Source organism: Leptolyngbya sp. DQ-M1 (genome assembly GCF_039962505.1).
Classification (GTDB): Bacteria; Cyanobacteriota; Cyanobacteriia; order Leptolyngbyales; family Leptolyngbyaceae; genus Leptolyngbya.
In genome coordinates, this window is the sequence record NZ_JAMPLJ010000008.1 from 1 (window position 1) to 115,343 (window position 115,343).

101 protein-coding genes, 1 tRNA gene, 3 pseudogenes and 1 riboswitch (1 of these 106 running past the window's edge) are annotated in these 115,343 nt (G+C 48.5%); of the genes and pseudogenes, 59 read left to right on the forward strand and 46 right to left on the reverse strand.

Annotation, left to right across the window (positions count from 1 at the left end; translation table 11 throughout):
- Positions 1-112 (reverse strand): annotated as a pseudogene (locus tag NC981_RS20725) (photosystem II q(b) protein); the annotation flags it as partial.
- 349 nt (positions 113-461) lie between these two features.
- On the opposite strand from NC981_RS20725, the gene cofG reads away from it, so the two are divergent.
- Positions 462-1,433 (forward strand): 7,8-didemethyl-8-hydroxy-5-deazariboflavin synthase subunit CofG, encoded by a 972-nt coding sequence (gene cofG, locus NC981_RS20730; RefSeq protein ID WP_348244661.1) that lies wholly within the window; start codon positions 462-464, stop codon positions 1,431-1,433.
- On the opposite strand, the gene NC981_RS20735 is transcribed toward cofG, so the two are convergent.
- The 4 genes from NC981_RS20735 to tig form a co-directional block, all read right to left on the reverse strand.
- Positions 1,385-2,242: an alpha/beta hydrolase gene (locus NC981_RS20735; RefSeq protein WP_348244662.1), complete on the reverse strand. Its 858-nt coding sequence runs from the start codon at positions 2,240-2,242 to the stop codon at positions 1,385-1,387. The two genes, cofG and NC981_RS20735, sit on opposite strands and share 49 nt — an antisense overlap.
- A gap of 66 nt (positions 2,243-2,308) precedes the next feature.
- Entirely contained in the window at positions 2,309-3,646 is a 1,338-nt protein-coding gene (clpX, locus tag NC981_RS20740; protein ID WP_348244663.1) for an ATP-dependent protease ATP-binding subunit ClpX, read from the reverse strand.
- 9 nt (positions 3,647-3,655) lie between these two features.
- Positions 3,656-4,351, reverse strand: coding sequence for an ATP-dependent Clp endopeptidase proteolytic subunit ClpP (gene clpP / locus NC981_RS20745; RefSeq protein WP_190377383.1), 696 nt, complete (start codon positions 4,349-4,351; stop codon positions 3,656-3,658).
- 95 nt (positions 4,352-4,446) lie between these two features.
- Positions 4,447-5,850: a trigger factor gene (tig, locus tag NC981_RS20750; RefSeq protein WP_348244664.1), complete on the reverse strand. Its 1,404-nt coding sequence runs from the start codon at positions 5,848-5,850 to the stop codon at positions 4,447-4,449.
- Between the two features lie 305 nt (positions 5,851-6,155).
- On the opposite strand from tig, the gene NC981_RS20755 reads away from it, so the two are divergent.
- The 4 genes from NC981_RS20755 to NC981_RS20770 all read left to right on the forward strand — a co-directional run bounded on the left by NC981_RS20755 (position 6,156) and on the right by NC981_RS20770 (position 10,146).
- On the forward strand, positions 6,156-7,196 hold the full coding sequence (locus tag NC981_RS20755) for an aspartate-semialdehyde dehydrogenase (RefSeq protein WP_348244665.1): 1,041 nt from the start codon (positions 6,156-6,158) through the stop codon (positions 7,194-7,196).
- A gap of 25 nt (positions 7,197-7,221) precedes the next feature.
- Positions 7,222-8,118, forward strand: coding sequence for a 4-hydroxy-tetrahydrodipicolinate synthase (dapA, locus tag NC981_RS20760; RefSeq protein ID WP_348244666.1), 897 nt, complete (start codon positions 7,222-7,224; stop codon positions 8,116-8,118).
- 100 nt (positions 8,119-8,218) lie between these two features.
- Complete coding sequence (locus NC981_RS20765; protein WP_348244667.1) at positions 8,219-9,979, forward strand: ribonuclease J; 1,761 nt, start codon at positions 8,219-8,221, stop codon at positions 9,977-9,979.
- 94 nt (positions 9,980-10,073) lie between these two features.
- A tRNA-Arg gene (locus NC981_RS20770) sits at positions 10,074-10,146 on the forward strand.
- Between the two features lie 177 nt (positions 10,147-10,323).
- Here NC981_RS20770 and NC981_RS20775 read toward each other — a convergent pair.
- Positions 10,324-10,488 carry a hypothetical protein gene (locus NC981_RS20775; protein ID WP_348244668.1) on the reverse strand — a complete coding sequence of 55 codons (165 nt, stop codon included), beginning with the start codon at positions 10,486-10,488 and terminating at the stop codon, positions 10,324-10,326.
- 128 nt (positions 10,489-10,616) lie between these two features.
- Here NC981_RS20775 and NC981_RS20780 point away from each other — a divergent pair, with 128 nt between their 5' ends.
- Positions 10,617-11,198, forward strand: a complete 582-nt coding sequence (locus tag NC981_RS20780) for a Uma2 family endonuclease (protein WP_348244669.1) — start codon at positions 10,617-10,619, stop codon at positions 11,196-11,198.
- A 57-nt stretch (positions 11,199-11,255) separates the two neighbouring features.
- Here NC981_RS20780 and gltB read toward each other — a convergent pair whose 3' ends face one another.
- Positions 11,256-15,890, reverse strand: coding sequence for a glutamate synthase large subunit (gene gltB / locus NC981_RS20785; RefSeq protein ID WP_348244670.1), 4,635 nt, complete (start codon positions 15,888-15,890; stop codon positions 11,256-11,258).
- Positions 15,891-16,534: 644 nt separating this feature from the next.
- Here gltB and NC981_RS20790 point away from each other — a divergent pair.
- The 9 genes from NC981_RS20790 (at position 16,535) to NC981_RS20830 (ending at position 25,742) form a co-directional block, all read left to right on the forward strand.
- Complete coding sequence (locus NC981_RS20790) at positions 16,535-18,367, forward strand: phosphodiester glycosidase family protein (RefSeq protein WP_348244671.1); 1,833 nt, start codon at positions 16,535-16,537, stop codon at positions 18,365-18,367.
- A 179-nt stretch (positions 18,368-18,546) separates the two neighbouring features.
- Entirely contained in the window at positions 18,547-18,957 is a 411-nt protein-coding gene (locus NC981_RS20795) for a cupin domain-containing protein (protein WP_190377374.1), read from the forward strand.
- 109 nt (positions 18,958-19,066) lie between these two features.
- Positions 19,067-19,399: an iron-sulfur cluster assembly accessory protein gene (locus NC981_RS20800; protein ID WP_348244672.1), complete on the forward strand. Its 333-nt coding sequence runs from the start codon at positions 19,067-19,069 to the stop codon at positions 19,397-19,399.
- A gap of 132 nt (positions 19,400-19,531) precedes the next feature.
- Complete coding sequence (rpsL, locus tag NC981_RS20805) at positions 19,532-19,915, forward strand: 30S ribosomal protein S12 (RefSeq protein WP_190377372.1); 384 nt, start codon at positions 19,532-19,534, stop codon at positions 19,913-19,915.
- 190 nt (positions 19,916-20,105) lie between these two features.
- Positions 20,106-20,576, forward strand: a complete 471-nt coding sequence (gene rpsG / locus NC981_RS20810) for a 30S ribosomal protein S7 (protein WP_190377371.1) — start codon at positions 20,106-20,108, stop codon at positions 20,574-20,576.
- 67 nt (positions 20,577-20,643) lie between these two features.
- Positions 20,644-22,779, forward strand: a complete 2,136-nt coding sequence (fusA, locus tag NC981_RS20815) for an elongation factor G (RefSeq protein ID WP_190377370.1) — start codon at positions 20,644-20,646, stop codon at positions 22,777-22,779.
- Between the two features lie 21 nt (positions 22,780-22,800).
- Positions 22,801-24,030: an elongation factor Tu gene (gene tuf, locus NC981_RS20820; protein ID WP_348244673.1), complete on the forward strand. Its 1,230-nt coding sequence runs from the start codon at positions 22,801-22,803 to the stop codon at positions 24,028-24,030.
- A 641-nt stretch (positions 24,031-24,671) separates the two neighbouring features.
- A complete protein-coding gene (gene rpsJ / locus NC981_RS20825; RefSeq protein WP_190377368.1) occupies positions 24,672-24,989 on the forward strand; it encodes a 30S ribosomal protein S10 in 318 nt (105 codons plus the stop codon).
- A 105-nt stretch (positions 24,990-25,094) separates the two neighbouring features.
- Positions 25,095-25,742, forward strand: coding sequence for an LON peptidase substrate-binding domain-containing protein (locus NC981_RS20830; RefSeq protein ID WP_190377367.1), 648 nt, complete (start codon positions 25,095-25,097; stop codon positions 25,740-25,742).
- Positions 25,743-25,802: 60 nt separating this feature from the next.
- On the opposite strand, the gene NC981_RS20835 is transcribed toward NC981_RS20830, so the two are convergent.
- The 3 genes from NC981_RS20835 to rpmG all read right to left on the reverse strand — a co-directional run bounded on the left by NC981_RS20835 (position 25,803) and on the right by rpmG (position 28,410).
- Positions 25,803-27,821 (reverse strand): ribonuclease R family protein, encoded by a 2,019-nt coding sequence (locus NC981_RS20835; RefSeq protein ID WP_348244674.1) that lies wholly within the window; start codon positions 27,819-27,821, stop codon positions 25,803-25,805.
- Between the two features lie 97 nt (positions 27,822-27,918).
- Positions 27,919-28,134 carry a 30S ribosomal protein S18 gene (rpsR, locus tag NC981_RS20840; protein WP_059000004.1) on the reverse strand — a complete coding sequence of 72 codons (216 nt, stop codon included), beginning with the start codon at positions 28,132-28,134 and terminating at the stop codon, positions 27,919-27,921.
- Positions 28,135-28,215: 81 nt separating this feature from the next.
- Positions 28,216-28,410 carry a 50S ribosomal protein L33 gene (gene rpmG, locus NC981_RS20845; RefSeq protein WP_190377365.1) on the reverse strand — a complete coding sequence of 65 codons (195 nt, stop codon included), beginning with the start codon at positions 28,408-28,410 and terminating at the stop codon, positions 28,216-28,218.
- 176 nt (positions 28,411-28,586) lie between these two features.
- On the opposite strand from rpmG, the gene NC981_RS20850 reads away from it, so the two are divergent.
- The 5 genes and pseudogenes from NC981_RS20850 (at position 28,587) to argS (ending at position 32,789) form a co-directional block, all read left to right on the forward strand.
- On the forward strand, positions 28,587-29,099 hold the full coding sequence (locus NC981_RS20850; RefSeq protein ID WP_348244675.1) for a DUF1993 domain-containing protein: 513 nt from the start codon (positions 28,587-28,589) through the stop codon (positions 29,097-29,099).
- A 70-nt stretch (positions 29,100-29,169) separates the two neighbouring features.
- Positions 29,170-29,497 (forward strand): annotated as a pseudogene (locus NC981_RS20855) (hypothetical protein).
- Positions 29,498-29,505: 8 nt separating this feature from the next.
- Positions 29,506-30,369: a carboxylating nicotinate-nucleotide diphosphorylase gene (gene nadC / locus NC981_RS20860; protein WP_348244775.1), complete on the forward strand. Its 864-nt coding sequence runs from the start codon at positions 29,506-29,508 to the stop codon at positions 30,367-30,369.
- On the forward strand, positions 30,366-30,929 hold the full coding sequence (locus NC981_RS20865; RefSeq protein ID WP_348244676.1) for a Uma2 family endonuclease: 564 nt from the start codon (positions 30,366-30,368) through the stop codon (positions 30,927-30,929). Before nadC ends, NC981_RS20865 begins: the two co-directional genes overlap by 4 nt.
- Before the next feature lie 93 nt (positions 30,930-31,022).
- Positions 31,023-32,789: an arginine--tRNA ligase gene (gene argS / locus NC981_RS20870; RefSeq protein ID WP_348244677.1), complete on the forward strand. Its 1,767-nt coding sequence runs from the start codon at positions 31,023-31,025 to the stop codon at positions 32,787-32,789.
- Here the strand turns inward: argS and NC981_RS20875 are convergent.
- Positions 32,768-33,754: a DUF1350 family protein gene (locus NC981_RS20875; protein WP_348244678.1), complete on the reverse strand. Its 987-nt coding sequence runs from the start codon at positions 33,752-33,754 to the stop codon at positions 32,768-32,770. The genes argS and NC981_RS20875 overlap by 22 nt on opposite strands.
- A gap of 91 nt (positions 33,755-33,845) precedes the next feature.
- A complete protein-coding gene (locus tag NC981_RS20880; protein WP_348244679.1) occupies positions 33,846-34,688 on the reverse strand; it encodes a hypothetical protein in 843 nt (280 codons plus the stop codon).
- A 190-nt stretch (positions 34,689-34,878) separates the two neighbouring features.
- Positions 34,879-35,036, forward strand: a riboswitch (cyclic di-AMP (ydaO/yuaA leader).
- Between the two features lie 19 nt (positions 35,037-35,055).
- Between NC981_RS20880 and ntrB the strand changes: the two genes are divergently transcribed.
- The 4 genes from ntrB (at position 35,056) to NC981_RS20900 (ending at position 38,876) form a co-directional block, all read left to right on the forward strand.
- On the forward strand, positions 35,056-35,904 hold the full coding sequence (ntrB, locus tag NC981_RS20885) for a nitrate ABC transporter permease (RefSeq protein WP_348244680.1): 849 nt from the start codon (positions 35,056-35,058) through the stop codon (positions 35,902-35,904).
- Positions 35,905-35,914: 10 nt separating this feature from the next.
- A complete protein-coding gene (locus NC981_RS20890; protein WP_348244681.1) occupies positions 35,915-37,309 on the forward strand; it encodes a CmpA/NrtA family ABC transporter substrate-binding protein in 1,395 nt (464 codons plus the stop codon).
- Positions 37,310-37,335: 26 nt separating this feature from the next.
- On the forward strand, positions 37,336-38,160 hold the full coding sequence (locus NC981_RS20895) for a nitrate ABC transporter ATP-binding protein (protein ID WP_199298574.1): 825 nt from the start codon (positions 37,336-37,338) through the stop codon (positions 38,158-38,160).
- Positions 38,161-38,231: 71 nt separating this feature from the next.
- On the forward strand, positions 38,232-38,876 hold the full coding sequence (locus tag NC981_RS20900) for a Uma2 family endonuclease (protein ID WP_348244682.1): 645 nt from the start codon (positions 38,232-38,234) through the stop codon (positions 38,874-38,876).
- A gap of 99 nt (positions 38,877-38,975) precedes the next feature.
- Here the strand turns inward: NC981_RS20900 and ctpB are convergent, their stop codons facing one another.
- A complete protein-coding gene (gene ctpB, locus NC981_RS20905) occupies positions 38,976-40,298 on the reverse strand; it encodes a carboxyl-terminal processing protease CtpB (protein ID WP_190377355.1) in 1,323 nt (440 codons plus the stop codon).
- A 346-nt stretch (positions 40,299-40,644) separates the two neighbouring features.
- Here ctpB and NC981_RS20910 point away from each other — a divergent pair, with 346 nt between their 5' ends.
- Complete coding sequence (locus NC981_RS20910) at positions 40,645-41,460, forward strand: hypothetical protein (RefSeq protein ID WP_348244683.1); 816 nt, start codon at positions 40,645-40,647, stop codon at positions 41,458-41,460.
- A 21-nt stretch (positions 41,461-41,481) separates the two neighbouring features.
- Here NC981_RS20910 and NC981_RS20915 read toward each other — a convergent pair whose 3' ends face one another.
- Together NC981_RS20915 and NC981_RS20920 are read right to left on the reverse strand one after the other, a co-directional pair.
- On the reverse strand, positions 41,482-42,345 hold the full coding sequence (locus NC981_RS20915) for a fructosamine kinase family protein (RefSeq protein WP_348244684.1): 864 nt from the start codon (positions 42,343-42,345) through the stop codon (positions 41,482-41,484).
- Positions 42,346-42,348: 3 nt separating this feature from the next.
- Positions 42,349-43,623, reverse strand: coding sequence for a pitrilysin family protein (locus NC981_RS20920; protein WP_348244685.1), 1,275 nt, complete (start codon positions 43,621-43,623; stop codon positions 42,349-42,351).
- Positions 43,624-43,778: 155 nt separating this feature from the next.
- Between NC981_RS20920 and crtD the strand changes: the two genes are divergently transcribed.
- Entirely contained in the window at positions 43,779-45,284 is a 1,506-nt protein-coding gene (gene crtD / locus NC981_RS20925; RefSeq protein WP_348244686.1) for a C-3',4' desaturase CrtD, read from the forward strand.
- On the opposite strand, the gene NC981_RS20930 is transcribed toward crtD, so the two are convergent.
- Positions 45,273-47,123 (reverse strand): chromosome segregation ATPase, encoded by a 1,851-nt coding sequence (locus NC981_RS20930; RefSeq protein WP_348244687.1) that lies wholly within the window; start codon positions 47,121-47,123, stop codon positions 45,273-45,275. The genes crtD and NC981_RS20930 overlap by 12 nt on opposite strands.
- 224 nt (positions 47,124-47,347) lie before the next feature.
- On the opposite strand from NC981_RS20930, the gene fabG reads away from it, so the two are divergent.
- Both fabG and NC981_RS20940 read left to right on the forward strand, forming a co-directional pair.
- Complete coding sequence (gene fabG, locus NC981_RS20935) at positions 47,348-48,094, forward strand: 3-oxoacyl-[acyl-carrier-protein] reductase (RefSeq protein WP_348244688.1); 747 nt, start codon at positions 47,348-47,350, stop codon at positions 48,092-48,094.
- Complete coding sequence (locus tag NC981_RS20940; RefSeq protein ID WP_348244689.1) at positions 48,072-48,719, forward strand: NAD(P)-binding domain-containing protein; 648 nt, start codon at positions 48,072-48,074, stop codon at positions 48,717-48,719. The genes fabG and NC981_RS20940 overlap by 23 nt, the downstream gene beginning before the upstream one ends.
- A gap of 72 nt (positions 48,720-48,791) precedes the next feature.
- Here NC981_RS20940 and NC981_RS20945 read toward each other — a convergent pair whose 3' ends face one another.
- Positions 48,792-49,241, reverse strand: a complete 450-nt coding sequence (locus NC981_RS20945; RefSeq protein ID WP_190377347.1) for a universal stress protein — start codon at positions 49,239-49,241, stop codon at positions 48,792-48,794.
- Positions 49,242-49,405: 164 nt separating this feature from the next.
- Here NC981_RS20945 and NC981_RS20950 point away from each other — a divergent pair, with 164 nt between their 5' ends.
- The gene (locus NC981_RS20950; RefSeq protein WP_190377346.1) at positions 49,406-50,104 is read left to right on the forward strand and encodes a uracil-DNA glycosylase; all 699 of its coding nucleotides are present in this window, start codon (positions 49,406-49,408) and stop codon (positions 50,102-50,104) included.
- Here the strand turns inward: NC981_RS20950 and NC981_RS20955 are convergent.
- On the reverse strand, positions 50,097-50,654 hold the full coding sequence (locus NC981_RS20955) for a hypothetical protein (RefSeq protein ID WP_348244690.1): 558 nt from the start codon (positions 50,652-50,654) through the stop codon (positions 50,097-50,099). The two genes, NC981_RS20950 and NC981_RS20955, sit on opposite strands and share 8 nt — an antisense overlap.
- 128 nt (positions 50,655-50,782) lie before the next feature.
- Here NC981_RS20955 and psbN point away from each other — a divergent pair, with 128 nt between their 5' ends.
- Positions 50,783-50,914, forward strand: coding sequence for a photosystem II reaction center protein PsbN (gene psbN / locus NC981_RS20960; RefSeq protein WP_190377344.1), 132 nt, complete (start codon positions 50,783-50,785; stop codon positions 50,912-50,914).
- Between the two features lie 14 nt (positions 50,915-50,928).
- Here the strand turns inward: psbN and NC981_RS20965 are convergent, their stop codons facing one another.
- A complete protein-coding gene (locus NC981_RS20965) occupies positions 50,929-54,003 on the reverse strand; it encodes an alpha-mannosidase (protein ID WP_348244691.1) in 3,075 nt (1,024 codons plus the stop codon).
- A gap of 53 nt (positions 54,004-54,056) precedes the next feature.
- On the opposite strand from NC981_RS20965, the gene NC981_RS20970 reads away from it, so the two are divergent.
- The 5 genes from NC981_RS20970 (at position 54,057) to NC981_RS20990 (ending at position 59,643) form a co-directional block, all read left to right on the forward strand.
- Entirely contained in the window at positions 54,057-55,526 is a 1,470-nt protein-coding gene (locus NC981_RS20970) for a hypothetical protein (protein ID WP_348244692.1), read from the forward strand.
- A 72-nt stretch (positions 55,527-55,598) separates the two neighbouring features.
- Positions 55,599-55,715 carry a photosystem II reaction center protein I gene (locus NC981_RS20975; RefSeq protein ID WP_190377341.1) on the forward strand — a complete coding sequence of 39 codons (117 nt, stop codon included), beginning with the start codon at positions 55,599-55,601 and terminating at the stop codon, positions 55,713-55,715.
- Positions 55,716-55,859: 144 nt separating this feature from the next.
- The gene (locus NC981_RS20980) at positions 55,860-58,055 is read left to right on the forward strand and encodes a DUF3769 domain-containing protein (RefSeq protein ID WP_348244693.1); all 2,196 of its coding nucleotides are present in this window, start codon (positions 55,860-55,862) and stop codon (positions 58,053-58,055) included.
- A 101-nt stretch (positions 58,056-58,156) separates the two neighbouring features.
- Positions 58,157-58,996 (forward strand): hypothetical protein, encoded by an 840-nt coding sequence (locus NC981_RS20985; protein ID WP_348244694.1) that lies wholly within the window; start codon positions 58,157-58,159, stop codon positions 58,994-58,996.
- Between the two features lie 68 nt (positions 58,997-59,064).
- On the forward strand, positions 59,065-59,643 hold the full coding sequence (locus NC981_RS20990; RefSeq protein ID WP_348244695.1) for a Uma2 family endonuclease: 579 nt from the start codon (positions 59,065-59,067) through the stop codon (positions 59,641-59,643).
- Here the strand turns inward: NC981_RS20990 and rsmH are convergent.
- The gene (gene rsmH, locus NC981_RS20995; protein ID WP_348244696.1) at positions 59,640-60,494 is read right to left on the reverse strand and encodes a 16S rRNA (cytosine(1402)-N(4))-methyltransferase RsmH; all 855 of its coding nucleotides are present in this window, start codon (positions 60,492-60,494) and stop codon (positions 59,640-59,642) included. The genes NC981_RS20990 and rsmH overlap by 4 nt on opposite strands.
- Positions 60,495-60,816: 322 nt before the next feature.
- Between rsmH and NC981_RS21000 the strand changes: the two genes are divergently transcribed.
- From NC981_RS21000 to NC981_RS21010, 3 genes are all read left to right on the forward strand, one after another.
- Positions 60,817-62,001, forward strand: a complete 1,185-nt coding sequence (locus NC981_RS21000) for an NAD(P)H-quinone oxidoreductase subunit H (protein WP_190377389.1) — start codon at positions 60,817-60,819, stop codon at positions 61,999-62,001.
- A gap of 695 nt (positions 62,002-62,696) precedes the next feature.
- Positions 62,697-62,909: a hypothetical protein gene (locus NC981_RS21005; RefSeq protein ID WP_348244697.1), complete on the forward strand. Its 213-nt coding sequence runs from the start codon at positions 62,697-62,699 to the stop codon at positions 62,907-62,909.
- Positions 62,910-63,234: 325 nt separating this feature from the next.
- On the forward strand, positions 63,235-64,392 hold the full coding sequence (locus tag NC981_RS21010; protein ID WP_348244776.1) for a class I SAM-dependent methyltransferase: 1,158 nt from the start codon (positions 63,235-63,237) through the stop codon (positions 64,390-64,392).
- Positions 64,393-64,447: 55 nt separating this feature from the next.
- On the opposite strand, the gene NC981_RS21015 is transcribed toward NC981_RS21010, so the two are convergent.
- Positions 64,448-65,512, reverse strand: coding sequence for a septal ring lytic transglycosylase RlpA family protein (locus tag NC981_RS21015; RefSeq protein WP_348244698.1), 1,065 nt, complete (start codon positions 65,510-65,512; stop codon positions 64,448-64,450).
- Positions 65,513-65,854: 342 nt separating this feature from the next.
- On the opposite strand from NC981_RS21015, the gene purM reads away from it, so the two are divergent.
- Both purM and rsmA read left to right on the forward strand, forming a co-directional pair.
- A complete protein-coding gene (purM, locus tag NC981_RS21020; RefSeq protein ID WP_348244699.1) occupies positions 65,855-66,883 on the forward strand; it encodes a phosphoribosylformylglycinamidine cyclo-ligase in 1,029 nt (342 codons plus the stop codon).
- On the forward strand, positions 66,884-67,720 hold the full coding sequence (gene rsmA, locus NC981_RS21025; RefSeq protein WP_348244700.1) for a 16S rRNA (adenine(1518)-N(6)/adenine(1519)-N(6))-dimethyltransferase RsmA: 837 nt from the start codon (positions 66,884-66,886) through the stop codon (positions 67,718-67,720). It begins immediately after the preceding gene.
- Here the strand turns inward: rsmA and NC981_RS21030 are convergent.
- Entirely contained in the window at positions 67,686-68,297 is a 612-nt protein-coding gene (locus NC981_RS21030; RefSeq protein WP_348244701.1) for a hypothetical protein, read from the reverse strand. The genes rsmA and NC981_RS21030 overlap by 35 nt on opposite strands.
- A 146-nt stretch (positions 68,298-68,443) precedes the next feature.
- Here NC981_RS21030 and ispE point away from each other — a divergent pair, with 146 nt between their 5' ends.
- The 4 genes from ispE (at position 68,444) to NC981_RS21050 (ending at position 72,027) form a co-directional block, all read left to right on the forward strand.
- Positions 68,444-69,385: a 4-(cytidine 5'-diphospho)-2-C-methyl-D-erythritol kinase gene (gene ispE / locus NC981_RS21035; RefSeq protein ID WP_348244702.1), complete on the forward strand. Its 942-nt coding sequence runs from the start codon at positions 68,444-68,446 to the stop codon at positions 69,383-69,385.
- Between the two features lie 12 nt (positions 69,386-69,397).
- Positions 69,398-69,709 (forward strand): DUF3082 domain-containing protein, encoded by a 312-nt coding sequence (locus NC981_RS21040; protein WP_348244703.1) that lies wholly within the window; start codon positions 69,398-69,400, stop codon positions 69,707-69,709.
- A 975-nt stretch (positions 69,710-70,684) separates the two neighbouring features.
- Positions 70,685-71,263: a protoporphyrinogen oxidase HemJ gene (hemJ, locus tag NC981_RS21045; protein ID WP_190377330.1), complete on the forward strand. Its 579-nt coding sequence runs from the start codon at positions 70,685-70,687 to the stop codon at positions 71,261-71,263.
- A 212-nt stretch (positions 71,264-71,475) separates the two neighbouring features.
- Positions 71,476-72,027: an SH3 domain-containing protein gene (locus NC981_RS21050; protein WP_348244704.1), complete on the forward strand. Its 552-nt coding sequence runs from the start codon at positions 71,476-71,478 to the stop codon at positions 72,025-72,027.
- A gap of 60 nt (positions 72,028-72,087) precedes the next feature.
- Here the strand turns inward: NC981_RS21050 and tatC are convergent, their stop codons facing one another.
- The 3 genes from tatC to NC981_RS21065 all read right to left on the reverse strand — a co-directional run bounded on the left by tatC (position 72,088) and on the right by NC981_RS21065 (position 74,875).
- Positions 72,088-72,900 carry a twin-arginine translocase subunit TatC gene (gene tatC / locus NC981_RS21055; RefSeq protein WP_190377328.1) on the reverse strand — a complete coding sequence of 271 codons (813 nt, stop codon included), beginning with the start codon at positions 72,898-72,900 and terminating at the stop codon, positions 72,088-72,090.
- A 165-nt stretch (positions 72,901-73,065) separates the two neighbouring features.
- Positions 73,066-73,983, reverse strand: coding sequence for a homogentisate phytyltransferase (locus NC981_RS21060; RefSeq protein WP_348244705.1), 918 nt, complete (start codon positions 73,981-73,983; stop codon positions 73,066-73,068).
- 52 nt (positions 73,984-74,035) lie between these two features.
- The gene (locus NC981_RS21065) at positions 74,036-74,875 is read right to left on the reverse strand and encodes a methyltransferase domain-containing protein (RefSeq protein WP_348244706.1); all 840 of its coding nucleotides are present in this window, start codon (positions 74,873-74,875) and stop codon (positions 74,036-74,038) included.
- 515 nt (positions 74,876-75,390) lie between these two features.
- On the opposite strand from NC981_RS21065, the gene NC981_RS21070 reads away from it, so the two are divergent.
- Positions 75,391-75,702 carry a Mo-dependent nitrogenase C-terminal domain-containing protein gene (locus NC981_RS21070; protein ID WP_348244707.1) on the forward strand — a complete coding sequence of 104 codons (312 nt, stop codon included), beginning with the start codon at positions 75,391-75,393 and terminating at the stop codon, positions 75,700-75,702.
- Here NC981_RS21070 and cobW read toward each other — a convergent pair.
- Positions 75,699-76,733 (reverse strand): cobalamin biosynthesis protein CobW, encoded by a 1,035-nt coding sequence (gene cobW / locus NC981_RS21075; RefSeq protein ID WP_190377324.1) that lies wholly within the window; start codon positions 76,731-76,733, stop codon positions 75,699-75,701. The genes NC981_RS21070 and cobW overlap by 4 nt on opposite strands.
- A gap of 170 nt (positions 76,734-76,903) precedes the next feature.
- Positions 76,904-77,623 carry a heme oxygenase (biliverdin-producing) gene (locus NC981_RS21080; RefSeq protein WP_348244708.1) on the reverse strand — a complete coding sequence of 240 codons (720 nt, stop codon included), beginning with the start codon at positions 77,621-77,623 and terminating at the stop codon, positions 76,904-76,906.
- A 252-nt stretch (positions 77,624-77,875) separates the two neighbouring features.
- On the opposite strand from NC981_RS21080, the gene NC981_RS21085 reads away from it, so the two are divergent.
- From NC981_RS21085 to NC981_RS21095, 3 genes are read left to right on the forward strand one after another with little or no spacing between them, the layout of a single operon-like run.
- Positions 77,876-78,490 (forward strand): TVP38/TMEM64 family protein, encoded by a 615-nt coding sequence (locus tag NC981_RS21085; protein WP_348244709.1) that lies wholly within the window; start codon positions 77,876-77,878, stop codon positions 78,488-78,490.
- Between the two features lie 4 nt (positions 78,491-78,494).
- On the forward strand, positions 78,495-79,994 hold the full coding sequence (locus NC981_RS21090; RefSeq protein ID WP_348244710.1) for a mercuric reductase: 1,500 nt from the start codon (positions 78,495-78,497) through the stop codon (positions 79,992-79,994).
- A 55-nt stretch (positions 79,995-80,049) separates the two neighbouring features.
- Positions 80,050-80,934, forward strand: a complete 885-nt coding sequence (locus tag NC981_RS21095) for a metallophosphoesterase (RefSeq protein WP_348244711.1) — start codon at positions 80,050-80,052, stop codon at positions 80,932-80,934.
- A gap of 9 nt (positions 80,935-80,943) precedes the next feature.
- Here NC981_RS21095 and NC981_RS21100 read toward each other — a convergent pair whose 3' ends face one another.
- The 5 genes from NC981_RS21100 to NC981_RS21120 all read right to left on the reverse strand — a co-directional run bounded on the left by NC981_RS21100 (position 80,944) and on the right by NC981_RS21120 (position 87,892).
- On the reverse strand, positions 80,944-82,470 hold the full coding sequence (locus NC981_RS21100; protein WP_348244712.1) for a YifB family Mg chelatase-like AAA ATPase: 1,527 nt from the start codon (positions 82,468-82,470) through the stop codon (positions 80,944-80,946).
- A 15-nt stretch (positions 82,471-82,485) separates the two neighbouring features.
- On the reverse strand, positions 82,486-84,576 hold the full coding sequence (locus tag NC981_RS21105) for a response regulator (RefSeq protein WP_348244713.1): 2,091 nt from the start codon (positions 84,574-84,576) through the stop codon (positions 82,486-82,488).
- Positions 84,525-84,965, reverse strand: a complete 441-nt coding sequence (locus NC981_RS21110) for a response regulator (protein WP_348244714.1) — start codon at positions 84,963-84,965, stop codon at positions 84,525-84,527. Before NC981_RS21110 ends, NC981_RS21105 begins: the two co-directional genes overlap by 52 nt.
- Positions 84,922-87,225: an ATP-binding protein gene (locus NC981_RS21115; RefSeq protein ID WP_348244715.1), complete on the reverse strand. Its 2,304-nt coding sequence runs from the start codon at positions 87,223-87,225 to the stop codon at positions 84,922-84,924. The genes NC981_RS21110 and NC981_RS21115 overlap by 44 nt, the downstream gene beginning before the upstream one ends.
- Before the next feature lie 247 nt (positions 87,226-87,472).
- Positions 87,473-87,892 carry a response regulator gene (locus NC981_RS21120; protein ID WP_348244716.1) on the reverse strand — a complete coding sequence of 140 codons (420 nt, stop codon included), beginning with the start codon at positions 87,890-87,892 and terminating at the stop codon, positions 87,473-87,475.
- Positions 87,893-88,025: 133 nt separating this feature from the next.
- Here NC981_RS21120 and NC981_RS21125 point away from each other — a divergent pair, with 133 nt between their 5' ends.
- Positions 88,026-88,376 (forward strand): histidine triad nucleotide-binding protein, encoded by a 351-nt coding sequence (locus NC981_RS21125; RefSeq protein ID WP_348244717.1) that lies wholly within the window; start codon positions 88,026-88,028, stop codon positions 88,374-88,376.
- Positions 88,377-88,407: 31 nt separating this feature from the next.
- A complete protein-coding gene (gene recR / locus NC981_RS21130) occupies positions 88,408-89,019 on the forward strand; it encodes a recombination mediator RecR (protein ID WP_190379344.1) in 612 nt (203 codons plus the stop codon).
- Here recR and NC981_RS21135 read toward each other — a convergent pair.
- Positions 89,016-89,447 (reverse strand): VOC family protein, encoded by a 432-nt coding sequence (locus NC981_RS21135; RefSeq protein ID WP_348244777.1) that lies wholly within the window; start codon positions 89,445-89,447, stop codon positions 89,016-89,018. The genes recR and NC981_RS21135 overlap by 4 nt on opposite strands.
- A gap of 57 nt (positions 89,448-89,504) precedes the next feature.
- Between NC981_RS21135 and NC981_RS21140 the strand changes: the two genes are divergently transcribed.
- Together NC981_RS21140 and NC981_RS21145 are read left to right on the forward strand one after the other, a co-directional pair.
- On the forward strand, positions 89,505-90,263 hold the full coding sequence (locus NC981_RS21140) for a TIGR00297 family protein (RefSeq protein WP_348244718.1): 759 nt from the start codon (positions 89,505-89,507) through the stop codon (positions 90,261-90,263).
- Positions 90,264-90,285: 22 nt separating this feature from the next.
- Positions 90,286-91,002 (forward strand): 2-phosphosulfolactate phosphatase, encoded by a 717-nt coding sequence (locus tag NC981_RS21145; RefSeq protein WP_348244719.1) that lies wholly within the window; start codon positions 90,286-90,288, stop codon positions 91,000-91,002.
- A gap of 15 nt (positions 91,003-91,017) precedes the next feature.
- On the opposite strand, the gene xth is transcribed toward NC981_RS21145, so the two are convergent.
- Complete coding sequence (gene xth / locus NC981_RS21150; RefSeq protein ID WP_348244720.1) at positions 91,018-91,806, reverse strand: exodeoxyribonuclease III; 789 nt, start codon at positions 91,804-91,806, stop codon at positions 91,018-91,020.
- Positions 91,807-91,842: 36 nt separating this feature from the next.
- Positions 91,843-93,102, reverse strand: a complete 1,260-nt coding sequence (locus tag NC981_RS21155; protein ID WP_348244721.1) for an FHA domain-containing protein — start codon at positions 93,100-93,102, stop codon at positions 91,843-91,845.
- Positions 93,103-93,496: 394 nt separating this feature from the next.
- On the opposite strand from NC981_RS21155, the gene gatA reads away from it, so the two are divergent.
- Complete coding sequence (gene gatA / locus NC981_RS21160; RefSeq protein WP_348244722.1) at positions 93,497-94,945, forward strand: Asp-tRNA(Asn)/Glu-tRNA(Gln) amidotransferase subunit GatA; 1,449 nt, start codon at positions 93,497-93,499, stop codon at positions 94,943-94,945.
- Positions 94,946-95,109: 164 nt separating this feature from the next.
- Here the strand turns inward: gatA and NC981_RS21165 are convergent, their stop codons facing one another.
- Complete coding sequence (locus NC981_RS21165) at positions 95,110-95,493, reverse strand: hypothetical protein (protein WP_348244723.1); 384 nt, start codon at positions 95,491-95,493, stop codon at positions 95,110-95,112.
- A 1-nt stretch (position 95,494) separates the two neighbouring features.
- On the reverse strand, positions 95,495-96,154 hold the full coding sequence (nfi, locus tag NC981_RS21170) for a deoxyribonuclease V (RefSeq protein ID WP_348244724.1): 660 nt from the start codon (positions 96,152-96,154) through the stop codon (positions 95,495-95,497).
- Positions 96,155-96,219: 65 nt separating this feature from the next.
- Here nfi and NC981_RS21175 point away from each other — a divergent pair, with 65 nt between their 5' ends.
- A complete protein-coding gene (locus tag NC981_RS21175; protein WP_348244725.1) occupies positions 96,220-98,448 on the forward strand; it encodes a bifunctional serine/threonine-protein kinase/ABC transporter substrate-binding protein in 2,229 nt (742 codons plus the stop codon).
- Positions 98,449-98,450: 2 nt separating this feature from the next.
- Here NC981_RS21175 and NC981_RS21180 read toward each other — a convergent pair whose 3' ends face one another.
- The 4 genes from NC981_RS21180 to NC981_RS21195 all read right to left on the reverse strand — a co-directional run bounded on the left by NC981_RS21180 (position 98,451) and on the right by NC981_RS21195 (position 103,390).
- A complete protein-coding gene (locus tag NC981_RS21180; protein WP_348244726.1) occupies positions 98,451-98,816 on the reverse strand; it encodes a hypothetical protein in 366 nt (121 codons plus the stop codon).
- Positions 98,817-99,088: 272 nt separating this feature from the next.
- Positions 99,089-100,300, reverse strand: a complete 1,212-nt coding sequence (locus tag NC981_RS21185) for an AGE family epimerase/isomerase (protein WP_348244727.1) — start codon at positions 100,298-100,300, stop codon at positions 99,089-99,091.
- Between the two features lie 29 nt (positions 100,301-100,329).
- Positions 100,330-100,782: a single-stranded DNA-binding protein gene (locus NC981_RS21190; protein ID WP_190379320.1), complete on the reverse strand. Its 453-nt coding sequence runs from the start codon at positions 100,780-100,782 to the stop codon at positions 100,330-100,332.
- Positions 100,783-100,846: 64 nt separating this feature from the next.
- Positions 100,847-103,390: a mannose-1-phosphate guanyltransferase gene (locus NC981_RS21195; RefSeq protein ID WP_348244728.1), complete on the reverse strand. Its 2,544-nt coding sequence runs from the start codon at positions 103,388-103,390 to the stop codon at positions 100,847-100,849.
- A 167-nt stretch (positions 103,391-103,557) separates the two neighbouring features.
- Here NC981_RS21195 and NC981_RS21200 point away from each other — a divergent pair, with 167 nt between their 5' ends.
- Complete coding sequence (locus NC981_RS21200; RefSeq protein ID WP_348244729.1) at positions 103,558-103,734, forward strand: hypothetical protein; 177 nt, start codon at positions 103,558-103,560, stop codon at positions 103,732-103,734.
- A 4-nt stretch (positions 103,735-103,738) separates the two neighbouring features.
- Positions 103,739-104,416 (forward strand): class I SAM-dependent methyltransferase, encoded by a 678-nt coding sequence (locus tag NC981_RS21205; protein WP_348244730.1) that lies wholly within the window; start codon positions 103,739-103,741, stop codon positions 104,414-104,416.
- A gap of 118 nt (positions 104,417-104,534) precedes the next feature.
- Here NC981_RS21205 and NC981_RS21210 read toward each other — a convergent pair whose 3' ends face one another.
- The 4 genes and pseudogenes from NC981_RS21210 to NC981_RS21225 form a co-directional block, all read right to left on the reverse strand.
- Positions 104,535-105,938, reverse strand: a complete 1,404-nt coding sequence (locus NC981_RS21210; protein ID WP_348244731.1) for a Rieske 2Fe-2S domain-containing protein — start codon at positions 105,936-105,938, stop codon at positions 104,535-104,537.
- A gap of 109 nt (positions 105,939-106,047) precedes the next feature.
- Positions 106,048-106,368, reverse strand: a complete 321-nt coding sequence (locus NC981_RS21215; RefSeq protein WP_348244732.1) for a hypothetical protein — start codon at positions 106,366-106,368, stop codon at positions 106,048-106,050.
- A 354-nt stretch (positions 106,369-106,722) separates the two neighbouring features.
- Positions 106,723-106,959 (reverse strand): annotated as a pseudogene (locus tag NC981_RS21220) (hypothetical protein); the annotation flags it as partial.
- 440 nt (positions 106,960-107,399) lie between these two features.
- The gene (locus tag NC981_RS21225; protein WP_348244733.1) at positions 107,400-108,629 is read right to left on the reverse strand and encodes an LL-diaminopimelate aminotransferase; all 1,230 of its coding nucleotides are present in this window, start codon (positions 108,627-108,629) and stop codon (positions 107,400-107,402) included.
- 174 nt (positions 108,630-108,803) lie between these two features.
- On the opposite strand from NC981_RS21225, the gene mrdA reads away from it, so the two are divergent.
- A complete protein-coding gene (mrdA, locus tag NC981_RS21230) occupies positions 108,804-110,582 on the forward strand; it encodes a penicillin-binding protein 2 (RefSeq protein ID WP_348244734.1) in 1,779 nt (592 codons plus the stop codon).
- Positions 110,583-110,639: 57 nt separating this feature from the next.
- The gene (locus NC981_RS21235; RefSeq protein ID WP_348244735.1) at positions 110,640-112,493 is read left to right on the forward strand and encodes a DNA polymerase III subunit gamma/tau; all 1,854 of its coding nucleotides are present in this window, start codon (positions 110,640-110,642) and stop codon (positions 112,491-112,493) included.
- 199 nt (positions 112,494-112,692) lie between these two features.
- Here the strand turns inward: NC981_RS21235 and NC981_RS21240 are convergent, their stop codons facing one another.
- The gene (locus tag NC981_RS21240) at positions 112,693-113,769 is read right to left on the reverse strand and encodes a hypothetical protein (protein ID WP_348244736.1); all 1,077 of its coding nucleotides are present in this window, start codon (positions 113,767-113,769) and stop codon (positions 112,693-112,695) included.
- Between the two features lie 504 nt (positions 113,770-114,273).
- Here NC981_RS21240 and NC981_RS21245 point away from each other — a divergent pair.
- A protein-coding gene (locus NC981_RS21245) for an erythromycin esterase family protein (protein ID WP_348244737.1) crosses the window boundary here: on the forward strand, positions 114,274-115,343 show its 5' portion. 280 nt of this gene lie beyond the right edge of the window; 1,070 of the gene's 1,350 nt are visible here — the first part of the coding sequence; it begins with the start codon at positions 114,274-114,276; the stop codon falls past the right edge of the window.

The window sequence follows — 115,343 nt, forward strand, 5'->3', positions numbered from 1 at the left end:
TCATCAACACGCCGAACCAGCCTACGTACAGGCGGTTGTCGGTCGAGGTCACCCAGTTGCAGAACTGCGCCCACAGGTTGGCGCTTTCGCGTCTCTGTAAGGTCGTTGTCATGATTTTGTATGAGTGCTAATTGGTTTACTCAAAGATTAGATTGACGAATCAATCTATGAATCTAGATTAAGAGATTTATTTCGTTTTGTAAAGAGGAGAATTAAGTTTTCGCTCACCTCATGTAACAATTTCTTCATTCCCTGAGAATCAGCGATTTCGTGTTTGCGGGTCTTGTCTCCAGAAACGAGAACAAGTGCGGATTCTTAGAAGTGCCAGCGCTGATCTCGTATTCATCTTTAAGAAGCGCTTATCAGTTCTAAAGTGGCAGATGAACGAGTAAACGCCAGAAGGATAGCCAGCGAACAGCAGATCTGTTATCCCAGATAGAGAATCTAATCTTTGTGTAGGAATGCGATCGATTACTTACAGTCCGGCTTATACAATTGTTCCAACCTATGAATGCTTTAATCGCTGTACGTATTGCAACTTTCGGGCGGAACCAGGGCAAGATGAGTGGTTAAGCCTATCTCAAGCAGAAAAAACTTTAGAGCGCCTTCAGTCTCAAAACGTTATTGAAATCCTGATTCTGAGTGGCGAGGTTCATCCTCAGCACCCGGTTCGGTCTGCCTGGTTTGATCGAATCTTTGCGCTTTGTGAGCTAGCGCTCTCGATGGGGTTTTTACCTCATACAAATGCGGGAATTCTCACCTTTGATGAGATGTCCAGGCTAAGAACAGTGAATGTGTCAATGGGGTTGATGCTGGAGCAAATGACACCAACCTTATTGGAAACAGTTCATCGGCATGCACCCAGTAAAGTTCCAGCCTTACGATCGCAGCAATTAGCCTGGGCAGGAGAACTAAAGGTTCCTTTTACAACAGGATTGCTGCTAGGACTTGGGGAAAACGAGCGCGATCGTATTGACACGCTAGAGGAGATTGCTCGAATTCACGATCGCTTTGGTCATATTCAGGAAGTCATCTTGCAGCCTTACAGCCCCGGTCAGAAAGAAAGCCTTTCTCAGACAGCTTTTCAGCCAGGGCAATTAATCGAATTAATCAAGATTGCGCGTAAGATTCTGGCAGAATCGATCGCAATCCAGATCCCCCCAAATCTTATTCAACACGATCTCCTTGCTTGTCTAGAGGCAGGTGCAGAAGATTTAGGCGGAATTAGCCCACACGATGAAGTGAATCCAGATTATCCCCATCCAGAAGCGGCAGACTTAGCGGTATTACTTGAATCACATGGATTCAATCTAGTCCAACGATTGCCAATCTACGCACAGTACGATCGCTGGCTTCCTGAACGATTGCAAACTGCTGTTCAACGCTACAGAACTGCTGGACTTGCAACACCTAAAAAGTCTGTCACGTACTGAAGATATGTTTTGGGGTCTTCAAGCATCGGAAAATGAGCCGTATTGGGAATTGTAATGTGCTGAACTTGATCGCTCAATGCCGCCGCTTTTTCTCCCATTCCAGCAGGAATAATCTTGTCGTGCTCACCCGAAATTAGCAACGTCGGAACCAAAATTCGAGCGAATTCAGCAGGCATTGTCATCGCTGCTTCTTCGCTTACAGCAGAAAACATTGTTCCGAGTGCTGCCGCTTCATCTGCTAACAAGAAGTCAGCCAGAAAAGCGCGGCTCATGTCGCGTGGCACCGATTGATGCAGAAATCGCTGCATAAATAAACGATCGGTAAACGGTAAGCTATACAGCCACGGTAGGCGGAATTTCACCACATATCCACCGAACTTATGGAAGGCTTTGAATGCTCTTTCCTGATATTCAAAAATACCGCTACAAGTAAGAACCGCACGATCGACCAATTCTGCGTAGCGATTCAGGAATAGAACCGCGATCGAAGAGCCGGTTGAATGAGCGTTGAGACAAACTTTTTGAAGCCTTAGGGCGACAAGCAGCCCTGCTAAATCTCTCACATAATCATCTAGGTGATAGGTCGATTCGGGCGCGGCATCCATTCTCGATCGCCCAAAACCACGCATATCGTACAACAGACAATCGAAATGGTGCGAGAGCGATCGGGCTGTACTTTCCCAATATTTTGCAGACCCACCCCAACCATGAATAAAAACTAAAACAGGCTTACCGCTCGGTTGATTGTCTTCCGATTCAGTAAGCCATTCGTAATAATGATTAAAGCCATTGACTAAAATGTAAGCCATGCTGAGCAGATTGAAACGTTTCTAACGTTTAGGGTATCATCCCGTTTTTAATCTGCCACTCAAGCTTTATGCTGATTCCGGTTTTGGAATTGAGGAAGGATGTAGGAGCAGTTCAGCCGTCGATCGCTTCTCAACCATTTCGCGAGTGATTGTACAACGAGTCACATCTTTACGTGAGGGCAACTCATACATAATATCGAGCATCATTTCTTCGACAATGCTGCGAAGGGCACGCGCTCCGGTTTTACGACGATACGCTTCTTGTGCGATCGCTCTCACTGCATCAGACTTAAATTCAAGCTGCACGTTGTCCATTTTCAACAGTTTCTGGAACTGCTTGACCAGTGCATTCTTTGGCTCAGTTAAGATTTCAGCCAGCGCGTCTTCATCGAGCGGATCAACCACTGCCATGACTGGAATTCGTCCAATGAATTCAGGAATTAAACCAAATTTTACGAGATCATCGGGTTCTAAATGTTGTAGGACATCTGCAGTACGCTTCTCTTTGGATTGTTCGCCGGATTGAACGAAGCCCATTGCCCGTTTACCCATGCGCTGCTCAACTGCTTTATCGAGTCCCACAAACGCACCGCCGCAGATAAATAGAATATTGCTGGTGTCAATTTGAATGCAGTCTTGGTAGGGGTGCTTTCGCCCACCCTGGGGAGGCACATTTGCGATCGTACCTTCTAACATCTTCAGGAGAGCTTGTTGAACGCCTTCACCCGAAACATCACGAGTAATTGAGGGGTTCTCGCTCTTCCGAGCAATCTTATCGATCTCATCGATATAGATAATTCCGCGCTGCGCCTCTTCCACATCAAGATCGGCAACTTGGAGTAACCGAAGAAGAATGTTTTCGACATCTTCGCCCACATAACCTGCTTCGGTTAACGTGGTTGCGTCTGCCACAGCAAACGGGACATCAAGAATTTCAGCAAGAGTCTGAGCCAGAAGCGTTTTACCGCATCCAGTCGGCCCAATCAGAAGGATGTTTGACTTCTGAAGCTCGACCGTATCATCCGGAGAGGATTTGCCGTTGCTCTTTGCTTGAAGGAAGCTCAAGCGTTTGTAGTGATTGTAAACCGCAACCGAGAGAACTTTCTTTGCCTCGTCTTGACCAATTACATGCTCATCCAAATATTTCTTAATCTCACGCGGTTTAGGCAACTGATTTAGAGAAATATTGGCAGAGCGCGATCGACGTTTCTCCGGGGCTTGCTCTCGGCGCGGAACGGGTTGCGGGGCAGCGCTGGAGTCAAACAACTCCTCATCCAAAATCTCGTTGCACAAATCCACACACTCATCGCAGATATACACACCAGGGCCTGCGATCAGTTTGCGGACTTGTTCTTGAGACTTGCCACAAAAAGAACATTTCAGATGGGAGTCGTACTTTGACATAGCTGCCTCTTATCTTGCTGCGGCGACAGGTTCGTTAGCTTTGGGAAGATTCTGCCGAGTAATCACTTGGTCGATCAAGCCATAAGCTTTGGCTTCTTCGGCAGACATAAAGAAATCACGCTCTGTGTCTGCTTCGATGCGATCGAGCGGCTGTCCGGTGTGTTGAGCGAGTAGCTCATTCAGCTTGCGCTTATGATAAAGGATTTCTTTCGCTTGGATCTCGATGTCCACCGCTTGCCCTTGGGCACCTCCTAAAGGCTGGTGAATCATAATTCGAGAACTCGGCAAAGACATCCGCTTTCCAGGAGTTCCACCAGAAAGAAGGAACGCTCCCATACTAGCAGCCAGTCCAAAACAAATCGTGACCACATCACAGCTAACTTGCTGCATCGTGTCATAGATCGCCATTCCGGCTGTGACCGAGCCCCCCGGAGAATTGATATAGATTTGGATGTCTTTTTCAGGGTCTTCGGCTTCGAGGAAGAGCAGTTGCGCGACTAGAGAATCGGCAACCGTGTCATCGATCGCGCTACCAAGAAAGATAATGCGTTCGCGCAAGAGACGCGAGTAGATATCGAACGCCCGTTCGCCGCGTCCAGACTGCTCAACCACCATCGGAACGACGTTAGTTGGAGCAGCCTGAGACACGACATCAAGCGTACTGAGGTTTTGAATAATGTAGTCGTGAGATTGGGAGTTATACATGAGGCATACGGCTACGTTCCACAAGTCTAATTCTAGCCAACAAACGCTAAGTTATCCGGCAGACATCCGAATGCTTAAAGATTCGACGGTTATCCTTACTCTACGACTTCGACCTCAACCGCTTCAGCTTCGCTGTCATCATCGAGTTCGTCTACTTCTGGCTCCTCTTTTTTAAGCGTGCCTTCGGGAACGAGTTCGATCGTCGAATTGGTCGTCAACCAATCCATAATTTTCTCTTTCAGCAAGTCTTCTTCAACCGCACTCTTGAGGCGATCTACGTCGATGTCGCGTCCTTCAAATTCGCTCAGCAGTTCTTGAACCTTGTTGTTGAGTTCGTCTGCTTCGACTTTGAGCGATTCTTTCTTGGCGACTTCGCCCAAGGCGAGCGTGCGCTTAATTCGCTCGATCGCATCGGGTCGGGAGCGCTCTTTCAGCATCGGAATCGTGTCTTTGTTCAACAAGCGCTTGATATCGATGCCTTGTTGCTGAAGCTGCATGGCGGTTTGCGTCACCATGTATTCCACTTCACGCTCGATCATGGTTTCGGGCAGATCGGCTTCAACTTGATTCAGCAATTCGTTGAGAACAGCTTCTTCTTTGTTAGCTTTGGTTTGCTGCTCGGCTTCTTCGGTGAAACGCTTTTCTAGAGATTCGCGCATTTCAGCGATCGTCTCAAACTCATCGCCGCTTGCTTCTTTAGCGAATTCATCATCGACTTCGGGAAGTTCTTTTTCCTTCAGCTCTTTGAGCGTAATCTCGAATGTTGCAGGTCGTCCAGCAAGCTGCTCTTGGGGATAATCTTCCGGAAAAGTTACCGAAATTTCCTTAGTCTCACCAGCATTCATGCCGATAATTCCATCCACGAAGCCTGCAATAAAGCGACCCTCTTCGAGTTCAAGCTGAAAATCAGCAGCCTCGCCGCCCGGAACCTCAATTTCTTCTTCACCATCAGCAGGTGTGAAGCGACCCTTAAAGTCGATCACACTCACGTCTCCCCGCTGAGCGGGGCGATCTTCAATCGGAACCAGCGTCGCCATCTGAGTCCGGTAGTTTTCGATCACCGAATTGACTCGTTCTGGATCAGGCTTGACTTCTTCTGCTTGCAGCGTGAAATCTCTATACTGCTTTAGCGTCACTTCCGGAGAGACATCTACCGCTGCCGAGAAGGTCAGCGCTTGACCGGGTGTGTATTGAGCAATTAATTCATCAAACGACGATCGCAGTTGGAAATTTCCTAGCGCCTCGACATTTTCCTGCTTAATCGCTTCTTTTAGCCCGGTATCGACCAGTTCTTCGATCACAGCCGCTTTGATTCGATTCATTCCGAAGCGTTGAATCAAGACTTGGCGTGGTACTTTGCCTTTACGGAACCCCGGAACATTCAACGATCGCGTAAAGTCCTGCAACACACGATCGTAGGTTTTCTGAGACATCTCTGGCGTAATTTCAATTTCCAGCCCGATTTGACTGGCGGGAAGCTTTTCCTGGGTAACTTTCATCGGCGTAAGTGACAAAGAATGCGAATTTCTATCAAGCAGTAAGCTATACTAACCGATTCTAGTCGCGCTTGCGCGATTCATTAGAGGGAATCTTAAGGATTGAGCCAATAAAATTGATCCGCAATTCTGCGATAATTTGGGGAATACTGGCAGTCGGAAAAGCATTCCAGCCACTTGAATTCGTGCCCAAAGCACGTTAGTCTCTGAAGAACAGATCGAACATCTTTATTATTTTTGCTAAGTCTCGCGTCAATCAACTCTTATTGAAGCTTTTCTAATTTGCAGCCCGTTTGGAGGAATTTATTTTGGGTCAATCCTATCGAGTAGCGATTTTAGGGGCGACAGGAGCGGTCGGAACTGAACTATTAGAACTGTTGGATCAGCGTGATTTTCCTGTTTCTGAATTGAAGCTGCTAGCTTCTCCACGATCGGCAGGTTCAACGCTGACATTTCAGGGGGAGAGTTTGGCGATCGAAGCCGTGAATGAGGCTTCGTTTAACAATGTTGATATTGTTCTTGCTTCGGCAGGCGGATCAATCTCGAAGCAATGGGTTAAAGATATCGTTGCGGCTGGGGCTGTGATGATCGATAACTCCAGCGCCTTTCGGATGGATGCAGATGTGCCGCTTGTTGTACCAGAAGTGAATCCAGAGGCAGCAGCACACCATCGGGGCGTAATTGCCAACCCGAACTGTACGACGATTCTGATGTCGGTTGCAGTCTATCCATTGCATCAAGTCCTGCCGATTAAGCGGATCGTGGCAGCAACTTACCAATCCGCGAGTGGTGCGGGTGCGCGGGCAATGGAAGAAGTAAAGCACCAATCGATCGATATTTTGCAAGGCAAAAACCCGAAAGCTGAAATTCTGCCGTACCCTCTAGCGTTTAACTTGTTTCCGCACAACTCGAAGCTGGATGAATCCGGGTACTGCGAAGAAGAGTTGAAAATGGTAAACGAGACTCGCAAAATTTTCGGAGTGCCGGATCTGAGAATTACTGCAACTTGTGTACGGGTTCCCGTTCTACGGGCACACTCAGAAGCGATTAACCTAGAGTTTGACTCTCCTTTCAGCGTGGAAAAAGCGAGAGAACTGTTACGACAAGCCCCAGGAGTCAAGCTTGTCGAAGACTGGAACGCAAACTATTTCCCGATGCCGATCGATGCTAGCGGCAAGGATGAGGTTTTAGTTGGACGCATTCGCCAAGATATTTCTAACCCGAATGGTTTAGAACTCTGGTTATGCGGGGATCAAATTCGCAAGGGTGCAGCCTTGAACGCGATTCAAATTGCAGAACTTCTAATCGAAAAGAACTTGCTTAAACCAGCTTTAGCAACAAATCGATAGTGACTTAAAGGAGTTTAAATAGAGTGTGGTAAATTTTGGAACTGTTTTGACTGCCATGATCACGCCATTTACAGCGGATGGAGCAGTCGATTATGCTGTCACTGAAAAGTTAGCGGCTCATTTAATTGAGACGGGTACAGATACGATCGTCGTTTGTGGTACGACTGGAGAATCGCCAACGCTTTCTTGGGATGAAGAATTTGAACTCTTTCAAGTTGTGAAGCGTGCCGTTTCCGGTCGAGCAAAGGTAATGGCGGGAACCGGATCGAACTCGACTTCAGAAGCGATCGCGGCCACGAAAAAAGCCGCTAGAATAGGATTAGACGGCTCATTACAGGTTGTGCCTTATTACAATAAGCCGCCGCAAGCGGGACTTTATCATCACTTTAGAGCGATCGCAGAATCTTCGGATTTGCCGCTGATGCTGTATAACGTTCCAGGTCGTACCAGCCAGAATCTCCAGGCTGAAACCGTCGCTCAACTCTCAGAAATTCCGAATATTGTTGCAATTAAGGAAGCGAGTGGCAATCTAGATCAAGTCAGTCAGATTCGGCGGATGACCCCATCTGAATTTGCGATTTATTCTGGAGATGATTCTTTGACTTTGCCGATGTTAGCGATCGGTGCGAAAGGAGTTGTCAGCGTTGCGAGCCATCTCGTCGGAACGCGACTACAGCAGATGATCCAAGCATTCGAGAAGGGTCAAGTTCAGAAAGCGACCCAAATTCACCTAGAGCTACTTCCATTGTTTAAAGCTTTATTCGTTACGACGAATCCGATTCCAGTCAAAGCCGCATTAAGTTTGCAAGGATGGCAAGTTGGCGCACTCCGCCCACCCCTTTGCTCTCCAGATGAAGAGGTGAAGCTTCAAGTCAAGCAAGTCATGGCGGAACTGAACTTGCTGCAAACGGCACATGCCTAGAGTTTCTGCACAACCGAATATTTCAGTGATCACAGGATGAGCATTTTGCTGCCTGCTGAATCTCTCAATCAATTTTCTCTTAACCCTAGAAAGGACACTGATGACTCAAAACAACTCGTCAAACGCGCTCAAAATCATTCCGCTCGGCGGACTGCACGAGATTGGTAAGAATACTTGCGTTTTTGAATACGGCGATGAAATTGTACTGCTCGATGCAGGACTCGCCTTTCCTACAGACGGAATGCATGGCGTAAATATCGTGCTGCCCGATATGACTTACCTGCGTGAGAACCGCGAAAAGATCAAAGGCATGATTATCACGCACGGACACGAAGATCATATCGGCGGTATTCCCTTTCACCTTAAACAGCTAGACATTCCAGTGATGTACGGCCCGCGTTTAGCGCTGGCACTGCTCGAAGGCAAGCTTGAAGAAGCGGGAGTCACCGATCGCACTGAGCTGAGAACGGTTCGCCCGCGCGATATCGTTCGCATCGGGACGCATTTCTTCGTCGAATTCATTCGCAACACGCACTCGATCGCCGATAGTTTCACGGTTGCGATTCACACTCCGGTTGGCGTTGTGATTCACACAGGCGACTTTAAGTTTGACCATACTCCGGTCGATGGTGAAAAGTTCGACCTTCAGCGTTTAGCCGAATACGGTGAAAAAGGCGTTCATTGCTTGATCAGCGATTCGACTAACTCTGAGATTCCAGGCTTTACGCCATCAGAACGATCGGTGTTTCCGAATCTCGATCGCGTCTTTACGCAAGCCAAAGGACGACTGCTAATTACGACCTTCGCTTCATCAGTTCACCGGATCAACATGATTCTGGAATTGGCAGAAAAGCATGGTCGAGCAGTTTCGGTTTTGGGTCGATCGATGCTGAACGTAATCGCCCACGCTCGCACTCTTGGCTACGTTAAATGTCGCGACGACATTCTTCAACCCCTGCACGTTACTCAGAAGATGCCGGATAAGGATGTCTTGATTCTGACAACCGGATCGCAAGGTGAACCAATGTCAGCAATGACGCGGATTGCGAACGGCGAACATCGTCAAGTGAAGATTCGAGAAGGTGATACGGTTGTATTCTCTGCTAACCCGATTCCTGGAAATACGATCGCGGTTGTGAATACGATCGATAAACTAATGATGAACGGCGCAAAAGTCGTTTACGGCAAGGATCAAGGCATTCACGTTTCCGGCCACGGCTGCCAAGAAGATCAGAAATTGATGTTAGCGCTGACTCGTCCGAAGTTCTTCCTACCTGTTCACGGCGAGCATCGGATGCTGATTAAGCACTCTCAAACGGCTCAAAGCACTGGCGTTCCGGCTGAGAACATGGTGATTATCGATAACGGTGATGTCGTTGAACTGACCAAGGATTCGATCAGCAAGGCTGGTAAAGTCAAGGCAGGAATTGAACTGGTTGATACGTCGCGATCGGGCATGGTGGACGATCGGGTTCTGAAAGAGCGTCAGCAGTTAGCAGGTGATGGAGTTGTCACGGTGGCAGCGACGATCACGAACGAAGGTCGATTATTTGCAAAGCCGGATGTGCATCTGCGCGGCGTCGTGACTTCGATGAATCCGGAACAGTTGCGAGGCAGAATTCAAGAAGCGATCGAGGCGGTGTTAAACGATCGTTGGAATGAGTTCTACAGCACGTTCGATGGTCGAGTCGAAATCGATTGGACGGGCTTACAAGTTCAGATTGAGCGCGAAATTCATCGCTTGCTGCGGCGTGAGCTTCAAAGCAATCCGCTGCTGGTGTTCTTGATGCAGAATCCTGAACCTGCTGCAGTGAAAGCAACTCCGACGCGCCAACGCGCTACAGCAAAGGTCGCTTCTTAGGATTTTGAGGGTTTGCCGTTGCGATCGTCACAGATTGCAACGGCAAGAATAGTGCGATCGGCGCGATTCTTGCTATACTCACAGAGTAACGAGTGGGCATGTAGCTCAGGGGATAGAGCACCAGATTCCGGTTCTGGGTGTCGCAGGTTCGATTCCTGCCATGCTCGTTGAAGTTAATTTGCTCAATAATCAATTCAGCTAAAGGCTATTTTCTGATTTTGTGAGATTTAGAAAATACGTCCGGCGAGCCTTCCTGTTCATTGTCAAAAACTAGTATCCATGGGGGATATTGGAGAAAGATTCTTCTATTACGCAGAATGCCAAAAAGCTCCTAGAAGCAAGTTTTAGAATTTGTCAAAACTCTCATCATTCAACGATTCGAGGCGTTCTAGGTTCTCGACTTCTGCGCTTTGAAGGCTCGATCGCGCCCGTTGATGTAGGAAGCGATCGAGCAAGACAGCGAACAGATTGATATGAATAAGTAGTAGATATTTGTCAGATACAAGCATTATTCTTGCCCTGTACGATTGCGAAAAAAAAACGAGTCTTTCAGTCAAGAGGTTCGACAACGCGAACGGTCGATCGTCTTCTCAACTAAAATCAAGCAAGACCTTGAACATCTTGAGGTGAGGCGGACATGGTTGCTCAAGCCGAGAAAAAGCACTACAGCGCTCAAGAGTATTTAGAGATAGAGCTTGTCTCCGAAGCCCGGAGCGAGTACCGCAGCGGGGAGATTGTCTTAATGACTGGTGGCACACCAAATCACAACGACATTGCCGGAAACCTCTATGTTTTACTCAAGACTGCTCTAAAGGGGAAAAATTATCGGACGTTTTACACCGATCAGCGTCTGTGGGTTCCAGGCGTTAGCCTTTACACTTATCCCGATGTCATGGTTGTACCGAAACCGATCGAGCTTCAAGTCGGGCGAACCGATACCGTGATCAATCCTTGTTTTATTGCTGAGGTCTTATCGAAATCGACTCAGAACTACGACCGGGGTGAAAAATTCGTTGCTTATCGGACAATGCTTAATTTTCAAGAATATCTATTGATCGACCAGTACCGAATTCATGTCGAGCATCATGTAAAGACGGCTGCGAATCAATGGCTATTTTCGGAATTTGATGATCCAGCAGTAACTTTAATGCTCAGAACAATTGGGATTGAAATTCAAATTGCAGAACTTTACGAAGGTATTGATTTTAGTGAGACATAAAAGAGGGGCGATCACATTGTTTGTGCGATCGCCCCTCTTTTCTCAAACCAAATTGACCTAAACCGAAGCTGCAACCCTTTCTACATCAGGATTCGCTTCAGGCGTATCCTTCTCCGACGGCGGAACCACTTGCCAGAACTTCGGTAAGAACTCCGACCAGTTTTCCAGAATCGCCTTCGCTTTCGGACTACCCGTATGCTCAACGTGCGCCTCAAGTAGTTCTTTAAGCTGCCGTTCGCCAGCAGGTGCGGCAATTCGCTGAGTTTTAACGATCTCAGGATTCACTTTCGCTTGGAAGCTACCATCCTCATCCAAGAAGTAAGCCAATCCGCCTGTCATCCCTGCACCTACGTTACGACCTGCACGACCGAGAACGACAACAACGCCACCCGTCATGTATTCGCAGCAGTGGTCGCCAACGCCTTCGACAACCGCTTCAGCCATCGAATTTCGGACAGCAAACCGCTCTCCAGCTTGCCCATTGGCAAACAGTCGTCCACCTGTTGCGCCATAGAGACAAGTGTTACCAATAATCACGTTTTGAGACGGATCATAGGTTGCCTCAGGTGAAGGCTTGATCGCGATCGTTCCTCCATGCATTCCTTTACCCACGTAATCGTTCGCTTCACCGACTAAGTTCAGCGTCATACAAGGGAGATTGAACGCTCCGAAGCTCTGACCGACACTTCCGGTAAAGTTCAAAGTAATTTGACCACTGAAACCGGAGTTACCGTACTGTTTCGCGATCGCACCCGCAATCCGAGTTCCAACTGTCCGATCAGTGTTGATGACATCAACTGCTTTCGTAACGTCGCCTTGATTTTGAATCGCCGCTTGAATATCAGCAGCACTCAGGATTTGATCATCTAGAACAGCACCATTGCTATGAACAGTTTCATGATTGAGCCAAGTGCGATCGCTGCGAGTGTCCGGTAGCTGAGTCAAACAATCGAGATTCAGCATTTGAGTTTTGGTCAGGCTGACACCCTCGCGCATCTTCAGAAGATCCGCACGTCCAATAATCTCATTCAGGGATTTGTACCCTAGACGAGCTAAGAGCGATCGGACTTCTTCCGCCACGAACAGAAAGAAATTAACCACGTGCTCTGGTGTACCAGGGAAACGCTTACGAAGTTCTTCTTTCTGGCTTGCCACTCCGACCGGGCAATTGTTCGTGTGGCAGATTCGCGCCATGATGCAGCCTTCTGCAATCATCGCGATCGAGCCAAATCCGAACTCTTCACCACCCATCAGTGCTGCCATGACGATATCCCATCCAGCTTTGATGCCGCCATCAACTCGCAGAATCACGCGATCGCGCAGTTGGTTCTGCATCAAAACGCGATGAACTTCGGTTAATCCTAGTTCCCAGGGACTACCCGCGTGCTTGATTGAGCTTAACGGTGAAGCACCTGTACCGCCATCGTGACCAGAAATCTGGATAATATCTGCGTTTGCTTTGGCGACTCCTGCCGCGATCGTGCCGATTCCAACTTCTGCCACTAATTTGACTGAGACTTGAGCCACAGGATTGATTTGGTGCAGGTCGAAGATCAGTTGAGCCAAATCTTCGATCGAGTAAATGTCATGGTGCGGCGGCGGAGAAATTAGGGTGACTCCGGGCTTCGATCGACGCAGTAACGCAATGTAAGGACTTACCTTCGGCCCCGGCAATTGTCCGCCTTCACCGGGCTTCGCACCCTGAGCCATCTTGATTTCGATTTGCTTTGCGCTCATCAAATACTCAGGCGTAACACCAAAGCGACCAGACGCAACCTGCTTGATTGCGGAGTTAGCAGTATCGCCGGCTTTTAGTCCTTTGAGGTGCGGCAAGAGCGGGGATGTGCCGTCTTCAACTTCATTCAGCACTTTATACCGAACCGGATCTTCTCCACCTTCGCCAGAGTTCGATCGACCCCCCAAGCGGTTCATCGCGATCGCCAAGACTTCATGCGCTTCTCGCGACAATGCACCGAGCGACATTCCACCTGTACAGAAGCGTTTCACAATTTCGGTTGCGGGTTCGACTTCATTGATCGAAATGGATTCGCGATCGCTCTTGAAGTCAAGCAAATCACGCAAAGCAGTGATCGGACGATTTGCCAAATGCTGTTGGTACAGATCGTAGTGATCAAAACTGTTCGTTCTGACCGCTTGATGCAGATGTTTAGCCAGTTCCGGGCTGTTCATGTGATACTCACCACCCGGACGATATTGCACGAAGCCGAAGTTCTCTAGCTTTTTCGTGGTCAACTCTGGGAAAGCGCGACTGTGGAACGACAGAATTTCTTGAGCCAGTTCTGCGATCGTTAGTCCACCCAATCGCGAGGCTGTACCGAAGAAGCCTAAATTCAACAGATCGCCACCAATGCCGATCGCTTCAAAGATCTGTGCAGCTTGATAGCTCGACAGCAAGGAAATGCCCATCTTCGAGAGGATTTTGAGCAAACCGTCTTCGATCGCTTTGCGATAGTTCGCTTGCACTTGAGTTAAGCTTGCAGCTTTGATCTTGCCGCGCTCCATCAAGCCTTGAGTTTTGGAATCTGACCACCATTGGCGCACGGTTTCCAATGCCAGGTAGGGGCAAACAGCACTCGCGCCGTAACCAATCAAGCAAGCAAAGTGATGCGTACTCCAAGCCTGAGCGGTATCGACGATCAGCGATGCTTTCATCCGCAAACCTTGACGGATCAAATGATGGTGAACCGCTCCCACTGCCAACATGGGTGGGATGTAGCTTTGGTCTGCGCTTAATCGGGTGATATTGCCAGATTGACCCAAGCGATCGCTCAACACCAAAATCTTTTTACCCGATCGCACCGCTTCCGCCGCTTGTTCACACAGTTGCTTGACCGCAGCTTTCAGCCCTTCGGGGCCTGCGGCAATTTCAAACAAAGTTGAAAGATTTGCGGTCTCTAAGCCCGATCGACGAACTTGATCAAGCTCCGGTTCACTCAGAACTGGCGATTCTAGAACAAATAGATTTGCACCTTCAGGCTTCGTCTCAAGGAGATTACCGCGTTCTCCAAGCTGCATCGTCAAGGACATGACGAGTTTTTCGCGCAGCGGGTCGATCGGCGGATTTGTTACCTGAGCAAAGCGCTGCTTAAAGTAGTCGTACAGCAGGTGAGGACGCGCAGACAGCACCGCTAACGGAATATCATCACCCATACAGAAAGTCGGCTCTTTGCCTTGTGCCGCCATGTCTTGAATGACCATTTCGACATCTTCTAAGGTGTAGCCAAAAGCGGTCTGATGAGTCAGAAGCGCTTGCGGTTCCATTTGCGCTGCTTCTAGAAACTCCTGAGATTGCAGCGTTTTCCGGTTCTTTAACCATTCTCCGTAGGGGCGGAGATTTGCCACGCGCTGCTTGATATCCCAGTTCTTTAGCACTTCATGAGATTCAAGATCAAATGCAATCACTTGACCAGGGCCTAACCGCCCTTTCTCAATCACTTCAGATTCTGGAATCTCAACTACACCTGCCTCAGATGCCACAACCAGATACCCATCGCGAGTAATCGTATAGCGAGCGGGTCTTAAACCGTTGCGATCGAGCGTCGCCCCCACGATTTTCCCATCGCAGAACGCTAATAGTGCAGGGCCATCCCAAGCTTCCTGAATGCCACTGTGATACTCGTAGAAATCCACAATTTCAGGATGCTCGTTCAATTCCGGCTGATTTTTATACGCCTCTGGAACCATCATCATCAGCGCTTCAACCGGGCTACGTCCAGAACGAACGAGCAGTTCCATCACGTTGTCTAAATTAGCGGAATCACTATTATTGGAGTTCACAGTCGGTTTCAGCGCACCCACGCGATCGCCCCAAAATTCGTGCGCTAAATCGGCTTCTCGCGCCCGCATCCAGTTGACGTTACCAAGCAGCGTATTAATTTCACCGTTATGCCCCAGTAAGCGCATCGGCTGCGCCAGAGGCCACTTCGGCATCGTATTCGTACTGAAACGACGGTGATACAGCGCAAATGCACTCTTATAGCTAGGGTTTTGTAGATCCTGATAAAACTCACCTAAAACCGCCGATCGCACCATACCTTTGTAAACGATCGTGCGCGTCGAAAACGAGCAGACGTAGAGTTCATCAAATCCTGGCTGTGCCTTCTCAGCTAGAATGCGGTGAATCTGCTTACGAGTCAGATAAAGTTTGCGCTCTAGCTCTTCTCCGCTCAAGGTGTCAGATTTCACTAACAATTGCTCGATCTGGGGCTGATTTTCCCGCGCTTGAATTCCGAGAATTTCGGGTTTAACCGGAACCACCCGCCAGCCTAGTAGGGTTAATCCTTCCTCAGCAATAATCTTCTCAGCGATTCCTTTGACCACAACCGCGATCGCACCATCTTGCGGCAAAAACACCATCCCCACACCGACTTGATTGGGTTGAAGGGTGAGCCTATGCTCTCTTGCCCATTGATTTAGAATTTCCCAGGGAATCGCAGCCATCAAGCCTGCACCGTCACCGGAGTCTTGATCAGCGCTACACCCGCCCCGATGCTCCAAGCAAGCTAAGGCATTCAGTGCTTTTGCCATCAGATCGTGGCTATCCCGACCTTTTTGATCTGCAATAAAGCCGACACCGCAAGCATCGCGTTCTTCAACTAGCCAACGCTGACCTGCATATCCATTAGCGATCGATGGGTTTTGACACTCTGACGGAACACTAGCTTGACTCATGGAAGGATTCATTCGATTCATTTCAAGGGGGTTAGGGTTGAGCGGAGACAAACTGGGCTAAGAAAAGGTTAGCGCTAGAAAGCTTGAAGAATTTATGAAGAAATAGCGATCTTCAACAATCAAGAAAACTTTGCTCGTTAAACGGTTCCATAATCGTAAGAAATGCCCAAAGACAAAACCGCTAACTCTATGGCGAAATTCAAATCTAGAAAACGATTTGCCGTTTCGCTCATTCTGTGCTCAGCAGGGTTTTAGATTCCCTTATTTGATACTGATGTACTCAATGCGCAAGTCTCAGTGTGTAATTAGGGATATCTAGCTTAGCTGAATTTTTACAAAGCCTGGGATAAGAATAGTATAGAAAATTTTGCACTCTGACAATGCCTGTAAAACTGCGGAGATTCGGTAGCGGCATTCCGCCCAATCTTCGCTCACAATCTGAACACCAGGCTAATTGTCTAGCGATACTTAATTTGAACCGTTCCGCAACAGGTCTTGATAATATCGAGACATCGAAAAGAAGTTAGGATTTCTTGATACTTCTCGTATTGTTCTACAAACCCGAATCGCAATTGAGGTCAGTACAGTAAAATGACCTGCGGCGATCGCATTCTTTTATCTTTGCCCCAGTGGAATTGTGTCAGATGACTATTGTTAGGTCTAGCTTCTATTTTCTTGCAGCGCTTGCGATGTCTCTGGCAGACACAATTACACTTCCCGCCCTAGCAGATGCGCCTGCAGCACTCGATTTCAGCTCAACGAAACAAGCATTGCCTCGTAAAACGGTACCCCTTAATTTTAGCCCGCTAACTTCCTCTCGTACCCCACCCCTACTTGCTCAAGGAACTCAAATTGTTCTAAATGGGCAAGCCTTTAATGGAAACTGGAGCCAATGGCAATTAGACGGAATAACCCGAATCGGCTTAAGTGATGTAGTTGTTACCCAACGATTTGGGGCGGAGCTACTCAGTACAGCGGATGCCAATCGTCAGCCGATTCAATGGTTTTCTCAGGCCGTCTTTTCCACTCGATTAGCTCCACCAGTTCGGTATCTTGATATTACTGAATTCGCCCAGAAAAACGGTTGGCAGACTCAGATCAGCGGTAACACATTACAGGTCTCAACCGCGATCGCGAATCTAATCGGAATTGAGCAAGCACCGTTTTCAACCAATGGCGATCGGATTAGCCTCACGCTCGATCGTCCTGCTGCTTGGCAAGCTGATCCACAGCAAAATGAACTTGTTTTAACCTTAGAAGCTCAGGCGGATCAGCCTCGACTGCAAAAATTTAAGCCGAATCCAGCTAGCCGAATCCGATCGCTAAAAGTTGAATCTGCCGGAAACCGTACCATTATCAGAATTGGAATTCCGATCGGGCTGCGCCCTCAAATTACGACTGCATCCAGTCCGAATCGGATTGTGATTGATGTCGGCTCAAACTTCCTTAGCAACAAAGACGTTTTGTGGGCAAATGGGCTACTGTGGCGACAGAAAAATTTAACAGTGCGATCAGGACAATTTCCGATCGTTTGGTTTGAACTTAATCCCCGCCAACCCGGACTTAGCATTCGCCCGATTCTTCCTAATTCAACAACCTTAGTTGGAACTTTGCCGCTCTTTCAAACTGCCCAACAATCTTCAGCAACCGCTGCAATCAATGGCGGTTACTTTAATCGCATCAATCAGCTTCCTCTAGGAGCAATCAAGCTGAATAATCAGTTTGCTTCAGGAGCAATTCTAGGCCGGGGTGTAGTGGGTTGGGATGAAGCTGGCAACTGGAAATTCGATCGCCTAGTGCTTCGGGAAACCCTTATTTTTGGTTCTGGACAGCGCTTTCCTTTGACGACTTTAAATTCTGCATTTATTCAAGCGGGAATTGCGAGATATACCAGTGACTGGGGAAGCACCTATGCGACGCTGACCGAGAATGAGATTCTTATTCCCGTCCAAAATAATCAAATTGGTATTCAACAAAACGCCGCAACTGTTGGAACAGTCATTCCAATCCCAGTCGGCGGATACCTGTTGGTTTTTCGCTCAAATCGAACGGCTGCTGCCGCTTTTATCCCCGCAACTTCTGTTCAACTCGAAAGCGTCTTTAACCCTACTGATCTCGCTGCGTTGCCCAACCTGATTGGAGGCGGGCCACTTCTGCTCCGCAATGGGCAAAGCGTTCTTGATGCTCGATTAGAGCAGTTCAGCCCAGCGTTTATCCAAGAAAGAGCTGCCCGGAGTGCGATCGGACAAACTGCCGAGGGTAGAATTCTGATTGTGACCGCTCAAAATAATATTTCAGGCCTCGGTGCAACCTTAAGCGATATGGCAGAAATTATGCAGCAACTTGGAGCGATTAACGCTCTAAATCTGGATGGTGGAAGCTCAACAACTTTATATTTGGGAGGGCAAATTCTTGATCGACCCGCTCGATCGTCTGCTCGCGTTCACAACGGAATTGGAGTTTTTCTCCAACCTTAACGCTCAACTTCTTCATGGATTTTGTGATTCAAATCAAGACTTCGTAAAATCTTCTCAAATTGTCCACTCTATACAAGCGCCTCCCGATTTAGTTTGTTAGCCTTTTTGGTTGGGAATCGATTTTGCGCGAGTCCGCGCATCTAGTTCGCGAAACTCTAGTATTTATGAGGAGAGAAACGGTGGCTCAGGCTCAAGAAAAGACTCAAACTCCAGCCCTTGTGCTGTCTCCAACGGCTGCAAAGACTGCTGCAACAGAACTCCGTCCCTGGGGATCGTTTACGATCCTGGAAGAAGGTCGCGGCTACAAAATTAAGCGGATCGAAGTTAAGCCCGGACATCGCCTAAGTTTACAAATGCACCACCACCGCAGCGAGCATTGGATTGTCGTTTCTGGAACTGCAAAAGTGGAGTGTGGTGAGCAGCAAATCACCCTCAGCAGCAATCAGTCTACTTACGTACCTCAGTGTACAACTCATCGTCTAGAGAATCCTGGAGTCATCCCCCTGGTGTTGATTGAAGTTCAAAACGGTGAGTATCTTGGAGAAGATGACATCGTGCGGTTCCAAGATGACTATTCACGCGCAAACTAAAGACTAAACTTAACTTTGAGATGAGGCAATTCCCTAGAATCGCCTCATCTTATTTTTGGGTTGAACGATCGCGGTACGATGAATTTAAAGTTCCGCTTCGCCTTTTCATATGATCGAATTAAGTCCTTCTGCGATCGCAGAGATTCAACGCTTGCAAAGGCATCATCCTGATCCTTCCGCCTTTTTCCGCCTGCAAATACAACCAGGCGGCTGTGCAGGACTCTCTTATCTAACGAGATTTGAAAACCAACTCGATTCCAGCGATCGCGTTCATCACTGCAATGGTATTCAAATCGTGATCGATCTGCACAGCACTCAATATCTTCAGAATTTAACGATCGACTTCTCAGAAGACCTCATGGGCGGTAGTTTCCGCTTCCACAATCCTAACGCTAAAAAAAGTTGCGATTGTGGTGTCTCATTCTCGATTGATGAGAGCTAGAATAGGAAAGCTTTCGTGCTAAAGGATCGATCGCGCTGCAATTGTTTGACAGCCGAATCGATCTATTGGTATGTTTAGTGATCGTTGAAAGTCGGAGCAGTCGAAAAACTGCATTCTCCAATACATTAAAAAATGCCCACCATCCAGCAACTCATCCGTAGTGAGCGCAGCAAAGCTCGAAAGAAAACCAAATCCCCGGCTCTGAAGAGTTGCCCTCAGCGTCGTGGAGTTTGCACACGGGTCTATACCACCACACCGAAAAAACCGAACTCTGCGCTGCGTAAAGTTGCGCGGGTGCGCCTCACTTCAGGCTTTGAAGTGACAGCATATATCCCCGGTATCGGTCACAATCTTCAAGAACACTCGGTTGTGATGATTCGTGGCGGTCGGGTCAAAGACCTGCCCGGTGTTCGTTACCACATTATTCGCGGAACCCTCGATACGGCTGGCGTGAAAGACCGCAAGCAAGGTCGCTCCAAGTACGGTGCGAAACGTCCGAAGGCAGCAGCAAAGTAAGCGATCTGCCGCTAGAATAAATTTGCTAAATGAACCTCGTAGCTCAGATTTCTTGAGTCCATGAGGTTCGTTTGTTAGCGATCGAAGCTATTTTAGAGAATCTTCTCACGACACTCTTTTGAACTCCACGATCGCGCCCCCGGTTTGCTGACTCAATCCATTTACTGTTCTTTTCTCTTAAAGGCTCATTATGTCTCGTCGCGTCGTAATCAAAAAGCGTCCCATTCCCCCCGACTCCGTGCATAATTCTCGCCTAGTCACCATGATGGTGCGGCGGATTATGGCGAGCGGCAAAAAATCTCTAGCTACCCGCATTGTTTATGATGCGTTTGAAACGATTCGAGAGCGCACTGGTGCTGATCCGCTAGAGACGTTTGAGCGGGCAGTCAAGAATGCGACTCCTTTGGTTGAAGTGAAAGCGCGTCGGGTGGGTGGTGCAACGTACCAAGTACCGATGGAAGTGCGAAGCGATCGTGGAATTGCCCTAGCGTTGAGATGGTTAATCCAGTTCTCGCGAGCGCGTGCAGGCAAATCGATGTCAGCCAAACTGGCAAGCGAACTAATGGATGCCGCCAACGAAACGGGAAGCGCGATTCGGAAGCGGGAAGAAACCCACCGGATGGCAGAAGCTAATAAAGCATTCGCACACTATCGCTATTAAAAAGTATAAAATCTTAATAGACGCAGTAGTGTGATTTAAACCATGCACAGATGCTAAGGAGGTAGCTGTGGCTCGTACCGTCCCGCTCGAAAGAGTCAGAAACATCGGGATCGCCGCGCATATTGATGCGGGCAAGACAACAACAACTGAACGGATTCTATTTTACTCCGGCATCGTCCATAAGATTGGCGAAGTGCATGAGGGGACAGCCACAACGGACTGGATGGAGCAAGAGCGGGAGCGGGGCATTACGATCACCGCTGCTGCAATTACGACTCAATGGACTCGTCGTGATGCTGATAAGCCGAACCAGCCTGGTGAAGGCGAACTTGAACATAAGATCAACATCATTGACACGCCTGGGCACGTAGACTTCACAATCGAAGTTGAACGCTCAATGCGAGTGCTTGACGGTGTAATCGCTGTATTCTGCTCGGTGGGTGGCGTTCAACCGCAATCGGAAACCGTGTGGAAGCAAGCGAACCGTTACAAGGTTCCCCGCATGGTGTTCGTGAACAAGATGGACAGAACTGGTGCGGACTTCTTCAAAGTCTATGATCAGATTCGCGATCGTCTGCAAGCAAAAGCGGTTCCCATCCAAATCCCGATCGGTGCTGAAGATCAGTTCAAAGGCATCATTGACCTTGTGCGGATGAAAGCCTACATCCACAAGGATGATTTAGGTCGCGAAATTGAAGTCACTGAGATTCCCGAAGATCTCAAAGAGAAAGCCGAGGAATTTCGCACGAACTTGATCGAATCGGTTGCAGAAACTGATGAAGCGCTGCTTGAGAAGTATTTCGCAGGTGAAGAACTCACCGAAGAAGAAATCAAAGCCGCAATTCGGAAAGGGACGATCGAGGGAATTGACGGAGAATTCTTTGTGCCGATGCTTTGCGGTTCTGCCTTCAAAAACAAGGGCGTTCAGCAAATGCTTGATGCGGTGCTGGATTACCTTCCGTCACCGATCGACATTCCGCCGATTCAGGGAACGCTGCCGGATGGCAGCGTTGCCGCTCGTCCTCCGAAAGATGATGCACCTCTGGCTGCACTCGCTTTCAAAGTGATGACGGATAAATTCGTCGGTCGCTTAACTTTTGTTCGCGTTTACTCTGGTGTACTGTCGAAAGGTAGCTACATCTATAACTCGTCCAAGGGCAAGAAAGAGCGCGTTTCTCGGTTGATTGTCTTGAAAGCGGACGATCGAATTGATGTAGACGAACTCAGAGCGGGCGACTTGGGAGCAATTCCCGGACTGTCTGATACTCTGACAGGCGATACGCTTTGCCCTGAAGGCGACAACATCGTTCTTGAATCGCTGTTTATTCCTGAGCCTGTAATCTCGGTTGCAGTAGAACCGAAGACCAAGGGCGATATGGAGAAACTCTCGAAAGCGCTCAAGGCATTGTCTGAAGAAGACCCGACTTTCCGTGTCAGCATTGATCAAGAAACTAACCAAACTGTAATCGCCGGAATGGGTGAATTGCACTTGGAAATCTTGGTCGATCGAATGCTCCGCGAGTTCAAAGTCGAAGCAAACGTCGGTGCGCCTCAAGTAGCTTACCGGGAGACCATTCGTAAAGCCGTCAAAGCTGAAGGCAAATTTGTCCGTCAGAGCGGTGGTAAAGGTCAGTATGGTCACGTTGTCATCCAGCTTGAACCAGGCGAAACAGGTAGCGGATTCGAGTTCGTCTCGAAGATTGTGGGCGGAACCGTTCCTAAAGAATATGTTGGACCTGCTGAACAGGGCATGAAGGAAGCCTGCGAAAGCGGCATCTTGGCAGGTTACCCGCTCATCGACGTGAAAGCAACACTCGTCGATGGTTCCTACCACGATGTAGACTCTTCTGAAATGGCATTTAAGATTGCCGGATCGATGGCGATCAAGGATGGCGTATTAAAAGCCAGCCCGGTACTCTTAGAGCCGATGATGAAGGTTGAAGTTGAAGTGCCAGAAGACTTTCTGGGTAGCGTCATGGGCAACCTGATCTCGAAGCGTGGGCAGATTGAAGCTCAAGGAGTCGAGCGGGGAATTGCCAAGGTCACAACCAAGGTTCCACTGGCAGAAATGTTTGGATATGCTACGGATATCCGATCGATGACTCAGGGACGCGGTACTTTTACAATGGAATTTAGCCATTACGAAGAAGTACCTAAGAACGTCGCTGAAACCATCATTGCGAAAAACAAAGGGAACGCTTAATCAGGAGAGGAATTGTAATTCATGGCACGCGCAAAGTTTGAACGGACTAAACCCCACGTCAACATCGGCACGATCGGTCACGTTGACCACGGCAAAACCACACTCACGGCTGCTATCACGATGACCCTTTCAGCTCTGGGTCAAGCGGCAGCCCGAAAGTACGAAGACATTGATGCAGCCCCGGAAGAAAAAGCACGGGGGATCACAATCAACACCGCTCACGTGGAGTACGAAACTGAAACCCGTCACTATGCTCACGTTGACTGTCCCGGACACGCCGACTATGTGAAAAACATGATCACGGGTGCGGCTCAGATGGACGGCGCGATCTTGGTTGTATCTGCGGCTGATGGCCCGATGCCCCAAACTCGTGAACACATCCTCTTGGCTCGTCAGGTGGGCGTTCCTCGTCTGGTAGTCTTCTTGAACAAGAAAGACATGGTGGACGACGAAGAACTGCTGGAACTCGTTGAACTCGAAGTTCGCGAACTGTTGGATTCGTATGAATTCCCCGGTGACGAAATTCCGATCACCGCAGGTTCGGCACTCCAGGCGGTTGAAGCAATGACTGCTAACCCCAAGACCAAGAAGGGTGAAAACGAGTGGGTTGACTGCATTTACGCGCTGATGGATTCGGTTGACGAATACATCCCAACTCCTGAGCGCGATGTTGACAAGCCGTTCTTGATGGCAGTTGAAGACGTATTCTCGATCACAGGTCGGGGTACGGTGGCAACGGGTCGGATCGAGCGCGGTAAAGTCAAAGTGCAAGACGAAGTTGAACTCGTTGGTATCCGCGACACTCGCAAGAGTACTGTGACCGGAATCGAAATGTTCAAGAAGAGCCTTGAAGAAGGGATGGCAGGCGACAACGCAGGTATCTTGCTTCGGGGTATTCAAAAGGCTGATATTGAGCGTGGCATGGTGCTGGCGAAGCCCGGTTCGATCAAGCCTCACACTCAATTCGAGTCTGAAGTATACATTCTGAAGAAAGAAGAAGGCGGTCGTCACACTCCGTTCTTCCCTGGCTATCGTCCTCAGTTCTACGTTCGGACAACTGACGTAACTGGAACCATCAGCAACTTCACAACCGACGAAGGCGGCGAAGCTGAAATGGTGATGCCTGGAGACCGGATCAAGATGACTGTGGAACTAATCAACCCGATCGCAATCGAACAAGGAATGCGCTTTGCAATCCGTGAAGGCGGTCGTACCGTTGGTGCAGGTGTGGTCTCGAAGATCCTCAAGTAAGCACTTAACTAATTGAAGTGAAGCCTCCAGTGGATTGCCCTGCTGGAGGCTTTATTTGCATAACTTAGCCCTGTCAACTTTTCCGAAGATGATGACTCGAAATGAAAAAGCGAACAGTGTTAGAGATGAAGACCGGGAACTACTTTTAGCTTAAGCATTGGACTGCCATTAGCGCCGTTCCTCAATAATGGTTTCAGAAAGTGGCTGACCCTGAACTTGGATAAGTTGCTGCGGATCAATTTGGCGGTAGTGAAGTTTTTTGATGTGTTTAATTAAGCCAGAAGACAGCAATGATTGATGAAAAGAGCTTTGCTCAGTCGCTTCGTCCTCCTTGTCGCTCTTTCCATCGCAATGTCTTCGATGCTCTCGGCTGGAAGATCAGAGATTTCTTGGCGATTTTCGTGAGATGATTCGATGGACACGCAAAGCGTAAACCAAAGGCACCGCACTTTGCAAAACGGTTTTGAGTTGTTCTGAATTAAGCATCATCTCAGACATTACGGCTCCTCTACGAAAGGCCAGCGATAGTTAGTTCACATGATTTCTTCAGAAGATCGAGTGTGCAACGGTTTTAGCGCTACAATAGTTGACTGGCGCACAGAGCGCATCCCTCTGAACCACTGACAACTTGGGAACTTAATATGGCAACGATTCAACAGCAAAAAATTCGCATTCGCCTCAAAGCGTTCGATCGACGTTTACTCGATACATCTTGTGAAAAGATCGTCGATACTGCAAACCGCACGAATGCGACCGCAATTGGTCCGATTCCGCTTCCGACTCGTCGTAAAATCTATTGCGTTCTGCGCTCTCCGCACGTTGATAAGGACTCGCGTGAGCATTTTGAAACTCGGACGCACCATCGCTTGATTGATATCTATCAGCCTTCTTCTAAGACGATCGATGCTCTTATGAAGCTCGATCTTCCGGCGGGTGTGGATATCGAAGTGAAGCTGTAATTGAGAAGGATGTGAGAAAATCACATCCTTTATTTTTTGAATTGCTTACATCTCTTAACAGTGATCCGTTACAGTAGAGAAAAGCACCTCACCGTTTGCAGAGTAATGACTTCATCGATCGCGGTCCGCGAACTTCCCCTATTCCCGTTGCCTGACCTCGTTTTATTTCCAGGTCGTCCCTTACCGTTGCACATCTTCGAGTTTCGCTACCGAATGATGATGAACACGATTCTGGAGAGCGATCGACGGTTTGGCGTGTTGATGTGGGATCAAGCCAAAGGGCAACCTGCGCCTGTTGGGTGCTGTGCAGAAATCGTGCAGTTTCAGCGATTGCCGGACGATCGAATGAAGGTTTTGACGCTTGGACAGCAGCGCTTTAGAGTGTTGGAATACACTCGTGAGAAGCCTTACCGCGTGGGTTTGGTTGAGTGGATTGAAGATCGTCCACCAACTCAGGATTTGAGACCTTTAGCGAAGGAAGTGAATCAGCTTCTTCATGACGTGGTGCGGCTTTCGGAGAAGCTGTCCGGTCAAGATATCGAGCTACCAGAAGAAATTCCGAGCTTGCCGACTGAGCTTTCGTACTGGATTGCAAGCAATTTGCATAATGTGCCGGACGAGCAGCAATCGCTTTTAGAACTGCAAGACACTCAGGCTCGGCTAGAACGAGAATCTGAAATTCTGACTTCAACTCGAAATCATTTAGCAGCTCGGACTGTGCTAAAGGACACGCTGAAAGATGTTGCAGAGTAATAGTTAGTAATAGTTAATAGAATGATACCCGTCGATTAAGAATGACGGGTTATTTTTTGGCTATCCGACCGCTTGCTGTGCTTCTTGTTGGGTGACTTCTTGGAAGCGGATTTCATCACGGCGCGGATCGACGAGACTAACTTTGAGGCGCAATTGATCGCCGGGACGTGCCGATCGCGCGAAAACCATCGGCAGCTCCAGACCCAATTCTTCGAGCAGCACCAGACCTAATCCTTCATGCTCCCGCAACCAGCGCAGCATCAAAGCATCCCACACTTCATTAGAGTGCCGTCGCAAATATTCCAGGCTCCAGTAGCGATTGGTTTGACGCTCGACAAAGACCGCTTCTTGAACGGCTAGACCAATATTAATCATCAGTTCTTTCACTTCCTCGACTGAGAAAGGCAGAACATCACCGCGTAAATGCGCCTTGATTTGGAAGTGGGCAACTAAATCGCTGTAGCGACGAATCGGGGAGGTGACTTGGGTGTAGGTGTCGAGTCCGAGACTTGCATGACGAGCAGGCGTAATGGTCAATTCGCTGCGGGGCATACAGCGACGGATGGCGCACGATCGCACAGGACCCGCCGGAAGTTGCAGCAGTTCTTCATCCGAGGGTAATTCCGGCTGAGGTTGACCGCGAAAGGGAAGCGGCAAATTGTGCGTTTGAGCGTAACGAGCGGCAACTTCTCCTGCCAAAATCATCATTTCAGCGACGAGTTGACGGGAGAGAGCGTCGTCGAGAACTTCGATCGTCACTTCGCCATCGCTTTTTACTTTGATTGAAGACTCCGGCATATGAATGCTAATTGCACCTTGGGACTGTCGCCATGCAGTGCGTCGTTTTGCCCATTTTGCTAAGGCTTCGATTTCTGGTTCACCTTGAATTCCAAGATGCAGCATCTCATCGACATCATCGTAGGTGAGGCGATAGGTTGATCGAATTGAACTCGCGTGAATGCTGTAATCTTCCACCGCGCCTTCTTTGGTCAGTGTCACTCCAAAGCTTAAGGCACAGCAAGTTTTGCCTGGATTCAAGCTCATGGGACCTGTTGCCAACTCAGACGGAAACATCGGAATCATGCCCGTTGGCAGATAGATGGTCGTAATGCGTTTGCGGGCATCGAGATCAAGTTCGTCACCGGGAGCCACCCAACGAGTCGGATCAGCGATGTGAATCCAAATTTTCTCGCGCCCGTCGGGGAGAACTTCTAAGCTCAAGCCATCATCAATTTCGCGGGTGCTTTCATCGTCGATCGTGTAAACCTTCAAGTGCGTCAGATCAAGGCGATTGACATCGAGATCAGCAGGTGGGAATTCCAAACGATGGTGCGTCACTTCCAGAACCTTATTAGAGAATTGAATCGGAACCTGAGCACGCCGCAGGAACATGTTCTCGTGTGGACTCCAGATTCCAAGATCAACGAGAAGCTGGAAGGCGGCTGAAGACGTTTCAGGACGTTTCAGGGCGGCAAGTACCTCGATCGCGCTGGATCGATTCGGTGCTTCTTCCACAGTAGCAAATCGCTCCAAAGCATCAAGTCGGGGTCGATCAGTGGACTGCCACTCGGTAGGCGTTCCGGCTAGGACGAGTTGAATGCGTTCTAAGAAACTCTGCCAATCGCGCTGGCGTTGAGCTTCCATCTCGATTTGATGTTTGAGTTCTGCAACCTGTGTTGCGGATCTGGGTTCGTAGCGATCGCCTTTCTGCTTAAAGTAAAGCTTATCTTCGGACAGCAAGTAGTAAGCGGCGTAACACATTGCCGGACTTTGCTCCGAAAACAGCAGCATTGCTAACTCTTTTGGATTGGTGCTGTCGCTGCCTTCACTCAGGATTTCCCAGGCGACTTCTAGGCTGGAAGGATCAAGGAAGGGCTGGACTTCTTTGAGAAAATTTGGAATGTCGGAAGGCTTAAAGGTTTGATTTGCGACTTCGTAAGTAATTTGGCGCGGATGAAGGGTGTGGTTTTGAGAACGATCGTCGATCGCAATCCAGTGTTTTTTACCTTCTGGACGATCGGCAACAGCGAGGCGGCGTTCTCCGTTGGCGCGAAATTCGATTAAGGTTCCCTTCTCCATTGAACTTTGCGGGGGTGATGAATGAATTAAATAGGGGTGGCTGGGATTCGGCGGCTCACACCCTACACATTAGCACCCCCATAACGGTTTGAAGGGTTTAGCCTTCTTGATTAACAAACGGTAGTAAAGCAATGACACGGGCGCGTTTAATTGCAACGGTGAGATCGCGCTGCTGCTTTGCGGTGAGTCCGGTAATTCGGCGGGGCAAGATTTTACCGCGCTCAGTGATAAATTTGCGGAGCAGATCGACATCTTTGTAATCGATCGGATCACCAGGCTTGATCGGGGAAACTCGACGGCGGAAGTAAGTCATGACGGTGTGATTGGTAAAGGGTCAATGGGCGGTAGTTTTCAAAACTACGGGCAAAAACTTACCAGCTTTTGCTGACAAAGATTATTTAATTTCTTTGTGGGGGGTGTGCCGATTACAGTGAGTGCAAAACTTCTTCAGTTCTAGACGCGCTGTGGTGTTACGGCGGTTTTTCGAGGTGGTGTAACGAGAGACACCGGGAGAGCGTTTTGCCGGATTGGTGCGGCACTCAGTACATTCCAGCGTAATGATTAGCCTTACGCCTTTATTCTTTGCCATAGTTTTTATGCAAATGAAGACACGAAGATCTATTATTTCATACTTACCGGGAGATGGGCAAAAAATTGTTGGGTGGGGGTGCGATCGAATGGCTAATAAGATAAATCAGTAGATAGAATGCAATCTATTCCAAAGCACATCTAGGATTCATAAACTAAGTCTCAAGGAATCACAACGTGCAAAGTCAGAATATAGATTTAATCCAAAGCCTCTTTCAAAGCCGCTTAGCAACTCTTGAGCATCTATTAAAGTCAGCTCAGACTCATTTTTGTGAGGACGAGTCGTTCCTTCAAAAGCGTATTGCGGCTGATATGTTTCCCTTCGGTACACAAATTGCTTTCACCTGTAATCAACCACGCAACTTTGCTCTCTGGTGCGATGGTAAACCTGCGAATAATTTAGATCCAGATGTTACATCTCTCGCGCAGGCATACGAACACCTAGCCAACACGAATGAACTCCTTTTGAGCATTAACGTTGAAGATACCAAGCTAGCTGAGATGACGCGCATTGATTTGGGTCAGAACCTCTACATCGAGCTATCTGGTAGCGCCTATGTAAATGAATTTCTAATTCCAAACTTTTACTTTCATATGGTCACAGCTTACGACATTCTTCGTATGGCTGGTGTGCCAATTGGAAAGCGGGATTACATGATGCACCTAATGCCATTAGTTAGGACGGGCTGAAGCCTAACTATTGCATCGGACGAACGAATTAGAATTGAACTCTCAGTAAGCTTCAAACGAGGTCAGAGCGATGACAGTCCGGCAACCCCGCTACAGCGAAGAGGAATTTGCTCGACGTGGCGACGAGATTTATGAATCTCAGGTGCGTCCTCAAGTCGAGGAAGGCAATCATGGCAAAATTGTAGCGGACACGCAAAGCGTGAGCCAAAGGCAGCGACATTGAAACTGGAGCGTTTGAGGTTGCAGACGAAATCTTAACTGCAACCGATCGCTTATTTGAACGGATTCCCGATGCCCAACCTTGGATCGTTCGCATCGGGCACCGAGCCGTTGATCGTTTTGGTGCGCGGAGTTTGAAAAACCCATATGATGCAGGGTGTTTACGGGGAGCAAATTAGGTTAGAACATTGTGAATAAGGCTTCTGTACTTCCACCATTTTTAATTCTCGATCGCGTCCTTCAAGATTGGCTTCTCGAAGATATGGGGCGCGGCGATCGCACGACTCAAGCGTTGATTTCGCCTGGAACTCGGCAAGCGGTTTGGATTGCAAAAGAGGCAGGCGTAGTTGCAGGATTGCCGATCGCGGCAAGAGTGTTTTATCTGTTGAATCCGTCTACTGTGTTTACGCGATTGGTTGAAGAAGGGGAAGCGGTAGAGAAAGGGCAGACGATCGCTGAAATTCAAGGTGCTTACGATGCACTGTTAACGGGCGAAAGAGTTGCGCTGAATTTAGCGATGCGCCTCAGTGGAATTGCAACGATGACGCGGCAGTATGTTGAGAAGATTGAGGATTTACCCACGCAGTTAGCCGATACGCGCAAAACAACACCCGGATTGCGATTGCTTGAAAAGTATGCAACGCAGGTGGGGGGTGCAACCAATCACCGGATGGGATTGGATGATGCGGTGATGATTAAAGACAATCATATTGTTGCGGCGGGAGGAATCGAAAATGCGATCGCCCAAGTTCGCGCTCAGATTCCGTATCCGTTGACGATCGAAGTCGAAACCGAGACTCTAGACATGGTGCAGGAAGCGCTCGAACACGGAGCCGACATCATCATGCTGGACAATATGCCGTTAGAAATGATGCGTCAGGCGGTCGGGATGATTCGATCGGCAAATGAGCGGATTAAGATTGAGGCATCGGGGAATGTGACCTTAGAGACGTTGAGAGCGATCGCAGAAACCGGAGTGGATTTCATTTCCAGTAGCGCTCCGGTGACACGATCGACTTGGTTAGATTTAAGTATGAAATTCAAGCGATGACTCAAGCGAAAGTTCGATTTCACAGTTTTGAAGAGTATCTGACCTACGACGATGGGACAGATGCACTGTACGAATTATTTAACGGAGAGCTAATCGAAGTGCCGCCAGAGTCGGGATTGAATGTTGGAATTGCAGCATTTTTGTTTGGGCAGTTTTTGTCGATCGTCGGTCATCTGCGAGTCAGACCGCATGGATTAGAACTCGAAGTGAGAGGCGAACCGCGTAATCGATATCCAGATTTGACCATTATTCGCGAAGAACACATTCAGCAGTTACTTCGACGCAATACAATTCGATTGTCGATGGCTCCGCCTGTATTGGTAATTGAAGTTGTCAGTCCAGGCGAATTGCAGCGAGACCGGGATTACGTGGCAAAGCGATCGCAGTATCAAGACCGAGGAATTCCTGAATATTGGATTGTTGATCCAGACGCTCAGACTGTGACGGTATTAGGGCTTCACGGGAATCGGTATGAAGAAACGGGTGTTTTTCGAGGGGACGATCGTATTGTTTCTTCCACTTTTCCAGAATTAGTCCTGACGGCTCAACAGCTTTTTTAAGAACCTCTTGCATAAACGATCTTCGTGCTGAATCATTAATAAGTTGGGTCGCTATCCTAGAAGGAACTTGCGCTGTTGTCAGGTTGAGAAATTATGATTGCTACATTCTCTGAATTAAAAAATCGTCTCGAAGCTGCTTTGGTGTTGGCATTTGGCGCAGAACTGGCGGGAACTGATCCGATGCTGGTGCCGACCAGTAATGCGAAGTTTGGGGATTATCAGGCGAATGTGGCAATGTCGCTGGCGAAACGTTTGGGGAAACAGCCAAGAGCGATCGCGCAAGAAATTGTTCAAAATTTGCAGATCGATGACCTTTGCGAAACGCCGGAAATTGCAGGCCCTGGATTTATCAATTTGAAGCTGAAGCCTGCTTATCTTCAGGCGCAATTAAGTGCAATGGCAGGGGATTCGCGCTTAGGCATTGCGGTGGTGAAAGATCCAAAGAAAGTGGTTGTGGATTTTTCGAGTCCGAACATTGCGAAAGAAATGCACGTTGGGCATTTGCGATCGACGATTATTGGGGATTCGATCGCTCGCATTCTAGAATTCCAAGGGCATGATGTGTTGCGTCTCAATCACGTGGGAGATTGGGGAACACAGTTCGGGATGTTGATCACTTATCTTCGGGAAGTTGCACCCGAAGCCCTGACGACAGCCGATGCCTTAGATTTGGGCGATTTAGTTGCGTTTTATAAGAAAGCGAAGCAACGGTTTGACGAAGACCCAGAGTTTCAGGAAAAATCGCGGCAAGAAGTAGTGCGATTGCAGTCGGGTGCAGAAGATACTTTGAGAGCTTGGCGATTGTTGTGTGATCAGTCGCGTCGTGAGTTTCAGGTCATCTATGATTTGCTGGATATTCAACTTACAGAGCGAGGAGAGTCGTTCTACAATCCACTATTACTGCAAGTGGTCGAAGACTTGGAGAAGGAAGGCTTACTGGTTGAAGATCAAGGCGCAAAATGCGTGTTTCTTGAGGGCTTTACGAACCGGGAAGGCAATCCATTACCTTTGATTATTCAGAAGTCAGATGGTGGCTATAACTATGCAACTACTGATTTAGCTGCGATTCGCTATCGGGTGCAGCAGGATCATGCCGATCGCTTAATCTATGTCACTGATGCAGGTCAGGCGAATCATTTTGCTCAAGTGTTTCAGGTTGCCCGCCGCGCAGATTGGATTCCGGGTAGTGTTGAAGTCGTGCATGTGCCATTTGGATTGGTGCAGGGTGAAGATGGGAAGAAGCTGAAGACACGATCGGGCGATACCGTTCGACTGCGGGATTTGCTCGATGAAGCAGTGGAACGATCGCGCACTGATCTAGAAACTCGACTCGCAACCGAAGAGCGCCACGAATCCGAAGACTTTATCAATCATGCTGCAAAAACAGTAGGGATCAGCGCAGTGAAGTATGCTGATCTGAGCCAAAACCGTACTAGTAACTATATCTTCAGTTACGACAAGATGCTTGCGCTTCAAGGCAATACTGCGCCTTATATGCTTTATGCTTATGCTCGGATTCAAGGGATTAGTCGCAAAGGCGGAATTGACTTCAATCAGCTAGGTTCTGATGTTCAAATGGTGCTAGAACATGAAACCGAACTCACTTTGGCAAAACAGTTACTTCAGTTCAGCACTGTTCTATCCGAAGTAGAGCAAGAACTATTTCCAAATCGACTTTGTGACTATCTGTTCCAACTCAGTCAGAAATTCAATGTGTTTTACGATCGCGATCAAGGCGTTCCTGTGCTGCAAGCGGAAGAACCCGCGCGAACTTCTCGATTGGTACTGTGTGACTTGACAGCCAGAACATTGAAGCTTGGACTATCGCTGTTGGGAATTCAGGTGCTAGAGCGGATGTAAGAGGCGCGATCGTAGAGAGACTGGGAACTGGAAGATTCCAACCCCTGTTCTCTCTGACGCAGACGATCGAGAAATTCAAGTACAACGCTTTCTAGAGTGCGTCCTGCGATCGGTTCCGCAAGCTTATCCAATGGATTAAGATCCACCACCCATTCACCGATTTGAACTCCAACAGGTTCTAAATGTTTACCTGAAAGTTCTCGATACAGCACTCGATAGTGGCGCTGTTTGAGTTGGGATAAATACCAAAGCACATCATTTTCACTCAAGTGCTGCTTTTGTGCGTTGGCAAAACTTCCCGCAATGGTATCGCGATCGAACGAAATTAACCCCGTTAGATTAAATAGCTCACTCTGCTCGACCAAGCACTGAGTTTGAACGCGAGTAGGCAACGCACCCAGCTTAAACTTATCTAACAGCTGTGCTAGAAATCGAATCGGAACTGCACTTTCAGTATCAGAAATGTCGGGAGCTAATAGCAATGAGGGTTGCCCTTTAATTGAAACCGAATCTATTGAAAGGTGAGCGATCGCTCGTTCAACTTGCTCAATCTGCTTTGCTTCGACACAAGAACACAACACTTGCCGCCATTGTTCACTGCTTAAAAGCTCTAGCAGTGCAATGTACTTACAGCCTAAACTATGTCCGATCCAATAGTAATTCGTTTTATCCTGGTAAAGCTCGTAATCATAGTTAAGACGCTTTGCGATCGCTGTTAGTTCTTGTCTCAGCGTATTTTGCTCCTCTAAAAGCTCGATCGCGAGTGACCAATGGCGAAAACTAAACCGAAACGGTAAAGCAATAACGGTATATCCCGCTTCAAAAATCTGTTGCAGCAAATATCGATAGGCGATCGTCGGGAACGACCCAAAGAAAGCACCCCCAATAAACTGAACGACACCTCTGGGATGAGGATGCAATGCTACCCAACTATGGCAAAGCGGTCTGAATTGAAAAATACTCATCCTACACCTCTAGAGAAAGGGTTGACGGCAATCTCTAACCGCCAACCACTTGGGACAAACGACCAAACCCGAAGATAACGCCAATGCTTGATTACATTCCTCGCATGGTGACAGGAAGGTCTAACTCTGCAAGCGATCGGTTCAGCGACTCTAGATTTGCACCATTGCCGTTGCTGCTGACCATCAATCCTGCAATCATTGCTCCCAAATCTGCTGCTGCGCTGTCGGATGCAGAAGACATTCTGACCGCGCCCGGTGTCAGTTCTAGACCGACTGAACTACCTGGAACCAAGATTCTCGGTGGTTCAGACTCAATCTCATTTAGCGCTTTACCACTCGCCAACGCCAGCGAGTAATTGATCTGATCAAAGTCAGTGCTAGCAGGATTCGTGGGGAAATCATTCGGCAAGAACGTACCGCGAATTTCAGCATTTAGCAACACCTTGACCGGACGCGGACTCTGAGGTCTACCGATCAATCGTTCTGGAAGCGTTGTGCCTGTAAAGATTCGGGGTAAGAAGAGCGAAACAAAGCCCCGAATTTCCAAGGCTGGATCGTCTTGCGACGCGAACCGAACAACATCAGGAAGCAGCTCGATCGAAGCTGTCTTCTGCGCTGGAATCACAAATTCCTGACTGATATATCGTCCTGTTGTGCCAACGCGGGTCAACGAGAGCGTATTGTTTGATCCAGCAATGTCGAAGATCAAGAAGGTATTCCCTTCCAGAATGCGAGTCACAGCATCTGCCTGAGCTGGATTATCCGGTAAGCTAATGCGGAACTCTAAGCGATATCTCAAGTCGATCGTTTCCAAGTTAGAAAGCGTCAGAAAGTAACCTTGCACAATGCGACGAGCAACGGGTTGTGCTGCTGGCGGCAATGCTACTCTGGGAGCAATTCGTTTGACGAGCAATTCAAAGGTCGAAACTTCCATGATGCGAAACTCCAAATTGAATAATATGAGAGGCTCTTAGCTCTGTTTGAGACTTTCTATTCAAATTGTGGAAGAGCAACCTGGCTTTTACAGTACCCACCTGGGTAATATTTCTTTGCTTACGATTTAGTCACTATCTCAAAAGAAGGATGGTGCAAATCTGTGTTGAGATGTTAAAGTTCTAGGATTCGAGTCTGCATCGCCTAATTCGGACAATTGCTCCGAAGCGGAGGAACCAGTTTAATCGGGGCTTACTGTTGTGAACTTAGAAGTTCTAAGCGAGCCAACAGGGGACAATCTCTCAGTCCTCGCCCGTCAGCTAACTCCGTAGGCACGTTGAGAGTTTGGCTCTGGAGAACCAAATCATATGATTCTGCAATTGAATTTAGCGGCAGTGTTTACTGCTGTAGCTCAGGCTACGGTACGCCGGACAAAACCAATCCTATCGAGCGATCGCATTCTCTATCCGGCGCTCGGTTTCCTGGGTGTGATTGGTGTGTGGTGGATCATTGCACTAAGCAAACACGAACTGATGCCCACGCCGCCCGAAGCGCTGGTAGCAAATTTAGACTACATTCTTAATCCGTTTTATCGTCGAGGCCCTGGCGATCTAGGAATTGGTTGGCTGTTACTCGCAAGCTTGAGACGAGTATTGATTGGGTTTGGTTTGGGTGCGATCGTTGCCATTCCGATCGGCTTTTTGATTGGAATGTCCGAAAAAGCGATGATGGCGCTCAATCCGGTAATCCAGATTCTCAAACCCGTATCGCCACTGGCTTGGCTCCCGATCGCGCTGGCGATTTTTAACTTGGCTGATCCCTCTGCCATCTTTGTAATTTTCATTACCTCGCTATGGGCAACGATCATTAACACTGCATTGGGAGTTGCCAGTGTTCCTAAAGACTATTTAGACGTAGCGCGAGTGTTGGAAATGCCGCGCTGGAGACGCATACTCAAGATTGTTTTGCCTGCAAGCTTGCCGTATATTTTTACAGGCTTACGAATTAGCTTAGGCGTTGCTTGGCTTGTCATTGTTGCCGTGGAAATGCTCACAGGCGGAGTCGGGATCGGTTTCTTTGTGTGGGATGAATGGAGCCGATTGAACCTGAGTTCAGTGTTCTTAGCCGTGCTAGTGATTGGACTAACTGGACTATTGTTAGACCTCGCCTTAGCCCAAATTGAAGCTTGGGTTACACATCGCCGCCGCGCTTCGTAGGGGAAAAATTATGACGAATCAATGGACGCGCCGCGAATTTCTTGCAGGAGTAGGCGCATCGGCGATCGCAGCTACCTTACCCTCTTGTGCAATTAATGCGAATCGTGCGCCGCAAGAACTCTCTGAAGCGGCAATGTCGATCACTCCGGTCATTAAATCGAGTGAACTTGAGAAACCAAACCTAACGATCGGCTATGTTCCAGTAAACGACTGTGCGCCGTTTGCGATCGCTTGGGAGAAAGGCTTTTTTCGCAAGTATGGCTTGAATGTCCGCTTGAGCCGTGAAGCAAGCTGGGCAACCTCGCGAGATGGCGTAATCTTTGGCAGATTAGATGCCGCCCCGGTCGTTGCAGGGGCGGTCACGAATGCCAGAACGGGTGCAGAAGGGGCGCGTCACGCTCCGATGTGTGCAGGCATGACGATTCACCATCACGGCAATGCGATGACGATGAATCGCGCTATGTGGGAGGCAGGCTTGCGCCCGTGGTTCGAGTACAACGGGAATTTAGAAGCCTTCGGACGAGATTTTCGCCGCTACTTTGAAGACTTACCCTCAGAACGTCGAGTTTGGGCAGTCGTGCTGAGTTCTGCCATCTATGAATACTTCGTTCGCTATGTTGCAGCAGCAGCCGGAGTTGATCCGCTCAAAGAGTTTCGCATCATCATTGTTCCACCGCCGCAGATGGTGACGAATGTGCGAATTGGAGCAATGGAAGCATACATGGTTGCAGAACCGTGGAACACCCGCGCCATTACTGGAAATGAAGGCATCGGATTCACGTTTGCTCAAGGTCGTGAGATTTGGAATGGACACCCCGATCGCTTACTCGGGGTGATGCAATCGTTTATCGATCAGAATCCTAAAACCTACCGCGCCTTGCTCAAAGCGATGATCGAAGCTTGTCGCTACTGTGATGAAAATCGAGAAGAAGTAGCTCAGATTATTTCGGCTCGATCGTACACCGGAGCGAAACCGAAGTTTACTAAGCCCGCGATCGTGGGTGAATACAACTATGGTGGCTTTGACGGCAAGCAACGCATTGTTAAATCAGATGCAACCACGATGTTTTTCAAGATGCCGAAAGAGGTTCCGCAAGTTGCGAACGAGCATTCTACGTTCATGTGGCGATCGCGCAGTCTATGGTTCATGACGCAAGCCGCTCGCTGGGGACAAATCAAAGAGATTCCCAAAGACGCGGACAAACTTGCAGAACAGGCTTGGCGCACTGATATCTATCGAGAAGTTGCGGCTGAGTTAGGCATTGCTTGTCCGGCTGAAGATTACAAAATCGAACCTGCTGAAGCGTTCATCGACAAGAAAGCCTTTGATCCGAGCGATCCAGTCGGGTATCTCAACAGCTTTGACATTCGTGTGAGTCGATCGACAAACATTTATCTTTCTTAGAAGAGGTTCTCATGGTTCAGTTCAACATGATTAATGATGTTCAAAACGTTGCTCCTACCCAGTCAGAGGCACCGTTTCTCGCAATCAATCACCTTTACAAGTCTTATAAAACGGGCGACCGTGAAACGGTGATTCTCAAAGACATTAATTTAACGATTGGGGAGCGCGAGTACATTTCGATCATTGGTCATTCTGGCTGCGGTAAATCCACGTTGCTAAAGATTGTTGCGGGACTAGAGCGATCGACTTCGGGTTCTGTATTGCTCGAAGGCAAAGAGATCCGCAAGCCGGGAGCAGAGCGCATGATGGTGTTTCAACAGTATTCGCTGCTGCCGTGGTTAACCGTGAGCCAGAACATTCGGTTGGCGATCGATGAAGTGCTAAAAGATGCGTCTCCCGTTGAGAAAAAGCAAATTGTGAGTGAGCATCTAGCCATGGTGAATCTCACCGCTGCTGCCGACAAGTATCCGGATGAGATTTCCGGCGGGATGAAGCAACGAGTCGGAATTGCCAGAGCCTTGGCGACTCGTCCGAAAATGCTGCTGATGGATGAGCCATTCGGAGCGCTCGATGCCCTAACACGCGGCAAACTTCAGCGTCAGGTGTTAGAAATTTGGGAGCAACACCGGCAAGCTGTGATCATGATTACCCATGATGTTGATGAAGCGATTTACATGAGCGATCGGATTGTATTGATGACCAATGGGCCTGAAGCGACGATCGGCGAAATTTTAGAAGTTCCGTTTGCACACCCGCGCGATCGTGCCAAACTTCGCAATTCACCAGAGTATTACCAATTGCGAAACCATGCGCTGAACTTCCTGGATTCTAATTTTGAATCCGACGACTAGCGCAACACCTAAGCAACAAGAAAAGATAGGCAGACCGATATACTAAAGCTATTCCTCTGCGGCATATCGTCATGGTCACACTTCAGCTTCGTCAACTGGTCGTTCAGCCAGGTCAACGGGTTCAACTTCAAGAAGTCAACTGGCAAGAATTTGAAGCGATCCTCGACGAGCTTGGGGATAAACGTGCCTGTCGAATTGCTTACAGTGATGGAGTGCTAGAAATTCGGATGCCTTTACCAGAACACGAAGTTGATAAGGAACTCATCGGTGATATGGTCAAGATTCTGCTCGAAGAACTTGACGTAGATAACGAGTGTTTTGGATCAACTACCTTTAAGCGGCAAGATCTGGCAAAAGGCATTGAGCCTGATCAGTGTTTCTACATTGAAAATCATGCAGTGATGGTTGGTAAGCGCAGATTGAATCTCACCGTTGATCCTCCTCCAGACTTAGCAATTGAAGTCGATGTTACATCTAAAACTGGATTGGAGGCTTATCAAGCATTAGGAGTAGCAGAACTTTGGCGATTTGAGGACGGTCAACTCCGAATTAGCGTGTTGCAAAACGGGAAATATCAGGACGCACAGGTTAGTCCTCACTTCCCCGATTTCGCGATCGCTGAAAACCTCACCCACTTTCTAGAACAGAGCCAAACTCAAGGACGCAGGCAAACTCTAAAAGCCTTTCGGCAATGGGTACGATCGCAGTTAGGATAAGCTGATTTGAACTGACTATTGAACTTGAACGCCCTGTATAAATGAAAAAACCGATCGCTCAGAAAGCGATCGGTTTTTTCATTTAACCAACAACACGAACTATTCCCGACCTGCTGGAGCGGGTTGCTGTGAGGTTTGCTGTCCTCCCGGTTTCGCGAATGCCGTCCGCTCTAGAAGGTTTAATGCTCTTGCATACTGCGGATCTTGGGTTGTTCCAATCAACTTCGGATTGGTCGCCAAGAACTTCTGCTGGGCATCCGACAGATCTACCTTGATATCTGGGGTGACTCCTTTCTGACTGATATCAGTTCCCTTCGGCGTGTAGTAGTGCGCGATCGTCACGGCAACGCCTGATCCATCAGACAGCGAATGTACCGACTGCACCAGTGCCTTACCGAAGGTCTGACTGCCAACAATCGTCGCGCGCTTGTTATCTTTCAGCGCTCCGGTGAGAATCTCACTCGAACTTGCCGAGCGACCATCCACTAACACTACCAAAGGTAGCTTAGATAATTGTCTACCGTTGGCATAGGCGGTATCACCCACACCTTGCCGATTCACGGTTTTGACGATTGCGCCCTTGTCTAGCCACATCCGGCTAATATCGATGCTCGCTTGCAGCAGCCCCCCCGGATTGCCGCGCAAATCCAGCACAAACGCATCGACTTTTTGAGCACTCAAGTTCTTAATCGCCCGTTCCATCTGCTCCGCTGCGTGGCTGCTGAACTCTCCTAGACGGATATAACCGACTTTGTTCTTGCCTTCCTGCTTTACGCTGGCGCGGACTGCTTGCAATTCAATCCGAGCGCGGGTCAGCGGCATATTAAATGCTGATGCACCATCGCGCTGAATTTGCAGCGTTACCTTGGTTCCGACTTCTCCCCGAATCAGATTCGAGGCATCTTCAACCGTCATGCCTTTCGTGGTTTTGCCGTTAATTGCCAGAATACGATCGCCCGTCTTGATCCCCGCTCGAATTGCCGGAGAATTTTCCAGTGGCTCAACCACCGTTAGAACTTTCGTTTTTTCGTTTTGCTCAAGGCGAATCCCGACCCCAGAAAGCTCTCCAGAAGTTTGACTGCTCAACGCCTCAAACTGTTTAGGATCCATAAATCGCGTATAGGGATCGTCGAGTTTTTTCAGAGCATCTCGGAGTGCTGTGTATGCCTGCTGACGAGAACTATAGTTCCGGCTCAGGAGCGTTTGCCGGACAGCATTCCAATCGTTTTTATTGAAACTGCCATCTACGTATTCGCGATTGACAATTTGCCACGCTTCATCAAGCACGGATTTAGGACTGTCTTGAAGAGCCGCTTTGACGGAGCGATCGGCGTTAAACACGGTTCCAGCAGCGGTAGCCGCAATGACACCACTACAGAGGGCAACTTGAAGCAGCGAAACACGTCGGGTGGGTCGGTTCATTGAGTGTAGAGGAGAAGTGGACAGTTTGAATTCGAAATCGCGCCTGCAATCAGGGTGACACAGATGAAATTAATCTGAAGGGAATAAATAACGTGACAAAGGGTTAGAAGATACTGGAATCCAAAAAACTAGATACAGCGTACACAGTTAAATTCCAGAAAGTGGGACGACTTTAGGACAGTTAATCAGGTGACTCTAGTTTAAGGCTAGACATACTGACTGATTAATATGACCTAACTTCCGTAAGGTGAATGCAACCATTATGACAATCTAACGGAATTTGGGTAAATTGTTCTAGAGTTCCAGGCTGAGTTCCATTAAGCTTTCTTAAAGAGGTTTTTCTACTGTGGTTTTGAGCGCTAAACGGCTTTGGATTGGAATTGCGGGTGTCGCTAGTCACTGCGCGATCGCAGGTGTGGCGATCGCGGGAATCGTCGCGATTCAGATCGATCGGCTGAAACAGCCTTCGATTTCGCTGCTTACGCCGCAGCAAGCGGAACAACAAGAACGATCGCGGCTGAATCTTCTCAGCAAAACGCCGAGTTTTGGCTTTGATAATCTAATTGCGGGCTGGACGTTTTTGAATTTTATCCAGTATTACGGCGATGTTCCTGCACGACAGGCAACTGGATTCTCGCTAAGCCCAGAATACTTTGACATTATCACTCGTCGCGATCCTCGCTTTGTCGAAAGCTATCTATTTCTGTCAGGAACGGTATCCCATCAAATGGGTAAACCAGAATTAGGGCTGAAATTGATGCAGCGAGGCATTGATACGCTTTCACCTCAAATGCACCCAAGAGCATTCACGCTCTGGCGCTGGAGGGGAATGGATCAGATTCTTTTGCTTGGAGATTTACCGGGAGCAGCTCGATCGTTCGACATGACGGCAAAATGGGCGACTGACACCGAGGGATACAAGCAGTTCGCACCCAACTTTCAGGAAACGGCTGACTTTTTAAGAACCAATCCTGAGATTCGCTGGGTTCGGTTCCAAGCTTGGTCGTTGGTGTATCAGGATGCGACTTCTGGCGGCGATCGATTCACCCGCGATCGAGCAAGACGCGAACTCCTGAAACTGGGCGCAATAGAGCAAACAAACAAGAAAGGCGAAACAATTTTTATTCCGTCTAAAGCATTGCAGCAGCCGAAAGCCAAGTAGATCGAAGGTAAAACATACAGCTCAAAGAACGAGCTGATCGATCATTCGCTCGGCTTGAGAGGCGTAGCCACCCCCAAACAGATTAAAGTGATTCAAGATGTGATACAGGTTGTAGAGCGTTTTTCGCCGCTTGTACCCTGCATCAATTGGGTAAATCTCTTCGTAGCCCCGATAAAACTCAGCCGGGAAGCCGCCAAACAACTCAGTCATTGCCAGATCAACCTCTCGATCGCCCCAATACGTTGCGGGATCAAAAATTACAGGCTCCCCAGATTGCATTACGGCGGCATTTCCTGACCACAAATCACCATGCACGATCGACGGTTGTGGATGGTGATTTGCCAGTAGTTTTGGAATTTGCTCTAGGAGACGCGATCCATTGCGAAACCGTCCGCCGTTTTGCGCTGCTAATTTCAACTGATACCCAATTCGGTATTGGGTAAAAAATTCCATCCAATCTGATGTCCAAGAATTAATCTGGGGGGTTGAACCGATCGTATTATCGCGCTCCCAGCCGAATGCCGTCGATTTGTGATACTGGTGCATTCGCGCCAAGTTTCGTCCCAATTCTGCCCAAGATTGAGCGCTCCCACGACCGAGGGCAAGCCATTCTAAAACGATATAAGCTGAACCTCCCGTGCCACCCACACAGATTGGTTTTGGCACTCGGATGGCTTGTGCTTCTGCTATCTGCTGCAATCCGAGCGCTTCTGCCTCAAACATTGCAAGCTGATTGGCTTGATTCAGCTTGACAAAGAACGTAAGCTCACCATTACTCACCTGATAGCCCTGATTGATGCAGCCACCGCTCACCGATCGTCGATCTCGGCTTTCAAACGCTTGCCCCAGTGCTTGGCTAATCTGAGCATCAATTTGCGTCCACATCGCTTATTTTCCTGGCTTCACCACCACACAACCGTAAGCCTGAGTGGGCAAATAGGTTTGTGCTGCGGTTTGCAGATCTGCAGCAGAGAGCGATTGAATGTAAGCCGGATAGTTGAACGCTGGCTCTAAATCGCCGACTAAAGTTTGATAGTAACCGTACAGACCGGAACGATCGCTCGGTGTTTCATTCCCAAACGTGAAATGATTTGCCACCTGAGTCCGGACGCGATCGAGTTCCGATTGTTCTACCCATTCGGTTTGCAGCGCTTCAAGGTGTGACGCGATCGCGGCTTCGACTGCATCAATATTCTCAACAGGTAGTTGAGCCGAGATGCAGAAAATTCCTTGATGGCGGTAGGTCATATTACTAGCAGACACACTTGATACCAAACCGCGTGTTTCTCGCAAATCTTTGACCAATCGGGCTGTGCGTCCATGTCCGAGAATGCTTGCTAAGCCATCAAGTGCATAAGTCTGCTTCAGATCGACGAGTCCCGGAACGCGCCATAGCATCATCAATCTCGCCTGCGTCAAGCTGGGATCAAGATGCTCTTGGCGAATGATTTCGGTAAAGGGCTGTTCTACAGTGAATTGTGAGCTTCGCTGCACATCGCTGCGCTTTGGTTTAGACACGCTTTCTTCGACAATGCGAATCAATTGATCCACAGGTAAGTTTCCAACTGCAACGGCAGTCATCGATCGCGGATGATACCATTCGGCGTGAAAATCGCGCATTTGTTGAGCGCTGAGCGTTTCAATCACTGAAGCAGGACCTAAAACCTGTCGTCGGTACGGCAGCGATGTAAACGCCATCTCGGACATGTATTGATAGGTGCGACGGCGCGGATTATCTTGCGATCGTCGGATTTCTTCTAGCACGACAAACCGTTCCCGCTCAAAGCCATCTTCTGGAATTTGGGCATTGAGCACTACGTCCATTTGCAGGGGTGCGAGCATGGCAAAATCTTGGGGCGCAGTTGTGATGTAGTAGTGCGTGTAATCTTGGCTGGTTGCAGCATTAGTCACCGCTCCACGCTGCTCGATCTGCTGCTCGAATTCACCGCTCCGCAGCCGATCGGTGCCCTTAAACACCATATGTTCCAGAAAGTGAGCCATGCCATTGATCGAATCCGACTCGACGGCTGATCCGACATCTAACCAAACATTCAGATTCACCGCATCAACGGGAATCTGCTCAGCAATAATCGTTAAGCCGTTGGCGAGGCGATGAATGGTCGGGGCGTTGAGTTTGGGCGATCGAATGAGGGTTGAAGTCATAGCGGTTTGTGGCGTTCTTTACCTATCTTAGTGTTTGCCGAGGAGTAATTCACCTTCAAAATTCATCCAATTCTCCTAAAGTCGCGTCTTTCGGCTTATTCGCTTGGTTCTGCAATTCACTACAATAAAGGCAAGATGTTAAAAAATGTTAAGCAATGCAGAGCAACTCTTCCCGAAAAGTCGTCGTCGTGGGTGCGGGAATTGGTGGATTAACGGCAGCAGCGCTACTTGCTCATCGCGGATATGAGGTTCTCGCCTTAGATCAGGCACTTGTCCCCGGTGGATGCGCTTCAACATTCAAACGACAAGGCTTTACCTTTGATGTCGGCGCGACTCAGGTTGCAGGCTTAGAACCGGGTGGAATTCATCATCGGATTTTTACAGAACTCGCGATCGAGCTTCCTGTCGCAACGGATTGTGATCCCGCCTGCGCGGTCTTTCTTCCGGGTGAAACTGAGCCGATTCGAGTGTGGCGCGATCCAGAGCAATGGAAAACCGAGCGCAATCGCCAGTTTCCCGGAAGTGAACCGTTCTGGCAATTGTTGAAGGACTTATTTCGCTATAGTTGGGCGTTTCAGTCGCGTGATCCGGTGCTGCCGCCGCGAAATATTTGGGACTTGTGGCAATTGACGAAGGCAGTTCGCCCCGATACGCTGCTGACGCTGCCCCATGCGTTTTCAACCGTAGGGGATGCGTTGCGAACGTTTGGATTGACCCACGATCGCCGACTGCACACTTTTCTCGACTTGCAACTGAAACTGTATTCGCAAGTCGATGCGGATGAAACAGCGCTCTTGTACGCGGCGACTGCATTAAGCGTGTCTCAAGCACCACAGGGATTATTTCACCTTCAGGGCAGTATGCAGGTTTTGAGCGATCGTCTGGTTGAAGCGCTCAACCGCGATTGCGGCAGACTTTTGATGCGTCACACGGTCGAGCAAATTCACACCGAAGCCGGGCGCACGACCGGGGTTACAATCCGCAATCAAAAAACCGGTGAAACTTGGATTGAACCCGCTGATCATGTGGTTGCCAATGTCACCGTGCAGAATTTAGTTGAACTGTTAGGGGAAGCTGCACCTGAAGGATATCGTCGTCGCGTCGATAAATTGCCGCCTGCTTCTGGTGCGTTTGTGATTTATTTGGGAGTCGATCGCGCTGCCATTCCCACAGATTGTCCGCCACATTTGCAGTTTCTCTACGATTATGACGGCGCGATCGGTGAAAACAATTCCCTGTTTGTGTCGGTCAGCCACGAAGGAGACGGACGTGCGCCCAGCGGAAAAGCCACGATCGTCGCCTCATCGTTTACCGATACGGGAGCTTGGAAAAATAGCGGTGATTACGAAGGCATGAAGCAGCGATATGCGGCAGAAGCGATCGGGAAGCTGGGACGCTATTTCACGCTGACTCCGGAGACGATTGTGTATCAAGAAGCAGCAACTCCTCAAACCTTTGAGCGATTTACAGCCCGTAGCGAAGGAATGGTCGGTGGTATTGGTCAGCGTATTCCCACATTTGGCCCGTTTGGATTTGCCAATCGAACTCCGGTTCAGAATCTTTGGCTTGTCGGCGATTCAACCCATCCCGGAGAAGGCACCGCAGGCGTGAGTTATTCTGCATTAACCGTGGTGCGTCAGATCGAAGCGTTAACGTCTTAGATTTTGTTGCCATAGGGGAATCAGCGATTGTGCTTGCTCATGGGCGCTAGTTCCAAGCGGGATTTTTTGGGCGATCGCGATCGCGCCTGCTGGATCAGCGCTGGCTTGCGACATTGCCGTTTGTAAAAGCTGCTGACTCCATTGATCGATTAGCGATCGCGCCTCTTCACGCATTGGGCTAGACAGCGCCACACTATCTGCTTTGCGAATCGCATCTGCGATTGTATCGACGGTTCCGCCATTTGCGATCGTTCGAGCTTCTTGTAGCGTTTGCTCAGCTAGGGCATTGCCTTCAATTCGATCTTGCACCAGCGGATCAGGTTGAGTTGCTGCCCGTTCTTGGTCGCGAATCGATTGAAGCTGGCGGGCGTATTGTTGCCGTTTGGTTGCAGCCTCTTGCCCCAGAGCGCGACGCGACGAAATCCGGCTCAGCAGATCGATCGCTTGTTGCAAAGAACTAGCATCGCCACGGTTGGCAATTTGTTCGGCTTGATCGATTAAGGGACGGTCTTCACTGCTCTGAAATTCGGTGGTGATTTGGTCAATGAGTTGCCGTGCTTCTTTGGCTTTGGGATTAGAACTGGGAATTTGAGCAGCAGTTGCGATCGCGGCTTGGAGATCTTCAGGTCGGGTGGATTGTGCCAATTGACGAGCGCGATTCAGTTGGGCGATATCCACCTTTTCAGCCTGCCAGCGAGCAATCAACCTCTGCGCTCTGCTGAATAAAGGACGATCAGAACCAACTTTCTGAGCTTGAGCGATCGCCGCATCGTAATCTTCCGGCGCACCGTTCCAAATTCTGCTGACCGCACTGGCTAACGTTTCAAAATCCTCGACTTCTTTCTGCAAATTTGCGCTCGTCGGGATTTGCCTGATCACATCGAGTGCAGTGGTTAAGTCTTTGCGATCGAGTGCCGCTTCTGCAAAATCCAGCATCTTCTGACTGGTCTCCCCGATCGCTTCTTGAGCAACTTGATAAACATAACTCTGGTTGCCGATACTGGTTAAGAGTTTAATCGCCTCTAGGAAATTCTTGACTCCGCCGGATTCGACTAGATTCTTCGCTTTGCCAATTTTGGTAATGTCTTCGCGGGTGGCTGTGATTTTATTGCTGAGTTCTTGGTATTTGGTAGTTTGCCAGAAGATGTTATCGATCGACAACAATCGTCCTGCCTCGGTCAATGCAATCTGCACTCTCTGTTTCCGCAGCGCGTCTTCTGCTTTGCGGTAAAGCGTTTCGGCTGAAGTCCAGATTTGCTCCCAGCGCGTGATTTTGTCTTCAACTTGCTGGTAAGCACTGCCAATTCTCGGAACTTTTTTCGCGGTACTAATCGCTTCGTCGAGTCTTCCGGCTTGAAATGCTTCTTCGCCTAGATTCAAAATTTCTTGTGCCCACAGTTCGATGAAGCGCTTGGCTTCGTTGTAGAGGGGGTGATCGGGCGGTAGGCTTTTGACAAGCTCGATTGCCTCTAATAAATCTTTGGTGGTGCGCTTGTTGGCGGCAATTTCAGCACAATGTAAACGCAGAGAAGCCGAAGCGAGGGGCCAAAAGATCGATGGACAATTCGGAACAGCAGGAAGTTTGAACAGAAACGCAAGCGACAAGGCGGTGGTGCCTCCGGTCACTACAAACCCCAGGGCAATCATGGCTCTCCAGTCGTTCAGTAGCCATTTTTTGAGCCGATGAAATCGATCGACGATCGCCATTCGATCTAGCTTTCCCTCACTGTGAGGAGGTTCTTTAACCGTTTTAATCGGTTGTTTCTCCGGAGTGCGATTGCTCGATCGACGTGACGGTTTAGGGTTCCGACGATTGGAAATGCCGCGATCTCTGGTCATAGATGGGTGTAAAACTGCAAGAATGCGATCAGGGAATGAAAGCGATCGCGTTAGAAGCCATCCTACCCCCCATTCAGGGAAAAAATAACCTCAAGTGGTTTGAGTTAATCATCTTTTCAAGAAATGATCAAGCAAGCGCAGCGCGTAAAACCTGGATTTGGCTGGTCTGCGTTTGCCTGATCCCGATATGATCAGATCCGCACATTTATATCAGGTCAGGATTCATGGAAGCGCAACTGCAAGGAAAAGTCGCGATCGTCACGGGGGCATCACGTGGAATTGGACGATCGACCGCGTTAGCACTCGCAAGCGAAGGAGCATCAGTGGTCGTGAATTACGCCAGTTCTAGCGGTGCGGCGGAAGAAGTGGTGGCGCAAATTACCGAGCATGGCGGAAGTGCGATCGCGGTGAAAGCCGATGTGTCGAAAGCCGATCAAGTCGATGCGCTGATTGAAGCCACGATGGAGAAATACGGCAGAATCGATGTGTTGGTGAACAATGCAGGAATTACTCGCGATACGTTGTTGCTGAGAATGAAGCCTGAAGAATGGCAAGCGGTGATTGATTTGAATCTTACCGGGGTCTTCCTCTGCACCAGAGCCGTGAGCAAAATCATGCTGAAACAACGCAGTGGACGGATTGTAAATATCACCTCAGTTGCCGGACAAATGGGCAATCCAGGGCAAGCAAATTACAGTGCCGCGAAAGCGGGCGTGATCGGATTTACCAAAACAGTTGCGAAGGAACTCGCGAGCCGAGGAATTACAGTGAATGCGGTTGCACCCGGATTCATCGAGACCGATATGACGCATGACTTAAAGGCAGATGAAATTCTCAAATTTATCCCGCTCAGCCGTTATGGTAAGCCGGAAGAAGTCGCCGGAATGATTTGCTTCCTTGCAGCCTCTCCTGCGGCTGGCTATATTACGGGACAGGTGATGAATGTCGATGGCGGCATGGTCATGGCGTAATGGAGCAACGAAGATGAAGATTGGCGTGATTGGGGCGGGGGGAATTGGCGGCACGATCGGCACTCTCTGGGCAAAAGCGGGACACGAAGTTTTCTTCAGTTCTCGCAATCCAGAACAGCTATCGAATTTGATTACCGGAGAGAACACGCAAGCGGGAACCGTGGCAGAAGCGGCGGCGTTTGCGGATGTGATTCTGCTGGCGTGTTATTACACGACGATCAATGAAGCGATCTCCGCGGCTGGATCACTCGATGGCAAGATTTTGATCGATGCCACCAATCCTTATGAGCGCGAGAACGGCAAACTTCATCGAGTGCCGGATGTAAGTTCGGGTCTAGAACTCGCGGCAAAACTGCCAAATACAAAAGTTGTGAAAGCCTACAACACGCTACCGACTGCAACGTTTGCGAACGAAGCGCATCGGTCTGAACCTTATACGGTGTTTTACTGTGGGGATGATGCAGAGGCGAAAGCGATCCTGGCTCAACTGATTATCGAGAGCGGCTTTATCGGCATGGACACGGGCAATCTCACTCAGGCAATTCATCAAGAGCCGGGAGGCGTGTTGTACAACCGTCCGATGCTCGCGAATGAAGCACAGCAGTTAGTCACGTCTCTGATCTAACGCTGGTTCGAGAGGAGTTCACTTCGATGTTAAATCCGGGATGCCCCTAAATCGAGGCGCTTTCAGGTTGGTCTATTTTGGCTTCACCACCAAAACCGAGCAGGGGGCATCTTCAACAATCTGACTGCTAACCGAGCCAAGGAGAATCCGCTTCATTCCGGTTAAGCCTCGGCTCCCCAACACGATTAAATCTGCATTGTGGATCTTCGCAAGGCGGACAATCTCTTCGGCTGGATCTCCGATGACGATTTCGACAGCGCTCTCGCAGTCTAAGCGCCGTTGATAGGCGTGTAGCTGCTGCTCAATTTGGCTGTAGGGAAAATGTTCGACAGCGGTTGCGGGTCGATCGACGACCACTTCTACTTCGGATTGGTTCGACGGAACGACGTGCGCCAAAACGACTTTCGATCGAGCTTCGAGATGGAGTTCTTGCAGCGTTTTTAGCACTTGGTCGGAGAGTTCTGATTTTGCAATTGGAGGATTTGCTGTTACATCCAACGCAACGAGAACAGTATTCAGCATCGGAGGTTTCCCCAACAGAGCACCACGAGATCACTCTAGCGCAGTCTTTCTCTGGTTTCAGAAACGATCGGATTCCCTTAAGCTTCTTTCCGTCTTTGGATTGCCGCAGCGTGACCGAATTCCTTCTAAAATTTATAGACTGAATAATTTCTGCCGACGGATTCATGGTGAACGACGAACAAATCAGCCTGTTTGATATTCCTGCGACCGAGCCATCGACACCGAGTGGCTTTGATCCGGAGTTGATTCCGACGAGCGCAAAGATTCCAATTCCCACAGGCACGTATCAAACAATGGAGCAGATGAGCGCTCATTGTAATCACTGTCATCGCTGCGATTTGGGAGCCTCACGGACTCATGCAGTGATTGGGCGCGGTAACTTGAATGCACCGATCATGATTGTGGGCGAAGGGCCAGGACAAACTGAGGACGAAACGGGTGTGCCGTTTGTCGGTCGATCGGGGCAATTGCTCGATCGCATTCTCGCCGCTGTGCATCTCACAACCGAGGAGCACGTTTTTATCTGTAACGTGGTGAAGTGCCGTCCGCCGGAAAACCGCACTCCGACGACCGATGAAGCAGAAGCGTGCAAAGGATACTTGTCCGAGCAGATTCGTATGGTGAATCCGAAGATCATTTTGCTGACGGGCGCGACAGCGATGAGGGCGCTGGTTGGCATCAAGCAAGGGATTACGAAGGTGCGGGGGCAGTGGATCGAGAAGGACGATCGCTTCTATATGCCGATTTTTCACCCTGCTTATCTGTTGAGAAATCAATCGAAAGAGAAGGGCAGCCCCAAATGGTTGATGTGGCAGGATATTCAAGCGGTGAGAGCGAAGCTTGACGAAATTCAGGCTAAGTAACGCTTTCAGGCAGTCTTACCGTGATATTCCATTGCGTTGAGAGAAACCGCACGGTCTCAACAAAAATCTCTGGCTGATCCGTCTGCTGAATCACGGGGAGGGCTGTCCCGGCGAACGCTAAGAAATAGGCCTTAATGCGTTGGGGCTTGCGACGATCAACCACCTTCATTTCGTTTTGCAGGTCTTCGAGATAGACAGCCGCAATTTCAGCCCGATCGCTCGGTAATTTTTCGACGATCGGCTGAAGTAAATCAAGCGCTTTGAGGATTTGCTGCACATCTGCGGTAGTCTCTGCGGGTGAATCGATTACTGGCGTTTTAACGATCGACGCTTTTCCTTTATCGGTAAGATAAGCTCTGACCACCTGAAACTCGCGGGTAGCGTTGTCGTAAACTTTTGCAACTTTGAGGTATCCATCTTCGGACAGTGTATCTAAGTAGTAGCGAATCATCTGCATCGAAGAGCCGATCGCAGTTGCAATACTTTCTCCGGTGGTATTTCCGGCATCAATCACCTCTAGGATTCGCTGTTGCTTTTCGTTGAGTAGCATGGAGAGCCTATATCCCTAGCAGGATGTTTACTGTACCAAATTCGAGAGTCGTTTTACTATGTTAGGCTTTTCGCAAATTGTTAAAATTTGTAATACGATAGGGACATTCCTCTCATTTTTTACTAAATATGGAACCCGCATTCGCACTGAATATCTCGATTTGCGCTGCGATCGTTGGAATCACCGGATTCGCGATCTATACGGCGTTTGGTCCACCTTCCGCGAATTTGGAAGATCCGTTTGAAGATCATGAAGACTAACGATTTAGAGGGTGTCAGATGATGCCCTCTTTTTGATCTTGCCTCTTCTTAATTTTGTATGTCCGAATTTCCCAGGGGCGGATGCGATCGGGCACTTGGAGGGGACGTTCGAGTAAGTCAAACGCTTCAACGATCTCGAAGTCGCCTTTTAGGTTGAGTTGTGCGGGTTTGCCGTGGCATTCGTAACAGCGCAGAATGTACTCGTCTGGATTATCTTCAGATTGCTTCAGACTAGAGAGGACAAGGTTGTCGGATTGGAGATCGAGAAAGGAATGAACGGGCGGGAGTGTGCCGTTTTCGGGGATGCGATCGAGGACGATCGCCTGAAGCGGATTGCAAAACTCTTCAGCTTTCCGAACCGTTTGCGCTTCTTTCCAGTTGCCAGCATGAGGATAGATTGCATAGCTGAAAGTGTGCTGTCCTAAGTCAGCCTCCGGATCAGGAAACTCTGACCCGCGCAGCAATGTCAGCCGAATTTGATTAGGTTTGCAGTCGTAGCCGTGTTTATATTCGCTTAGAATGCTGACCCCATAATTTTTCCCGCTTAAATCTGCCCAACCCAACGCGGAAACCTCCCATTTTGCTTTTTCAGATTCGGTTTTGGGGACTGTGGTTCTGTCGATCGCGCCTGCTGAAATTTCAGATGTTGTAAAACCAGCTTCAATATTGAGCGGAAATATCACTTTAATCAAAGTATGACGGTCTTTCCAGTTTACAGAAGTCTCAATTTTAAGAGTTGAAGAGTTCTCTTCTAAAACATAAGTGAAATGAAAAGTAGAGTTTTCGATAGTTTGCTCTACAAATATTCTTTGACAAAGTAAGTCCTCAAACTTCTCAACTCTAGAGATTTGGGAAAGCTTAGCGCCAGGAAGTTGCGATTTCTCGTAATTTGGATCAATATTCCAGGCATCCCAATATTGCCCGAAATCTTTGAAAGCTTGGATCTGATTTCCATTACTTCTAAGTAGTTGAAATTGGGAAACCTTATCAAAAAGGCTTTTTAGTTCTCCTGTTTCTGGATCTACATCAATTCTTAGATATTCATTCTCTAAAGTAAAGGGTTCTAAAGTAGCCTTAGATGCAGTAACAATTGAGTCAGTTGGACAGAGCCAGAAACAGCAATATCCAATAGCAGGAATCTGATCTGTATAGAACAAAACTACAGAATGATTGTCGGTGTTGGATGAGCAGATCTGCTGCTTTAAAGGCTGTCCTGATAAATTATAGACTCGCCAAGATTTACATTCTAGATTTAAACGATTGCGCGCTTGAATACGACAAAGATGAGATCTTTCCCAGTTTGAGGAATTAAAAACAATAAAGGCTTCTGCGTGAGGATGGGGTGGTGATGGAAATTTAATTTGCTTAGCGATCGTTTCTAACGATTTGTATTGAATATCGATCGACATATCTTGGACGTCAAACCACTCCTCGTTAGCATCTCTGAATACTGGATTAATCGATGTGCCAGGTAGGATGTCATGAAATTGATTAAATAAAGCCTTCTTTCGAGCAGATTCTAAAATTGATTTAGAATAATCCACTTTGGCTATAGAACTTGCTAAAGAAGCCCATAACTCGGCTTGATGAAGTAAGCCTTCACAACGACGATTAAGTTTTTTCTGATCGCCATGTGTTGTATAACAACCGCGATGAAATTCTAAATAAAGTTCATCATTCCAAATATCTTTTGGAGATTCTAAGCTTTCTAAATAGTTGAATGCAGTCGTAAACTCTAACTTTGGAAAAAAGGGCGATCGCTTCCACCGTTCTGCAATTTCCAACATATCGCGAGTCGGGCCTCCACCGTGATCACCCACGCCAAATAGCCAAAGCGCATTCGGTTGTCCGGTTTTTCTTACCCAATCCCAAGCGAATTTTGCCATTTTGATCGGCTCAATTCCTTCACCGATCGGGGATGACATTAAACTTTTAACTTGACTTCCATCCGGTGCTTGCCAGTTAAACCATTCATACGGAAACTGCGTCGTATCATTCCATCGAAGCTTCTGCGTCACAAAATAATCAATTCCTGCAAGCTTGAGAAATTGCGGAGTTTGCCAATTGAATCCAAAGGTATCGGGAAGCCATGCAACGCGACAGATTTCGCCAAACTTTTCTTGACAGTATCGTTGACCGTATAAGAGATGACGTGCGATCGATTCCGCATTAATCAAGTTCATCTCCGGCTCAACCCACATTCCGCCGACAATTTCCCATTTTCCCGCCTTCACTTGTGCTTGAATTTGAGCAAAAATCTCCGGTCGATTCTGTTCAATCCATTCGTATAAAGCGGGTGTGGTGTGACAAAACGTAAGCTCAGGAAAATCTTTTTGCAAATGGAGAACAGAAACAAATGTGCGTTCTGCTGCTCTCCAAGTTTCCTCGACATCCCAAAGCCAAGCCATATCTAAATGAGCATGACCGAGAAGAAAAATTGTATGTTGTTTAATTTGAGAACTGAGCGGTAAAAGCGAGGTTCTTAAGGCTTCTAGAGATTGATGAAAATATTGTCGATCGTCAACCTTCCAATCCAAGTTAATCTCAGGTTGATCTAACTCAAACGCATCAATATACCCCTGAATTACTTCTAATTCATCTGCGACAAATCCTGGATCAATTTCGTTGTAATCGGATTCGTAGATGAGGCGCGATCGCATGAGCCCCCCAATGTCATGCCCCGGACTCACTAATCGAATTGCAACCGCAACTTTCTCACCTGGAACGACATTTGAACTCAGAACAACCCGACAAGAATGATCAAATAAATCACCCTCTTGAACTTTCCGACCGTTGATGTAAACTTCAGCCAATTCCGCCCACCAAGTTAATGCCAATCTCAGCGTTAACCCCGCTAACGGATACTCATTCAGCGCTTCAGGCAAGACGAATTCTTGATAGAACCAGCGAACTTTTCGCCCTTTTTCCCACACCAAATAGCACTTCTCATTTAGTTCAATTTTTGTGAACGATTGTGTGGAAATATCCTCGACCGCGCAATCTTCGCACACCCCCCAACCCTCAATTGCATCAGCTTGTACTAAATTTCGTAAGCGCTCGATAAAAGAAGCAGTGAGAACGTCAGTCATACCGATATGATGAGGGTGAAACGTGCGATCGTCGTAATATCGTCCCTCAGTCTATGACTTCTCGACGCTATCAAAGCCAATTATTTAACTTCGTTACACGGCAGACCCAGAAACTCGCGGACAAAAGCGCCACACTCCTGCGACACGCTAAAATCACGACAATCTGGACAACTCAAATTCTGCTCTATCCGATTTACGCTGCATTTCAGGGAACCAGAGCGATCGCTCAGCAGATCGGGCAACGGGTGGAAAAAGCGGTGCTGCGATTGCGGATGAGTCGAGAAGAAATCGCCATTGATCCCGATGCCAATTTAAGTGATGCCCCGATTCAAAACGTGCTCACTGCGGTAAAACGAGCGTTAGTTAGCGGCGGAAACTTACCTGCATTAAGAGAGCGTCACCCACTGGTTCTGATTGGGCGATTCTTGGCACGTCAAAACCCTGAGAATCTAGCCGTGTCGAATCCGTATCACATTCAGGCGATCGCTTCTCTCGTCGATACGCGCAACCTTGTCTTGATTCTTGACGGCAATATCATTCTCGATACGCTCACCCCAGAGCAACAGCGCCAAATCGAACACCGCATTCGATTAGAACTCGCACGTTACTGGCAATGGCGACGCAAGCTTTATCTCAAATCCGCACCGCTCTCACTTCCCGAAGATCGAGAAACCTTACTGCCCCCGATCCGAGTGTTTCGGCAACTCATGGCATGGGTTCAAGCCAGCCCAGTTGCGATCGCCCTTAACCTATTCCAAGAAGCCGAACTGGTCACACAGCCGAATGAACTCGATTGGTTTGTGCCTTCTGTTCCGCTTTCTGCTTGGAACCCTAGCAGCTTAATTGGGCGATCGCCCCATCCCAAAAACATCACTGCTTGGTTTGCTCAACTCCCCAACTTCTCAGATCTAGAAGCCCTGATCTGGGCGGCAATCCGTTACTTTTTTGGAGAGCGTACCCAATTTGCTCCGACTCAAGCTGGATTACCTGGAGCGGTTGAGGCTTCCCCAAACTTAGGATTTGCCCATCTATTTCGTAAAAACCTTGCAACGCATGATGCACAGGAACCTTTGATTCTCGAAGGAAGAGCGACCGGATTTGGAGAACCGCGATCGTTCTCTTTTACGCCTTCTCTGCGTCAGCAAATCCGCGAAGCATTGAGAAAACTTTCAGGCGCGATCACAATTCAGCGAAAATCAAAAATCATCGTGCGGCAAGAAAGCCTGATCGTTGTGCAACAAGAAACCTCAATCGAACAGATTTACGTTGAAGCGCGATCGCAACTTGTCACTCCGGAGTCGTCTTCCACTGAAATCACGTCAACTCACGCACACAGTCCTGTAGCAAGAACCGCAGAACCCTCAGAAGTCGTAACGGCATTTGATTGGATCGAGACTCCAGCAACGCATGTGGAATACGTCCTCACACCCTGGCAGAAAGTCCTGAAATGGCTCGATTCCGGCATTTTGTGGATCGAACAGCGGCTAGTCATCTTGTGGCGCTGGCTCACGCGTCGAAACTAAAACGATCGCGCACTCCTGTAAGATAAAGGGACGAACTGCAAACTATCCGCCATTGCCTTTGGAGTCATTCATATGCTCACGCTTAAAGTCGTTGTTTACATCACGGTCGCTTTCTTTGTCGGTTTGTTCGTCTTTGGGTTCCTTTCAAACGACCCAGCACGGAACCCCAACCGTCGCGACTTAGAATAATCACTTCTCGCGCTATGAGAGTGCTAGGGCAGATGACTGCCCTTTTTTTATCACAACATTCGGAATCAATTTGTCTAAATCCCCGTCAATCGGCTAAAGTGCCGATATTTCCTGCTGTCTGCTTCAAGCTAAACCCTGATTGATATGCCTTATTCGGTTCCACCTGTACCGCCTGCGATCGTGCAATCTGCTCCAGTCGCCAAGTCCAATCTTGCGGTCAAACCTGCACCTCAAAAAATTCTAGCGATCGAGCCGCAAACCGCTTCACATCGAGCAGACGATCTCGCCGGAACCGAACCGATCTTTGCTTCAGAGCCAGAATGGAGTTTCGCCGTACCTCCAGAAGCCGATACTCCTGCCTCTGTGACCCAAATCTCTCCAACGCCATCCGCCCCACTCCCTACCTCCACTCCTGTTCCCGCTCCTACCCCGACTCCCGCGCCGAGTAATCCTCCAACGAATCCTCCACTTAATATTCCAACCGGACGACTGACAAGCGAGGGCATTCTAGAACTGAAAGCCGATCGACAAGAATACGACCAGTTACGCCAAGTTTTCACGGCTGAAGGTCGGGTTTCGCTGCGCTTCCGAGGAGCCTTATTGACCGGCGATCGCCTACAGGTGAATCTGGTCAATCGGCTGACCGTTGCAGAAGGAAACGTTACCCTCACACGAGGCGATCAAATCCTGCGAGGGCAGCGGTTTCGCTACAACCTGATTCAAGAAGAAGGAACCGTTGAACAAGCAAGCGGCGAGATCTTCATCCCCACAGCAGGCACTGATCTAAATCCAAACCTGCCGACTAATATCACAGCGGGCGTAGTCCCGGTTGGATCAGTCGGCGATCGTGCATTGGCAACTCAAAATAACGTCTCTCAAGCCGGAGGAATCCGGCTGGTCGTTGGTTCACAACAAAATGCAAGTGGTAGCCCCGCTGCAGCACAAGCAGGCGGCTCAGTGCGACGATTGCGATTTGAAGCGGCTCAGATTGAGTTTTATCCAGAAGGCTTCCAGGCCAATAACATTCGCATCACGAATGATCCATTCTCTCCGCCTGAACTTGAACTTAGAGCCGATCGTGCCGTCTTAAGACGAGTTTCACCCTTGCGTGACGAAATTCGCACGACTCGGAATCGATTGGTGTTTGATCAAGGATTTACGCTACCGTTACCCAGTCGAACGATCGTGCTCGATCGCAATCAGCGAGCACCCTTATTGTTTGATTTTGGCTATGATGCCCAAGATCGTGGCGGCTTCTTTGTTCAGCGTGAGTTAAACGTCCTGCCGCAATCGCCGATCAATTTCACGATCACGCCGCAATTCTTTGTGCAGAGAGCCCTTGAAGATCGAAGCAACATTGCGAATCTGTTTGGACTAAGAAGCCGTTTGTCGGCTCAAGTCACGCCTCGAACGATCGTTCGAGGGGAGGGCGTTTTCACGAGCTTAGATCTTTCGCGGTTTGAAAACACATTTCGCGGCAGCCTGCGGGCGCAACAATTGATCGGAACGCATACGCTCAGTTTGGAAGCGAGCTATCGCAATCGCTTATTCAATAATTCGCTCGGCTTTCAAGATGTCCAAAGCAGCATTGGGGCGCTCTTTTTCTCGCCTGCGATTCCGCTTGGCAATACCGGAATTAATCTGAGCTATCAAGTGGGATATCAGTACGTCAATGCAGATACCGATCGTCCAGACTTACTTGCCCCCATCCGAGCGAACAATCGCATCAGCCTAGGACGCTTTCAGGCAAGTGCTGCGATCAATCGCGGCTTCAATCTCTGGCAAGGAACGGCTTTACCTGCCACGCGGGAGCAGGGGCTGAGGTTTTCTCCGACTCCGATTCGTCCATTTGTTGGGGTTGGCGTTGGAATAACGGGAGTTACCACGTCTTATAGCAATGGAGATAGTCAAAATAGCGTGAGTGGTGCGGTCAGCTTAATCGGGCAGTTTGGGCACTTCTCGCGTGATTTCTTGGACTATACAGCATTCAACATCACCTATTCTCAGGCGATTCGTGCGGGCTTATCGCCGTTTTTGTTCGATCGAATTGCCGACGATCGGATTCTCTATGCGGGAATTACTCAGCAGCTTTATGGGCCGATTCGCATCGGGTTCCAAACGGCTTACAACATTCAGACCGGACGAGAAATTAGTACCGATTACTTTTTAGAGTACAAGCGTCGTACCTATGGGGTTTCGCTACGCTATAACCCTGTGCAGCAACTTGGATCGATCGGCTTTGAAATTAGCGACTTTAACTGGACTCGCGGCAGTGTAGAACCGTTTGCTGGCAGTGGGGTGATTCCGGTTGACGGCGGCGTGATCCGATCTCCGCAGTAGGAAGTGATGCGATCGGGTTGGTAGAACGCTGTCGCTGATCTCAAGAAGAATCCTTTTAGGTTGAAGAAATGAATTTGAATTTTGCCCTAAAATAGCGGGGTATGATATCTGATCCGGCGAAAGGCTCTTCTGGAGATTCCAGCGCGTCTCTGTGGTATGAGACGACAATTCATGTTGCAGATTTACTGACTCACTACAGTTTTGATCTAGGTGGAAATAATGCACAGCAGCTAGCCGATCGTTGGCAGTCTAGCTATTCTGCAAATTGGGTACGCTGGGCAGTGATCGAAGCTCTGTATCAAGGGCGATATAAAGCCGTTTCAGTCGAGCAGATTTTGCAGCTTTGGCAACGTCGGCAACAACCGTGCTATCACTTCAACTACGAGTTTGAGCGGTTGGTTTGCAACAACTTCCCCCGCAATTTGTCCCAAGAGCCACGATCGAAACCTGTACGCGATACGACGATTCTTCCGCCGCCCCTGCCTGTACCGAATCGCTCAGGCTCCCCTGTGCCAAAGGCAGCCACGACTCCTATCGTTTCAGAATCGCCCCCCTGGGCTGAACTAGCTGAGCAAATTCAACAAGAAGACGATCCTCCTCAAGCCCTTGAATCGAAGCCTGTGATCACACCGCTAAACGTGAAGCATTTAGAACCTCCAGAGATTTTGCTCGATCGGGTTGCACGACTCCAGGCAGGTGTAGAAGCATTAATCGAGCAAGCAACTTCTAGTTTGAATGCCTCTACAGAAGCGATGACAACGAAGTTGCATCCCGAAGAAAATAAAGCTGTAACTGCATCAGAAAACGTTGAACCCTTTGCAAGTGATGCACCTTTAGAACTTTCTGAAGAAGTTCATCCACCAATTCATCAATTTATGCCCTCTGAATCAGAATTTCACAGCAAATTAAAAGCAGTTGTAGAGCAAGAAACGATCGAATAGCAATTGTTTTCGTTTAACTTGTCGATCGCCCGATTAAACTTGAATCAGTTGAAGACTTTGCAGGATCTATGATTCAACTTCTTAACAAGCCGATCGACCAGCGAATCGTTTTATACGGCACTTGGGAAGACTTCAAACTACTTCAAAAATTTTCTCAGAACTCTCCTGGCGTGCGGGTTGCTTTTTACGATGGGGAAATTGAACTCTTTATGCCCGGTTTGCAGCACGAACAGTTTTCCGAAATCATTGGCTATCTCGTGACTACTTTTTTGCTGAAACGCGGCCTTATCTTTGTTCCTTCAGGCTCCGTCACTCAGGAAAAACCTGGAGAAGTGGCTGCACAAGCGGATAAATCTTACTGCCTGGGTACTGCTAAACCGATTCCAGATTTATCAATTGAAATTGTCTTCACCAGTGGAAGCGTCAATAAACTTGCCCGTTATCGATCGCTCGGTGTTTCTGAGGTTTGGTTCTGGGAGGATGGAAGTTTAAAGCTATATCATTTACGTGATCGCGAATATGACCAAATCGCTCGAAGCGAATTGCCAGGACTAGAAAACCTAGACATTGATCTTCTAAACCGCTGCATTTTAATCGCTGAAGCTAATTTTGCAGGAGCCGTCCAATTGCTGCAATCGGAAAGTTAAGCTTTTCGCTCTGCAATTCGCAATTTTGCCGATCGCGCTCTTACATTTTCTTGAATCTCATCTTCTTGAGCCACGATCGGCTTCTTTGTAATCACCGTCAACAGCTCCGATTCTTTCATTCGATGTTTCACAATCCGATCTTCCAAGCTGTGAAAACTAATAATTGCAAGTCGTCCCCCTGGTTTTAACCAAGTCGGGGCTTTTTGCATCAACGTTTCTAACACCTCAAGCTCTCGATTCACCGCAATTCGCAAGCCTTGAAACACACGAGTTGCAGGATGAATCCGACCATAACGATATTGCTTTGGTACTGATCCCGCGATCGCATCTGCTAATTCTGTTGTGGTCTTAAACGGTCGCTTTTCCACAATTCGTCGGGCAATTCGTCTCGAAAGCCGCTCTTCTCCATAGGTGTAGAAAATATCAGCTAATTTTGACTCTTCCCAATGATTAATCATCTCGGCTGCGGTTAATTCTTGCTGCTGATTCATTCGCATATCTAGCGCCGCTTCATGCCGAAAACTAAACCCACGATCGGCAATATCAAACTGAGCCGAACTGACACCTAAATCTGCTAGTATTCCATCGAACTTTGTTTCACCCGGATCAAAGTCAGCAAAATTTGTATGGTGAAAGGTGACGCGATCGCCTAATTTCTCCCGTGCCGCATCGAGCGCAAACGCATCTTGATCGATCGCTGTTAGCTTCACATCCGCAGTCGCACTCAGAATCAGCGCACTATGACCCCCACCGCCCACGGTTGCATCTAAATATTCTCCGCGATCGCGAATCGCCAATCCTGCAATCACTTCGCGACTTAGCACAGGAATATGAATAAACTCAGAATTCATTGCATTAAACAGCTTAAAAATGACCTTCTTTAGTTTTTTGTCCCCAGCTCTAAAATTTTTTCGTCTTCAAAGTCCCTCACTCGTGGGGGATTTAGGGGGCATCCATTCGACTCAAACGGGGTGCGATCGATCTAACTCTTCTCTCACAACGCTATTGATTCCATTCTATTCGTCTCTAAGCGTAAATTGAATCCTGAGCGAATTGATTCAAACCTACGCAGATAGACACGATTCTCTATAATTAAAGAAGTGCAACAAGCGCCCATAAAGCCTTATTCCACAAAGCTTGCCCGCAAATCGTGAATCGAGAGGCAGAACACCGATGGCAATGATCGAAACCAAGACAGAACCCATGGTACTCAACATGGGGCCGCACCATCCCTCGATGCACGGGGTAATGCGGCTAATCGTCACGCTCGACGGCGAGAACGTGGTCGATTGTGAACCTGTAATTGGGTATCTCCACCGAGGCATGGAGAAAATCGCCGAAAATCGCACCAACATTATGTTTGTCCCCTACGTGAGCCGATGGGACTACGCCGCCGGGATGTTCAATGAAGCAATCACGGTGAATGCCCCGGAAAAGCTTGCCGGAATCGCCGTTCCCAAACGCGCCAGCTATATCCGCGTGATCATGCTGGAACTCAACCGCATCGCCAATCACCTCCTGTGGCTTGGCCCGTTCATGGCGGATGTCGGCGCACAAACTCCTTTCTTCTACATCTTCCGCGAACGTGAACTAATCTACGACCTGTGGGAAGCCGTCGCAGGCTACCGCATGATCAACCACAACTACTTCCGCATCGGTGGCGTTGCGGCTGATCTACCCTACGGCTGGATTGATAAATGCTTAGATTTCTGTGACTACTTCCTGCCGAAAGTCGATGAATATGAACGGTTAATCACAGAGAATCCGATTTTCCGCCGTCGTGTTGATGGGGTAGGTGTCATCACTCGCGAAGATGCGATCAACTGGAGCTTATCTGGCCCGATGCTGCGTGCTTCTGGCGTGAAGTGGGACTTGAGAAAAGTTGATCACTACGAATGTTATGACGATTTTGATTGGGATGTGCAATGGGAAACGGCTGGCGACTGCTACGCTCGCTACATCGTGCGAATTCGCGAAATGCGTGAATCAATCAAGATCATCAGGCAGGCAATCAAGGGACTTCCCGGTGGCCCGTTCGAGAATCTTGAAGCAAAACGGATGATGGAAGGACCAAAATCTGAGTGGAACGGGTTTGATTATCAGTTTATCGGTAAGAAGATTGCGCCGACCTTCAAAATTCCGAAAGGTGAACACTATGTTCGTCTAGAAAGCGGTAAAGGCGAATTGGGTGTTTACATTATGGGTGAGGATCACGTCTTCCCCTGGCGCTTTAAGGTTCGGGCAGCAGACTTTAACAACGTCCAGATCCTTCCCTATCTTGTCAAGGGCATGAAAGTTGCGGATATCGTGACCATTCTCGGTAGCATTGACATCATCATGGGATCGGTCGATCGCTAAACTGAATCCCGCCATCCATCATTTCTGGGCAGGTGTAACAGACCTGCCCATTTTGTTGCGCGGTGTAAACGGTTCGACATAACACAATACAATGACACGCGATCGCGCCGTTTTAGGTTAGGATGGATCGTAGTCAATCTTAAGCATTCAATAACCTCTTTTTATTCTGCTCCTCTATCGTGGGGAGTGAACTTGAATTCGGTTCTGACCTCAAGCGAAGAATTGAGTTTTATACTGACGCTACTTTTGTATCGTCTGCTCACGATATTCCTGCTGATGTACCACTCAGCTTTCTCAAGCGATGAGAGTTGTCAACTGCGAATTTTCTGGACGATCTGAATTAGTGGCTTTTTAAGTGTTGAGATTTGGTTGAAACAGTTGCAAATTATTGATGGTGTCTAATTTAACAATCTAAGCTTCTGTGATGCGGGCTGGCTATCCCACTAAAGTAGGATTTTCCGACTGAAGGAATTGAGCGTAAGCCGATCTTCGACTGCTTACGCCGTTAGCATCGAGGTTTCAGCACAAACACTGAGCGAATGCACGGACATTCATTCGTGCAAAAAAGATTGACTTTCTTTGAGTTAGACGCTATCAATAGTATGTGAACTGAAGCGCAACCGCTGTATGTAGCGTTACTGATTTACAGTTCCGCTTGCCCGCTTTCTGTCATTCCACTATCCTCACAGTGAACTATGAAGTACCAAGAGCAGCTAACTCCCTGGGTTGTCTATCAAATCACTCCCGACTTGCAGCGTCAAGTCGTCATTCGGTTTCGTCGTCGCAACGATGCAGATTCTTACCTGAAGGTATTAACGCAAACCCGCCCAACTGCCCAGTTTATTGTTGCCTTCGATGCACCCCCCTCTGCCACACCAGCCGCTACGGGTGAAGCCGCACTTGTTTAAGCAAACTTGTGGAGCTGAAGGTTCTAGGCGGAATGTAGTGTGCGATCGACCTATTACAGTGTGCGCACTGCCTTTTGCCTGAACATTAGACTAATCGCTAGAAGGTGAGCTTCTTCTAAGTCGGAGTGCATCACCGGCTTGCAAAACTCACTTCAATGGAATGACTTATTGCCTGCTTTTTGTGCGTGGTTTATTCTCTCCAGCTAACGCTCAGTTTAGTACAGATAATCTACTCTGATTGGCTGGAAAATGCAATAGATTAGAAGCGATCGTTTCTAATGTTCAGGTTAAACCCGTGGTTGCTCAAGAAAATCAATCTGCGGACTTGAAACGTCCGCTTTACAACTTCATATCGCAGCAGATTCGCGAATTAGGGCGAATCACATTCGCAGGATTCATGAATTTAGCATTGTATTGTCCGCAGCTGGGCTATTATGCTAGACCTCGCGAAAAAATTGGGGCGCAGGGTGATTTTTTCACCTCGCCCCATTTATCGTTTGATTTTGGTGAATTGGTTGCCGAGCAACTAGCGGAAATGTGGCAAGTGCTCGGACAGCCGAATCCGTTTACCTTAGTTGAGATGGGTGCGGGACAGGGATTGCTTGCAGTCGATATTCTGCGGTATCTCGATCGCTTTTATCCTGAATGCTTTAATTCGCTGACTTATCTCATTGTTGAAAAGGCAGCCGCACATATTGTCGAGCAGCAGCACCGATTGCGGCGCTGGACGGAAGCGGGAACGCGGATCGAGTGGACAACGATCGAGGAGCTTCCAAATGATTCAATCGTAGGGTGTGTGTTCTCAAATGAATTAGTCGATGCGTTTCCGGTGCATCTAGTCACGCTGCAGAATCAAGTGCTCAAAGAAATTTATGTTTGTCTGCAAGACAATCGATTTGCTGAAGTGGTTGGTGATCTTTCAACTGAGAAATTAGTGAATTATTTTGACTTCGTTGGAGTCAAGATTTGTGGCTATGCAGACGGCTACCGGACTGAAGTGAATTTAGCCGCATTAGATTGGATGAGTACGATCGCCCAAAAATTGCAGCAAGGATTTGTTTTAACGATCGATTACGGCTATTTGGCAACGCGATACTACAATCCGATGCGATCACAAGGAACATTACAGTGCTACTACCAGCACAGTCATCACAATGATCCATACCTCTATATCGGTGAGCAAGATATCACCGCTCATGTTGATTTCACAGCGCTGCAACTCCAGGGAGAGCGATCAGGACTGCAAACCGTTGGCTTTACGCAGCAGGGATTATTTCTAATGGCGTTGGGATTGGGCGATCGACTCGCTCAGATCACTCAGACGGAAGCCACCAGCACCCAGGATTTACAAAACCGACTGCAACGCCGCGACGCACTACATCAGTTAATGAACCCAATGGGGCTAGGTGGCTTTGGTGTTCTGATTCAAAGTAAAAACTTGAGTCAAGAGATTCAACTGAAAGGATTGATGCAGCGAATTTGAACCAATTAAAAAGGAGTGAACGATTTAATTAACAGTTCGCTGCACCTTTTTCAGTCTAGTTACCCGATGCAACCCGTTTCGAATCCCGGACTTCAAGGCGGACGGGAGCAACGCCGCTTTGAATCAAGCCGAGAACACGAGCCGCACCGGCAGATAAATCGATGACCCGATCGCCGGAGAACGGTCCGCGATCGTTGATGCGGACAGAAACGGTACGCCCGTTATCGAGATTGGTCACTTGCACGATGGTGCCAAACGGAAGCGTCCGATGTGCCGCAGTGAGTGCATTCTGGTTAAATCGCTCACCGCTGGCGCTCATGTTGCCGTGGAATCCTGGGCCATACCAAGATGCCATGCCCGTCATTCGTAGACGAATCGGGCCGATCGCAATTTGGGGGGCGCGATTTGGACGATTGGAAATTTCGCGCAGGGGAGCAGCATTACCGAATAGGCGACGGAGACGATTTGCAACTTGCAGTGCGTCTTGCCCTGGGTCGCGGGTGCTATTGGGAAGAACGGTTTGTGGATCGACGGCGACGATCGTCTGTTTGTTTGCCTCGATTAAGAACTGATCGCCGGATTTAGTTTGATGCCATCTCACCGTGATTTGATTGGCATCGACTCCATTACGTTGGAGTTGGTTTAAGCGGGCTGCGATCGCGGTGGCTCTGGCGATCGGGTCAGCAGATGAATTTGAGGAATTCTGGCGCGGCTGGGTGCTGGATTCAACCGGGGTAGTAGCACCGTACTTGAGCTTCGCGGCTTGGGGGCTGGCTTGCACTTCACCGACTTTCACTGCGGTGGACGAGTTATGAGCTTCGCCAAGGAACGTAACAACGGGAATATTGCGGACATAAAGAGTGGCGGCTTTGCGCCCAGAAATTTCGTGCGAATGAATTTTTGCGATGGACTCCTCGGTTTGGCGGGTTTGTGAGGGTTGCTGTTCGCCGACTTTCACCACGCTGCGCCTTGTGGCTTGCGGGGAAGACGGTCGGGGAGTTTCAGACTCCGTAGATCCTTGGCTGGCTGCCGGGGTGGACTCTGCTAGGGCAGCAGTCGCACCGACGGTACTGGTACACAGTAGAGCGGCAGTCAAACCGCTAATCAGTTTCTGGTTCATACATCCTTTGTGAGATTCACTTCCAACCTTGAGTCCGAGATGTGGCAGTTTGCCATCTGACACAACTTAAGCTGTGCTAACTCGTACTCGCTCCGTGTTCACTCCTGAGTTCAGAACTGCAACAGACTAGCATGAAGTTTTTCCTAATTGGATCAGGGTGATGCCTGTACGAAATAAAACTTCATATTTCCTTCAAATTCGGATGTAAGCTGAAATGATTGCTGGTATTGGCTTCTATAAGAAAAACGCTGAAGCAGTTTTTCTCCGACTTCACAAGAACTTAACATCTTCTTCATACAGCTTGTGAGGTATGCTGATGTTTTGCAGATTGAATTCGCGCTCATGGATTATCGGGAAGCAGGGGTTGATGTTGAAGCGGGACGGGCGTTTGTCGATCGCATTCGCGATTCTGTTCGGCGCACCTACCGTTCCGAGGTTTTAGGCGGCTTGGGGGGATTCAGTGGCTTGTTTCAATTGCCGTCTGGATATCAAGAGCCTGTCCTAGTGTCGGGAACAGATGGCGTTGGGACGAAGCTGAAATTGGCACATCAACTTGACGTTCATCACACGGTTGGCATCGATTTGGTGGCGATGTGTGTGAATGATGTCTTGACTTGTGGCGCTGAGCCATTGTTTTTCCTGGATTACGTCGCCACAGGGAAACTACTGCCCGAGCAGCTTGCTTCTGTAGTAGAAGGAATTGCAGAAGGGTGTGAGGCGGCGGGATGTGCGCTGCTTGGCGGTGAAACGGCGGAGATGCCAGGGTTTTATCAGCCGAATGAGTATGATCTAGCTGGATTTTGTGTGGGAATCGTTGAGAAAAGCCGGATTTTGGACGGGTCGCAGGTCAAGGTTGGAGATGTGGCGATCGCGCTTCCAAGTTCAGGGGTACATAGTAACGGGTTTAGCTTGGTGCGGAAGATTGTGATTGATCGTGGATTTGATTGGAGCGATCGTCCTTCTGGATTGAGTGGTGCAACGCTCGGAGAAGTTTTGCTTACGCCGACTCAAATTTACGTGAAACCGATTCTTGCTGCGTTGAAGGCAGGACTTGAAATTCATGGCATGGCTCATATTACCGGAGGCGGTTTGCCTGAAAATTTACCTCGCTGTTTGGCTGAAAATCAAGCGATTGAAATTGACCCAAATCAATGGCAAATTCCACCCATTTTTCATTGGTTAGCAACTGAAGGGAAAGTCGCACCCAATGCGATGTTTAATACCTTTAATATGGGAGTTGGATTCGTGGTTATTGTTCCGGGCGAAAGTGTCGATCGAACCGTGGAGTTTTTCAACTCGCAAGGATTAAACGCTGCTGCAATTGGAACCGTAATTCCGGGAGCGGGTGAGTTATTAGGATTGCCTGAATAAGTGCCAAAAGCAAGAAAACAATTTGGTCAGCACTGGTTAAAAAGCGAAAAAGCTTTGAACAAAATTGTCAGTTCTGCAGAATTGACAGAAAACGATCGTGTTCTGGAAATTGGAGCAGGAACCGGGATTTTAACGCGGCAATTGATTGCTCAAGCTCAGGCAGTTGTGGCAGTGGAAATCGATCGAGATTTGTGCCCAATCCTAGTGCAAAAATTCGGCAAGTTTGAGAATTTCCTATTGCTTCAAGGTGATTTTCTCACGTTAGAGATTGACCCATTGCTGGAGCCATTTCCACCGTTTCAAAGTCCTCGAAAAGTTGTAGCCAATATTCCCTACAACATTACAGGGCCAATTTTGGAGAAGCTACTGGGCACGATCGCAGCTCCAAATCCAAACCCGTTTGAATCGATCGTTCTGTTGCTACAAAAAGAAGTAGCGCTGCGAATTTGTGCAAACTCAAATTCATCGCATTACGGGGCATTATCCATTCGAGTTCAGTATTTAGCAGATGCCGAATTTATTTGTGATGTTTCAGCAAAAGCATTTTCGCCGCCGCCAAAAGTAGACTCCGCAGTAATCCGGTTGCGCCCAAGAGCGATCGAGCATCCTGCCACAGATCCAAAAAAACTAGAAACCTTGATCAAACTTGGCTTTTCAAGTCGGCGTAAGATGCTGCGAAACAATTTGAAAAGCGTGGTTGAACTTGAGCCGCTAAATGCTCTTCTTCAATCCTTAGAAATCAATCCACAAGCGAGGGCTGAAGATTTAAGCATAAGGCAATGGATCGATTTGAGTAACGCGTTTAGCCTGGACAAACTCGCTCATAATATACCTTAACTTCTTCTTCGATACAGCGTCTATCTTTGTATCTTCGGCATCGTTTTGATTCTCTTTGGACTAATCTTGATTCTCTTGCTTGTTCCAAGGTTTGCTCTTCAAACGTGGCGGAAAACTTGCCTGTTTCGATCGATTGCTGTCCCCGCCTAATTTCATATTCAAACTGATTTTCACCGGGTTGAACTGCGAGAAATTTTCCTTCGTGACGATCGCCAAATCGCATCTCAAATCCTTCGGAAACATCGCCGCTAAAATATTCACGATCAGTAAATGGCTTTTGTTCGCCTGCAAACCCGAATGTTACGTTTTTAACGATCGCCCGTAGCTCTGGTGCAGGGCGAGTCGATTTTGAGAAGAACCGCGCTCGTGTCGCTGCCGATTGTTCTCCAGGACACTCCCCTGTAAATCGAATCCCTACCAGTGGAACGGGAGTTTGGCGAGAGTCACCGATGCTGCGACCACCAAACAACAATCCCACGGGCGGCAGGTCTTGTGCATATCCGGTTGATACCGCAACCATTAGCCCAGCGATCGATAATCCGATTAACCCTAAAAATTTTTTCAGTGCTGTCTTCATTGCTCTTGTCGGTATGAATCAAGCGGTTGCTGCTTCAATTTTTCTTCGCTGAACCGCGAGACGATCAGCAAAAAACGTCGTAAAAGTTTACTAGCAAAATTGTCTCAGCAATCCTAATAATGGAATAGGTCAGAAAAAGCCGATTTATGCGCTCCTATTCTCTAATTGCTCCCGCTAAAATTAACCTCTATTTGCAAATTGTTGGCGATCGCCCGGATGGATTTCATGAACTCATCATGGTTCTGCAAAGCATTGAACTCGCCGATCGGGTGACGGTACGATCGCGCAGTGTGGACGACATCTGGGTTCAGTGTGATCATCCTGCGGTTCCGGTGGATCAGACTAATTTGGCATATCGTGCCGCAGAGCTGATGATGCGCGAATTTCCAGAAGTGTATGCGAGGTTTGGCGGTATCGAAATCGATTTGCACAAGCGCATTCCAATGGGTGCGGGTCTAGCAGGCGGTTCGAGTAACGCTGCTGCGGTTCTGGTTGGAATCGATTTAATGTGGAATTTAGGCTTAACGCAGTCCGAGCTACAGGATTTGGGTGCGAAGCTTGGTTCAGACGTTCCCTTTTGCATTTCGGGTGGCACGGCGCTGGCAACCGGACGTGGCGAGAATCTTGCGGCTTTGACGAGTTTAGATCACCTGTATGTTGTGTTAGCAAAATATCGGGATTTGCCTGTTTCAACGCCTTGGGCATATCAAACCTATCGACGAAACTTTGGTGAAACTTATGCCAAAACGTCACAAGAAATTGAGGCGAAAAAAGCCCGATCAAGAGCGATTTTGAGCGCGATCGCCCACCATGATTACACACAGATCGGTCAGCAGTTGCACAATGATTTAGAAAAAGTTGTGCTCCCTGAATTTGCAAAAGTGCAGCAATTGCGCGATCAGTTTGCGCGATTTAATCCAATTGGCACAATGATGTCAGGCTCAGGATCGACGGTCTTTGCATTATCAGAATCGCGATCGCAAGCCGAAGCGATTAAAAACGCAATGCGAGCAAATATTCCCGATCCAGAGTTAGAACTTTGGGTGACAAAATTAAGTCAGCGCGGCGTTCATTTAGCAACTCATTAAAAGGAAAAATTTATGGCAGATTCACCCACACCTAAAGCCTCTCAAATGCCGAGTCCGCTTCGCTGTTTTATTGGTGCGATCGTGGCGGGTGTGATGGCATATGCGCTTTACAACATGACTAGCGCGATCGGAATTTCCTTTGCAACAAAACCAATTGTCGCAGATAGCTTGGTGGTTCGACGCATTTCTTCAGCAGTTAGAACTTTAGTGCTGGGGATGAGCGCGATGGGAACAGGAATTTTTGGGCTTGCCGCGTTTGGGCTGGCTGGCTTAGGGGTGCAATTGCTGCTGCGTAAGCCTGAACAAGAACAGCGACCGGATTAGAGGTCGATCGTGCTCTTCCACAGAGTTGAAGCGCTTGGCTTTCTAGCTCTAGAAGCACCCATTCTTACACTGGGCGATCTCTGATAATTAAGCTCTGTAGCGCTTTGGCAAATTACAGTGACGAAAGGAGTGACTCCTGCGCGAAGTGCTGCTACAATCCGAAAGCTCGAATTGATGAGAAGGTTTGTCCATTTAATTTTTTCTGTCGAAACCTTCTTAATCGACTCTGTAAGAAGCTGACAAGTTAGGAACGCATGAGCTTTATTCGGTCGATCTCGAAAAATATGACCCCGAAAGCCCACTCGATCGTTCACTAAAAATAGGTATCAAAGGCACTCAAGCCTTGGGGAAAGTGTGAATTTTTTAGAGAAGCAGTTTGCTTGCCTTCTCTACTTTTTGCGCGAGTTTTCCACAGATTGATGGACTTTTCCACAGGTACGTTTTTGAATTTGCGGAAAAACCGTATATTTGCTGAAAAAATCATTAAAATTTCTATTACTTGCCATTTTCAGCATTCAGAATACTACAGCCAAAACGGCTGTAACCTGCGCTCAGCAGTTGTGTCAGGACGATAGAAGCATTCTATCGACCGTTTTTTATCTTGACAAAAATACAAGCTTTTCCTGAGACTCTACTCCATTCTGCCAACCTGCCTTTCATTGTTCAAAGAATGGCTGAAAGCATTACAAACCTTGCATTCTAACTATCTTATCGGTGTCAGCTTACACCCTGTCTGATCAAAGGGATTTGATCTAGAAAATTTGAAGTTTTCCACAACCTGTTAAAAACGAAGCTTGTTTCTGCATCTCCTGATCGAGCAGTAAGCTGTATGAATTGAACTTGGATTTTTCAGCTTCTCTAATTAGAACGGAGTGCCACATTGCGCCTGATTTTATTGCAGAATGGAGAATGCGATCGACAACTCACTTCGATGAACTTCGATGCGCTTTTCAAACACTTCGCATAACGATTCTTATGGCATATCAGTGGTTTAAGGCATTTCACATTGTGGGAATCGTCTGCTGGTTTGCGGGACTGTTTTATTTGCCCCGCCTGTTTGTCTATCACGCTGAAGCAAACGAGCAACCCGAACCCGCCCGCAGCATTCTCAAAAACCAATATCAAATCATGGAGAAGCGACTCTATCGCATCATCATGACCCCGGCATTGCTGCTCACAATCACAATGGCGATCGGGCTAATCTACACAGAACCCGATGTTCTCAAGCAGCCTTGGCTCCATATCAAGCTAGCGTGTGTCGCGCTTTTGATTGTTTACGATCATCTATGCTTGAGAATTATGAAACGCCTTGCTGCTGATACGTGCAAGATGACAGGGCAGCAGTTCCGCTGGTTTAATGAATTCCCCACCGTCTTGTTTGTTATCGTAGTCATGCTGGCGGTGTTTAAGAATGACATTCCCACCAGTACAACCGCTTGGGGCATTTTCGGCATGGTCGTGGCAATGGGAGCATTCATTCAGCTTTACGCCCGCAAGCGGCGCTTGGCGAGGGAACAACTTGCAGCAACCTCAACCTCAGAAGTTAGCGCATAAACCGCCAATTCAATCTGATTTCTAAGGCGTTCTGAAGAGCGTCTTTTTTATTGTCAATTTGCCAGTAAAGCTGGACTGTAGGAAAATTTAAATAGTATTGATTATTCGCCAATCGGCAGATATGTTGCCAACAGGTGTGGCTGGAAGGAGGGCTTGCTGTGATGCGTAGAATTCAGCAAGGTACTGTTTTTTCAAGTCAGGGAGAAAGCGAAATGAATTTCAAAACTGTTTTATCCACGATCGTATCTTTTGGGATGGTGGCGCTGAGTAGTTTGCCTGCTTTGGCTAGAGATGTTGTGCTAAGAGCGGATTCTGCCAACTCTAGAGTGAGCCTACGATCGACTCCGAGTAACAATGCGCCCGCGCTTGCATCAGCGCCTTCGGGAAATCGAGTACAGGTCATCGTTCAGCGACCTGGAGCGAATGGAGTCACCTGGTATTACGTGCGGTCTTCTACAGGTGCGGAAGGCTGGATCGATGCAATCTATACTCGTCCTGTCAATCGCGGCGGTTTAGGGTTCAATGACAGAACTGAGACTGATAGAAGTCGCCGCTATCTGATCCAGCAATACGAGGTCAGACTCTTTTCCGAAAGATCGCAGGTCTTTCTGAATGTGTTCGATCGCAATAGAAATCGAACGGTCGCGAATGGGGTGCCCGTCAGCGTAATCAGCGGCAGGGACGGTGTAACTTATACAGGTCGAAACGTGGTGCTGTTTGTTCATAACACCCGCGATGAAAAGACCATCACAATCACTCGGTAATTAAGAAAGCGCGATCGCTGAATATGGCGATCGCGCTTTTTCGTGTCAAAGAAATTGCGGCTACTTACCTAAAAGCTTGACGATTCCAATTCCACCGAAATACAACCCTAAAACTGCGCCACCTAATAGACTCTGAGTCAGAGGATCGGTGGATGGCGTGATGACGGCTCCAAGAATCGCAGAGCCAAGTAGGACATACTTCCAGCCGGATAGCATTGTTTTTGACGAGACAATGCCTAAGAATCCAAGCAAGGCTTGAACCACTGGGATTTGAAATGCTAAACCCGTGCTAAACATCAGCAGTAAAACGAACTCGAAATAGCGATCGATCGACCAAGCCTGCTCAACCACTTCTGCACCGTAAGAGATGAAGAAGTTCAGCGCAGCGGGAATCAATAACGCATAAGAGAACGCTAATCCTCCTAGAAACAGAACGCTTGATCCTAAAATCACAGGAGCTAGAAATCGCTTTTCTCGCCGCGTTAATCCAGGCAGCACAAACGCCACAATCTGATACAAAATCATAGGGGCTGCCAGCACTAATCCGCTGTAGCCTGCAACCTTCATCGAAACAAAGAAATACTCTCCGGGTGCAAGCTGAAGAAATTTCACGCCCACAGCAGGCACTTCAAGAAATTGCACCAGAGGTCTGACATAGATAAAGCACCCGATGATGCAAACGACGATCGCAATCAACGAATAAAAAATCCGCTGCCGCAATTCCTCCAGGTGGTCGAACAGCGACATCTCAACATCATCAATGATATTGTCGTCATCTTCGAGCGTGGCGGGTTGCGCGGGAGCCAATTCACTAGGGGAATCGTCGGCAACGACTGGAGTAGAAGAGGTTTCGAGTTCCGAAGGAGCAGTCATGAATTGATGGCTTCTGTCCGATGGGCTGTAACCATTGTATCGAGGACAGGCAACCCGACAAGCCCAAGCAACAGATTCGATCGCTTCATAAAGGTTTATCTAGCAATTTTCAGCAGATCCATAAGGAGATGAACGGTCTAGCACAATCCCTCGCATTTGCTTAAGTTAACTTAGCAGACACGCCGCCGGAAAAAGCAAATATTCTAGGAAAAACAGTTTCCAAATAAATTGATAAAAGCGCGTCACTTCTGCTTTATTTTGCAAATCAATTTTGTAACTCCGAAACCAAATTAAACATAATGCAATCAGGTGGCTGATTACCAGAAAGGGTGCGTTTACTCCGGGTAGAAAGAAGGCGATCGCAATGATCGATAAATAACATCCGGTTAAAACGGCTCGTGCCAAATTAAACACGGGTCGCTGTCCAAGTTTGAGCGTCAATGTCCGAATGTTGTACTGGCGATCGCCTTCAGTATCAGGCATATCTTTGAAGATGGCAATCGCGAACGTGAACACCAAAATAAATGCGGTTAATGCCCAAACTTTTGCGGGAATGGGAAAGCCTTGATTGAAATGGAGAAATAATCCTAGATTGACGATCGCGCCTCTGACCGTAAAGATGCAGAGCGAAGCCCAGAACGGAAATCGCTTCAATCGCACCGGGGGCAACGAGTACAGTGTGCCGATCGCTAGACTCAATCCCACCATTCCAAGCAGGTAAGAACTTTGAGTGGCAGCGATCGCCACGGCAAGCATTCCTGTTAAAAAGACGATCGTTTGTCCTTGTCGAGCCGAGAACTCACCCGAAGCAAGCGGCAGATGCGGCTTATTAATTTTGTCGATCGCAATATCTTCAAGCTGATTCAATCCAACGATGTAGATATTGCCACATAAACACGCAATTAAGGGGGCAAGCCAAGCAGTCGGTAGGAGTGGGCGATCGCTGCCGAGAACAATTAGATAAAGTCCAAGAACGCTCAGTGATGTTCCGATCACTGTATGAGGGCGGGAGAATTTCCAGAAAGCGTAGAGCCAGCGTTGAATGGGGTTAGCGTGCGGCGATCGGGGCGAAATTCGATTCATGGATGTCCTAGAGTCCTGATTTTCCTACCGTACCTGGTTTTAGTCTTTTGCTCTAGGCTTTCGTGCCGCAGAGTAAGCCAAACTTAATTAACCCACGCTTGTATCCCTGCTGCATTGTTCCAAGTGACAGCGCGGCTTGAATCGTTGTCCACCCAGAGGTCAGCAAGCCAAAAATTGCGGAGGGAGTGAAAGTCGAATCGATCACTACATCCCAAAACGGCGCAACGGCTCTTGACCAATCTGCGGTACGAATCTGTTGCAGTCCGACACCCTGCGCGATCGCTTCATATTCGGGGAGCGAAATCACATACGGCAAACAGTACACGCGATAAATCTCAGCCAGACGCTTTTGATCGTCCACGGTTAAAGGCACTTTATCCGTCGGGCGATGACACCAGGTTGCCATCACAAAAGTTCCGCCGGGTTTGAGAACGCGATAGCATTCCTGCAAAAATTTCACCTTGTCGGGCATATGCTCGCCACTTTCAAGTGACCAAACGAGATCAAAAGAATTGTCGGCAAAGGGCATATTGAGTGCATCTGCGACTTGGAACTGGGCGTTGAGATGAGTTGATCGTGCTCGATCGATTGCTCGATTCGCCTGCACTGGACTAAGCGTGATCCCCGTTGCGGTTGCACCAAATTTTTCTGCTAGAAACAGTGAACTTCCGCCGATCCCGCAGCCGACATCTAGAATCTGCTGTGCCTCAGTGACGTTTGCCCAGTTGAGCAACTCTTCGATGAGATCAATCTGGGCTTGTCTGCGCTCTTTTCGAGTTTTGCCATCTGCGCCGTAGTAGCCGTGGTGCATATGCTCGCCCCAGGTTTGCTCCCACAGTCCCGAAGACGCATCGTAGAATTGCTTGATTTGTTCAGATAGCGATGAAGTCATAAATCTGCTTAGGAAATGTATTTAATTTATCAAATCACTTCTAGAAATTACGAGCCGTTGGGCACTAAAAGGAAGATTTGATAATCAGAAGTTAACTAGGTAATAAAAACTACGGTTCCACGAAAAAGGCTCAAAGATCTATTGTTATGTCTAGGGGTTAATATCGTTGGACGTAGTTTTATGAAGTTGTAAAGAAAAAGTTACCCTTCAGGGTGCTGTGCGGTGATTTCGGGGATCACTTTAATGGAAATATCTTCAGAAAAAAACAGAAATAACTGAACTAGATTTCTGCATAACTTGAAGAGTTCGGACGTATATATGGGTATGTTGAATCGTAAATCTAGATTATTAATTTACCCGACTTATTTCACTCAATCTTTATCAAAGCTAGGATTATCTCCCTTCTAAAACTCACGGAAATCTCAGATTCGCTCTGTATCTAATAGTAAGAAAAGAGATCATTTCCTCAGCCTTGAAAAGAGCAAAACTCTCTTAATCTCTTTGGGAAGGTCATCATGTCTGAATCGCAATTTGCCTTTGATTTTCCACTTTCGTCGGCTGGTCAACCCCACTCCAAACTTGACTTACTGAAGCCAATCCGCAGCTGGTTAGATTCCATTGAAATTCACGATCGCAAATCTGCTCATCTCGTCTGCAAACTGATCCCCGCACAATGCCCGTTTGAGCGCGACATCAAACTCTTTGGACGCACGATCGCGCATATTCCGCCGATGTGCAAACTAAATCCGCTCTACGATCAGTTCGTGGGTCTGCGCTTCCGAGCATTGTGCTATCTGGTTGATGAATGCGGCGAAATGGTCGTTTAAGCAAACTGTGCCGCTAACCGATTGGAGTCGAGATCTTTGCCGATAAAGACCAATCGAGTTTGTCGCAGTTCATCCGGTTTCCAAGGTCGATCGTAGAAATGCTCGAATCTTGAGCCAACCCCTTGAACAACTAATCGCATCGGTTTATCAGGAACCGCCACAAATCCCTTCACACGGTAGATTTCCTGCTCTTGAACCAGTTTTTCTAAGCGCGATCGCAGTTGATTCGGATCAAACGATCGATCCAGGATCAGATGCGTCGATTGAATTTCATCATCGTGATCGTGTTCTTCTTCGCTGTCGTGATGGCTTGGACGAGCGGCTAAGTTCTCTTCAACTGCCGCATTGAACCCAAGCAGCAAACTTGGATCGAGTTCGCGATCGTTCCGCCCATTTTCGACGATTTTCACGGCTCTGGGAAGTTCTTGTTCGACGAGCGATCGGACTTGCTCTTGCGCTTCCATATCGACGAGATCGGTTTTATTCAAAATCACCAGATCCGCACAGGCAAGCTGATCTTCAAACAGTTCTTGCAGTGGGGTTTCGTGATCGAGATTGGGATCAGCTTGTCGTTGGGCTTCAACGGCTTGCAGATCAGCCGCAAGAGTGCCTGTGGAAACAGCTTCGCAATCGACAACGGTAATCACACCATCAACGGTTGCTGCATTGCGAATCTCATGCCAGCGGAATGCTTTGATTAATGGTTTCGGCAATGCTAAACCAGAAGTTTCGATCAAAATGCAATCTAAGCTGTCTCGACGCTTGAGTAACTCCAACATCGTCGGAAGAAATTCTTCTTGGACGGTGCAGCAGAGACAGCCGTTGGTGAGTTCAACAATGTTGCTGGTTTCGTCTTCGGGGCAAACTTCGCAGGATTTTAGGAGTTCTCCATCGATCCCCAGTTCTCCAAATTCATTGACCAATACTGCAATTCGCCGACCTTGATTGTTTTGTAGCAAATGACGAATGAGGGTTGTTTTTCCACTGCCTAAAAAGCCAGTAATGACCGTAACCGGAATCTTTGCAGCCATAGTTTATTTAAGTCCGTTGCCTTCAGTTCATGCGGCGCGTGTCCGCGAGTATCAATATTCGATCGAATCGAACCGTCGCCGATCGTACCAATTCCAAACAACGAATCCTGGAAACTCGATGATTTTCTTCACCGTAGCCTCCAGGATTCAACCGATTGAGAAGCAAATTTCTAATTTTCTGCCGTTGCCAGTTCGGTGCTACCCCGTCCGCGTCTGCGGGTGAGAGCATTAAACAAAGCAAGTCCGATCGCTTTAATCAAGTTGCCTTCTAGCTCTTTGAACATTTCCATGTTCATGCCAAACGCATCGTTCGCTTCTTCAACAATTCGATCAGCCATCGCATCGTCGATCGCCATCGAATCGAGCCGAGCGCGATACTCTTTCTTGAAGGCTTTCTCGTCGGAGATGTGTTTGAACTCATAGAAGTTCGTGCCTTCTCCTTCAGTCAAATTCATGCCGTTTTGGGCAATCTTCTTGAGAATTTGACCGCCGGATAGGTCACCAATGTAGCGGGTGTAAGAGTGAGCAATCAGGAGTTCAGGATTGCTGCTGCCAACTTGGTGAATTCGTGCAACGTAGGATTGAGTCGCTCTCGAAGGAGCAACTTGCTCACGCCAGTTTTTGCCAAAATAATAAGCTAAATCTTGCTCTAGCGCTTCTTTACGTTCGAGTTCGGGGAAGTACACCTTTGACAAGATTGCATGGTCTTTGTGGCGGCGCATTTCCTCTTCCATTGCCGAATAAACAAAGTAAAAGTTTGCAACGAGCTTACGGTAGGACTCCTTTTCTACCGTTCCTTTTAGAAAACACGCGATGAAGCCTGTGTTCTCCGCCATTGTGTGAGCTTTCTTGGTTCCTTCGCGAAGTTTTGTTGCTAAATTGCTGCTCATTCTAAACTTCCCAACACTGTAAATTTAAGTGATTCGCTGGCGTTTGATGTTCGCTTGTGATCCCAAACCTTAGATTAAGTTCCTGAATCCAGTGCCCTTCAAAGCTTTGAACCCGGAATCGTACCCTAAATGCCAGAATCACCCTGTTGCGTTATTTACTAAGGTATGTCGAATTGATGAACGTTTTTATTACAAATTCTTACACAGGGCAGATGCTACATCGATTTTCAACCTTTTAACTTTCTCTAACTCATGCTGCAACAGGCTCTTACTTGGATTCAGAATTTTGGCGCGTTAGGTACGATCGTATTCATGGCTCTCTATGTTCTCGCTGCCGTTCTTTTCATTCCCGGAACGATTCTAACGCTCGGAGCGGGAGCCGTGTTTGGGGTGGTGTGGGGATCGATTTATGTGTTCGTTGGAGCGTCTTGCGGGGCGATCGCGGCGTTCTTGATTGGACGCTATTTGGCGCGGGGTTGGGTGACACAACGAATTGAAGGAAACCCAAAATTCAAAGCGATCGACGAGGCGGTGGCGGCATCGGGATTAAAAATCGTGATTTTGACTCGGTTATCGCCTGTGTTCCCGTTTACGTTGCTCAACTATGCGTTTGGAGTGACGCGGGTAACGCTGAGAGATTATGCGATCGGTTGTGTGGGCATGATTCCCGGCACTGTGATGTATGTGTATATCGGTTCGCTAGCGGGGAGTTTGGCAACGATCGGTACAACGCAATTGAGCCAAGAAGCACAATCGATGCAATGGGCAATTCGCATCGTCGGGTTGATTGCTACAGTGATTGTATCGGTGTATGTAACGCGAATTGCTCGAAAAGCATTGCAGGATAACGGTTTAGAACAGAATTAATCACATGAAAAACTCACTCATTTCTCCGATCGATGTTCACAATGAATTGCTGGTTTCTCGCGTTCATCCGCTCGATTGGAGCAATCCACAACCTGCGGAACGGTATGACCTAATCGTAATTGGTGCGGGGACGGCGGGTTTAGTGGTTGCTGCAGGAGCGGCAGGATTAGGAATTGGGTTGAAAGTTGCCTTAATTGAGAAGCATCTCATGGGCGGCGATTGTCTCAATGTCGGCTGTGTGCCGTCGAAAACAATGATTCGATCGTCTCGCGTGGTCGGAGAAATGCAGCAGGCGCGATCGTTCGGAGTGATGCCACCGGATCAAATTGAAGTCGATTTTGCAGCCGTGATGGAACGGGTGCGGCGAGTGCGAGCGGAAATCAGCGAGAACGATTCAGCCCAACGATTTCAAGAACTTGGAGTTGATGTATTTCTGGGTGAAGGGAAATTTTTGGATCGAGAGCAGATTGCGGTTGGCGATCAAATTCTTAGATTCAAAAAAGCTGTAATTGCTACGGGAGCGCGTGCCAGCCATCCCGATATTCCAGGATTGGCGGAAGCAGGATTTTTGACGAATGAAACGGTCTTTTCATTAACCGATCGCCCGAATCGATTAGCAATTATTGGCGGCGGTTCGATCGGCTGTGAAATGGCGCAAACTTTCCGACGTTTGGGATGTGAAGTCACGCTATTTCATAACAAAAATCGATTGCTCGATCGTGAAGATCCCGAAGCCGCAGAACTCCTACAGCAAGTGTTTCTAAAAGAGGGAATTCAGATTGTTTTTAATAGCTCGATCGATAAAGTTGAAAAAACTAATCAGGGAAAAGTCATTCACTTCAATTCACAGCAGACTACGGTTGATGAAATATTAGTTGGAGCGGGTCGATCGCCCAACGTAGAGCGATTAAATCTAGATGCGGCTGGCGTTAATTACAACAAAAAAGGCGTGAAAGTGAATGATTATTTGCAGACTACAAACCCACGAATTTATGCAGCAGGTGATATTTGTATGGGCTGGAAATATACTCATGCAGCCGATGCCGCAGCGCGAATTGTGATTAAAAATGCGTTCTTTTCACCGTTTGGATTAAGTCGATCGAAGCTCAGCAATTTAGTCATGCCCAGAGCTATTTACACTGATCCTGAAATTGCCCAAGTTGGACTGAGTGAAGCTCCAAACGCTGAAGTTATCAAGATTCCGTTAGAGCGAGTCGATCGCGCAATTGCAGATGAAGAAACCAACGGATTTGTCAAAATTTTGCACAAAAAAGGATCAGATCAAATTTTGGGAGCAACGATCGTCGCCCGTCACGCAGGCGAAATGATTAGCGAAATTACTTTTGCGATCGTCGGCAAACGCGGTTTAAACACCTTATCCAGCGTAATTCATCCTTATCCCACGCAAGCCGAAGCGATCAAAAAAGCCGCAGATGCTTATCGAAAAACCCTGCTTACGCCAAATAGTCAGAGACTTTTAGCATTCTTGACCAAACTTTCATAATCAGTTGAATCTGGGTAAGTTTTGTTAAGCTGAGAGCGCCTTAACCCACAACGATATGCAGCCCCTATTCAATCAGTCTGTCAAAGTCGAAACCCTGACCGTTGCGATCGACAATCTCCCTGCTCATTTAGATGGAACAAAACTCGTTCAACTTTCGGATTTACATTACGACGGCAAGCGTTTATCTGAGAAAGTGCTGAATCAAGCGATCGAGGCAACCAATCAAGCCGAAGCGGATTTTGTTGTAATTACAGGCGATTTTGTCACTGACGATCCGGCTCCAATCTATGAGTTAGCCAAGCGATTGAAACAGGTAGAAGCGCGATCGGGCATCTATGGAATTTTGGGCAATCATGATTTGTACGGTCGCAACAGCAAGCAAATCATTACCGATGCCCTCGCACAAGTTGAAATTCAAGTGCTGTGGAATGAGGTCGCCTACCCGCTTGGCGAAGGACTTGCACTGGTTGGTCTAGCTGATTATTGGACAGGTGCATTTAAGCAAAAAGCAGGGGCGGTAATGGAGCAACTTCCCGCAGATTTGGCGCGGATTGTCCTCGCGCATAACCCTGACTGCGCCGATTCGCTGCAAAAATATCGCGTAGATCTACAGCTTTCGGGGCATAGCCACGGTGGACAAATCATTATTCCGGGAATTTTGAATGTCTCAGTTCTGTCTGCCTATTTGTACCGCAATCTACCCAAGCAAGTTCGGCATCGTATTCCTGTGTTAGCCGCTTGTTACCGCGTGATGAAACGCTGGGAATGGGTGAAAGGCTTTCATCAAGTCGGAAATAATCGGCTGTATGTGAATCGCGGTTTAGGAACCTATTTTCCGGGGCGATTGTTCTGTGCGCCAGAAGTGACAGTCATTACGCTAAAGCGCAAAGCGGCTGAACTTGCTCAGGAAGAGAGCATGATGGTCAGCGCTGCACCATAGAAGCAACCTCTATTGCATTCGATCGATCGTTCGATACTGAATCGCTTCTGCAACATGATGCGCTTGTAACGTCTCGTCGCCTGCTAAATCTGCGATCGTTTTTGCCACTTTAAGGATGCGATCGCTCGCCCTCACCGATAATCCCAACCGTCGAATGGCATTTTCTAACAGCGATCGTGTTGTATCGTCAAGTTTGCACCACTGGCGTAAATGAGCGCTCTGCATCTCGGCATTACAGCGCAGGGGAGTGTCTTTGAAGCGGAAAGCGGCGCGATCTCGGGCTTGTTGAACTCTAGCGCGTACCGTTGCTGAATCTTCTCCGGTGGGTTGCTGCGTAATTTCTTCGGGCTTTAGTCGATTCACCCCCACTTGCAGATCAATTCTGTCCATCAACGGACCAGATAATCTCGCCCAATATTGCTCTCTTGCTCTCGGTGAACAAGTGCAAGGCTGCACTGTATCTGCATAAAATCCACAAGGACAAGGATTGGTACTGGCAACTAAGGTAAATTGCGCCGGAAAAGAAACCGATTGCCGGGTTCGAGAGATCGTCACGTTGCCATCTTCCAGCGGCTGCCTCAAAAACTCTAAAACATCGCGTCGAAATTCTGTTAATTCGTCCAGGAATAAAACGCCTCGATGTGCCAGCGAAATCTCACCCGGACGCGGAAACGTACCGCCGCCAACCAACGCCGCACCCGAAGCCGAATGATGCGGGCTGCGAAACGGACGATCGCCAATGAGTGATCCTTTATCTTTCAAGAGTCCCGCGACCGAGTGAATTTGAGTGACTTCTAACGCTTCTTCAAACTCCAGGGGCGGCATGATTCCAGGTAATCTTCGCGCCAGCATCGTTTTTCCACTGCCTGGAGGCCCGACAAAAATGAGGTTATGTCCGCCAGCCGCAGCAATTTCTAGGGCGCGTCTTGCATGGGCTTGACCTTTGACATCGCGCAAATCGGGAGCCGAAATTTGCATCTCAGCCATCTCAAGCGCGGTATCAATTTGAGCCGGAATGTAACCAATCGGATTGTTGAGAAACGCGCCGACTTCAGATAAATGCTTGAAGCCGTAAACGTTGAGATCCTTGACCACCGCCGCTTCTCGAACATTATCGGCAGGCACGACTAAGTTAGAGATGCCAAGTTGTTTTGCGGCAGCCGCGATCGCCAACACTCCCGCTACCGGACGCAAACTGCCATCGAGCGAAACTTCGCCTAAGAACAAATACTCATCTAGGGTTTCGGTTTGAATCTGTTCTGCTGCTGCGAGAATGCCGATACTAATCGGAAGATCAAAGCTTGGTCCCTCCTTCCGCAAGTCCGCAGGTGATAAATTAATCACGATTCGCCGCATCGGAAATGCAAATCCGGAATTCTTGATCGCCGTTTTAACCCGCTCTTTTGATTCTTGAACCTCGGTTCCGGGTAATCCCACTACAACAATTCCTGGCAATCCTCCCGCAACATCGACTTCAACGCCGACTTTTACGGCATCGATTCCAATGAGTGACGCACTCCAAACCCTTGCCAGCATTCCTTACCTCAGTTTTTACCTCTCGGTAGAGTACCCTGTATTCTGCGGTAAAGCGCGATCGTGAGACAGGATGCTCACGAGATCCTGTGTTGTAAATGGCTTTTGCAAAAATCCCTGAAAGCCATGTGCTTCTGCTTGGGCAACGACTTCTGTAGAAGCGACTCCGCTCATGGCGATCGCATACAGTTGAGGATTCCACTGCCGCAGGAGGGGTAACGTGGCAAATCCATCCAGCGATGGCATCATCAAATCGAGCAAAACCGTGCGAATTTGAGTTTTGTATTGCGTCAAAAGCTCGATCGCGGCTAAGCCACTCGCAGCGGTCAGCACTTGGTAGTCGTAATCGAGCAGTGTGGCTTGCACAGTTTCACAAATGGCTGCTTCGTCATCGACAATCAAAATTAGGGTCTGTTCACCAGATAACGGTTTGGAATCCAGCGGGGCGGGGGGTTCGATCGTAGAAGTGGCAGGTAGATAAATCTTGAACTGACTGCCTTGATTGATTTGACTGTGAACATCGACAAATCCGCCATGGCTTCTGACAATGCCGAGCAAAGCGGAGAGTCCTAAACCTGTGCCTTTGCCAATGTCTTTGGTGGTGAAAAAGGGGTCGAAAATTCGCTGAAGATTGTCCGGAGTGATGCCGCTTCCCGTATCCGTCACTGTAACCAAAACGTAAGCCCCGACTTGGGCTTCCAGATGCAAGCGAGCGATCGCGGCGTCGATCGTGACATTCTCGGCTTTAAGCGTCAGCGCTCCGCCGTCGGGCATCGCATCGCGAGCATTCACGCACAGGTTCATTAGAATCTGATGGATCTGAGTCGCATCGCCTGTGATTGTCCAAAGGTCGGGTGCGATGTCTGTGTGAAGGTCGATCGATTTTGGAAAGGTGGGTTGAATGATGTGCTGAATTTCGCGAAGGACGTGACGGAGTTGTAGGCTGACTCGTCGCCCCTCAACGCCTCGCGCAAACGCTAGAATTTGCTTCACGAGATCGGCTCCGCGTCGGGCACTGGTTTCGGCAGTGGTGAGCAGAACGCGGTTTTGGTCGCTGAGATTGGGAAGTTTGAGCGGAAGCAGTTGAGTGACTGCCAGAATTGGAGTCAGAATGTTGTTGAGATCGTGAGCAATTCCGCTTGCTAGGGTTCCGAGGCTGTCGAGCCGTTGCGCTCTGAAAAACTGGGCTTCAAGCTGTTTTTTCTCGGTGATATCCATGTGAATTCCCAGCATTCGTGGCGAATTCAGCTCTGATGCAAAGACGCTGCTTTGAACGGCGATCCAACGAATGCTGCCGTTGGGCTGCAGGATACGGAATTCGATGTCAAGTCCGTGGAGCTGCGCGATCGCACTTTGGCATTCTTGCTCGATTTTGGCGCGATCGTCCGGGTGAATCAACGCAATCCAATCGGCAGCAGTGCCACCAAAACTATGAGGTACTAAGCCGTAAAGCGCTTCGACCTCGCCTGTCCAAGCCATTGCCTGGGTGTGAAGGTTCCATTCAAAGCTGCCCATTTTTGCGGCTTTTTGTGCGAGTTCTAGCCGCTCTTGGATTTTCTGAGCACGATCGATTTCTTGTTGCAGCCGCTGATTTGCCGTTTCCAGTTCTCTTGTCCGTTCTTGGACACGATGTTCAAGAATATCGTTTGCTTCTCGGAGCGCTTCTGCTGCCTGTTTGCGCTCGATCGCATATCGAATGGAGCGAATAAAGGTATCCGGATTGATCTGCCGTTTCACGAGATAATCCTGAGCGCCGTGTCGGACGGCGTGAATGGCAAGCTGATCGTCGTTTGTGTTGGTCAGAACCACGATCGGGAGATTGGGAGAATGCCGCAGCATCGTATTCAGCGAATCGAGTCCCGCACTATCTGGCAGCGTGAGATCCAGCAAGACAACATCGAATGCCTCAGATTCCAGCAGCGCGAGCGCTTCGCGCATTCGCTGCACTGGGACAAGCTGAAATCGGCATTCGATCGTGTGTTTTAGAATCTCTTGCAACAGTCGCGCTTCTGCTGCATTGTCTTCGACCAGTAGCACTTTGACACAGGGACGCTGTTCTAAGTGGGACTCTGTCCGACTTTGATCGGTAATGTGGCGGTGTCTAGCCAAAACTCTTCAATCCCCCGAATGATTTTGAACAACTGGCTCAGATTGCGGGATTTGGCGATATAGCAATTCACGTGCAGATCGTAGCTCTTATGAATGTCTTCCTCATTGCGCGAGGTCGTCAGCACAACGACGGGAATGTGCTTCAGCGACGGATCAGCTTTGATCTCGGCGAGCACTTCCCGTCCATCCTTCCTCGGCAAATTCAAGTCCAACAGAATCAGGTCTGGGTAAGTTTCCTGACTCTGAAGGAGTTGCATTGCTTCGACCCCATCCCGCGCCACAATAACTTCACATTCAGTTGCGGTGCTTTTGAGCGCTTCCTGGATAAGCCGAATATCGCCTCGGTTATCTTCGATTAAAAAGATAGTTTTTCTTTTGTCCGATCGCATGGCTGGGATCTCGTCCTCCAACGGGGATGGTGAAGTGAAAAGTCGCGCCGTGACCGATTTCCGATTCGACCCAGATGCGTCCGCGATGGCATTCGACAATCTTTTTACAGATGGCTAATCCCATGCCTGATCCGGGATATTCATCACGGGTATGTAACCGCTGAAAGATCACGAAAATACGATCGTTAAATTGCGGCTCGATGCCGATACCGTTGTCTCGGACTGAGAAGAGCCAAGCATCTTCCTGTCGCTGAACGCCAATATGAATGTGTGGCGGCTGATTGCCCTTGAATTTGATCGCATTCCCAATCAGATTTTGGAACAGTTGCATCAATTGAGTCCCGTCTGCCACAATTTGCGGCATTGGATCAAAAGTAATCTGAGTTCCAGTCTCGGCAATGCGTCCACGCAAATTACTCAATGCATGATTCAGAGCCGTTTCCGCATCGGTGAGTTGCCATTCAATACCTTTGAGATCGACTTTTGAATACACCAAAACATCATCGATCAAGGTCTGCATTAAGCTCACCCCTTCGACCGCAAAATCGATGAAATCCGTGGCATCTTGATCGAGGGAGTCGTGGTAGCGCATTTCGAGCAGTTGCACATAGTTTGCAACTTGATTCAGCGGCTCCTGTAAATCATGAGAGGCAACATAAGCAAACTTTTTCAGTTCTGCGTTCGATCGCTCTAAATCCTGTGCCAAGAGTGCCAATTCTTCCGCTTGTCGCAGCACGATGTTAACGATCGCTTTTCGCAATTCAAGGGTTGCTTGAATTTCAACGGGTTTCCACGGCAATGAATTCAGCCGAACCGTTTCTTTCCATAATTCAAACGACTTACGCGGACAGAGACGACGTTCATTGCCCACTTCTTGCAGTTCATACGCATGATTGGGATCACCCCCCCAATTCACGGTTTGGATCACTTCGGGGCGGAACCAAAGCACGTAGCTCCGTTTTGAAATGGGAATCGCTAATAATCCGCTAGCGACGTGCTTAAAGCGCTCTGCATCCGAATAAATAGCGGGTAATTCGCTGGTATAAAACACTTCGTCATCGACGTTTTTCGCCAGCCATTGCACTAAGTAATTTAGTTCTTCTTCGGATGGCGTTTGCCCGATCGTTGTCCAGCGTCCTCCAAAACAAATCGCAGCCCCTTTTGCATCTGCTAAATCCAATAAATTCAGCTCAGATTGAATTAAGCCATCAATAAAATTCTCCGCTTCAGACATTGATTCAATCAATGCAGAATGCACTCGTGCTAGGTGCATTCGATAGTGATAATCTGCGGCTTCTTCGCGTGTAGAAATTTCCGCAAAAATGACTCGACCTAAAAATTCGCAAGCCTTGCGTAGTTCGTAAGAAACGGCTTTCGGGGTGCGATGATGACAAGCAATTAATCCCCAGAGCTTTTGGTCTTTCATCAATGAAATGGTCAGCGATGCGCCTACGCCCATATTGTGCAAATATTCAGCGTGACAGGCGTAAGGACTCCGCAGAATTGATAGCGTTAAATCTGTCGGTTGCTGAGTGACAGGATTATGAGCAGGATAGAGCGAAACAGGTTCAGCATGAGCATCTGGAATCACACGAATCCAGTTTGAGACAAACATCTTACGCGCAGGCTGAGGAATGTCTGATTCTGGGAAATGCAAGCCAAAATAAGGCTCTAGTTCTTCGATTTTCTCTTCTGCAACGACTTCTCCGTGACCATCGCCATCAAATTTGTAGAGCATGACGCGATCGAACCCCGTCACTTTCCGAACTTCTTGCACAATAATCTGACAGAAATCTTGTAGATTTGCTGTTGCTTGTAGCTGATTAATCGAAGCTTTCGCAAGGTGATAGAAGCTTAAAAACGGAATGTTTTCTTGAGCTAATGCAGGCTCTAATTCCAACACCAAGAATCCATCTGCACTCCGATGAAACACTGCATCAAATACGGCGTAATCATCGCCTCTTTTTCTGATCCAAACTCTTGTCGGGTTGATAAAGTCTAAATTATCTGCGGCTAATCCTTCCCGAAAGCGCTCAACTTGGAATGAATCAAAGATTTCATCGATCGCTTTACCCAACAAATTGCTTGGAGCAATCTGAAGAGCAGAATTCGTATTTCCGCTCACTTGCAGAACAGTTAGATCGGGTTCCTGTAAGACAAATAGAATACCATGCGGCTGAATCTGAGTTAAGCGGTGAATTGAGGGTTGTTTCAAGCTGATTAAGCTACTGGGTTGCGCTTCCAAAGTGATATCGGTCATAGCTGTCCTTACGCCTAGGGCGCGAAAATATTGTGCTTTATGTGGGAGCTTTTCGACCGATGATGCAGAGTTCAAATCTTAAGCTGCCGCATTTCTATTTCTACTCTCAGTCAGCAGCATAACTTAGAAAACTAAGCCAGATTGTTAAATAAAACCGAAGTAATTTTATTGTGAGATCAATTGTTTTTGCTCAATTATTTTTGCTTAGTTGTTTTTACTTATCTGTATGCTCTGGAGAAATGAGCGCTCACTCTAATGGTAAAGTCACAATTCCTAACCAGAAATCTTTAATTCGTTGAATGATTTGTGATAATTGATCGCGATCCGAAGCTTTAATAACGTAGCTGTTACCTTGCAGCGTATAACTTTGAAAGATTTCTTCTTCTCGATCAGAGCTAGTCAAGATCACAACCGGAATTCGTCTCAGCTTCGGATCGGACTTTAATTCTGTTAATATCTCTTGCCCCGATTTTCCAGATAAATTCAGGTCGAGTAAAATTAAATCAGGGCGCGGAGCTTCAGAATATTCGCCGCGACGCTGTAAGAAATTGATTGCGCTTGTGCCATCAGCGATCACTTTGACTTGAAAAGCATCTTGCTGAAACGCAGATTGAATTAAAAGCGTATGTTCTGGATTTTCTTCTAGCACTAGAATGAAACGTTCCACGAAAAATCTTCCTCGAATGTAGTCTTGCTAACTTTAGTAAAACATTCTCGATCGCGAACGCTTGCAAATTTGTTAACTTTTTCATATCAACAAGATTGATACAATATTCAGCGAACTGATTTTACTTGCCTGTATGAGCGACCCGACCGATACCATTTTCGGCAAAATCATTCGCAAAGAAATTCCGGCGGATATCGTTTACGAGGATAATCTAGCGCTGGCATTTCGCGACGTGAACCCGCAAGCGCCTGTTCATATTTTGGTGATTCCCAAGCAACCGATCGCCAAACTCTCGGATGCAGAATCTAAAGATCATGCCTTAATGGGGCACCTGCTTCTGACCGCTAAACGAGTTGCAGAACAACAAGGACTGACCAACGGCTATCGTCTCGTGATTAACACAGGTGAAGATGGCGGTCAAACCGTGTATCATTTGCACTTGCATATTTTAGGCGGTCGATCGCTGTCTTGGCCCCCCGGATAGAGGCGGTTTGCGCTACGATCGACAAGAGCGAATCGGAGGAAGGACAACGGTTTACACACGCCCTTTAGCTCGATTGATCGAGCAATTGCAGCACCTCCCTGGTGTTGGCCCCAAATCAGCCCAGCGCTTAGCTTTGCATCTGATCAAACGCCCCGAAGAAGAAGTGAAAGCTTTGGCGATGGCGTTGATGGAAGCGAAGCTACAGGTTGGGTATTGTTCTGTATGCGGTCATTTGTCGGCAGAACCTGTCTGCGAAATTTGTCGATCGCCCCAGCGTGATGCCAAAACGATCTGCGTCGTGGCAGATTCTCGTGATGTGATTGCGCTGGAAAAAACGCGGGAATATCGCGGGAAGTATCACGTTTTAGGTGGATTAATTTCGCCGATCGACGGCATTGGCCCGGAACAACTCAATATCAAGCAATTGGTTCGACGAGTGAGCCAGCAAAAAGTGGAAGAAGTCATTCTTGCCATTAGTCCCAGTGTGGAAGGCGAAACGACAACGCTGTATGTCGGTAGTTTGCTGAAGCCTTTTACCCGTGTGACTCGGATTGCCTTTGGTTTACCGATGGGGGGCGATTTGGAATATGCCGACGAAGTAACGCTGGCACGGGCACTCGAAGGCAGGCGCGAATTGGATTAAGTGCGATCGCCGATCAACTCTGAATCTTGATTGCCAAAAATTGCGTCTTGATGAGCGTAATATTTGTACTCCATCAGATTGCCAAACGGATCAACCAGGAAAAAGGTGCGGTGTTCGAGTGGAGTACCGAGAAAGCGCTGTTTTGGCTGTTGATAAAACGTCAGTTGTTTTTGCTGAGCGCGATCGAGCAAAGCTCTCCAGTCAGCTTCATCGGTAAACACAAGCCCAAAGTGACGCGGGTAGATGCCTGTTTGCGGTGCGATCGCATCAGGTGTAACGTGCGCGACGAGTTGATGACCGTACAGATTCAGAATCGCAGACTGTGCGTTTTCTCTCCCTAAACCACAGCCTAAACCATCTACGTAATAGCTTTTTGTCGTGGGAATATCGCGAACCGGAAACGCTAGATGAAACAGCACTGAAGACATAATCGCGCCAGCCATAGAAATGCCACAATTAATTATGGCGAATTTTTTCTGTGAATTATGCCCCCAATTGCTTCAGACTGGCTCATCGCGATCGTAGTCAACACGGTTCTGCTTGGAGTCGCTGCGATCGTTCCGAAAAAACTGCTCACTCCAGGTGGGCTGGTAAATGCTTGGATTTTAGGAGTCATCATCTGGGGCTGTCTCGGCTGGCAGGGCTATCTTCTAGTGATGTTCTATTTTCTCGTCGGATCTGGTGTGACCTTCGTGGGCAAGGCGCAGAAAGAAGAATTGGGGATTGCAGAAGCGCGATCGGGAGCCAGAGGAGCCGGAAATGTTTGGGGATCAGCGCTCGTTGGTGCAATTTGCGCGATTTTAGTCTTTCTGCTGTCCAATGGTGTTCTTCCGCCGTCGTTGCCTTGGGTTGTGTTGCTGCAATTAGGATTTGTCGCGAGTTTTTGTACCAAGCTATCCGATACTTGCGGCACAGAAATTGGGAAAGCGTATGGTCAACGAACGTTTTTAATTACGACATTGAAGCCTGTGCCGCGTGGAACAGAAGGAGCCGTGAGTTTAGAAGGCACGATCGCAGGTGTGATCGGCTCAATCGCGATCGCGATCGTCGGTTGGTTACTGGGATTAATCAACCCGATCGGAGTTGTCATTTGTGCGATCGCGGCATTTGTTGCTACGACGATCGAGAGCTTGATTGGGGCGACGATCGAAGATAAAGTTCCATTTCTCACTCACGATGTTGTGAATATTTTGAATACCTTGATTGGTGCGATCGTCGCAATTGCGATCGGACTTAGGTTCTAAAATGGAGAACAAGTCTTCTAGGATGAACTTTGATCAAGCTCAATTTGAGGTGCGCTGTGAATGGGGTCAGCAGGGGGTTTTGCGGTTAGCGCCTATCAGTGATGTTGTCATTATTGTTGATGTTCTTTCGTTTTCGACTTGCATTGAGATTGCAAATCGTCGAGGCGCGATCGTGTTTCCGTATCAGTGGAAAGATGAATTTGCCAACGCATTTGCTCGATCCGTAGGGGCAGAAATTGCCGAAAAGCGTGGCAGTGGGAGGTACTCTTTATCTCCGACTTCGTTGCTTTTGATCGAGCCAGGAACTCGACTGGTGCTTCCCTCTCCAAATGGGTCTTCTTTAAGTCGTATCACAGGCACAACTCCGACTCTAACTGGGTGTTTGAGAAATCATCAAGCTGTTGCGATCGCGGCAATGCAATACGGACGAAGAATCGCGGTGATTCCAGCAGGAGAAACCTGGGAGAACGGTAGCCTGCGTCCTTCTTTCGAGGATTTGATCGGAGCGGGAGCGGTGATCAATGGTTTAAACGGCAGTCGATCACCAGAAGCGGAATTAGCAGTCGCGGCGTATGAAGGGGTCTTGCGATCGCTAAACCATCTGATCAAGCAATGTAGCTCCGGTCAAGAACTAATTCAGCGAGGTTTTGAACAAGATGTCGAGTTGGCAGCAGAGATCAATGTCAGCGATTGTGTTCCTACGTTGATGAATGGAGCATATACAAATTGCATAAATTAACTGATTGAATTTGCGTTAGGAGAGTTCTACAATCACGGGCGTATGATCGCTTGGTTGTTCAAGTTCGCGGGGAGCACGATCGATCACACAAGAAATCGCCCGCTCATAGAGATTCGGTGTCAGGTAATGATGATCAATCCGCCAGCCTGCATTGCGACGGAATCCCGCCGATCGATAATCCCACCAGCTATAGTGTCCACCTTCGGTTGTGAACTTCCGAAACGCATCGGAGAGTCCAAGAGCTAAGACATGACGCAACGCTTCCCGCTCTAAATCAGTTGCCATCACTTGCTTCTCACGTCCTTTTGGGTTGTGAATATCAATATCTTCAAGCGCAATATTAAAGTCACCACACACCAGTAAAGATGGAAACTGCCGAAGTAACGTCTGCAAATATTCGCGCAATACTTTCAACCAACGCAGCTTGTATTCATACTTCTCACTGCCTACGGCTGAACCATTCGGAACATAGAGATCAACAATTCGCACACCATTCAACACGGTACTAATCACCCGCTTTTGATCGTCCAAATCGCCGACAATTTCTGCCGGCAAAATTGCCCCAAACCCTAAATCCACTGCCTGAAGCGGCGATCGACTAATCAGCGCGACCCCGTTATAACTCTTCTGCCCAAACGCATAAGCGTGATACCCAACCGAGGCGATCGCTTCATGCGGAAATAATTCATCGACGACCTTTGTTTCCTGCACACACAGCAGATCGATCGGATTGTCGATGAGCCACTGGGTTACATGAGCCAGACGAGTCCGAATCGAATTGACATTCCAGGTTGCAATCTTCATGAAGCTCGATCAAATCAAACGGATTCCATCTTCGCATTAAACGAGCGATCGTAACGCCGCTTCTACCTCGCGTGCCGACTGATAGCGATCGTTCGGATTTGGCTCTGTTAGTCGATACAGCACTTCAACCAACTCTGGTAACAGTCCCGGAATCAAATCGGGACTAAAGCGATAATCCTGCTGCCATTGGCGGTAGAACAAGTGCGGCGGCTGACCTGAAATCAAAAACGAGAGTGTGGTGCCGATCGCATATAAATCCGATAAAACGGTTGCTTGTCCAAATTTCTGCTCTGGAGCGAGATAAGTAGCAGCTAGCTTATCTAAACTTAGTCCGCGCACCCCGCCAAAATCAACCAGCGCTAACTGGTAAGAAGAAGTCGAATGCGATCGACAAATAATATTGGAGGGACGGATATCTTGATGGAGAACGGGCAGAGCTTGTGCGTGGAGATAATCCAGAATTTCACACACCTCGATCATCCAATCGACTGCTTGCTTGAGATCGACTTTGCCCCGCTCTAGAATGTGGTGAAAGAGCGTTCTTCCTGCGATCAGTTCTGTGACTAAAAACGGCTGCCCGTCCACGCGAAAAAAATCGCACCAACGAGGAAGCCCAGGATGATTCAACGATCGCAGCAGCTTTGCCTGCCGCTCGAACAACGACAACGCCTCCGGATGATTCAGCCAACTCGAATGGAGCGTTTTGAGGAGAACGGCTTCGCCCGCATACTGACCTACGTAAGTCACACCCATTTTGCCTCGACTCAAAAGCTTGATCGAGTGATATTGTCCGATCGTGCAGGGATCTGGATTTGCCGATGCATAACTTGACTGGCTTGAGTCCATCGTCGTTTTTGAGGTTAAGCCAATCTTTGACGGTTGTAGCAATTGCGTCTTATCGTCTTCCCCGTGGTAAGCGACGGTATTGCTTACAGCTTGAGCCGGAATACGGGTGGACTCAGAGGCTCGTTTCAGCAGCGCGGGATCGGGACGACCCAAATGAATTTGCAAATTTGGGCCTGAACGTGCCAACCGAAAAATCATGCCATCGCGGATTGGCACTTGTGAAATTCTTTTGCCCTCGTAATACGTGCCGTTTGCGCCCAGGCTAACCAGTTCCCAAGACGAATTGACTCGTCGAATTTCCGCATGGTAGCGAGAAACAACGGCACTGTAGAGGACAACCTGATTATCTGTCGATCGACCCACCCGGACGGTTGAACCGTCATTAAATGTCCAGTGCTGAACGGGCGTTAGCCGATCGGGATGCAAGAGAGTTAGGGTAATCACATTCACGCCACAGAAGCTTGGACGAACAAGAAACGAAGAACGATTTAGATTCAGGAATTCAGTGATGCTTGAGGCTCAGGACAATACTGTACCCTGAAGCTCTACAACTGATGCAGAAATTATTCAGGTCGAGCCAGCAAAAGAGTTTGTGATTGCTCTCAAAATTCCCAGAAGTTCCCCGCTTGCTAACGCTGCTGCTGACTCAACTGCGCTCTATCAATCTATAGCGATGCAAATTCCAAGCTTTGTGCGATCGAGCGTGGCATGAGCGATCGGCGAACAATTTGATCCAACAATCTGATCCACGGATCAGCGAGGCATAAAGAGTAATTCGCGAGCGACTATACTGTACATTTGTGTGGATTTGAGCACACAGCATCAGTTATAGGGAGTAATGCAGATGGCATCCATTCGCGAGTTGCATCAACAACTCATCCGCAAAGAACGATCGGCAGTTGAAATTGTGCAGGAGTCGCTGAATCAGATTCAAGCGCTTGAACCGATGCTGCATAGTTTTTTGCAGGTGACGAGCGATCGCGCTTTGGAACACGCGAAGCAAATTGATGCCAAAATTGCTGCTGGCGAGGAAATTGGATTGCTGGCAGGAATTCCGATTGGCATTAAAGATAATCTCTGTACAAAAGGCGTTCCGACCACTTGCGCCTCTAAGATTCTGCAAAATTTCGTGCCGCCGTATGAATCGAGCGTGACGCAGAAGCTGATCGATGCGGGTGCTGTGATGGTTGGGAAAACCAATCTCGATGAGTTTGCGATGGGCGGCTCGACCGAAACTTCAGCTTATGCAAAAACCGCGAACCCTTGGGATACGTCACGAGTTCCGGGCGGATCGTCGGGGGGATCGGCAGCGGCAGTTGCCGGAGGAGAATGTCCGATCGCGCTTGGTTCCGACACAGGCGGCTCGATTCGGCAACCTGCCTCGTTTTGCGGCATTGTGGGATTGAAGCCGACCTATGGCTTGGTGTCGCGCTATGGTTTGGTGGCGTTTGCGTCGTCGCTGGATCAGATTGGCCCATTTGCGCGATCGGTGGAAGATGCGGCGATTTTGCTGAATGCGATCGCGGGGTACGATCCGCGAGATTCCACCAGCCTGAAAGTTGATGTTCCGGATTACACGCAGTTTCTGACTTCAGACCTGAAAGGTAAGCGGGTCGGGGTGATTAAAGAAACGTTTGGAGAAGGACTTGATCCAGAAGTTGAAAAAGCGGTGAATGGCGCGATCGATCAACTCAAAGCATTGGGCGCAGAAGTGAAAGAAATCTCCTGTCCTCGATTCCGTTACGGGATTGCAGCGTACTACATCATTGCACCGTCGGAAGCCTCCGCAAATTTGGCGCGATACGACGGGGTGAAGTATGGAGCGCGGATCGAAGAGGCTGAAAACTTGATGGAGATGTACACGCGGACACGATCGGAAGGATTCGGAGCAGAAGTCAAACGCCGAATTATGATCGGAACCTACGCGCTGTCTGCCGGATATTACGATGCGTATTATCTACAGGCGCAAAAAGTGAGAACGCTAATCAAACAAGATTTTGAGGCAGCGTTTGAGCAAGTCGATGTGCTAGTTTCACCGACTGCACCGACCACTGCATTTAAGCTAGGGGATAAATCTCAAGATCCACTCAGTATGTACCTGATCGATTTGATGACGATTCCGGTGAATCTAGCAGGACTGCCGGGAATGAGTGTGCCTTGTGGATTTGATTCGCAGGGTTTACCGATCGGTCTGCAAATTGTTGGGAATGTCTTGCGTGAAGATCAGGTGTTTCAGGTGGCATCGGCGTATGAGCGATCGACCGATTGGCATACGCGAATTCCTAAACTTTGAGGGACTAGATCATCGTATGAGTATCAGCAACGGTACTCATACAAAAATCAACACTCAAACAAAAATCAATCCAAACAAAACCCCGTATTCCGGTTTGGATAGGACGGGGCAAAAGACGCAGTTAGGAGGTATCTGCTATTCACACTATCGAAGGAAATACTAACTTAGCGCGATCTTAAGATGTTCTTAACGTCTAGATTGGGGAGTGGGTCGCTGACTCCCCGAAATGAACCCGGTTTTCCACTAGCGACTCCAAACGCATCACGCGGCGGCTTGAAAAAACTACAGACGATTTCTGCGGTTCCATCTTGTTCAAATAGCTCCAGAACTTTGTTCGGTTGAATCGCAATTCTCTTACGGCAGTCGTATACATGCATTGGCTTTACTTCACCATCGACTCGCACTCTGGCACGATACTCCCAATAGTTCTTTGCGCTGCGTTTGATGGTCACAATACAAATTTCGTGGTTGTCTAAGGTTCGACAAGGTGCTGCCTGCACCAGTAATGTCACATTAATGAATAGAATGATCAGAATTAAAAGTCGCATTTCAGCCGCTAGCTAATTTGTGTGCATGTCGTGTTGTTTCTGGTAATCGATATTTTGTGGTGCAACCCATCACATAAGCGATCGCTGTTTCTAAACTAATCCGATGTCCAGAAGAAATATAAAGCGGATTGGTGCCGATGCGAGTTCGGAGAACGGCTCCGATCGTGTCGCCTTTATGTAGCAGTGGCACCCATTCACCGCGTTGGTTTGGCACTTCTGCATAAGTTCCGACTAATCGGGATTTTGCAACCCCGACCGCAGGTAAATTCGTCAACACTCCCAAATGACAGGCGATGCCAAATCGTCTTGGATGCGCCAATCCTTGACCATCACACAGCAACAAATCGGGGGTCGTCTGAAGTTGCTCCAGCGCATCTAGCACCGCAGGCACTTCTCGAAACGAGAGAAACCCCGGAATGTAGGGGAAGGTTGTCGGACGACGAGCGATCGCGCTTTCATGAAGCTTTAACTCTGGATAAGACAACACCGCGACGGCGGCTCGCGTGACGGTGCCCTCGCTCTCGAATCCCACATCGATCCCCGCGACAAACTGAACCACACCAAACTGATCTTGGGTGATGACTTCTTGACGAAGTTCCTGTTGGATTGGGATGGCTGCTTCTGCCGTCAGCGCCCACTCATGTCGTGGTTCAATTTTCATGACTGCTTCGTGTATGATTTTGTCGATCGACCTACAATGCACTATTATCTCTTTCCAGGGCTGCGATGCTAGGACGACTTCTCGATGGACGATACAGAATTATTCAGGCTCTAGGGTCGGGCGGCTTTGGGCAGACGTACATCGCTGAAGATACCCGTCGTCCCGGAAATCCGCGCTGTGTGCTGAAGCATTTGAGCTTTTCGAGCTACGATGAAGCGATTTTGCGGCAGGTGCGCCGCATGTTTTACGCTGAGGCGGATACGCTGGAAAAATTAGGCAAGCACGACCAAATTCCGCAACTGCTGGCGTATTTTGAACAAGACCACGAGTTTTATCTGGTGCAAGAATTCATTCAGGGGCATCCCCTGAGCGATGAAATTACTGGCGGTCATCGACTTTCAGAAGCTCAAGTGATTGAACTACTCGAAGATGTCACGCGAGTTCTTGATTTTGTGCATCAACAGGGTGTGATTCATCGCGATCTCAAACCTGAAAACCTGATTCGCCGCGATCGCGATCAAAAGCTGGTGCTGATCGATTTTGGAGCCGTTAAAACCATTGTTGAGACCTCGATTGCAGAAACGCAGGTGCAAACCCAAGTTAGCCTTCCCGTATACACCACAGGCTATGCTGCTAGCGAACAATGCCTCGGAAAACCAAGATATAACAGTGACTTCTATTCGTTAGGAATCATTGCCATTCAAGCTCTAACTGGAATGCGTCCTTCCCAGTTTGCCCACGATCCCCGTACTTACAGCCTCGTCTGGCGTGAACACGCAAACGTGAGCGACGAGCTTGCGGATGTGATCGAGAAAATGACGCAGTTTCACTTTAACGATCGCTATCAAACCGCCTCAGAGGTATTCGCCGCATTAGCGCAAGTCAAGTCTGCGACCTTTACGCAAGTTCCCCTCTCAAAAATTGGTCGCCCTCCGCGCGCTCGTCGCTCAAAAAAGTCTTTCAAATTTGCGGCGATCGGGCTGGGAGCTGCGTCAATCGTCGGGATTGCTATCTGGGCATTAACGCGCCCCGCTGCAACACCCGTAGTCGAGCAGGCGGCACAACAACTTAGTTTTGGGGAAATCGGACTCAATCCACTTTCACAAATGCCGCTGAAGCAAGCCGCGATCGACAAAATGAGGAGCGGCAATTTTTCTGAAGCGGTGAAGCTCTTCGAGAAAGCACGACGCGCAGATAAATCTGATCCCGAAACCTTAATCTATTTGAACAATGCCCGCATCGGCAACCATCAAGCTCATACCATTGCGGTAGTGATCCCGGTTCGCACTCAACCTCAGTCTTCGATCGAAGTACTACGTGGCGTTGCTCAAGCGCAAGATCGAATCAATCAAACCAAAAGCATAAAGCTACGAGTTGCGGTGGCGTGGGATGACTCTGATCCTAGACTCGCAAGCACGATCGCAACTCAGTTGGTGAACGATCCAAAAGTTCTCGGCGTGATTGGACATGGAACCAGCGACACAACCTATGCAGCCGGAAAAATCTATCAAGCCGGGGAACTGGTTGCTATTTCTCCGGTTAGCTCGGCAAAAGATTTGTCGGGCTTTAGTCGCTATGTGTTTCGCACGATGCCGAGTGATGAATTGCCTGCTAAACAGCTTGCCGCCCACCTAACTAAACGGCTGAACAAACGAAAGGTCGCCATCTTCTTCAATTCCAAAAATCGCTACAGTCGATCGCTCACCGACTCGTTTAAAGATGCGCTCTACTATGGGGATCGAGGGCAAGTCGTGGATCAAATTGATTTAAGTGATCCCGCGATCGAGATTGCCGATAGAGTGAACCAAGCGAGGAGAAAGGGGGCACAAGCTATCCTGCTGGCTCCTAACAGCGAATTGCTCGATCGAGCGCTGCTTGTGATTAACGCCAATCAAAAACGGTTGCCGATTCTGGCAGGAGATGCCCTTTATAGCTCCCGGATTCTTACAGAACTGGGAAATCTTGCAGCAGGAATGGTCGTTGCAATTCCCGCAGCACAAACTCAGCTACAGAATTCGCCGTTTGAGCAGCAAGCGCGATCGGTTTGGGGCAAGCCTGCACCTTGGCGATCGGCACTCGGCTATGATGCGGCTCAAGCGTTCATTGCAGCGCTGCAAAAAGCGCCCACCCGGAACGGCATTCGCGCTGCACTTTCAACCCCGGAATTCACCACGATCGGAGCAGTCAATCCCGTCAATTTCACCCCGAACGGCGATCGCGAAATGGCGATCGTGCTAGTGCGGGTGACTCCGGCAAAATCTGGGCGATTTGTGTTCCGACCGGTCATGAAGTAGCGCTATTTTACAGGCTGAGTCACAGGTTGAGTTGTAGGGGCGGGTGTGACGGATGCGGGTTGGGATTGCAGCAGAACTTGGCGACGCTTGAGGAATTCAGCAGTTGCAGCGTCTAGGCTATCTCGCTGCTGCTGTCGGAAGGCATCGGGGTCGATCGAGGTTTGAGTCGCACGCTGAATTAGCTCCATCAAACCCGTGCTGGGGTTTTCGCCGCGATTGTTAAACAGATTACTCAAAGAATCTTGGGACTGCGGATCACGAAGCAAATCAGCGCTACTGGGTGCTTGTTGAGCGTGAGCTGGTTGCGCGAGTGCGAACGCAGCACCCAATCCTGCAATGAATCCAAATGCCAATGCTTTCCTAGACATGAAACAACTCCCCGTTTGCGATGGTTTGAATGACTTTGCCCTACTGACATTCTACTGAGGACAAATTGTGATGACGAATTGTTTTGGAAATTTCTCCCATCACAACCCCTAATTCTCAGAATAGAAAATCTCTACGGTTAGATGAAACTGTTGCACTTACAAATCTGTCACAGGAGGGATGTACGAAACTCCAGCTTCGTGAGATTGTATAGGAGTGTGAGGAGATTGATTCAAGTTTCAAAAGCCTTTGAAGTCGAAACACGGCAAGACGTTCAAAGGCTTTTGTTTTGCGAAGAATCTGCACGATCGAGCTTCTCGAACTCCTGCCAGCAGAGGTACAGCGATCGTGGCACATGAAAGCAGCCTTTCCACTTGCCGCCCTTCAGATTGAGTAGCACTTCGCCGCGTCGATTGAGATAGCCAAACCATTCACCATACTCTCGATCGGCAAAGTGGTTCCAACTGTAATCGTGGACTTTTTCGTACCAGTTCCAGCATTCTGCACGTCCGGTCAGACGATACCCCATGACCAGCGCGACTAATGTTTCAACATGAACCCACCAGAGCTTTTGATCCCACTCTAGCTGCTGGGTTGGATAGCCTTTGATGTCCAGGAAGTAATAGATTCCGCCATAAGTTTGATCCCAGGCAAACTCTAGTGTATTGAGTACCCCGTCAACACATTGGTTAATCAAGTCCAGATTATTGCTGCGAACACTTCGTGGCGCGTAGCGTTCGGCGATATCCATCATGAACCACATCGCCTCAATACCATGACCCGGATTAATCAAGCGACCTTCAAAAGAATCGATGTGGGAGCCATCTGGAGCAACATTTTCGTAAAGTAAGTTCTGATCCAAAAAATCAGTCATCACTTCTTGAACCGTTGCTTTAAGCACTTGTTCTAGCGTTTCCTGGGGTAATAACCATTCCATCTCTAGCGTTAAATTCGCAAGAATCATCGGGACGGATAACCCTTTCATCGATCGCGTTCCCGGATATGCTTTGTTATAAATTCCTTTTGGGTTGTTCTGCCGACGCAAGACGTTCTGATATGCCTGAAGTGCAACCTCTCGCGCCCAGTCCTGACCGGATGCTAACGCGAATTGACTAAACGCCATCGCTGCAAAACAGTCAGAGAAGATATTGTACGGCTGAATCAAGGGTTGACCCGAACGATCGAGCGAAAAATACCAGTTGCCCTCAGCGTCGCGCCCATGTTTTGCTAAAAATTTCGCGCCATGTTCTGCGATGTCTAACCACTCCGATCGCGGCTCCAATCGGTTGCACAACATCGAAAACATCCAAATCTGGCGGTTTTGCAACCAGATAAATTTATCCGTATCGTAGACACTCCCGGTGCGATCGAGGCAGGTAAAATAGCCGCCTTGCGGATCGATCGAATGCTTCTGCCAAAACGGAAGTACATCATTGAGGAGCGCAGTTTTGTACAGGTCTGCTAACTGCTGAAAATCGCGCTCCATATCACCGCTCCGTAAAATCAGCCTTTATTTTAGAACGGGATGTCGTCTAACTCAGGCTGAGATTCAAGCGCTGGAGCGGTAGGTGCTTTGGGGGTACGTTTCGGAGTCGTGGCGGCAGGCGGCGGAGTGCTGGGAGCGCGAGTCGGAGCCTCAGTCGTGACGCTACTAGAGATCGATGCGCCGTTTAGAGCGTGAATTCTTTGAATGGTTAATTCTGCTTGCTTCTCTTTGAAGCCTTCAGGGCGATCAACGGTATTCATCGTCAAGCGCCCTTCTAGAATCACGCGATCGCCTTGGTGATAGTTTGCTTGAATTTCTTGCGCGAGGTTGCCCCAGCCCACTGCTTTAAGCTGAGTTGCCGGATCTTCGGGGCGGAGTCCAGCAAACTCCACTCGTAACTCCGCGATCGGGGTTTGGTTGTCGGAGGTGAATCGAAGCTGCGGTTCCTGAATGATGTCCGCTAACAAAATGATGCTGTTCATAGACCTGTGAAAAGTGGGTGAACGTTATTCTACTGCCTTGGCTGATTTTGTAAGAAGCGATATTTTAGTACACATGCTCTATTCTAGCTTCTTCGATGCCTTGTTCTTGGTAAACAAACTCTTGCACTTTCAGCCGATACTCGCGCAAAATTTCATCGACCCAGCCGCGATTCGGGCTATTGGCGTAAACGTGAATTAAGGGTTCCGTGGCATCTGGTAAAATCAGCACCCAGCTATCGCTGCGATCGGGATTAAAAATCTTCACGCCGTCAAACGTCTCTAACATTTCGGCTGGATGACTTTCGACTAAATGCCGCATCAGCGCTCCCTTAATTGTCCAGGGACAGCGCACCGAATAGGTTTTGTGCGATACACGCGGACACTCTGCCCGAATTTGCGCCAGAGTGCGGTCTTGCAGCGTCAGCATCTCGATCAGTTTCGCAATGCAGAACATCGCATCGAAGCCAGGATGCAGTTGCGGAAAGATAAAGCCCATTTCGCCGCTACCCCCTAAAACCGTGTTGCCGTGAGCATGACAGGCTTCCATTAGCGACGTTGGACTCGCTTTGGTGCGTACCACTTTGCCATCGTGACGACGAGCAATTTGCTCGATCGCGCTCGATGCATGAACCGGAACCACGATCGTCCCCCGTGGATTTGATGTCAACATCATATCGACCATCAGCGCCGTCAGCGTTTCACCCCGAATTGGGCTGCCTGTTTCATCCACAAGAATTAACTGTTCCCCGTTAGCCGAAACTTGCACCCCAAAGGTTGCTTTTAGCGCTTCGACGACGTGACCGAGCTGATTGAGCAGAGATTCACGATCGTTGACCGAGGGAGCCGTTTGCGTCAGACTGGCATTCAATACGACTGCATCACAGCCGAATTTTGCCAATAGCTGTGGCAAGACCGCACCAGAAACCGCATAAGCGTAATCAATCACAACTTTCGAGCTACTGTGCTGCACCGCTTGAATGTTCAAATGCCGCTCAAATCCACGGCTGTAGATTTCAGTTGCTTGATTGACGCTCACCACGCCGCCAATTTCTTGAATCGGAGCGCGGCGAAAATCTTCCTTGAAAAATGCGCCCTCGATCTTTTTCTCGATCGCTTTCGAGACGTTAATTCCAATGCGATCGAAAAACTCAATCAAAATGTGATCGGATTTTTCTGGATGAATCCGAATGTGTAAACCGCCTGCCACACCGAGCGTGGGGACGACCGATCGCGACACGGGAATCGCTGTCGCTTCGAGGTTTTGCACATTAATTCCAACCGACATCAAGCCTGCAATCATCGATCGTGACACCATCCGAGAAATCGTTCTTTGATCTCGTGAAACCGTCACCTGTGATCCCGGTTTGAGCGTTGAGCCATAGGCTGCTCCCAGCTTCACGGCAAATTCTGGAATGATATCGACGTTGGCGAGTCCAGAAACGCCGCGCTGACCAAATAAATTCCGGTGTGCTGTGTAGCCCCAAATTAAATTGGTGTTGAGCGTTGCGCCTGCTTCTACATTTTTACTGGGCCAAACGCGCACACTGGGGCCAATCAGCGCTTCTTCTCCGACAGATGAAAGTGGCCCTACCACTGCGCCTTCTAGAACATGCGATCGGCGATCGATTCTCGCTCCTCGCGCAATCACACAGGCGCGTAAATGCACTTCATCTCCGATCAAGGCACCGTTCCAGATGATCGGGCGCTTCAAATCTGCTTCTGCCCCGATCGTCACGTTATCTCCAATTGCGGTTCCGGCTTCGATCGTCACCCGCGCTCCAATCCGGCAGTTATTGCCAATAATTGCCGGTGTTTCAATTCGCGCTGAAGGATCGATATAGGTGTTGTCTCCCACCCATAATCCGGGCGATCGCTCGACGTAATCGAACTCTAATTTCACCTTGCGCGATAGTCCTGCATACTGCGCTTCCCGATACGCATCTAAATGCCCGACATCGCACCAATAGCCTTCTGCAATGTAGCCATACATCGGCTCACCTTTATCCAGCAAAAGCGGGAACAGATCTTTTGAAAAGTCTGCCTCTTCGTTGTCCGGCAAATACTTCAGCACATCCGGCTCAAGAATATAAATTCCGGTATTCACCGTATCCGAGAAAACCTCACTGCTTGAAGGTTTTTCTAAGAAGCGACGAATGCGGTAATCTTCATCCGTGATCACCACACCGAACTCGATCGGATTCTGTACTCGCGTTAACACTAAGGTTGCTTTCGATCCCTTGCGGTAGTGGAACTCGATCGCAGCGCTCAGGTCAAAATCGGTAACACTATCGCCGCTGATCACCAAAAACGTATCCTCGAGCAATTCCGCAATATTTTTAACGCAACCAGCGGTTCCTAAAGGCTGATCTTCTTCAACCGCATAAGTCATTTGCACCCCGAACTCACTGCCATCCTGAAAGTAATCACGCATCACATCCGGGAGATAGTGCAGCGTTGCGATCACTTCCCGAATGTGATGGCGTTGCAGCAGATTGATAATATGTTGCGCGATCGGCCGGTTGAGAATCGGAACCATCGGCTTTGGCAGGTCACAGGTGAGCGGTCTAAGTCGAGTTCCCGATCCGCCTGCCATTAACACTGCTCTCATACAGTCTCCTTCATACTTTCTCGATTTGTGCGATCGCTCTTTATTCAATTTGACAGCGCCAGCTTTTTTCGGACAGGAATCTCACAATTATTAGCAAATGTGAAGTCCCCCGACTCCGGATTTCGATTGTTAGAATCTGGAAATAAAATGAAAATGAGGACTTTGGCATGAAGCTCTTATTGTTAGTGGCGTTGGCGGTGTATGTCGTGGGAGCTTATCGCTTTTGGAAAGGCTTCCGACGGACAAGCTTTAGTCAAGGTAGGGTGTATTTGGCGCTACTGTGGCCCGCTTTGATGTTTAATCGTTCTTACCGTCAAAACTTTACTCGCGCACTTAAAGGCTAAATCATTGGCTGTACAAGACTGGGATTCACAGATTGCTGCGATCGCCGATCGCTTTAACCGAGAATATCGCGGTGAGGCGATCGTGCTGCCTGAAGAAGTTGAGGCAATGCCGATTTTTCGGGAGCGCGTATCAGGACAGCTTCAAGCAAAGATTACCTCTCCGTTTTGGCAATTGGCGCAACCGCAGAAGAATCAACGCTGCTTGGATATTGGCTGCGGCGTTGGTTTTTTGATTTATGGCTGGCGGGATTGGAATGCTTACTATTCTGGTCAAGATGTCAGTAAGGTGGCGTGTGATGCGATCAATGCTCGCGCTCCGCAACTCAATTCTAAGCTGTTTCGCGGGGTTAAGCTCGAAGCAGCGCATCAGTTGCAGTATGAGGCGAACCAGTTTGATTATGTGGTTTCGACGGGCGTGAGTTGTTATTCGTCGATCGACTACTGGTCGCTAGTTATGTCCGAAGTGAAGCGGGTGCTTAAACCCGGTGGAGTGTTTGTGTTTGATGTGCTTGATCCGAATGCACCACTGGCGGAGAGTTGGGCAATTTTGGAAACGTATTTAGGCACAGAAGTCTTTCTTGAGTCGTTAGAAGATTGGAAGAAATTGATTCAGTCTGAGGGCGGTAAAATTGTGAAAACGCTGCCTGGAGAGTTATTTCAGTTGTACAAGGTAACGTTTTAGGATGGTACAACGCTGCGTTGTTAGCGGCTGATTGCCCCCTAAATCCCCCACGAGTGGGGGACTTTGAGCATAGAAGAACTGTGAACATAGAAGAACTGCTTGAGCTTGGGGAATTCCTCTACTTGCGCGGCTTCTCTGGTCGGTTTCTCGCTGGAATGCGATCCCCTCGATAAAACCTGCGCTCTAAATTGTGCAACACAAGCCAAGTTGAACCTGCAATCAGGGGCACGATCGCAGCCAATCCCGCAATTAGCAGCGATGACGGCTGAAAGAGAATGGACACTAAAGGCAACACTGCCCAACACAAGCCCCCTAGAACAGCGATCGCGAACTTCAACTGCTGAATTCGCGCCAATGCAGTACGGCAGCTTGAACAATGAACGGTGTGAGAGTGATAGCGATCGAGTAATTGTTCGATCGGCTGCAAAGGAGGTAACGATTGATGCGGAAAGGGATCAGCTTCAAACTGATTCACCCAATTTCGTAAGCTTGACACAAATGCATCGGCACGAGTCGGTAAGTAACAAGCTTTTGCATAGTTCTCACTGCCACCTTTTTCGACTAAATAGCGCTCTTGATAGTGCAAAAAGATTTGATCATCTTCTAACACCGTGTTGTTGCCTAAATGCGAATACCAGCGCGGTGTGAGCTTGATAAAAAATTCAGGAAGCTTAGAGGCAAACTTAAACGGGAATCGAGCAAAGACGCGGCATTCCCCTTTTCGCATCGGTGTTGCATAAACAACCGTGAGCGTCCGCCCGAATTGTTTCGAGGTTAGATCGTGATACATCAGTGCCGGAGCAATAAACTTTGTATGCTGCGATCCCAATGTTCCTTTGCGTGGGCCTTCTTGCCAAAAGCCTACAAAACCTTGTTTACCAGATTCTAAAACTTCTAGCTCAACGGTGGAAGCATTCGATCGATTCCCCACGGATTTATGATGCGTAAACGGAATGTGGCTAACATCAAGAACATTTTCCAGCAGCGTTAAGGCATCGTAAGGTAAATCGCGAAACGTGTTCAAACACACCCATTCATCGGGCGATTCTTCCATTGCTTCTATGATCGGAATGTTGACTTGCTCTGGATTGTTTTTGCCGGGATAGATGAACAATAGTCCTTGCCGTTCTGCGGTGGCATAGGAAGCAACACACGCCCGCTTAGATTCATCTGCAGAAACATTGTCAGACTGTTGGGGAATACGATCGCAGCTTCCATTCCCTTGAAATGCCCAACCATGATAGGGACATTCAAGCAATCCATCTTCTGCAATTCTGCCTTCTGAAAGCGGTGCTAACCGGTGCGGACATTGATCTTCAAAGGCTCTCCAAATCTCAGATTTGGCATCCCACCAGATTACTAGGTCCTGACCCAACAGCGTAAATTTAGTTGGCTCTGTTTTGCTTAAGTCTCGAACATAGTGAACTGGATACCAAGCTTCTTTGCAATCAAACCGAGCCGGATCGGTTCCACCGGCGGGAAGTTCGGTCGGTTGTGCTGTGGGAGGTCGATCGATCAGCATGAGTCAGCCCTTTGAAGAAATTTCTTTACACTTCTTCATTATAAAGAGCTGAGTTTAAGACAGGTGAAACCATAGTCAGCGATGGCTTGAAGGGTTCTACATCTCACGCTCAAGCGATATAGGAACTGAACGCGATTAAGCCGACTAAGGTGAACAAACCGAGTCCTCGACGGAAGTAGTTCACGCCCTGAAACAGTTCTAACCAAGCCCAGGTAAACGCAGCTCCAAACCCGATTAAACCGATTCCAGCTTGGAGTCTGCTTGCAGGAAGGACAAGATGCAATAGGATAGCTGTCGTGGCAACGATAACGGGTAAATTTGGCATCTGAGCAATTACAATATTGCCCTCGTGGTCGCGAAACGTGCGATCGAACAACGTGCTTCTTTGCGCTTCAACTTTCTCTGGATTGGTTTTTAATTGCGATGTCATATACTCTGTCTACCTGCTATTTGCTTCAAAGCTTAGCTCTGTTGCATTCGCTCGATGCCCCACTAAAGTTGGAGATTTTCAGTGTTAACAGTTGAAGATTTTCAGTGTTAACGTGAGTTCGACAGAAGTTTTTAGCTACGTTTGAACCTGCGGGTAGCCCCCTAAATTCCCCACAGGTGGGGGACTTTGAAGGGTTAGGAATCGATTCAATTGGGGAATTGCGGTTCTCTAAGTCCCCCATTCTGGGGGATTTAGGGGGCAAGAAGCCGCTCAAACCGCAGCGAAAAATCTCGTCGAACTGACGTTAGGTTAGGGTTAAGGTAGACCAGCATCGAGTGTGACGGCAAATTTGATTCAAGCCTTACGAGTGCGGAGGAGTTGCATGAAGGTATCGCTGACGGTGTGGTCTTTAGTATCGGCAGCATACTGAATTAGGGTTTCTCGCAAGGCTTGGGCGGCATCGATCGATAAGAGAGTCGCGAGGAGAAAGTAAACGCCGCGAAACCGAGGATCACCGAGAAAGGTTCGCACGATGAAAAATGCGGCGATTTTGTCGTGTTGGAAATACCATTCTCTCTGAGTTTCGCCTTCAAACAGCAACGATCATGATTGAAACGAGAAACTTGCTGTTTGGAAGACGATCGTTTGAGTTTAGAAGATGATTGTTCCGCTTTAGAAGACGATTATTTGAGTTCAGAGGACGATTATTCCGCTTTAGAAGACGATCGTTTGAGTTTGGAAGACGATTGTTCCGTTTTAGAAGACGATCGTTTCGCTTCAGAGCACGATTGTTTGAGTTTGGAAGACGATCGTTTCGCTTCAGAGCACGATCGTTGGTGTTGCATCTCTCGATCAAAGAACTCTTATGCAATTTTGGTAAAACGAAGGTGCGGTAGCTTCGCTTCACCAAAATTGCGTAAGAGTCGCAAAGAGTCCACTCATTGCAGACCTTTTAATCTTCTCAAAGTCCCCCAGAATGGGGGACTTAGGGGGCACAAGCCGCTCAAACCGAAGCCAAGATTCGCATCTACTTAGAACTTTGCCGTAATCCGCTTCATCGCTTCAACGACATTCTCCCGGCTATTAAACGCAGAAATGCGGAAATATCCTTCCCCTGCTGCCCCAAACCCTGATCCGGGCGTTCCCACGACATTGCAAACATTCAGCAGCTTATCGAAGAAATCCCAACTCGATAAGCCATTCGGCGTTTTCACCCAAACATAAGGTGCATTCACACCGCCATAGACAGACAGCCCTGCTGCGGTCAGTTGTTCGCGAATGATCTTGGCATTTTCCAAATAGAAATTCACCAATGTCTTGATCTGTGCTTGTCCTTCCTCGGAATAAACCGCTTCCGCGCCTCGCTGAACAATGTAAGACACGCCGTTAAATTTAGTCGATTGGCGACGATTCCACAGCTTCCACAATTCCACATCCGAACCATCGGAAGCTTTTGCCGTTAGCGTCTTCGGCACAACGGTTAGCGCACAGCGCGTTCCGGTAAAGCCTGCATTTTTAGAGAACGATCGAAACTCGATCGCACAATCCCGCGCCCCTTCAATCTCATAGATCGATCGCGGCAAACTTTCATCGGTCACATACGCTTCATACGCTGCATCGAAGAAAATGATCGTACCGTTTGCCTTCGCGTAATCTACCCAGGCTTTCAAATACTCTTTAGTTGCGACTGCACCTGTGGGATTGTTCGGGAAACAGAGATAAACCAAATCAACTTTCTGCGAGGGAATCTCAGCCGTGAAGTTGTTTTCCGCAGAAATCGGTAGATAAACTAATCCCGCGTATTCTCCCCGATCGTTCGCCTCTCCGGTATTTCCTGCCATCACATTCGTATCGACATACACCGGATACACCGGATCAGTCACCGCGATCGTATTGTCGTGCCCAAAGATTTCCAAAATATTGCCTGTGTCACATTTCGAGCCATCCGACACAAAAATCTCAGAGGCATCAATCTCACAGCCTCGCGCCTGAAAATCATGTTTCGCAATCTTTTCCCTGAGCCACTCGTAACCCTGTTCAGGCCCATAACCCTTAAAGAGACTACGATCGCCCATGTCCTCAACCGCTTTGATCATCGCCTGGCGACACGCTTCCGGTAGCGGTTCGGTCACATCCCCAATTCCCAAACGAATAATCGGAGCATCAGGATTTGCCTGCGCGAAAGCATTCACCCGCCGCGCAATTTCGGGGAATAAGTAACCTGCTTTCAGCTTCAAATAATTGTCGTTAACGGTTGCCATGTCGATTGAGTGTGAATTGAGTGTGAATAAGGTCTGACTCACCATTATTCATCAGATTTCACATCAGGTTTCATACGGTCTTCAAATAATTCCACCAGAATCCTCTTCTCTTACTGGATCTGTTACAGTAAGTCCGATGTCATTTCTTTGACCTTCTCACCCTTAGCGCAACGTATGGCGAACACCTTCTATTCATCGACGAATTCCTGGGTCAGCAAAGCACGATCGCAGCGCTCCTTCCGGGCGGTGATTCTATTCCTACTTGCCAGCGGCGTGATGAGCGTCTGTGGATTTCGCCTTGCCTATCTGCAACTGGTTGAAGGAAAAAACAACCGCCAGCTTGCTGAACAAAACCGCGTCCGATCGATTTCCATCGTGGCAGATCGCGGTAATTTGGTCGATCGCAAAGGCAAACCGATCGTCGTGAATCGCTTGTCGCGAGCCGTGTATCTCTATCCGCGTGAGCAAACCAAAGAACAATGGCAGGTATCGGCTCAGCGCATTAGCGAGTTATTAGAAATCCCGAAAGAAGACATTATCAAAAAGCTCGAAGAAGTGAAGTATCGATCGGTGTCCCCGGTGCGAATTCTGCGGGGACTTGATGAGAAGAAATTTATCGCGCTGCACGAAGTCGGGCAAATTCGCGGCTTAGAAGTTCAAGCAGAATCAACCCGCCAATATCCTTATGGAAGCCTTGGCGCTCACGTTTTAGGCTACATCGGCGAAGCCACGCAAGAAGATCTCAAAGCAAATCCCCAATTTCCCAACGGAATGCTGGTGGGACAGATGGGCATTGAGCGGATTCAAGATGCGACATTGCGCGGCATCTGGGGCAGACGGCTGATTGAGGTGGATGCGGCAGGCAAAGAGTTAAAGATGCTCGGTGTGCAGCCGCCCGTTGCAGGAGCGCCGCTACAGTTAACGCTCGATGTCAAACTGCAACAAGCGGCTGAGAAAGCATTAGCCGGACGACGCGGCGCAGTTGTAGCGCTCGATGTGAAAACGGGTGCGGTTCTCGTCATGGCAAGCGGGCCGACCTTTGATCCGAATATTTTTACTCGCAAAATCAGCCAGAAGACCTGGGATGCACTGCAAAGCCAAGACCATCCTTTTCTCAACCGCGCTTTGCAAGGCTATCCACCAGGTAGCACCTTCAAAATTGTGACTGCAATGGCAGCGATGAAGTCCGGTCAATTTTCTGCAACCTCAATGTTGCCGACTTACAGCGCCATAAACATTGGCGGAACTCTCTTTCACGAACATGGCGATGCTAGCTACGGAACGATCGGGTTTCGGGATGCGTTAGCAGTCAGTAGTAATACGTTTTTCTATCAGCTTGGCATGGCGATCGGCCCTGAAGCGATTTCTGAGTGGGGTCAAAAATTCGGCGTTGGCACGACTTCTACCATGGGCTTAGATGGTGGCAGTCATGGCATCATTCCCACACCCAAACAGAAGGAGAAATTATTCAAAGAGCCGTGGTATGTCGGAGATACAGTCAGTACCTCGATCGGGCAAGGAATGGTACAGATGACTCCGCTAGAAATGTCAGTCATGGTTTCAACCGTGGCGAACGGAGGGAAGCGCGTCAAGCCTCATTTACTCGCAAGTCAAACTTACCAGCCGAATATGCAGCCGGAATCGCTGGGGTTTGAGCCATCTGCTCTAAAAGTTCTGCAAGAAGGACTCACAGCCGTTGTGCAAGAAGGAACGGCACGCAGTCTTGGCGACGGCTCGATCCCGCTCACCGCCGGTAAAACGGGAACGGCGGAGGTTCAAGGACAAGAGGACAATTCGCTCTACGTGGGATATGGGCCAGTCAGCAATCCTCAGATTGCGATCGCGGTTGTGGTTGAAAACGGCGGTTATGGAGCGACAGCCGCAGTACCGATCGCGCATGAAGTGTACAAAGCCTTTTTCGGAGCGGCGAAACCTGCTCCGAAAGCAGAATAAACTCAAAGATCGCGATCGCACGGTAGGATCAATCAGTCGATTTGCGAATATCGCCCTGTGACCTACGTTCCCCTTCATCACAAATACCGTCCCCAAACGTTCTTGCAGCTTGTGGGTCAAGACGCGATCGCGACCACACTGTCAAATGCGCTGAAGCAAAACCGGATCGCGCCTGCCTATCTCTTCACGGGCGCACGCGGAACCGGGAAAACTTCGAGCGCCCGGATTTTTGCGAAATCACTCAATTGTATTTCGGTAGATGCCCCAACCGACAAGCCTTGTGGTGTTTGTCAGACCTGTCAAGAGATTACTAAAGGTAATGCTTTAGATGTCATTGAAATTGACGCTGCAAGTAATACCGGAGTTGATAATATTCGTGAACTTATTGAACGCGCTCAATTTGCTCCTGTGCAATGCAGATATAAAACTTATGTGATCGACGAAGTTCATATGTTAAGTAATGCTTCGTTCAATGCTTTATTGAAAACTTTAGAAGAACCCCCGGAACAAGTTGTTTTCATTCTAGCGACCACTGATCCGCAAAGAGTTTTACCGACCATTATCTCTCGCTGTCAACGGTTCGATTTCCGGCGGATTCCGATCGACGATATGACCCAACACCTCACGATGATCGCCGAGAAAGAAGGAATTGCGATCGCAGAGGATGCCCTCTATCTAATTGCTCAGATCTCTCAAGGTGGCTTACGCGATGCCGAAAGCTTGCTTGATCAACTGAGCCTTTTATCCGGTGATATTACCGTTGAGCGCGTTTGGGATTTAGTGGGTGCAGTTCCAGAGCGCGATCTAATGGCGCTAGTTGAAGCGATCGCTCAAAACCAGCCAGAAACCGTTCTTGATACCACTCGCCGCTTGATGGATCGCGGACGGGAACCTTTAATTGTGCTGCAAAATTTAGCCAGCTTCTATCGTGATTTATTGATTGCAAAAACGGCTCCCGATCGCGGAGATTTAGTTGCGCTTACGTCTCCAACTTGGGTGCAGCTTTGCGAGTTTGCAAAAGGAGTCTCGATCGGAACAATCCTCGCTGGACAACAACGCCTCAAGGAAAGCGAACTGCAATTAAAAAACTCTACTCAGCCTCGTCTCTGGCTAGAAGTAACATTAATGGGACTATTGCCTTCTGCAGTCACAACCGAATCGACTCAACCGATTGTTGCTCAATCAATTGTTGCTCAACCGATTGCTGCTCAACCGATTGCTGCTCAACCGATCGCAAAACCTGCCCAAACGATTGCCCCACCGATTCCAGAACCGATTAAGCCTCCTGTTGCGGCAACGACTCCGGAGCCAACACCAGAACCGATACAAGAGTCACCAGACAGTGATCTAACGGATCTGGAGCAACTCTGGCAAACGATCATCAGTAATTTACAACCTTTGGGAACGCAAGCCCTGTTAAAACAACAGGGAAGCTTACTTTCGTTTGATGGAGAAGTGGCTCAAATTGGTGTAGCTCAAAAACTCTTAGGATTGGCACAAGGACGATCGAAAAACATTGCTGCCGCGCTCACCAAAACTTTTGGAAAAGAAATCAAATTCAGCTTGGTGGTCGCACCGACGACTGCTGTAACATCCCCAACGCCCCCTCCTGCACCTTCACCCACCGAACCTTCAGAACCCGCTCTGCCTCCATTCTCCAATCCCACTCCACCTGTTACGACCAACCCCGAACCCCACTCCGAATCTACTCCCGAAGAACCTCCCCAACCCTCTTACAAACGCTCAGATTGGGAAGACGATGAAGTTGCTCGTGCGGCAAGAACGTTAGCGGAAGCATTCAATGGGTCTGTGGTTGATGCAGACGAGGCTGAGATTGAAGCGATCGGCACCCCAGATGAGATTCCAGAACTAGAAGACGCGATCGACGACGAAGATGATACAGAGTTCTAAAAACACCTGAGTTCGATGACCCTCATAGAACCATTAAAACGATCCCCGACCCCCGATGCCACCGAGGACAACGGCATGAATTGTGGTTAACCCGAACTCAGGTTAGTTGGAGCTTGAGTGAACACAGGCTGGAAGCGCAAATGGTTGTCAACCAAGCGATCGGACAAATTATCCGCACCGCCTTTGGTAAATGTTCGCTCTACTTTGATAGTTTGTCCCAGGTTTGAATAATAGACTGGAAGGATCTTGGAAGATTCTTTGTTTCTAAATCAATGTACTGCGTTGTCATTCCCATTCCTTGCAGAGTCGTGGTCGGATAGTCTGCGAAAGCGGCACTACTGAGATAGCGCAGATTGTGCAAATTGGGAAATCGTTGTGTTTGGAGCAATCGCTCAAATCGTTCAACTTCCGGTTGAGACAGCCGTTTCACAACTACCGGACGAGTCCGAATGTTCGGAGCGCTGACGTATTTCGTAATCACGCCCTCTTTGGTCAAGCTCAGCCGCGTCACTGTACCTGCAAGATCTCCCGAAACGATCGATTGAAATACCACAGTGTCCTCGATCGGCAGTTTGTTTTCTTCTGGAATAAACGAAGGCACTAATCCGCCTCGGCTACCACTGGCGGTTGAATTCTGAACGATGCGAGTTCCAGACTGATCGAGGTGATAGATCCAACTCCGTTCGCCATGAGTTACGATCGCTTGCCACCCAGGTATCGCGATTCTAGTACAAGCTTGCCGAGGTTTGAAGATGCCAAGACAGCCATCCCAGGTCGTCGATCGGACTGCTGCAATCTTCAAGAGATCGACGGGGACTCGAACTTGTCGCGAAATCTTGTTCAGCAAGCGTTGGCTGACTTCAATGGGTAAAGTTGCCTCGCTCGATCGCGGCTCTAAACGAACGGTGTTGGCATTACTGTCTGTGCGGTAGGTTAAGTTGTTCTGTCCATCTGAGACTTCGACTCGCCAGCCTTCGATTAGTGCTTGGGCGCAGATTTCAGCCGCACCCCCTAAGCCGAGACAGCTATCCATCCAAGTCTGCTGATTGAAGCTCACAAGATTGACCGCACTCGGCTGAACGCCAAACTGTTGAGCGGCAGCTTGGCGAACCTTCTGTTCGACGGATTCCGGCAAGGCAGCAAGCTTTGGCGTGAGGGCAACCTCGAACAGCCGAGGAGCCGCAAATCCAGCTTGAATGGAAAGCCCAGCACTGGTACTGAGCATGAATCCAGCCAGCGCGATCGTCGTCATCTGATGCAACAAACGAGAATTCATAACAATTGAGAGTGTTAAGGACAGGTCTAACTTAGCTAGTCGAATGCTGAAGGACGATTGCTGTTTCTGAATTTGCTACAGCACTCACAATTCGTTACTCAACGTGCCGCAGGTGAGGTGCGCTCGATAGGGTGTGACCAGAGTTTGATTCGCTTTCATTACCTGCGAGCATTACATGATCTCCCTCTAAAGGTTCAAGAACTCTGCAAGTAGGGATACCTCAAGAGTTGGAGGAAAAGATGAGCTTCAGTCTCTAGGCTGGTTGGTGTGACGGGTGAGCGCGATCGATAATACCAAATTGATTTTTGAGTGCGACAGATCCTTCGCCCCCTAAATCCCCCACGCGTGGGGGACTTCAAGCCAAATCTGTTTCGGATTCTCAAAGTCCCCCAGTATGGGGGATTTAGGGGGCTTCCAAGATCTGTCGCATTAATAAATTGATTCGGTATAACTATCAATTCTTTTCAAAAAATTCTTTTCAAAATGTAAGTAGCTGGAGGAACGATGCCAAACGCTACAGATACAAACCTCGTCGATGCTGTGAGGCAAGCGGCTTGTCCACTAACAGGCACAACCTCAGATTATGATTCTCTGATGGATTTAATTGGGGATGCACGTTTGGTGTTGATGGGTGAAGCAACGCATGGAACTCATGAGTTCTATCAACAGCGAGCAGAAATCACGAAACGATTGATTCAAGACAAAGGCTTCACCGCTGTCGCCGTTGAAGCGGACTTTCCAGATGCTTATCGAGTGAACCGCTATGTACGGGGAGTGAATCTCGATCCGACTCCTGAAGTCGCATTACGAGGGCTTCAACAATTTCCAACTTGGATGTGGCGCAACGTTGATGTCGTCGCTTTCGTCGGCTGGTTGCGTCAGCATAACGATGCCCTCACTCCAAGCCAATCCAAGGTCGGCTTCTATGGCTTAGATTTGTACAGTCTGTATCGCTCGATCGCAGCCGTGCTGGATTACCTTGATCGCGTTGACCCAGAAGCGGCAAAACGGGCACGGGATCGCTATGCTTGCTTAGACCACTTTGCTGAAGATGCCAAAGACTATGGTTACGCGGTCACCTTTGGCTTCGGTGAATCTTGTCAAGAAAAAGTCGTGAATCAGTTAACGGAGTTACAACAACAATCGGGCTATACCTATACCCAACAAGAGGGTCAGGTTGCAGCGGATGAATTCTTCTATGCAGAACAAAACGCTCGTTTGGTAAAAGATGCCGAAGCCTACTATCGCTCGATGTTTGAGGGGCAGGTATCGTCCTGGAATGTGCGCGATCGTCACATGGCGGATAGCTTGGATAATTTAGTTGAATACCTCGATCGCCAAGGAAATGAGTCTAAGGTCGTCGTTTGGGCGCACAACTCTCATTTAGGAGATGCACGGGCAACCGATATGAGCAAGGCTGGAGAGTGGAACCTCGGTCAACTCGTGCGCGAAAAATATGGACAGGATGCTGTCTTGATCGGATTCAGCACTTATACCGGAACTGTGACCGCTGCCGCTCACTGGAATGAACTTCCGCAGTTAAAGCGAGTTTGCCCAAGTTTACCCGGTAGCTA

What these genes read in the sequence shown, in the direction of transcription:
- cofG (WP_348244661.1), top strand. Translation starts at nt 462, where the DNA reads ATGCGATCGATTACTTACAGTCCGGCTTATACAATTGTTCCAACCTAT.
- NC981_RS20735 (WP_348244662.1), bottom strand. Translation starts at nt 2,242, where the DNA reads ATGGCTTACATTTTAGTCAATGGCTTTAATCATTATTACGAATGGCTT.
- clpX (WP_348244663.1), bottom strand. Translation starts at nt 3,646, where the DNA reads ATGTCAAAGTACGACTCCCATCTGAAATGTTCTTTTTGTGGCAAGTCT.
- clpP (WP_190377383.1), bottom strand. Translation starts at nt 4,351, where the DNA reads ATGTATAACTCCCAATCTCACGACTACATTATTCAAAACCTCAGTACG.
- tig (WP_348244664.1), bottom strand. Translation starts at nt 5,850, where the DNA reads ATGAAAGTTACCCAGGAAAAGCTTCCCGCCAGTCAAATCGGGCTGGAA.
- NC981_RS20765 (WP_348244667.1), top strand. Translation starts at nt 8,219, where the DNA reads ATGACTCAAAACAACTCGTCAAACGCGCTCAAAATCATTCCGCTCGGC.
- NC981_RS20775 (WP_348244668.1), bottom strand. Translation starts at nt 10,488, where the DNA reads ATGCTTGTATCTGACAAATATCTACTACTTATTCATATCAATCTGTTC.
- NC981_RS20780 (WP_348244669.1), top strand. Translation starts at nt 10,617, where the DNA reads ATGGTTGCTCAAGCCGAGAAAAAGCACTACAGCGCTCAAGAGTATTTA.
- gltB (WP_348244670.1), bottom strand. Translation starts at nt 15,890, where the DNA reads ATGAGTCAAGCTAGTGTTCCGTCAGAGTGTCAAAACCCATCGATCGCT.
- NC981_RS20790 (WP_348244671.1), top strand. Translation starts at nt 16,535, where the DNA reads ATGACTATTGTTAGGTCTAGCTTCTATTTTCTTGCAGCGCTTGCGATG.
- NC981_RS20800 (WP_348244672.1), top strand. Translation starts at nt 19,067, where the DNA reads ATGATCGAATTAAGTCCTTCTGCGATCGCAGAGATTCAACGCTTGCAA.
- rpsL (WP_190377372.1), top strand. Translation starts at nt 19,532, where the DNA reads ATGCCCACCATCCAGCAACTCATCCGTAGTGAGCGCAGCAAAGCTCGA.
- rpsG (WP_190377371.1), top strand. Translation starts at nt 20,106, where the DNA reads ATGTCTCGTCGCGTCGTAATCAAAAAGCGTCCCATTCCCCCCGACTCC.
- tuf (WP_348244673.1), top strand. Translation starts at nt 22,801, where the DNA reads ATGGCACGCGCAAAGTTTGAACGGACTAAACCCCACGTCAACATCGGC.
- rpsJ (WP_190377368.1), top strand. Translation starts at nt 24,672, where the DNA reads ATGGCAACGATTCAACAGCAAAAAATTCGCATTCGCCTCAAAGCGTTC.
- NC981_RS20830 (WP_190377367.1), top strand. Translation starts at nt 25,095, where the DNA reads ATGACTTCATCGATCGCGGTCCGCGAACTTCCCCTATTCCCGTTGCCT.
- NC981_RS20835 (WP_348244674.1), bottom strand. Translation starts at nt 27,821, where the DNA reads ATGGAGAAGGGAACCTTAATCGAATTTCGCGCCAACGGAGAACGCCGC.
- rpsR (WP_059000004.1), bottom strand. Translation starts at nt 28,134, where the DNA reads ATGACTTACTTCCGCCGTCGAGTTTCCCCGATCAAGCCTGGTGATCCG.
- rpmG (WP_190377365.1), bottom strand. Translation starts at nt 28,410, where the DNA reads ATGGCAAAGAATAAAGGCGTAAGGCTAATCATTACGCTGGAATGTACT.
- NC981_RS20865 (WP_348244676.1), top strand. Translation starts at nt 30,366, where the DNA reads ATGACTCAAGCGAAAGTTCGATTTCACAGTTTTGAAGAGTATCTGACC.
- argS (WP_348244677.1), top strand. Translation starts at nt 31,023, where the DNA reads ATGATTGCTACATTCTCTGAATTAAAAAATCGTCTCGAAGCTGCTTTG.
- NC981_RS20875 (WP_348244678.1), bottom strand. Translation starts at nt 33,754, where the DNA reads ATGAGTATTTTTCAATTCAGACCGCTTTGCCATAGTTGGGTAGCATTG.
- NC981_RS20880 (WP_348244679.1), bottom strand. Translation starts at nt 34,688, where the DNA reads ATGGAAGTTTCGACCTTTGAATTGCTCGTCAAACGAATTGCTCCCAGA.
- ntrB (WP_348244680.1), top strand. Translation starts at nt 35,056, where the DNA reads ATGATTCTGCAATTGAATTTAGCGGCAGTGTTTACTGCTGTAGCTCAG.
- NC981_RS20890 (WP_348244681.1), top strand. Translation starts at nt 35,915, where the DNA reads ATGACGAATCAATGGACGCGCCGCGAATTTCTTGCAGGAGTAGGCGCA.
- NC981_RS20895 (WP_199298574.1), top strand. Translation starts at nt 37,336, where the DNA reads ATGATTAATGATGTTCAAAACGTTGCTCCTACCCAGTCAGAGGCACCG.
- NC981_RS20900 (WP_348244682.1), top strand. Translation starts at nt 38,232, where the DNA reads ATGGTCACACTTCAGCTTCGTCAACTGGTCGTTCAGCCAGGTCAACGG.
- ctpB (WP_190377355.1), bottom strand. Translation starts at nt 40,298, where the DNA reads ATGAACCGACCCACCCGACGTGTTTCGCTGCTTCAAGTTGCCCTCTGT.
- NC981_RS20915 (WP_348244684.1), bottom strand. Translation starts at nt 42,345, where the DNA reads ATGTGGACGCAAATTGATGCTCAGATTAGCCAAGCACTGGGGCAAGCG.
- NC981_RS20920 (WP_348244685.1), bottom strand. Translation starts at nt 43,623, where the DNA reads ATGACTTCAACCCTCATTCGATCGCCCAAACTCAACGCCCCGACCATT.
- crtD (WP_348244686.1), top strand. Translation starts at nt 43,779, where the DNA reads ATGCAGAGCAACTCTTCCCGAAAAGTCGTCGTCGTGGGTGCGGGAATT.
- NC981_RS20930 (WP_348244687.1), bottom strand. Translation starts at nt 47,123, where the DNA reads ATGACCAGAGATCGCGGCATTTCCAATCGTCGGAACCCTAAACCGTCA.
- fabG (WP_348244688.1), top strand. Translation starts at nt 47,348, where the DNA reads ATGGAAGCGCAACTGCAAGGAAAAGTCGCGATCGTCACGGGGGCATCA.
- NC981_RS20940 (WP_348244689.1), top strand. Translation starts at nt 48,072, where the DNA reads ATGGCGGCATGGTCATGGCGTAATGGAGCAACGAAGATGAAGATTGGC.
- NC981_RS20945 (WP_190377347.1), bottom strand. Translation starts at nt 49,241, where the DNA reads ATGCTGAATACTGTTCTCGTTGCGTTGGATGTAACAGCAAATCCTCCA.
- NC981_RS20950 (WP_190377346.1), top strand. Translation starts at nt 49,406, where the DNA reads ATGGTGAACGACGAACAAATCAGCCTGTTTGATATTCCTGCGACCGAG.
- NC981_RS20955 (WP_348244690.1), bottom strand. Translation starts at nt 50,654, where the DNA reads ATGCTACTCAACGAAAAGCAACAGCGAATCCTAGAGGTGATTGATGCC.
- psbN (WP_190377344.1), top strand. Translation starts at nt 50,783, where the DNA reads ATGGAACCCGCATTCGCACTGAATATCTCGATTTGCGCTGCGATCGTT.
- NC981_RS20965 (WP_348244691.1), bottom strand. Translation starts at nt 54,003, where the DNA reads ATGACTGACGTTCTCACTGCTTCTTTTATCGAGCGCTTACGAAATTTA.
- NC981_RS20970 (WP_348244692.1), top strand. Translation starts at nt 54,057, where the DNA reads ATGACTTCTCGACGCTATCAAAGCCAATTATTTAACTTCGTTACACGG.
- NC981_RS20975 (WP_190377341.1), top strand. Translation starts at nt 55,599, where the DNA reads ATGCTCACGCTTAAAGTCGTTGTTTACATCACGGTCGCTTTCTTTGTC.
- NC981_RS20980 (WP_348244693.1), top strand. Translation starts at nt 55,860, where the DNA reads ATGCCTTATTCGGTTCCACCTGTACCGCCTGCGATCGTGCAATCTGCT.
- NC981_RS20985 (WP_348244694.1), top strand. Translation starts at nt 58,157, where the DNA reads ATGATATCTGATCCGGCGAAAGGCTCTTCTGGAGATTCCAGCGCGTCT.
- NC981_RS20990 (WP_348244695.1), top strand. Translation starts at nt 59,065, where the DNA reads ATGATTCAACTTCTTAACAAGCCGATCGACCAGCGAATCGTTTTATAC.
- rsmH (WP_348244696.1), bottom strand. Translation starts at nt 60,494, where the DNA reads ATGAATTCTGAGTTTATTCATATTCCTGTGCTAAGTCGCGAAGTGATT.
- NC981_RS21000 (WP_190377389.1), top strand. Translation starts at nt 60,817, where the DNA reads ATGGCAATGATCGAAACCAAGACAGAACCCATGGTACTCAACATGGGG.
- NC981_RS21005 (WP_348244697.1), top strand. Translation starts at nt 62,697, where the DNA reads ATGAAGTACCAAGAGCAGCTAACTCCCTGGGTTGTCTATCAAATCACT.
- NC981_RS21015 (WP_348244698.1), bottom strand. Translation starts at nt 65,512, where the DNA reads ATGAACCAGAAACTGATTAGCGGTTTGACTGCCGCTCTACTGTGTACC.
- purM (WP_348244699.1), top strand. Translation starts at nt 65,855, where the DNA reads ATGGATTATCGGGAAGCAGGGGTTGATGTTGAAGCGGGACGGGCGTTT.
- NC981_RS21030 (WP_348244701.1), bottom strand. Translation starts at nt 68,297, where the DNA reads ATGAAGACAGCACTGAAAAAATTTTTAGGGTTAATCGGATTATCGATC.
- ispE (WP_348244702.1), top strand. Translation starts at nt 68,444, where the DNA reads ATGCGCTCCTATTCTCTAATTGCTCCCGCTAAAATTAACCTCTATTTG.
- NC981_RS21040 (WP_348244703.1), top strand. Translation starts at nt 69,398, where the DNA reads ATGGCAGATTCACCCACACCTAAAGCCTCTCAAATGCCGAGTCCGCTT.
- hemJ (WP_190377330.1), top strand. Translation starts at nt 70,685, where the DNA reads ATGGCATATCAGTGGTTTAAGGCATTTCACATTGTGGGAATCGTCTGC.
- NC981_RS21050 (WP_348244704.1), top strand. Translation starts at nt 71,476, where the DNA reads ATGAATTTCAAAACTGTTTTATCCACGATCGTATCTTTTGGGATGGTG.
- tatC (WP_190377328.1), bottom strand. Translation starts at nt 72,900, where the DNA reads ATGACTGCTCCTTCGGAACTCGAAACCTCTTCTACTCCAGTCGTTGCC.
- NC981_RS21060 (WP_348244705.1), bottom strand. Translation starts at nt 73,983, where the DNA reads ATGAATCGAATTTCGCCCCGATCGCCGCACGCTAACCCCATTCAACGC.
- NC981_RS21065 (WP_348244706.1), bottom strand. Translation starts at nt 74,875, where the DNA reads ATGACTTCATCGCTATCTGAACAAATCAAGCAATTCTACGATGCGTCT.
- NC981_RS21070 (WP_348244707.1), top strand. Translation starts at nt 75,391, where the DNA reads ATGTCTGAATCGCAATTTGCCTTTGATTTTCCACTTTCGTCGGCTGGT.
- cobW (WP_190377324.1), bottom strand. Translation starts at nt 76,733, where the DNA reads ATGGCTGCAAAGATTCCGGTTACGGTCATTACTGGCTTTTTAGGCAGT.
- NC981_RS21080 (WP_348244708.1), bottom strand. Translation starts at nt 77,623, where the DNA reads ATGAGCAGCAATTTAGCAACAAAACTTCGCGAAGGAACCAAGAAAGCT.
- NC981_RS21085 (WP_348244709.1), top strand. Translation starts at nt 77,876, where the DNA reads ATGCTGCAACAGGCTCTTACTTGGATTCAGAATTTTGGCGCGTTAGGT.
- NC981_RS21090 (WP_348244710.1), top strand. Translation starts at nt 78,495, where the DNA reads ATGAAAAACTCACTCATTTCTCCGATCGATGTTCACAATGAATTGCTG.
- NC981_RS21095 (WP_348244711.1), top strand. Translation starts at nt 80,050, where the DNA reads ATGCAGCCCCTATTCAATCAGTCTGTCAAAGTCGAAACCCTGACCGTT.
- NC981_RS21100 (WP_348244712.1), bottom strand. Translation starts at nt 82,470, where the DNA reads ATGCTGGCAAGGGTTTGGAGTGCGTCACTCATTGGAATCGATGCCGTA.
- NC981_RS21110 (WP_348244714.1), bottom strand. Translation starts at nt 84,965, where the DNA reads ATGCGATCGGACAAAAGAAAAACTATCTTTTTAATCGAAGATAACCGA.
- NC981_RS21115 (WP_348244715.1), bottom strand. Translation starts at nt 87,225, where the DNA reads ATGACCGATATCACTTTGGAAGCGCAACCCAGTAGCTTAATCAGCTTG.
- NC981_RS21125 (WP_348244717.1), top strand. Translation starts at nt 88,026, where the DNA reads ATGAGCGACCCGACCGATACCATTTTCGGCAAAATCATTCGCAAAGAA.
- NC981_RS21135 (WP_348244777.1), bottom strand. Translation starts at nt 89,447, where the DNA reads ATGTCTTCAGTGCTGTTTCATCTAGCGTTTCCGGTTCGCGATATTCCC.
- NC981_RS21140 (WP_348244718.1), top strand. Translation starts at nt 89,505, where the DNA reads ATGCCCCCAATTGCTTCAGACTGGCTCATCGCGATCGTAGTCAACACG.
- NC981_RS21145 (WP_348244719.1), top strand. Translation starts at nt 90,286, where the DNA reads ATGAACTTTGATCAAGCTCAATTTGAGGTGCGCTGTGAATGGGGTCAG.
- xth (WP_348244720.1), bottom strand. Translation starts at nt 91,806, where the DNA reads ATGAAGATTGCAACCTGGAATGTCAATTCGATTCGGACTCGTCTGGCT.
- gatA (WP_348244722.1), top strand. Translation starts at nt 93,497, where the DNA reads ATGGCATCCATTCGCGAGTTGCATCAACAACTCATCCGCAAAGAACGA.
- NC981_RS21165 (WP_348244723.1), bottom strand. Translation starts at nt 95,493, where the DNA reads ATGCGACTTTTAATTCTGATCATTCTATTCATTAATGTGACATTACTG.
- nfi (WP_348244724.1), bottom strand. Translation starts at nt 96,154, where the DNA reads ATGAAAATTGAACCACGACATGAGTGGGCGCTGACGGCAGAAGCAGCC.
- NC981_RS21175 (WP_348244725.1), top strand. Translation starts at nt 96,220, where the DNA reads ATGCTAGGACGACTTCTCGATGGACGATACAGAATTATTCAGGCTCTA.
- NC981_RS21180 (WP_348244726.1), bottom strand. Translation starts at nt 98,816, where the DNA reads ATGTCTAGGAAAGCATTGGCATTTGGATTCATTGCAGGATTGGGTGCT.
- NC981_RS21185 (WP_348244727.1), bottom strand. Translation starts at nt 100,300, where the DNA reads ATGGAGCGCGATTTTCAGCAGTTAGCAGACCTGTACAAAACTGCGCTC.
- NC981_RS21190 (WP_190379320.1), bottom strand. Translation starts at nt 100,782, where the DNA reads ATGAACAGCATCATTTTGTTAGCGGACATCATTCAGGAACCGCAGCTT.
- NC981_RS21195 (WP_348244728.1), bottom strand. Translation starts at nt 103,390, where the DNA reads ATGAGAGCAGTGTTAATGGCAGGCGGATCGGGAACTCGACTTAGACCG.
- NC981_RS21200 (WP_348244729.1), top strand. Translation starts at nt 103,558, where the DNA reads ATGAAGCTCTTATTGTTAGTGGCGTTGGCGGTGTATGTCGTGGGAGCT.
- NC981_RS21210 (WP_348244731.1), bottom strand. Translation starts at nt 105,938, where the DNA reads ATGCTGATCGATCGACCTCCCACAGCACAACCGACCGAACTTCCCGCC.
- NC981_RS21215 (WP_348244732.1), bottom strand. Translation starts at nt 106,368, where the DNA reads ATGACATCGCAATTAAAAACCAATCCAGAGAAAGTTGAAGCGCAAAGA.
- NC981_RS21225 (WP_348244733.1), bottom strand. Translation starts at nt 108,629, where the DNA reads ATGGCAACCGTTAACGACAATTATTTGAAGCTGAAAGCAGGTTACTTA.
- mrdA (WP_348244734.1), top strand. Translation starts at nt 108,804, where the DNA reads ATGGCGAACACCTTCTATTCATCGACGAATTCCTGGGTCAGCAAAGCA.
- NC981_RS21240 (WP_348244736.1), bottom strand. Translation starts at nt 113,769, where the DNA reads ATGAATTCTCGTTTGTTGCATCAGATGACGACGATCGCGCTGGCTGGA.